General features: G+C 45.9%; 84 protein-coding genes, 10 tRNA genes, 9 rRNA genes and 1 riboswitch (1 of these 104 only partly in view). Of the genes, 42 read left to right on the top strand and 61 right to left on the bottom strand.

The features are described 5' to 3' along the window. Positions 1 to 184: 184 nt before the first annotated feature. Positions 185 to 1,093, bottom strand: coding sequence for a CDF family cation-efflux transporter FieF (gene fieF / locus OCV20_RS01035; protein WP_029235400.1), 909 nt, complete (start codon positions 1,091 to 1,093; stop codon positions 185 to 187). A 164-nt stretch (positions 1,094 to 1,257) separates the two neighbouring features. Further along, positions 1,258 to 1,767, bottom strand: a complete 510-nt coding sequence (locus OCV20_RS01030) for a CpxP family protein (protein WP_086775581.1) — start codon at positions 1,765 to 1,767, stop codon at positions 1,258 to 1,260. A gap of 187 nt (positions 1,768 to 1,954) precedes the next feature. On the opposite strand from OCV20_RS01030, the gene OCV20_RS01025 reads away from it, so the two are divergent. The 4 genes from OCV20_RS01025 to trmL all read left to right on the top strand — a co-directional run bounded on the left by OCV20_RS01025 (position 1,955) and on the right by trmL (position 5,292). Further along, the gene (locus OCV20_RS01025; protein WP_017063670.1) at positions 1,955 to 2,644 is read left to right on the top strand and encodes a response regulator; all 690 of its coding nucleotides are present in this window, start codon (positions 1,955 to 1,957) and stop codon (positions 2,642 to 2,644) included. Beyond that, positions 2,644 to 4,023 (top strand): envelope stress sensor histidine kinase CpxA, encoded by a 1,380-nt coding sequence (gene cpxA, locus OCV20_RS01020; protein ID WP_048605430.1) that lies wholly within the window; start codon positions 2,644 to 2,646, stop codon positions 4,021 to 4,023. The genes OCV20_RS01025 and cpxA overlap by 1 nt, the downstream gene beginning before the upstream one ends. Before the next feature lie 76 nt (positions 4,024 to 4,099). Next, positions 4,100 to 4,729, top strand: coding sequence for a superoxide dismutase (locus tag OCV20_RS01015; protein WP_086775582.1), 630 nt, complete (start codon positions 4,100 to 4,102; stop codon positions 4,727 to 4,729). A gap of 83 nt (positions 4,730 to 4,812) precedes the next feature. Then, positions 4,813 to 5,292, top strand: coding sequence for a tRNA (uridine(34)/cytosine(34)/5-carboxymethylaminomethyluridine(34)-2'-O)-methyltransferase TrmL (gene trmL / locus OCV20_RS01010; protein WP_009844716.1), 480 nt, complete (start codon positions 4,813 to 4,815; stop codon positions 5,290 to 5,292). A gap of 170 nt (positions 5,293 to 5,462) precedes the next feature. Here trmL and OCV20_RS01005 read toward each other — a convergent pair whose 3' ends face one another. After that, a complete protein-coding gene (locus OCV20_RS01005; RefSeq protein ID WP_012604974.1) occupies positions 5,463 to 5,987 on the bottom strand; it encodes an FxsA family protein in 525 nt (174 codons plus the stop codon). 284 nt (positions 5,988 to 6,271) lie between these two features. Between OCV20_RS01005 and aspA the strand changes: the two genes are divergently transcribed. The 11 genes from aspA to OCV20_RS00950 all read left to right on the top strand — a co-directional run bounded on the left by aspA (position 6,272) and on the right by OCV20_RS00950 (position 20,903). Further along, the gene (gene aspA / locus OCV20_RS01000; protein WP_019821539.1) at positions 6,272 to 7,723 is read left to right on the top strand and encodes an aspartate ammonia-lyase; all 1,452 of its coding nucleotides are present in this window, start codon (positions 6,272 to 6,274) and stop codon (positions 7,721 to 7,723) included. 180 nt (positions 7,724 to 7,903) lie between these two features. Beyond that, on the top strand, positions 7,904 to 9,211 hold the full coding sequence (locus tag OCV20_RS00995) for an anaerobic C4-dicarboxylate transporter (RefSeq protein ID WP_017061168.1): 1,308 nt from the start codon (positions 7,904 to 7,906) through the stop codon (positions 9,209 to 9,211). 510 nt (positions 9,212 to 9,721) lie between these two features. Beyond that, entirely contained in the window at positions 9,722 to 11,170 is a 1,449-nt protein-coding gene (locus OCV20_RS00990) for a YfcC family protein (protein ID WP_017062726.1), read from the top strand. Between the two features lie 805 nt (positions 11,171 to 11,975). Then, on the top strand, positions 11,976 to 13,199 hold the full coding sequence (gene arcA / locus OCV20_RS00985) for an arginine deiminase (protein ID WP_017062724.1): 1,224 nt from the start codon (positions 11,976 to 11,978) through the stop codon (positions 13,197 to 13,199). Positions 13,200 to 13,272: 73 nt separating this feature from the next. Beyond that, the gene (gene arcC, locus OCV20_RS00980) at positions 13,273 to 14,184 is read left to right on the top strand and encodes a carbamate kinase (RefSeq protein WP_086775583.1); all 912 of its coding nucleotides are present in this window, start codon (positions 13,273 to 13,275) and stop codon (positions 14,182 to 14,184) included. A gap of 141 nt (positions 14,185 to 14,325) precedes the next feature. Beyond that, entirely contained in the window at positions 14,326 to 15,336 is a 1,011-nt protein-coding gene (locus OCV20_RS00975) for an ornithine carbamoyltransferase (protein WP_017063666.1), read from the top strand. A 476-nt stretch (positions 15,337 to 15,812) separates the two neighbouring features. Further along, positions 15,813 to 16,742, top strand: coding sequence for an aspartate carbamoyltransferase (gene pyrB / locus OCV20_RS00970; protein WP_004729720.1), 930 nt, complete (start codon positions 15,813 to 15,815; stop codon positions 16,740 to 16,742). A gap of 15 nt (positions 16,743 to 16,757) precedes the next feature. Continuing rightward, on the top strand, positions 16,758 to 17,222 hold the full coding sequence (gene pyrI, locus OCV20_RS00965; RefSeq protein WP_048605441.1) for an aspartate carbamoyltransferase regulatory subunit: 465 nt from the start codon (positions 16,758 to 16,760) through the stop codon (positions 17,220 to 17,222). Positions 17,223 to 17,549: 327 nt separating this feature from the next. Next, positions 17,550 to 18,038: an arginine repressor gene (locus OCV20_RS00960; RefSeq protein WP_017063664.1), complete on the top strand. Its 489-nt coding sequence runs from the start codon at positions 17,550 to 17,552 to the stop codon at positions 18,036 to 18,038. Between the two features lie 175 nt (positions 18,039 to 18,213). Continuing rightward, entirely contained in the window at positions 18,214 to 20,061 is a 1,848-nt protein-coding gene (locus OCV20_RS00955; RefSeq protein ID WP_086775584.1) for a protein-disulfide reductase DsbD, read from the top strand. A 212-nt stretch (positions 20,062 to 20,273) separates the two neighbouring features. Next, on the top strand, positions 20,274 to 20,903 hold the full coding sequence (locus OCV20_RS00950) for a response regulator (RefSeq protein ID WP_048605445.1): 630 nt from the start codon (positions 20,274 to 20,276) through the stop codon (positions 20,901 to 20,903). Here OCV20_RS00950 and OCV20_RS00945 read toward each other — a convergent pair. Continuing rightward, positions 20,900 to 22,651 carry a potassium/proton antiporter gene (locus tag OCV20_RS00945; RefSeq protein WP_086775585.1) on the bottom strand — a complete coding sequence of 584 codons (1,752 nt, stop codon included), beginning with the start codon at positions 22,649 to 22,651 and terminating at the stop codon, positions 20,900 to 20,902. The genes OCV20_RS00950 and OCV20_RS00945 overlap by 4 nt on opposite strands. 413 nt (positions 22,652 to 23,064) lie before the next feature. Here OCV20_RS00945 and OCV20_RS00940 point away from each other — a divergent pair, with 413 nt between their 5' ends. The 4 genes from OCV20_RS00940 (at position 23,065) to OCV20_RS00925 (ending at position 27,031) form a co-directional block, all read left to right on the top strand. Then, a complete protein-coding gene (locus OCV20_RS00940; protein ID WP_010435433.1) occupies positions 23,065 to 23,331 on the top strand; it encodes a DUF4212 domain-containing protein in 267 nt (88 codons plus the stop codon). Positions 23,332 to 23,341: 10 nt separating this feature from the next. Then, positions 23,342 to 25,045: a sodium:solute symporter family protein gene (locus tag OCV20_RS00935; protein WP_017062715.1), complete on the top strand. Its 1,704-nt coding sequence runs from the start codon at positions 23,342 to 23,344 to the stop codon at positions 25,043 to 25,045. Positions 25,046 to 25,246: 201 nt separating this feature from the next. Further along, positions 25,247 to 25,633 (top strand): hypothetical protein, encoded by a 387-nt coding sequence (locus OCV20_RS00930; RefSeq protein WP_081090254.1) that lies wholly within the window; start codon positions 25,247 to 25,249, stop codon positions 25,631 to 25,633. A 12-nt stretch (positions 25,634 to 25,645) separates the two neighbouring features. Continuing rightward, complete coding sequence (locus OCV20_RS00925; RefSeq protein WP_086775586.1) at positions 25,646 to 27,031, top strand: class II fumarate hydratase; 1,386 nt, start codon at positions 25,646 to 25,648, stop codon at positions 27,029 to 27,031. Positions 27,032 to 27,125: 94 nt separating this feature from the next. Here the strand turns inward: OCV20_RS00925 and OCV20_RS00920 are convergent, their stop codons facing one another. Continuing rightward, positions 27,126 to 30,557 (bottom strand): hybrid sensor histidine kinase/response regulator, encoded by a 3,432-nt coding sequence (locus OCV20_RS00920; RefSeq protein WP_086775594.1) that lies wholly within the window; start codon positions 30,555 to 30,557, stop codon positions 27,126 to 27,128. A 118-nt stretch (positions 30,558 to 30,675) separates the two neighbouring features. Continuing rightward, positions 30,676 to 31,872: a 3-phenylpropionate MFS transporter gene (locus OCV20_RS00915; protein ID WP_086775587.1), complete on the bottom strand. Its 1,197-nt coding sequence runs from the start codon at positions 31,870 to 31,872 to the stop codon at positions 30,676 to 30,678. Between the two features lie 232 nt (positions 31,873 to 32,104). Here OCV20_RS00915 and OCV20_RS00910 point away from each other — a divergent pair, with 232 nt between their 5' ends. The 9 genes from OCV20_RS00910 (at position 32,105) to fis (ending at position 41,894) form a co-directional block, all read left to right on the top strand. After that, positions 32,105 to 33,937: a DUF294 nucleotidyltransferase-like domain-containing protein gene (locus tag OCV20_RS00910; protein ID WP_086775588.1), complete on the top strand. Its 1,833-nt coding sequence runs from the start codon at positions 32,105 to 32,107 to the stop codon at positions 33,935 to 33,937. Between the two features lie 11 nt (positions 33,938 to 33,948). Further along, positions 33,949 to 34,581 (top strand): 3'-5' exonuclease, encoded by a 633-nt coding sequence (locus OCV20_RS00905; protein ID WP_048612391.1) that lies wholly within the window; start codon positions 33,949 to 33,951, stop codon positions 34,579 to 34,581. Positions 34,582 to 34,799: 218 nt separating this feature from the next. Continuing rightward, entirely contained in the window at positions 34,800 to 36,749 is a 1,950-nt protein-coding gene (gene acs, locus OCV20_RS00900) for an acetate--CoA ligase (RefSeq protein WP_086775589.1), read from the top strand. 322 nt (positions 36,750 to 37,071) lie between these two features. After that, complete coding sequence (gene aroQ / locus OCV20_RS00895; protein WP_010435475.1) at positions 37,072 to 37,521, top strand: type II 3-dehydroquinate dehydratase; 450 nt, start codon at positions 37,072 to 37,074, stop codon at positions 37,519 to 37,521. Positions 37,522 to 37,595: 74 nt separating this feature from the next. Then, the gene (accB, locus tag OCV20_RS00890; RefSeq protein ID WP_017062707.1) at positions 37,596 to 38,048 is read left to right on the top strand and encodes an acetyl-CoA carboxylase biotin carboxyl carrier protein; all 453 of its coding nucleotides are present in this window, start codon (positions 37,596 to 37,598) and stop codon (positions 38,046 to 38,048) included. A gap of 15 nt (positions 38,049 to 38,063) precedes the next feature. Beyond that, positions 38,064 to 39,407: an acetyl-CoA carboxylase biotin carboxylase subunit gene (gene accC, locus OCV20_RS00885; protein ID WP_017062706.1), complete on the top strand. Its 1,344-nt coding sequence runs from the start codon at positions 38,064 to 38,066 to the stop codon at positions 39,405 to 39,407. A 170-nt stretch (positions 39,408 to 39,577) separates the two neighbouring features. After that, a complete protein-coding gene (prmA, locus tag OCV20_RS00880) occupies positions 39,578 to 40,465 on the top strand; it encodes a 50S ribosomal protein L11 methyltransferase (RefSeq protein WP_017055901.1) in 888 nt (295 codons plus the stop codon). Between the two features lie 140 nt (positions 40,466 to 40,605). After that, a complete protein-coding gene (gene dusB / locus OCV20_RS00875) occupies positions 40,606 to 41,574 on the top strand; it encodes a tRNA dihydrouridine synthase DusB (protein WP_086775595.1) in 969 nt (322 codons plus the stop codon). Positions 41,575 to 41,597: 23 nt separating this feature from the next. Then, a complete protein-coding gene (fis, locus tag OCV20_RS00870; protein WP_004729744.1) occupies positions 41,598 to 41,894 on the top strand; it encodes a DNA-binding transcriptional regulator Fis in 297 nt (98 codons plus the stop codon). An 89-nt stretch (positions 41,895 to 41,983) separates the two neighbouring features. On the opposite strand, the gene zntR is transcribed toward fis, so the two are convergent. After that, positions 41,984 to 42,424 carry a Zn(2+)-responsive transcriptional regulator gene (gene zntR, locus OCV20_RS00865; RefSeq protein ID WP_086775590.1) on the bottom strand — a complete coding sequence of 147 codons (441 nt, stop codon included), beginning with the start codon at positions 42,422 to 42,424 and terminating at the stop codon, positions 41,984 to 41,986. A 325-nt stretch (positions 42,425 to 42,749) separates the two neighbouring features. On the opposite strand from zntR, the gene purH reads away from it, so the two are divergent. Then, a complete protein-coding gene (gene purH, locus OCV20_RS00860; RefSeq protein ID WP_010435512.1) occupies positions 42,750 to 44,342 on the top strand; it encodes a bifunctional phosphoribosylaminoimidazolecarboxamide formyltransferase/IMP cyclohydrolase in 1,593 nt (530 codons plus the stop codon). Between the two features lie 326 nt (positions 44,343 to 44,668). After that, positions 44,669 to 45,958 (top strand): phosphoribosylamine--glycine ligase, encoded by a 1,290-nt coding sequence (purD, locus tag OCV20_RS00855; protein ID WP_048612396.1) that lies wholly within the window; start codon positions 44,669 to 44,671, stop codon positions 45,956 to 45,958. Between the two features lie 183 nt (positions 45,959 to 46,141). Here the strand turns inward: purD and OCV20_RS00850 are convergent, their stop codons facing one another. Then, complete coding sequence (locus OCV20_RS00850) at positions 46,142 to 46,840, bottom strand: DUF1481 domain-containing protein (RefSeq protein WP_048605466.1); 699 nt, start codon at positions 46,838 to 46,840, stop codon at positions 46,142 to 46,144. A 47-nt stretch (positions 46,841 to 46,887) separates the two neighbouring features. Beyond that, positions 46,888 to 47,160 carry a nucleoid-associated protein HU-alpha gene (hupA, locus tag OCV20_RS00845; protein ID WP_004729753.1) on the bottom strand — a complete coding sequence of 91 codons (273 nt, stop codon included), beginning with the start codon at positions 47,158 to 47,160 and terminating at the stop codon, positions 46,888 to 46,890. A gap of 270 nt (positions 47,161 to 47,430) precedes the next feature. On the opposite strand from hupA, the gene OCV20_RS00840 reads away from it, so the two are divergent. Further along, positions 47,431 to 48,600: a CNNM domain-containing protein gene (locus tag OCV20_RS00840; RefSeq protein WP_086775591.1), complete on the top strand. Its 1,170-nt coding sequence runs from the start codon at positions 47,431 to 47,433 to the stop codon at positions 48,598 to 48,600. A gap of 80 nt (positions 48,601 to 48,680) precedes the next feature. On the opposite strand, the gene OCV20_RS00835 is transcribed toward OCV20_RS00840, so the two are convergent. Beyond that, a complete protein-coding gene (locus tag OCV20_RS00835) occupies positions 48,681 to 49,268 on the bottom strand; it encodes a YjaG family protein (RefSeq protein WP_017062699.1) in 588 nt (195 codons plus the stop codon). A gap of 71 nt (positions 49,269 to 49,339) precedes the next feature. Between OCV20_RS00835 and OCV20_RS00830 the strand changes: the two genes are divergently transcribed. Continuing rightward, the gene (locus tag OCV20_RS00830; protein ID WP_086775592.1) at positions 49,340 to 50,266 is read left to right on the top strand and encodes a D-2-hydroxyacid dehydrogenase; all 927 of its coding nucleotides are present in this window, start codon (positions 49,340 to 49,342) and stop codon (positions 50,264 to 50,266) included. Further along, positions 50,266 to 50,859: a uracil-DNA glycosylase family protein gene (locus tag OCV20_RS00825; RefSeq protein ID WP_086775593.1), complete on the top strand. Its 594-nt coding sequence runs from the start codon at positions 50,266 to 50,268 to the stop codon at positions 50,857 to 50,859. The genes OCV20_RS00830 and OCV20_RS00825 overlap by 1 nt, the downstream gene beginning before the upstream one ends. Before the next feature lie 103 nt (positions 50,860 to 50,962). Here OCV20_RS00825 and hemE read toward each other — a convergent pair whose 3' ends face one another. Both hemE and nudC read right to left on the bottom strand, forming a co-directional pair. After that, positions 50,963 to 52,030, bottom strand: a complete 1,068-nt coding sequence (gene hemE, locus OCV20_RS00820) for a uroporphyrinogen decarboxylase (RefSeq protein ID WP_017060530.1) — start codon at positions 52,028 to 52,030, stop codon at positions 50,963 to 50,965. A 300-nt stretch (positions 52,031 to 52,330) separates the two neighbouring features. Next, the gene (nudC, locus tag OCV20_RS00815) at positions 52,331 to 53,140 is read right to left on the bottom strand and encodes an NAD(+) diphosphatase (RefSeq protein ID WP_050642895.1); all 810 of its coding nucleotides are present in this window, start codon (positions 53,138 to 53,140) and stop codon (positions 52,331 to 52,333) included. Between the two features lie 165 nt (positions 53,141 to 53,305). On the opposite strand from nudC, the gene OCV20_RS00810 reads away from it, so the two are divergent. Beyond that, a complete protein-coding gene (locus OCV20_RS00810) occupies positions 53,306 to 53,803 on the top strand; it encodes an Rsd/AlgQ family anti-sigma factor (RefSeq protein WP_048605474.1) in 498 nt (165 codons plus the stop codon). A 326-nt stretch (positions 53,804 to 54,129) separates the two neighbouring features. Here the strand turns inward: OCV20_RS00810 and OCV20_RS00805 are convergent. From OCV20_RS00805 to OCV20_RS00740, 14 genes are all read right to left on the bottom strand, one after another. Beyond that, a protein-coding gene (locus OCV20_RS00805) for an IS3 family transposase (RefSeq protein WP_157372747.1) occupies positions 54,130 to 55,334 on the bottom strand; the annotation gives its coding sequence in 2 pieces (ribosomal slippage) (positions 54,130 to 54,947 and positions 54,947 to 55,334; 1,206 coding nt in all). A 116-nt stretch (positions 55,335 to 55,450) separates the two neighbouring features. Next, positions 55,451 to 59,653: a DNA-directed RNA polymerase subunit beta' gene (gene rpoC / locus OCV20_RS00800; protein WP_086775135.1), complete on the bottom strand. Its 4,203-nt coding sequence runs from the start codon at positions 59,651 to 59,653 to the stop codon at positions 55,451 to 55,453. 91 nt (positions 59,654 to 59,744) lie between these two features. Beyond that, positions 59,745 to 63,773: a DNA-directed RNA polymerase subunit beta gene (gene rpoB / locus OCV20_RS00795; protein WP_017060526.1), complete on the bottom strand. Its 4,029-nt coding sequence runs from the start codon at positions 63,771 to 63,773 to the stop codon at positions 59,745 to 59,747. A 235-nt stretch (positions 63,774 to 64,008) separates the two neighbouring features. Then, positions 64,009 to 64,377 (bottom strand): 50S ribosomal protein L7/L12, encoded by a 369-nt coding sequence (gene rplL / locus OCV20_RS00790; protein WP_017631516.1) that lies wholly within the window; start codon positions 64,375 to 64,377, stop codon positions 64,009 to 64,011. Between the two features lie 57 nt (positions 64,378 to 64,434). Next, complete coding sequence (gene rplJ, locus OCV20_RS00785) at positions 64,435 to 64,929, bottom strand: 50S ribosomal protein L10 (protein WP_010435550.1); 495 nt, start codon at positions 64,927 to 64,929, stop codon at positions 64,435 to 64,437. Between the two features lie 250 nt (positions 64,930 to 65,179). Further along, on the bottom strand, positions 65,180 to 65,884 hold the full coding sequence (gene rplA, locus OCV20_RS00780; protein ID WP_017060523.1) for a 50S ribosomal protein L1: 705 nt from the start codon (positions 65,882 to 65,884) through the stop codon (positions 65,180 to 65,182). A gap of 4 nt (positions 65,885 to 65,888) precedes the next feature. Then, the gene (rplK, locus tag OCV20_RS00775) at positions 65,889 to 66,317 is read right to left on the bottom strand and encodes a 50S ribosomal protein L11 (RefSeq protein ID WP_010435555.1); all 429 of its coding nucleotides are present in this window, start codon (positions 66,315 to 66,317) and stop codon (positions 65,889 to 65,891) included. Between the two features lie 213 nt (positions 66,318 to 66,530). Then, complete coding sequence (gene nusG, locus OCV20_RS00770; RefSeq protein WP_010435556.1) at positions 66,531 to 67,079, bottom strand: transcription termination/antitermination protein NusG; 549 nt, start codon at positions 67,077 to 67,079, stop codon at positions 66,531 to 66,533. A 13-nt stretch (positions 67,080 to 67,092) separates the two neighbouring features. Further along, positions 67,093 to 67,470: a preprotein translocase subunit SecE gene (secE, locus tag OCV20_RS00765; RefSeq protein WP_010435558.1), complete on the bottom strand. Its 378-nt coding sequence runs from the start codon at positions 67,468 to 67,470 to the stop codon at positions 67,093 to 67,095. A gap of 223 nt (positions 67,471 to 67,693) precedes the next feature. Further along, entirely contained in the window at positions 67,694 to 68,878 is a 1,185-nt protein-coding gene (gene tuf / locus OCV20_RS00760; protein WP_010435158.1) for an elongation factor Tu, read from the bottom strand. Between the two features lie 94 nt (positions 68,879 to 68,972). Then, positions 68,973 to 69,048, bottom strand: a tRNA-Thr gene (locus tag OCV20_RS00755). A gap of 13 nt (positions 69,049 to 69,061) precedes the next feature. Then, positions 69,062 to 69,136: transfer RNA gene (locus OCV20_RS00750), tRNA-Gly, on the bottom strand. A 39-nt stretch (positions 69,137 to 69,175) separates the two neighbouring features. Further along, positions 69,176 to 69,260, bottom strand: a tRNA-Tyr gene (locus tag OCV20_RS00745). 44 nt (positions 69,261 to 69,304) lie between these two features. Continuing rightward, a tRNA-Thr gene (locus OCV20_RS00740) sits at positions 69,305 to 69,380 on the bottom strand. Between the two features lie 210 nt (positions 69,381 to 69,590). Here OCV20_RS00740 and coaA point away from each other — a divergent pair. Continuing rightward, complete coding sequence (gene coaA, locus OCV20_RS00735; protein WP_086775370.1) at positions 69,591 to 70,514, top strand: type I pantothenate kinase; 924 nt, start codon at positions 69,591 to 69,593, stop codon at positions 70,512 to 70,514. A 7-nt stretch (positions 70,515 to 70,521) separates the two neighbouring features. Here the strand turns inward: coaA and birA are convergent, their stop codons facing one another. Together birA and murB are read right to left on the bottom strand one after the other, a co-directional pair. Further along, the gene (birA, locus tag OCV20_RS00730; protein WP_048615138.1) at positions 70,522 to 71,487 is read right to left on the bottom strand and encodes a bifunctional biotin--[acetyl-CoA-carboxylase] ligase/biotin operon repressor BirA; all 966 of its coding nucleotides are present in this window, start codon (positions 71,485 to 71,487) and stop codon (positions 70,522 to 70,524) included. Continuing rightward, on the bottom strand, positions 71,484 to 72,530 hold the full coding sequence (gene murB / locus OCV20_RS00725) for a UDP-N-acetylmuramate dehydrogenase (protein WP_086775371.1): 1,047 nt from the start codon (positions 72,528 to 72,530) through the stop codon (positions 71,484 to 71,486). Before murB ends, birA begins: the two co-directional genes overlap by 4 nt. Before the next feature lie 66 nt (positions 72,531 to 72,596). Here murB and OCV20_RS00720 point away from each other — a divergent pair, with 66 nt between their 5' ends. Next, complete coding sequence (locus tag OCV20_RS00720) at positions 72,597 to 73,028, top strand: GNAT family N-acetyltransferase (protein ID WP_086775372.1); 432 nt, start codon at positions 72,597 to 72,599, stop codon at positions 73,026 to 73,028. Between the two features lie 91 nt (positions 73,029 to 73,119). Beyond that, positions 73,120 to 74,460, top strand: coding sequence for a CDP-diacylglycerol--serine O-phosphatidyltransferase (gene pssA, locus OCV20_RS00715; protein ID WP_086775373.1), 1,341 nt, complete (start codon positions 73,120 to 73,122; stop codon positions 74,458 to 74,460). 661 nt (positions 74,461 to 75,121) lie between these two features. Here pssA and OCV20_RS00710 read toward each other — a convergent pair. The 15 genes from OCV20_RS00710 to OCV20_RS00640 form a co-directional block, all read right to left on the bottom strand. Then, positions 75,122 to 75,198 (bottom strand) — tRNA-Asp (locus OCV20_RS00710). 43 nt (positions 75,199 to 75,241) lie between these two features. Next, positions 75,242 to 75,357 (bottom strand): 5S ribosomal RNA (gene rrf / locus OCV20_RS00705). A 135-nt stretch (positions 75,358 to 75,492) separates the two neighbouring features. After that, positions 75,493 to 78,386 (bottom strand): 23S ribosomal RNA (locus tag OCV20_RS00700). 389 nt (positions 78,387 to 78,775) lie between these two features. Continuing rightward, positions 78,776 to 78,851 (bottom strand) — tRNA-Val (locus tag OCV20_RS00695). A gap of 32 nt (positions 78,852 to 78,883) precedes the next feature. Further along, a tRNA-Lys gene (locus OCV20_RS00690) sits at positions 78,884 to 78,959 on the bottom strand. A 2-nt stretch (positions 78,960 to 78,961) separates the two neighbouring features. Next, positions 78,962 to 79,037: transfer RNA gene (locus tag OCV20_RS00685), tRNA-Glu, on the bottom strand. Positions 79,038 to 79,159: 122 nt separating this feature from the next. Continuing rightward, a 16S ribosomal RNA gene (locus OCV20_RS00680) occupies positions 79,160 to 80,714 on the bottom strand. Positions 80,715 to 81,108: 394 nt separating this feature from the next. Then, positions 81,109 to 81,224, bottom strand: a 5S ribosomal RNA gene (rrf, locus tag OCV20_RS00675). 96 nt (positions 81,225 to 81,320) lie between these two features. Next, a 23S ribosomal RNA gene (locus tag OCV20_RS00670) occupies positions 81,321 to 84,214 on the bottom strand. Positions 84,215 to 84,515: 301 nt separating this feature from the next. Next, positions 84,516 to 84,591: transfer RNA gene (locus OCV20_RS00665), tRNA-Ala, on the bottom strand. Between the two features lie 14 nt (positions 84,592 to 84,605). Next, positions 84,606 to 84,682, bottom strand: a tRNA-Ile gene (locus OCV20_RS00660). A gap of 67 nt (positions 84,683 to 84,749) precedes the next feature. Continuing rightward, positions 84,750 to 86,304, bottom strand: a 16S ribosomal RNA gene (locus OCV20_RS00655). A 409-nt stretch (positions 86,305 to 86,713) separates the two neighbouring features. Next, a 5S ribosomal RNA gene (gene rrf, locus OCV20_RS00650) occupies positions 86,714 to 86,829 on the bottom strand. A gap of 96 nt (positions 86,830 to 86,925) precedes the next feature. Next, a 23S ribosomal RNA gene (locus OCV20_RS00645) occupies positions 86,926 to 89,819 on the bottom strand. A gap of 353 nt (positions 89,820 to 90,172) precedes the next feature. Further along, positions 90,173 to 91,727: ribosomal RNA gene (locus OCV20_RS00640) — 16S ribosomal RNA — on the bottom strand. Together the 16S, 23S and 5S rRNA genes with 6 tRNA genes alongside form the textbook arrangement of a ribosomal RNA operon. 608 nt (positions 91,728 to 92,335) lie before the next feature. Here OCV20_RS00640 and OCV20_RS00635 point away from each other — a divergent pair. Further along, entirely contained in the window at positions 92,336 to 92,788 is a 453-nt protein-coding gene (locus tag OCV20_RS00635; protein WP_017061054.1) for an RNA recognition motif domain-containing protein, read from the top strand. On the opposite strand, the gene murI is transcribed toward OCV20_RS00635, so the two are convergent. The 3 genes from murI to OCV20_RS00620 are packed head-to-tail and all read right to left on the bottom strand — an operon-like array spanning position 92,751 to position 96,182. Next, positions 92,751 to 93,557, bottom strand: a complete 807-nt coding sequence (gene murI, locus OCV20_RS00630) for a glutamate racemase (protein ID WP_086775210.1) — start codon at positions 93,555 to 93,557, stop codon at positions 92,751 to 92,753. The genes OCV20_RS00635 and murI overlap by 38 nt on opposite strands. Positions 93,558 to 93,617: 60 nt before the next feature. Then, positions 93,618 to 94,283 carry a Dph6-related ATP pyrophosphatase gene (locus OCV20_RS00625; RefSeq protein ID WP_086775211.1) on the bottom strand — a complete coding sequence of 222 codons (666 nt, stop codon included), beginning with the start codon at positions 94,281 to 94,283 and terminating at the stop codon, positions 93,618 to 93,620. A 48-nt stretch (positions 94,284 to 94,331) separates the two neighbouring features. Beyond that, positions 94,332 to 96,182, bottom strand: a complete 1,851-nt coding sequence (locus OCV20_RS00620; protein WP_059022264.1) for a TonB-dependent receptor domain-containing protein — start codon at positions 96,180 to 96,182, stop codon at positions 94,332 to 94,334. Positions 96,183 to 96,222: 40 nt separating this feature from the next. Then, positions 96,223 to 96,427: riboswitch (cobalamin riboswitch) on the bottom strand. Positions 96,428 to 96,581: 154 nt separating this feature from the next. On the opposite strand from OCV20_RS00620, the gene trmA reads away from it, so the two are divergent. After that, positions 96,582 to 97,691, top strand: a complete 1,110-nt coding sequence (gene trmA, locus OCV20_RS00615; protein WP_086775212.1) for a tRNA (uridine(54)-C5)-methyltransferase TrmA — start codon at positions 96,582 to 96,584, stop codon at positions 97,689 to 97,691. A gap of 80 nt (positions 97,692 to 97,771) precedes the next feature. On the opposite strand, the gene OCV20_RS00610 is transcribed toward trmA, so the two are convergent. Further along, positions 97,772 to 98,143 (bottom strand): YijD family membrane protein, encoded by a 372-nt coding sequence (locus tag OCV20_RS00610; protein ID WP_004736696.1) that lies wholly within the window; start codon positions 98,141 to 98,143, stop codon positions 97,772 to 97,774. Next, positions 98,143 to 98,784 carry an HTH-type transcriptional repressor FabR gene (gene fabR / locus OCV20_RS00605; protein WP_010438693.1) on the bottom strand — a complete coding sequence of 214 codons (642 nt, stop codon included), beginning with the start codon at positions 98,782 to 98,784 and terminating at the stop codon, positions 98,143 to 98,145. Before fabR ends, OCV20_RS00610 begins: the two co-directional genes overlap by 1 nt. 327 nt (positions 98,785 to 99,111) lie before the next feature. Here fabR and sthA point away from each other — a divergent pair, with 327 nt between their 5' ends. Continuing rightward, a complete protein-coding gene (gene sthA, locus OCV20_RS00600; RefSeq protein ID WP_017061048.1) occupies positions 99,112 to 100,512 on the top strand; it encodes a Si-specific NAD(P)(+) transhydrogenase in 1,401 nt (466 codons plus the stop codon). A 183-nt stretch (positions 100,513 to 100,695) separates the two neighbouring features. On the opposite strand, the gene dinF is transcribed toward sthA, so the two are convergent. The 4 genes from dinF to OCV20_RS00580 form a co-directional block, all read right to left on the bottom strand. Continuing rightward, a complete protein-coding gene (gene dinF / locus OCV20_RS00595) occupies positions 100,696 to 102,051 on the bottom strand; it encodes an MATE family efflux transporter DinF (protein ID WP_197276929.1) in 1,356 nt (451 codons plus the stop codon). 117 nt (positions 102,052 to 102,168) lie between these two features. Continuing rightward, positions 102,169 to 103,047: a class I SAM-dependent methyltransferase gene (locus OCV20_RS00590; RefSeq protein WP_048610739.1), complete on the bottom strand. Its 879-nt coding sequence runs from the start codon at positions 103,045 to 103,047 to the stop codon at positions 102,169 to 102,171. Between the two features lie 97 nt (positions 103,048 to 103,144). Continuing rightward, complete coding sequence (gene lexA, locus OCV20_RS00585) at positions 103,145 to 103,765, bottom strand: transcriptional repressor LexA (RefSeq protein WP_019820514.1); 621 nt, start codon at positions 103,763 to 103,765, stop codon at positions 103,145 to 103,147. Between the two features lie 94 nt (positions 103,766 to 103,859). Next, positions 103,860 to 104,222 (bottom strand): diacylglycerol kinase, encoded by a 363-nt coding sequence (locus OCV20_RS00580; protein WP_048615036.1) that lies wholly within the window; start codon positions 104,220 to 104,222, stop codon positions 103,860 to 103,862. A gap of 220 nt (positions 104,223 to 104,442) precedes the next feature. Here OCV20_RS00580 and plsB point away from each other — a divergent pair, with 220 nt between their 5' ends. Next, on the top strand, positions 104,443 to 106,863 hold the full coding sequence (plsB, locus tag OCV20_RS00575; RefSeq protein ID WP_086775213.1) for a glycerol-3-phosphate 1-O-acyltransferase PlsB: 2,421 nt from the start codon (positions 104,443 to 104,445) through the stop codon (positions 106,861 to 106,863). Positions 106,864 to 106,965: 102 nt separating this feature from the next. Here plsB and ubiA read toward each other — a convergent pair whose 3' ends face one another. Both ubiA and OCV20_RS00565 read right to left on the bottom strand, forming a co-directional pair. Then, complete coding sequence (gene ubiA / locus OCV20_RS00570) at positions 106,966 to 107,820, bottom strand: 4-hydroxybenzoate octaprenyltransferase (protein WP_086775214.1); 855 nt, start codon at positions 107,818 to 107,820, stop codon at positions 106,966 to 106,968. After that, entirely contained in the window at positions 107,821 to 108,363 is a 543-nt protein-coding gene (locus OCV20_RS00565; protein WP_170930220.1) for a chorismate lyase, read from the bottom strand. It lies immediately after the preceding gene. 162 nt (positions 108,364 to 108,525) lie between these two features. Here OCV20_RS00565 and OCV20_RS00560 point away from each other — a divergent pair, with 162 nt between their 5' ends. Continuing rightward, positions 108,526 to 108,933 carry a flagellar basal body-associated protein FliL gene (locus tag OCV20_RS00560; RefSeq protein ID WP_048610748.1) on the top strand — a complete coding sequence of 136 codons (408 nt, stop codon included), beginning with the start codon at positions 108,526 to 108,528 and terminating at the stop codon, positions 108,931 to 108,933. 66 nt (positions 108,934 to 108,999) lie between these two features. On the opposite strand, the gene OCV20_RS00555 is transcribed toward OCV20_RS00560, so the two are convergent. The 7 genes from OCV20_RS00555 to ftsY form a co-directional block, all read right to left on the bottom strand. Next, positions 109,000 to 110,313: an IS4 family transposase gene (locus tag OCV20_RS00555; protein WP_086775497.1), complete on the bottom strand. Its 1,314-nt coding sequence runs from the start codon at positions 110,311 to 110,313 to the stop codon at positions 109,000 to 109,002. A 145-nt stretch (positions 110,314 to 110,458) separates the two neighbouring features. Then, on the bottom strand, positions 110,459 to 111,301 hold the full coding sequence (gene glpG, locus OCV20_RS00550; protein ID WP_017063770.1) for a rhomboid family intramembrane serine protease GlpG: 843 nt from the start codon (positions 111,299 to 111,301) through the stop codon (positions 110,459 to 110,461). A gap of 58 nt (positions 111,302 to 111,359) precedes the next feature. Next, a complete protein-coding gene (gene glpE / locus OCV20_RS00545) occupies positions 111,360 to 111,680 on the bottom strand; it encodes a thiosulfate sulfurtransferase GlpE (RefSeq protein WP_017061039.1) in 321 nt (106 codons plus the stop codon). Between the two features lie 440 nt (positions 111,681 to 112,120). Continuing rightward, entirely contained in the window at positions 112,121 to 112,978 is an 858-nt protein-coding gene (rpoH, locus tag OCV20_RS00540; protein WP_017055518.1) for an RNA polymerase sigma factor RpoH, read from the bottom strand. Between the two features lie 177 nt (positions 112,979 to 113,155). Beyond that, positions 113,156 to 114,124, bottom strand: coding sequence for a permease-like cell division protein FtsX (gene ftsX / locus OCV20_RS00535; RefSeq protein ID WP_017061038.1), 969 nt, complete (start codon positions 114,122 to 114,124; stop codon positions 113,156 to 113,158). Next, positions 114,111 to 114,788 carry a cell division ATP-binding protein FtsE gene (gene ftsE, locus OCV20_RS00530; RefSeq protein ID WP_086775813.1) on the bottom strand — a complete coding sequence of 226 codons (678 nt, stop codon included), beginning with the start codon at positions 114,786 to 114,788 and terminating at the stop codon, positions 114,111 to 114,113. Before ftsE ends, ftsX begins: the two co-directional genes overlap by 14 nt. Positions 114,789 to 114,866: 78 nt before the next feature. Continuing rightward, positions 114,867 to 115,343, bottom strand: the final stretch of a protein-coding gene (gene ftsY, locus OCV20_RS00525; RefSeq protein WP_086775812.1) for a signal recognition particle-docking protein FtsY. It continues 792 nt past the right edge of the window; only the last 477 of its 1,269 coding nucleotides appear in the window; its start codon lies off the right edge, out of view; its stop codon occupies positions 114,867 to 114,869.

Here is a 115,343-nt window from a genome sequence, read left to right as displayed (position 1 = left end):
TTATGTAACATTTCTACTTCTGTAAGAGTATTACAGTTTTACTCAATAACTTTGTTGATTCACATCAGAATCAACATTAATTGTTACTAAGGTGGTTTTTGAATCACCTAACAGTTAATAATTTTTACTCACTTTAGTTCAAAAGCCACTCACTTACCATTTGCCCGCTGATTTTTAGCACGCATTACCACGAGTGGAATTTCTGCTGCTTCTCTGGTCCAAATACGACCGAATACGGGTCTTGGTGAATTAATACATCAGCATCAGGGAACACGGAGATAAGCTTAGCCTCTACTTCGTCAGAAATGCGATGCGCTTCAATAAGTGGGATATTATCTTCCAATTCTAGATGCAGTTGAATGAAGCGAATTGGCCCCGAACGACGTGTTCGTAATTGATGCACACCCAACACGCCTTCCACGCTCAATGATGTCTCTTTAATCTGTTTCAGCTCATCATCTGGCAGCTTATGATCAAGCAGAGACTGAACCGCTTCCATCGCCATTTGATAAGCGCTGTACAGAATGTAGATACCGATACCGACCGCGAATACTGAGTCCGCCTGACCAATCCCAAACCAGCTCAATGCCAATGCCAACATGATCGCGGCGTTCATATAAAGGTCTGATTGATAATGCAGTGAATCGGCCGCAATAGCTTGGCTGCCTGTTTTGTTGACCACATGCTTTTGGAATCGAACCAAACCGAAGGTCATCACCATCGCAAATAAGCTGACGTAGATACCAATCTCTGGAGAGTTCAGTTCATGAGGTCGGAAGAAGCGCTCAATACCATTGAGAATAAGGAAACATGCAGAGCCTGAAATAAACATCGCCTGCGCTAATGCAGCAAGTGATTCAGCCTTACCATGACCAAAGGTGTGCTCTTTGTCGGCAGGCTGCAGAGAATAACGAACCACGATAAGGTTAACGACAGAGGCCGCGATATCCAACATTGAATCCACAACGGAAGCCAACAGACTCACAGAACCTGTCACCCACCACGCTGCGACTTTCACTATCAATAAAATAGTGGCGATGGTGGTGGCTGCCCAAGCGGCGAGCGTAACTAAACGTGCGTATTCTTGTTTCATAACTTGGCTATAAAGTGACTGATAGCACAAAGTATAACCTGCAAACAACCAATTGAATATGACAGCTATGATGTAAAACATTCATTTTTAAGGATCAAAAAAAGCGGCACTCGGCCGCTTCTTTCTAAACACTGTCATTCAACGCTGATTTCTCAAGCAATGAATTACTTGTCTTTGTTCATGCGTTTTTCCATTTTTTCAGCACACTTAGTCAGGCGCTCTTGTTGGATTTCTTTCAGTTGAGTCTTTTGCTCAGCCGTTAGTACGCTCATCATTTCGTGTTGCTTCTTAAGCATTGCTACGCGACGCTCAGTTTGCTTCTCAACCATTTGGCTTGCTAGGTCGTTTGCTGCTGCTTCATCGAAGTTGTCTGCCAGTACTAATGCTTGAACTTTCTCTTGGTGCGCTTTCATTTTCGCCATTTTATCGGCTTTATTGCCAGCGTGTTTTTCTTTCATCTCTGCACGATTCGCTTCGCGCATCTCTTTCAATTCTGTTTTTTGTGCATCAGTCAGGTCTAGTTGACGCATCACTTTCTTATCGAAGCCACCACATTTACCGTGCATGCCTTTGTGGTCGCCTTTATCGCCGCCGCCATATGCGAACGCGCTTGCTGTACCTAACATTAGTGGAAGTGCCGCAGCTGCTAGTACAAGTTTCTTAGTCATTTTCATAATTGTTGCCTCAATTCGGTATAATAAGTCATGTGTTGCGTCTGTTCCTCAGCGCTTAGATATAGATTAGTCTTTCCCTCGTAAAGTGACGTTTAGAAAGCGTAAAGAATCGTAAAGAGTGAAAGTTGACGAATAATTAGCAGTATTATTAACCTGTAAATAGTAGATAACCGATTAAGGCTTCCCAATGGCGAACATTCTTCTTATTGATGACGACACCGAGTTAACCAGCTTACTCAAAGACATTCTGAGCTTTGAGGGCTTCACTGTTTCCGAAGCCAATGATGGCTATGCAGGACTTGAAGCTATCAATGATGAGATTGACCTGATTCTTTTAGATGTGATGATGCCGCGTCTTAATGGCATGGAAACACTAAAGAAACTGAGAGAAAATTGGGAAACACCAGTGCTGATGCTGACCGCAAAAGGCGAAGAGATCGACCGTGTGATTGGTCTGGAGCTTGGCGCGGATGATTACCTGCCTAAACCTTTCAGTGACCGAGAGTTGTTAGCGCGTATTCGAGCTATCTTGCGTCGAACTCAAACCGCCACCGCGCCTAAAGCGGCCAGTGATAGAGTTCAATATCAAGACATCGAAGTCTTTCCGGGTAAACAAGAAGCCTACTGCAATGGTGAGCTCATCGACCTCACCACAACCGAGTTCGCACTACTGAGCCACCTTATCCAAAACCCAGGGCAAGTGATCACCAAAGAAGCATTGAGCCTAGATGTGTTAGGTAAAAGGCTCGCAGCGTTTGACCGTGCGATAGACATGCACATCTCTAATTTACGTAAGAAGATTCCTGAGCGCACTGACGGTAAATCACGCATCAAAACCTTGCGAGGCCGTGGCTACTTATTGGTAGAGGAAGATTAATGCGTATACCTAAAATCACCAGCTTATATGGACGTATCTTTGCTATCTTTTGGTTCACCATGTTACTGGTGCTTTTGTCGGTGCTGTCACTTCCCCATTTAGACCCTCGAGTCGCGCGAGATGTGCCCGCAGATCACCTCGATAAACTCGAGCGTATCGCTAAAATCACAGAGAAACGCTACGCCAAAGAACCAAATCTGGGCAAGATTGTCTTCCAACTGGAGGCGCCACGCAGCCGCAAGGATTCTCGCGCTCGCATCTACCTGACCGACCTTGAGGGCGCAGTCCTTACCTCAAAAAGGCATTCAGACTACAAACTTAAAGCGATCCGTAACTTTGTTACCTCGATAGATAACCCTGAAGTGCCGAAACAAAAACTGTACGGACACTACATGGTGGCAGGTCCAGTACCCATAAAACTCGCGGGTGAAGAGTTGTTGATGTACGCCGGAATCAAGTGGACTCAACCACCGCCATTCTTGTTACGTCTGTTTGATAGACCTCTGCAGTTACTGCTTGCGGTTATGCTGGCGAGTACCCCGCTATTACTTTGGCTAGCTTGGGCACTGAGTCAACCCGCACGCAGGCTCGAGCGCGCAGCACAACGCGTGGCGAAAGGTCAATTCGAGGTCGATCCAACACTCGAAAAAGGTACATCAGAGTTTAGACAAGCCGGTGAAAGCTTTAACCAGATGGTAGAAGCGGTGAACCAGATGATTTCGGGGCAACAACGCCTGCTCTCTGATATCTCACACGAGCTCCGCTCGCCACTGACACGTCTTCGCATGGCCAATGCACTGGCGATTCGTAAACAAGGTGAGAGCCAAGAGTTAGAACGCATTGATACCGAAGCTCAGCGTTTGGAACAGATGATCAGTGAGCTGCTGACGCTATCTCGTATGCAGGTCGACAGCCATATTACTCGTGAGGTTCAACCTATCTCGAGCCTATGGGAAGAGATCTTAAAAGACGCAGAGTTTGAAGCCGAACAGATGGGCAAACAACTGACGTTCTCGGAGATCCCAGAACGCTCTATTTCGGGCAACCCTAAACTGCTGATGAGTGCGCTAGACAACATTACACGCAATGCCATCTACTACGGTAAAGACCAAGTCGATGTACAGTTCCACGTTGTACAAGATCAGCTGACGATTTGTGTGAACGATAATGGCGATGGTGTACCTGATGATGAATTGGATTCTATCTTCAGACCTTTCTATCGCGTTTCCACTGCCCGTGATCGTAATTCTGGCGGCACTGGGCTTGGGCTCACCATTACCGAGAGTGCGATTCGCCAACACAGCGGAACCATCACCGCAACCCGTAGCCAGTTAGGTGGATTACAACTCGAAATCACCCTGCCTATCTTACCGGTGTAATACCCCCACAAAGATCACAGTTGATAATGATTGCTATTATCATTATGGTAAATCCTCTAATTATGGAGGATTTACCATGTCGCACACTTTCCCTGCTTTACCCTACGCTTACGATGCCCTAGAGCCTTACATTGACGCTAAGACGATGGAAGTGCATTACAGCAAGCACCATAGAACCTACTACGATAAGTTTGTTGCGGCGATTTCTGGCAGCGAGCTAGAACAGCAATCTCTGACCGAGATCTTCGCCAACATATCTCAGCACAGCCCTGCCGTGCGTAACAATGGTGGTGGCTACTACAATCACATCTTATATTGGAATTGCATGTCGCAAGACGGCGGTGGCGAACCCACGGGCGAGCTTGGCGAGGCTATCAAGAGTACCTTCGGAGATTTCGAGACATTCCAAGATCAGTTCACTCAAGCGGCGATCAATACCTTTGGCTCTGGCTTTGCTTGGCTAGTGGTAGAGCAAGGACAACTGAAGATCATCTCAACCTCGAACCAAGATAATCCGTGGATGGATACCGTAGCCAGTGATGGCGAACCGATTCTTGCGCTCGATGTTTGGGAACACGCCTACTACATCAGCTACCAAAACCGTCGCCCTGACTACATCAATGCATGGTGGAACGTGGTGAATTGGAATGCCGTATCTGAAAACTACGCGCAAGCACTAGCACTAGCACTAGCAAATCAAGCTTAAGCGAATGGTGACGGTGGCGAACTGTACTCACTCAGCTTGCCACCGTATACTCGGGCTATCTTTGATTATTCTTGTGAACCAACATGTTTGATATCGCTCTATACGAACCAGAAATTGCACCCAATACGGGTAACATCATCCGCCTATGTGCTAACTGCGGCGCAAACCTGCATCTTATCGAACCGCTTGGCTTTGATTTTGAAGAGAAGAAGGTTCGTCGTGCTGGCTTGGATTACCACGACCTTGCACGAGTTAAGCGTCACAAGAACCTAGAAGCTTTCCTTGAGTATCTTGAGAATGAACGCGAGGGTGACTTCCGCATCTTTGCTTGCACCACTAAAACGACAGGCCACCACGTTGATGCGAAATTCCAACAAGGTGATGTGTTGATGTTTGGCCCAGAGACTCGCGGGCTGCCTGCTGAGTTCATCGAAAGCATGCCAATGGAACAACGCATTCGTATTCCAATGATGCCAGACGCACGCAGCCTCAACCTATCTAACGCAGTGGCAATCATTGCTTTTGAAGCATGGCGACAAATGGGTTTTGAAGGCGCGGTATAACCGAACGCTCAAGCTTATCTGTTATCTGTTATCTGTTATCGATAATAAACAGTAAGTAACAGCAGGCGACAGACAATAAAAAAGGCTCTTACCATTATCACTTTCTTGCGAAGGATAAAGGTAAGAGCCTTTTCTGTTTTCCCTCTAAATAAAGAGAGAGAAAAGATTAATTAGTTTAAGCGATTACGATCGTTGTCGTCGTCTTTCTTCTCAAACTCACCTTCAAAGGTGTTGCCGTCTTTTGATTGGTCAGATGGATCGCGATTGAATGGATCTTGTCCAAATGGACTCTGGCCAAAACCAGCTTGTCCACCCGCATGGAAACCACCAGACATATTGGTCACCACCATTTTTTCCATCATTTTCTTGGCAATCATCGCTCTTGGTGCTGGCAGCAGTACCAACATACCGAGTGCGTCCGTCATAAAGCCCGGAGTCAGCAGCAATACACCGGCAACTGCAAGCATCACGCCTTCAAGAATCTGTTGTGCTGGCATTTCGCCTTGTTGCAAACGACCTTGCACAGACATAAGTGTCTGAATGCCTTGGCTACGAACCAGCGATGCACCCACAAATGCAGTGATCAAAACCAACGCAATAGTTGGCCACAATCCTAAGAAGCCACCAACTTGAATAAATAGCCCAATCTCAATGATGGGTACGAAGATAAATAGTAATAATAAGATAGGAAACACACGCCCTCCTTTGTTACTTGCAGTTTACGCTGAAAGCCCTAACAATCTCAAATTTATCCTGTAAATAAGCGTGTTTATTGACCAAGAATAACTTTGCAAAATATTGACTAAACAAAACCGAAAAAGGTGATCCACTTAATATTTTTATGCGCTAAGTACAGTATCATGTGCCACATAAGTCAGGACGGATTTATCAGCCCAATATTCTAGCGAACGGAGTATTTGCACACAGAATAGGCTAATAACTAACTATATAATCAGAATAATTCTCTAAGGATCCTGTTATGGCTACTCAATCAGAAGCTCAAGTTGAAGCTCCTCAAGCTACTCGTCTCGAAGAAGATCTATTAGGTCAACGTCATGTTCCGGCTGATGCTTACTACGGCATCCACACTCTACGCGCAGTTGAAAACTTCAACATCTCAAATGTAACCATCTCAGATGTACCTGAATTCGTTCGCGGTATGGTGATGACTAAGAAAGCGGCGGCTTTAGCAAACAAAGAGTTAGGTGTAATTCCAAGCGAAGTGGCTAAATACATCATCCAAGCTTGTGACCTAATTCTAGACACGGGTAAGTGCATGGATCAGTTCCCATCGGACGTTTTCCAAGGTGGTGCTGGTACTTCTGTAAACATGAACGCAAACGAAGTTGTTGCGAACGTGGCTCTTGAACTTATGGGCAAAGAAAAAGGCCAATACGAGTTCATCAACCCGAATGACCACGTAAACCGCAGCCAATCTACAAACTGTGCTTACCCAACTGGTTTCCGTATCTCTGTTTACAACAGCGTTCGTAAACTGATTGATGCGATCGAATACCTAAAAGGTGCATTCGAGCTTAAGAGCCAAGAATTCAACACGATTTTGAAGATGGGTCGTACTCAGCTTCAAGACGCAGTTCCAATGACGGTTGGCCAAGAGTTCCACGCTTGGGCTGTAACCATCAATGAAGAAATCAAAAACCTAGAATACACTTCAAAACTACTGCTTGAAGTTAACCTAGGCGCAACGGCTATCGGTACAGGTCTGAACGCAGCACCGGGTTACCAAGGCCTAGCAGTTAAACACCTAGCAGAAGTAACAGGCCTAGAGTGTGTTGCGGCTGAAGATTTAATCGAAGCAACATCTGACTGTGGCGCATACGTAATGACGCACGGCGCACTTAAGCGTCTAGCGGTGAAACTGTCTAAAATTTGTAACGATTTGCGTCTGCTTTCTTCTGGCCCTCGTACTGGTCTGAACGAGCTAAATCTACCTGAACTGCAAGCCGGTTCTTCAATCATGCCTGCTAAAGTAAACCCAGTTGTTCCTGAAGTAGTAAACCAAGTTTGCTTTAAAGTTCTAGGTAACGACAACACGGTTTCTTTCGCTGCGGAAGGCGGCCAACTACAACTGAACGTAATGGAACCCGTTATTGCACAAAGCATGTTTGAGTCTCTAGACATCCTAACAAACGCTTGTGTGAACCTACGCGACAAGTGTGTAGACGGCATTACGGTGAACAAAGAAGTATGTGAATCACACGTATTTAACTCTATCGGTATCGTCACTTACCTAAACCCATACATTGGCCACCACGAGGGTGACATTGTTGGTAAGATCTGTGCTGAGACAGGTAAGAGCGTGCGTGATGTGGTTCTAGAGCGCGGTTTATTAACCGAAGAAGAACTTGATGACATTTTCTCTGTTGAAAATTTGATGCATCCTCAGTATAAAGCGAAGCGCTACGAATAAAGTTAGCGAGAAAGGGCTCCAAACGGAGCCCTTTTTTAGGCTCCAATACGGTTAACCATGATTATTTTGTGGATTTCCGTTGGTTGCGCTTTTGCCAAATTGAATCTAAACCATAGAACTATTATGTGAACATTCCAGCGGCGAATGTTCACATAATAAAATCTAAATGAGGTGTTACTTATGATTGCAGTAGAACTGTTTGTCGTCCTGCTCTTTATCTTTTTGGGGGCCAGAATTGGCGGTATCGGTATTGGTTTTGCCGGTGGTGCTGGTGTTATTGCCCTTTCACTTATTCTTGGCGTTCCAACAAGCCAATCTTTCATCCCGATCGACGTAATCTTGATCATCATGTCAGTTATCACCGCAATTGCTGCAATGCAAGTTGCTGGCGGTATGGACTGGTTGGTACAAATTGCCGAAAACTTTTTGCGTAAACACCCTGAACGCATCACCTTTTACGCGCCGATTGTGACCTTTGTAATGACGCTGATGGCGGGTACTGGTCACACAGCATTCTCTACGCTTCCTGTTATTGCAGAAGTAGCGAAAGGCCAAGGCGTTCGTCCTTCTCGTCCACTGTCTATCGCAGTTGTCGCTTCTCAAATTGCTATCACAGCTTCGCCAATCTCGGCTGCAGTTGTCGCTTTCGCAGCAATGCTGGCACCATTTGGTGTTGATTACCTAACGCTATTGATGGTTTGTATCCCAACAACCTTCATCGCTTGTATGGTTGGTGCGGTTGTTGCTAACTACATGGGTAGCGAACTGAAAGACGATCCTGTTTACCAAGAACGTCTAGAGAAAGGTCTAATCAAACTGGCGACAGAAGAGAAACGCGAAATTCTACCAACGGCGAAGAAAGCAACGTACATCTTCCTAGCAGCAATTGGTTTCGTGGTTTGTTACGCAGCGGCTATCTCTAGCTCTGTTGGCCTAATTGAAAACCCAGCGCTAGGTCGTAACGAAGCGATCATGTCTGTGATGCTGGCAGCAGCAGCGGCTATCGTGATGTTCACTAAGATTGATGCGGCGAAGATTTCTTCTGCGCCAACGTTCCGTTCTGGTATGACGGCATGTGTATGTGTACTTGGTGTGGCTTGGTTAGGTTCAACGTTTGTAAACGCACACGTAGCTGAAATCAAAGACGTAGCAGGCGCTCTACTGGCTGACTACCCATGGATGCTGGCTCTTGTTCTGTTCTTCGCTTCTATGCTGCTTTACTCTCAAGGCGCAACAACGGTTGCACTGATGCCTGCAGCACTAGCGATTGGCGTAGCACCACTAACAGCCGTTGCTTCTTTTGCTGCGGTAAGTGCGCTGTTCGTACTTCCAACTTACCCTACACTACTAGCAGCGGTTGAGATGGATGACACAGGCTCAACGCGTATCGGTAACTACGTATTCAACCACCCGTTCTTCATTCCAGGTGTGGTAACAATCAGTACTGCGGTAGCACTAGGCTTCGCATTCGGCGGTCTGTTTATCTAACATTCGCTGGTGATTGAACATTAAAAAGGAAGCTTCGGCTTCCTTTTTTGTTTTCTGCTCAATGTGTTATTTGATACGCATCAAATAACCATTATAAACTTTAAAAACCGCCTAAAAATAAAGTTTGAATAAAATTCCAAGATTATTCAAACCGATCATAAACAACACCTATCAAATCAATCTCCTTCCACTTCCAGTTAATCCACAACGAATATTAATCCAAGCTAACTAACCAAAAAACCTAGACGATTTTCTACCATTTTTCAGCCCGTTCATTAGCCATTATTTTTGTGAACAGCACCAAACTTAAATACCAAAGTAAGGAATAAAATAACCGCAGCTAAATTAAATCTAACTTCATTTGGATTAGTAAATATAAAAACAACCTTAATTTAAAGTCAGCAACTTTATATCGTTGAGTGCTTTATAAGTGTCCGTGTATTTACAATCTATAAATCATTAGTCGCTAATTCACATCACTTCTATTTAAGATGATGTAAGGAGATAGCCATGACAACTCAAACGATACCAAGCGAGAAAAAAAAGGGCGGCTTCTTTGCCAACTTTAAATTCCCTTCTGCCTACACCATTCTATTTATTCTGATTGCGTTCGTCGCACTGCTTACCTGGATTGTTCCAGCAGGCCAATACGACCGTGCAATGAATGAAGAGCTAGGCCGAGAAGTACCCGTAACCGGAACCTATCAAGCGGTAGAAGGTAACCCTCAAGGCGTGATTGATGTACTGCTAGCGCCTATTGACGGCTTCTACGACCACAATAGCTATGAAGCGGCGGCTATCGACGTTTCGCTGTTCATCTTAATCATTGGTGGCTTCTTAGGGTTAGTAACCAAAACGGGTGCCATTGATGCCGGTATCGAGCGCGTTACCGCCCGCTTAGAAGGACGAGAAGAGTTGATGATACCCATACTGATGGCGCTGTTTGCCGCAGGTGGTACTGTCTACGGCATGGCGGAAGAATCACTGCCCTTCTATACATTGCTAGTGCCGGTAATGATGGCAGCTCGCTTTGACCCTCTTGTTGCCGCTGCGACCGTACTGCTTGGCGCAGGTATTGGGGTGCTGGGTTCAACGATTAACCCATTCGCAACCGTGATCGCTGCCAACGCCTCTGGTATTCCATTTACAGACGGTATCGTGTTGCGCATTGCTATGTTGATTATTGGTTGGGGTATTTGTGTTGCCTACGTGATGCGTTACGCAAGAATGGTTCAAGCCGATCCAACAACATCAATTGTCTACGACAAATACGAAGAAAACAAAGCACACTTCTTAGGTAATGCGAGCGGCGAAAAACTTGAATTCACCGCGACTCGTAAACTGATTCTGACCATTTTTGGTGGCTCGTTCGCTGTAATGATTTACGGTGTATCCGTTGCTGGATGGTGGATGGCTGAGATCTCAGCGATGTTCTTAGCAGCAACCATCATCGTTGGTATTGTGGCTCGCATGAGCGAAGAAGAGTTTACCACCAGCTTCATTGATGGTGCCCGCGACCTACTTGGCGTTGCGCTCATCATAGGTATTGCACGTGGTATTGTGGTGGTGATGGACCGCGGTATGATCACCGATACTATTCTCTTCTCTGCAGAACAGATGGTAACGGGGCTTTCTTCGGTTATCTTCATTAACGTTATGTTCTTCTTAGAGATTCTACTGTCGTTCTTAGTGCCATCAACCTCTGGCTTAGCGGTACTTACCATGCCAATCATGGCACCATTGGCAGACTTTGCCGGTGTAGGTCGTGACCTGGTTATCACTGCGTACCAATCAGCATCTGGCTTGGTGAACCTAATCACCCCAACCTCAGCGGTGGTGATGGGTGGCTTGGCGATTGCTCGCGTCCCTTACGTGCGCTGGGTTAAGTGGGTGATGCCACTAGTCGGTATCTTGATGGTGTTCTGCATTGTTGTACTGAGTATTGGTGCGCTTATCTAACTACCAGCACTTCACTCCTTTCTCATTCAAAGCCGCTTCTCACAGCGGCTTTTTTATTGTTCCCTCTCAAAGTAACCCTCTGCTACTGAAACAGCTCCTCAAAGCCATACACGCGATATTCAAAGTATTTTCTGTTCGTAGCAAAGCTCAGCCAAACCCAAGCACTCGCAATAGAAGAATCAATCCTACTTTTAAACATCCAATTTTCTTGATGAAATAACACTCTATTTTCAACCATGATGTTTAAACAAATAGTTAGTCACTTATTAGCGTTAATTATATTTAAAGTAATTTATAGCCTAATAAATAGACGAGGGGTAATACCCTTTTTTATCAAAAAACACACTTAAACAGCCGGTTTTAAAATGTGATCACAACAGCTTTATTCGCATTTACTTTGTTAATAAATAATTAATTCCACATCCAAAATTAAATATCTAAATAAAAACACTGCATACTTCCAAGCTAAGTACACTCTTATCAATAAAACTATTCTGCATATAATCTCTCGTAAATTAGATTCTAGTAAGTTTCATCAAAAAAGCGTGCATAAAGTTCCCTAACCGCTAACTATTTAGAATGTATTAGTCATGACTGAAAGTGCATAAAGTTTGTTAAAACCCTTAATTTTAAAGGGCTGCGGGATAAAAAACGATTTGTGATAGATCTCTAAGAATACCTGACTAGCAGGCGTAATATTAATTCCAGACAAGAGATATGAATAAATAATTCATTCTTCTCAACTGAAAATAAATAATTACTCTTAGCGATAAAAGTAATTCAAATATATAAGAGAGAGACGATCATGAGTAAGTTCTATGTAGGTTCTGAAATAGGTCAATTACGCCGCGTTCTAGTTCACCGTCCAAGACGCGCACTGACTCACCTAACACCCTCTAACTGTCACGATTTACTATTTGATGACGTACTGGCTGTTGAGCGTGCAGGTAAAGAGCATGACGCATTTACTCAAACGCTACGTGATCAAGGTGTTGAAGTTCTTCTTCTTACTGACCTACTAGCAGACACGCTAGCAGTGCCAGAAGCGAAAGATTGGCTTTTGAATCATCAAGTTTCTGATTACCGCTTAGGCAAAACTTTTGCTAACGACGTGCGTTGCTACTTGGGCGACTTACCAAACCTAGAGCTAGCAAAAATCCTAACGGGCGGTCTGTCTTACGCTGAGATGCCAATGAAATCATCTTCAATGATGCAAGGCATGCACGCACCAACCGACTTCATTATCGAACCGCTACCAAACCACCTATTTACTCGTGACACATCTTGCTGGGTATACGGTGGCGTATCCATCAACCCGATGGCGAAACCAGCTCGTCAACGTGAAACCAACCACGTTCGCGCTATTTACCGCTGGCACCCAACATTCGCAGGCCAAGACTTCATTAAATACTTCGGCGATGAAGAAAACATCAGCTACGACAACTCAACGATTGAAGGCGGTGACGTTCTTGTAATCGGTCGTGGCACCGTTCTTATCGGTATGTCTGAGCGCACAACAGCACAAGGTGTTGAGCACTTAGCATCTAGCCTATTCAAACACGGCCAAGCGAAACAAGTTATCGCAATGCAGCTACCAAAACACCGCTCTTGCATGCACTTAGACACCGTGATGACGCACATGAACGAAGATACGTTCTCTGTTTACCCTGAAGTGGTAAGTAAAGACGTGCAGTGCTGGAACCTAACTGGCGATGAGTCTGGCGCTGTGAAAGTGAAAGAAGAAGGCTACTTCGTAACGGCTATCGAAAAAGCACTTGGCGTAGACAAGCTAAACCTAATCACGACCGGTGGTGACAACTTCCATGCAGAGCGTGAGCAGTGGAACGATGCAAACAACGTTCTAACGGTTAAACCTGGCGTCGTGATTGGCTACGAAGGCAACACATACACCAATGAAAAATACGACAAAGCAGGCATCACGGTTCTTCCGATTCCAGGAGACGAACTTGGCCGCGGTCGCGGTGGCGCACGCTGCATGAGCTGCCCAATTGAGCGTGATGGTATCTAATCACTAAGACGAAAACGGCCAAGCTGAACGATCTTAAATAATCTCAGCTTGGCCAAAATGAGAGAACACAATTATGACTAAGCAAACTGTTGTTGTTGCACTCGGCGGTAACGCCCTACTTCGTCGCGGTGAACCGTTAGAAGCCGATGTTCAACGCCGTAATATTGAAACTGCGGTTAAAACCATCTCTGAAATCGCAAAAGTGTACAACGTGGTTCTAGTGCACGGTAATGGCCCACAAGTTGGTCTACTTGCTCTGCAAGGTTTGGAATACAAAAAAGTAAATCCATATCCGCTAGATGTATTGGGCAGTGAGACTCAAGGCATGATCGGCTACATGCTGATGCAAGAGTTCAAGAACTATCTGCCTAACCGCAACATCTCGTGCATGTTGACGCAAATGACGGTTGATCCAAACGATCCTGCATTCGCAGATCCAACTAAGCCGATTGGCCCGATCTACGAAGAAGCAGAAGCACGTGAATTGGCGGAGAAATTCCACTGGATCGTCAAACCAGACGGCCAACACTTCCGTCGCGTTGTGCCAAGCCCACGCCCTACTGGCATTGTTGAACACGAAGCGATCACCCAACTTATCGATGCAGGCCACCTCGTAATTTGTACTGGCGGCGGCGGCATCCCAGTGAAAAAAGAGAACGGCAAATTAGTCGGTGTTGAAGCAGTTATCGACAAAGACATGTCAGCGGCTTTCTTGGCGAAACAACTGGATGCGGATGCGCTGCTTATTTTGACCGACGCGGACGCTGTTTATCTTGATTGGGACAAACCGACTCAACACGCACTGCGCAGCACCACACCAAGCGAACTGGCGCAATTCGAATTTGATGCAGGCTCTATGGGACCAAAAATTGAAGCATCGTGCGAATTCATTCAGCAAGGCGGCAAGGTTGTAGGTATCGGCGCACTCGAAGATGGTTTGCAAATCCTGCAAGGCTTGGCGGGCACCAACATCACCAAAGATTAATCTACTCGCGAGCTTTTCAAACCTTGCGAGAAAACTGAATCACCGTTTGAACTGAAATTAATACACAAAAATTGAATCGCGCTTTCTTGAATTTTCTTTCCCTGTAACAAGAAAGCGCCTAAATCTAAGAAGGAATACATCATGGCTTTTAACCTACGCAATCGTAACTTCCTAAAACTACTAGATTTCACTCCACGCGAAATTCAACACTTGTTAGATCTTTCTATGGAGCTAAAAAAAGCGAAGTACAACGGTTACGAACAGCCAACACTGACTGGCAAAAACATTGCGCTTATCTTTGAGAAAACCTCTACTCGTACTCGCTGTGCATTCGAAGTAGCGGCATTCGATCAAGGCGCTCGAGTATCTTACTTAGGCCCATCTGGCTCTCAAATTGGCCACAAAGAATCAATGAAAGATACCGCTCGCGTTCTAGGCCGTATGTACGATGGCATTGAATACCGCGGCTTCGGTCAAGAAATCGTTGAAGAGCTCGGCGCTTACGCTGGAGTTCCAGTATGGAATGGTCTAACTGACGAATTCCACCCAACACAGATCCTTGCTGACTTCCTAACTATGACGGAATACGGCCGTGGCAAACAACTGCATGAAATCAGCTTTGCTTACCTAGGTGATGCTCGCAACAACATGGGTAACTCTCTGATGGTTGGCGCTGCGAAAATGGGTATGGACATTCGCCTTGTTGCTCCAAAACAATTCTGGCCACAAGAAGAGCTATTGGCTCAATGTCGTGAAATCGCAGAACACACTGGCGGCAAAATCACGCTAACAGAAGATGTTCAAGAAGGCGTGCAAGGTTGTGACTTCCTATACACCGACGTTTGGGTATCGATGGGCGAAGCAAAAGAAGCATGGGCTGAGCGTATCAACCTAATGATGCCTTACCAAGTGAACATGGAAATGATCAAAGCAACAGGCAACCCACATGTGAAATTCATGCACTGCCTACCGGCTTTCCACGGCGAAGATACAACCGTCGGCAAACAGCTTGCTGCTGAATATCCACAGCTTAAAGATGGCGTAGAAGTGACGGATGAAGTGGTCGAGTCTGAATACTCAATCGTGTTCGATGAAGCAGAAAACCGCATGCACACCATCAAAGCAGTAATGGTTGCGACACTAGGCAGCTAATAAATTACGAAGTTAAAAAGTTAAGCACGCACTTGTTCGCAAGATATTGACAAGCTAAGTGTAATAACAGGGAAATGCGGGTGGCGTTCTTGGGGTTTTGACCTTGGATAAAACCCGCATTTTTTTTCACGTACTAGAAAAGATTATTACCTCAAAAAGCCTGAGATTCTCAGTTCCAACAAAGGCTTAAATATAAGCTAGAAATGGATGAGATTTCGCATAAAAATCCATTAAATGAATACTTTACAGAAAGTATTGCATGGCCTTTTTATCTGAGTATAATCCTCCGCAATTTGTCTAAAGAGAGCAAAAAATGAACCGCAATTCTGTCGCACATAATTGTCAAACTACACGCCAAAGAGTGGCGGTGGTGTCATTTTTATTTTGCTCTATTGATCGTTTCGAAGCCTCCTATTTTTAGGGGGCTTTTTTTTGTCCGCAATTTGACTGTATGCATAGAAAAAGGAAGACCCGTTATGGCGCATTCGTTATTTAACAAGCACATCATCTCCATTCCAGAGCTCTCTCGTGATGAACTGGAGCTTATCGTCGATACTGCCGCAAGACTCAAAGCAGAACCAAATCCAGAGCTGCTGAAAAATAAGGTAGTGGCGAGTTGCTTCTTTGAACCTTCAACTCGAACTCGCCTTTCATTTGAAACCGCAGTTCAACGCCTAGGTGGCACGGTCATCGGTTTTGATAATGGCGGTAACACATCGCTGGCGAAAAAAGGCGAAACACTTGCCGATTCGGTGCAGGTTATCTCTTCTTACGTTGACGCCTTTGTGATGCGTCACCCACAAGAAGGCGCAGCACGTTTAGCCTCTGAGTTCTCTAACGGTGTGCCAATTGTAAATGGTGGCGACGGTGCCAATCAGCACCCAACGCAAACCTTGTTGGATCTGTTCTCGATTTACGAGACTCAAGGCACGCTTGATAATCTCAATGTGGCATTCGTCGGCGACCTAAAATATGGCCGTACCGTACACTCATTGACGCAAGCACTATCAAAATTCAACAACGTGCGTTTCTTCTTTATCGCGCCAGAAGTGTTAGCCATGCCGGATTACATCTGTGAAGAACTGGAAGAGATGGGGATCCAATACAGCACCCACAGCAGCATTGAAGAAGTGGTGCCTGAGCTTGATGTTCTGTACATGACTCGCGTACAGAAAGAGCGCTTTGATGCGTCAGAATACGCGCACATGAAATCGGCTTACATTCTAACGGCTGATACGCTGAAAGACGCTCGCCAAAACATGAAGGTGCTTCACCCACTACCACGTGTCGATGAAATCACAACCGACGTAGATAAAACGCCACACGCTTACTACTTCGAGCAAGCTGAAAACGGTGTGTATGCTCGCGAAGCCCTATTAGCCCTAGTTCTAAACGACACTTTATAAGCAGGAGAAACAGTCATGGTTAAACAAACTCAGCTACAAGTAGAAGCCATTCGTAACGGCAGCGTCATTGACCACATCCCTGCTCACCTTGGGATCAAAATCCTCAAGTTGTTTAAATTGCACAAGACCGAGCAGCGCATCACCATGGGATTGAATCTGCCATCATCAGCGCTGGGACACAAAGACCTAATCAAGATTGAGAACATCTTTCTGACTAAGGAACAAGCCAACCAATTGGCTCTGTACGCCCCGCAAGCGACGGTCAATCAGATTGAAGAGTACAAGGTGGTGAACAAGCTAACATTAGTGCTGCCAGACCAAATCAACAGTGTCTACTCTTGCCCAAATAGCAACTGTATTTCACACGGTGAGCCAGTCGAAAGCAGCTTTAAAGTGCAGCTAAAACAGGAAAACGTGCAGCTAAAATGTCACTACTGTGAAAAAGTATTCTCTCGCGAGATCATGAGTGAAATTCGCTAACCCTTAGCGCCATTATCACGGTCTCCAAAGCACCCTAATACCGATGGATATTTATGCCAAACTTGGAATAAATATCCATTTAGCAAAAGAATAAAACTCCAAAATAAAAGCAATTAACTAGAATTTTATTTGGTGATCCCCTTCAAAAAGATAACTATCCTTTAGTGGTAGACTCGATGGATAGACGATCATATATCACGCATACCTTCCCTCTTTATTTCGGGATTCATCGGTAAGCCCTATTTAACAATCGTACTCTACGGCTTTGGGAGTACGCTCGGCGCTATGGACAAGCGATAACCACATGTTGACCTTAAGGAGTTGTTCATGAACCCAATCACTGAGCACGGTTGCTTGTATTCAGCTGAAGATAAAACACTGACTGCAGCGTGCAAACGCTTACTACAACAACAAAGCTTCTCGACCCAAAATCAACTGCGAGAGAAACTCGTCGATATTGGTTATACAGGTATCAGCCAATCGACCGTATCTCGTATTTTGTCACAGCTTGGCGTTGTCAAAATTCAGAATGCGTGCGGTAAAAAGGTTTACTGCATCACGGTTGAAAGTGCACCGGTTCGTGTCGATGCATCCATCTCTTCGCAAATCGAATTCATCACTCATAACCAAGCGATGGTCATCGTAAAAACTCATCCCGGTTGTGCGCAATTAGTCGCAAGATTAGTTGATATCGACCCACATACCGAGATTATCGGCACCGTTGGCGGCAACGATACTGTGCTTATTATTCCAAAAGATACGATGAATATTGATGCTTGCGAACAAGTCGTAAAAGCGCGCTTGGGTGTTGCTTAAATGTCTATTTTACAAGGGCAAGTCACTCAAGTTGAATTGCAGCTCCCCTCTCGATTACCCAATAAAATCGCTATCCCGCCTTAGGGGATATTTGTTTGCCGATGAAACTAATAGCAAACTATTACGGTCTGATTGAGTTAAGATACCTTCAACTCCATTTTGATGACTAAATAGTATGCGACGACTTGCCACATTACTTTTTGTTTGTGTTTCCCTATTCACCCAGCCTGCGTGGGCGCTATTTGGGAACGACAACGCCGAGCCAAGCTTCGGAGGCAATAACAATGGTTTTGTCCCTGTAGACCAAGCTTTCCCTTTCAATTACTACCAGCAAGACGACAAAGTTTTTCTCGACTGGCAAGTAAAAGAGGGCTACTACCTCTATCAACATAGCCTCTCGTTCACCGGGCAAAATCTCGCTATCGGTAATGTTGAATTAGAAGATGGTAAGCCACACCAAGATGAATTCTTCGGTGAAGTGAGCATTTATACTCAACCTTTATTCGTGCAAGTTCCTCTACAGAGTTACCAAGATGGCTCACAGCTGATCGTTAAGTATCAAGGCTGTGCGGACGCAGGTTTCTGCTACCCACCAGAGATTCGTGTCATCGACATTGAACCTTTCACAGCAACAGGCTCTCCTAATTCGCAAGGTAGTGACTCACAAGCTTCATCTTCTGCTAGCAACGAGACCGATGTTTCTACGCAACCAACGTCTCCAAAAGCAGACGTTGTAAGTAACACGACTCAACAGCCAAATGCCCCAGTATCAAAAGAAGCAGGCTTAGCCGATAAGCTCGGTGACAGTTGGTGGACCCCTCTATTATTCTTAGCACTCGGTGTTGGTTTAGCCTTTACGCCGTGTGTGCTGCCTATGTATCCGATTCTAACGGGTATCGTTTTAGGTGGTGGCAAGCTCAGCCAAGGTCGCGCGTTAATGCTGTCGTTTATTTACGTACAAGGCATGGCGTTAACCTACACCTTATTGGGTTTAGTGGTTGCTTCAGCAGGCATGCAGTTCCAAGCCGCTATGCAGCACCCTTACGTGCTGATCGCGCTGAGTGTTCTGTTCGTGGCGTTAGCAATGTCGATGTTTGGCGTTTATAACCTGCAACTGCCAAGCAGCATTCAAACTTGGCTCAATAATCAAAGCAACAAGCAGCAAGGTGGCAATACCTTGGGCGTATTCGCAATGGGCGCTATCTCTGGCTTGGTGTGTTCACCTTGTACCACGGCGCCATTGTCAGGCGCGCTGCTGTATGTGGCTCAGAGTGGCGACCTATTAACGGGTGCGATTGCTCTGTATGCATTAGCGATGGGTATGGGTATTCCGCTGATTTTAGTTGCGGTATTTGGTAATAAGCTATTGCCTAAAGCGGGCAGCTGGATGGACAAGGTGAAGATCGTATTCGGCTTTATCTTGCTTGCCGCGCCTATCTTCCTGCTAGAGCGAATCATTCCTGAATTGTGGGCAACCGTGCTTTGGTCTGGCCTTGGCTTCATCGCCTTTGGTTGGCTTTACCACAGCAAGAATGCACTGCCATTTGGTGGCTGGAAGCAAAGCGCTGTGGGTATCATCGCGATGCTTGGCCTGTTCGCATCAGCTCAACCTGCGCTCAATTACTGGTTTGCAGAAAAGAGCGTAGTGGCAGAACAGCACATCCAATTTGCGCGCATCAACACGGTTGAAGAGTTAGAAATCCAGCTAATCGAAGCGAAGAAACTCGGTAAGCCTGTGATGCTCGACTTCTACGCCGATTGGTGTGTGGCGTGTAAAGAATTCGAGAAGTACACCTTCCATCAAGCTGATGTGGAGAACAAGCTTTCTGACTTCGTACTGCTACAAGCAGATGTAACGAGAAACATGCCTCAAGACATTGAACTGCTTAAACAATTACAGGTACTTGGCTTACCGACGATTGAGTTCTGGGATGGCGAGGGTAACCATATTCCAAATGCTCGTGTAACCGGTTTTATGCCTGCTGATGTATTCTTAAAACACATGCAAAACCACCAGCTATAACGGCAATATTCACTAAAATATAAGCCGAATCGAAAGCCGCACCGCCCCTCCGTAACGAGATGGCAGTGCGGCTTTTTTGCTATTCAGAGTAACGCTTTCTTATTCCGGGGATAAAAGTCGATATGGTTCAGACTTTTAATGCATAGATATTGTCCACATACTCAATCAGGATGATAATAAATATTAACTAAATTGTTAAAAGTATGAACGTCATGGACTCGACCTATACCATCATCATTGCTGATGACCACCCTCTCTTTCGCAACGCCCTGTTTCAGTCAGTTCATATGGCGATCAGTGGTGCGAACCTGCTTGAGGCAGATTCTCTCGATGCCTTACTGACTCTGCTAAAGAAGGAAGACGAGCCGGATCTATTACTGCTCGATCTGAAAATGCCGGGTGCAAACGGCATGTCAGGCTTAATTCAACTTCGCGCTGAATACCCCGATCTACCGATTGTGGTGGTTTCTGCCAGTGAAGATGCTAGCGTGGTCACTCAGGTGAAGAGCCACGGTGCCTTTGGCTTTATTCCTAAGTCGAGTGATATGCGTGAGTTGGTGAGTGCACTGAATCAAGTGCTGAATGGCGACCCGTTCTTCCCTGAAGGGCTTATCACCAATAATGCAGCGTGTAGCGACCTTGCAGAAAAGATTTCCACACTGACGCCTCAGCAATACAAGGTATTAGGGATGCTTTCTGACGGCTTGCTTAATAAGCAAATCGCGTATGAATTGAATGTTTCGGAAGCGACCATCAAAGCACATATGACAGCCATCTTCCGTAAACTGGATGTAAAAAATCGTACTCAAGCGGTTATCTTGCTACAAGAAGTCCACAATTAAGCTTCACTGATATCCTCTTCTAAAGTCGTCTTAGGTAAACATAAACCCAACCTGACGACTTTATGATCATCGATCTCTGCAACTACCCAAGTAATGCCATGCCACTCAAAGCTATCGCCCAATACAGAGTGTGTGCCAAGCTCTTGAGCAACCAATTGTTTTAGCGTCATTTCTCGCTCTTCTTCCGAGCCAAGTTCAATACCATAACAATCACTCACTGCCGCAACTGATAGCTCAACATCCAAGAAGAAGTCACCAAAGAATCGTGCCGCTTCTTCTGCTAGAGGCGCCTCACTGAACAACGAACTTAAGCTGTCCAAATCTTTGTCTTGACCAAGCACGCATAAGATATCGTTCGCCTCTAACACAGTACTGCCTGATGGGTGAAGCATGGCATCTTGTCTAAACAGTGCTGTAATACGCGTCCCTTCTGGCATAGATAAGCGTTTAAGCGGCTCACCGACACACCACTTCTCGTCTTTCAACTTGTAAACAAACATCTCCCACTCACTGGTCGGATAAATCTCCATACCGGTACGAGAAATCGGTGTTGGCGTCGGTGGTAAAGTCACTTGAGCGAGTCTTGCAACTTTCATCAAGCTACCGCCTTGCACAATCAGCGAAACCATAACCACGAAGAAGGCGATATTGAAATACAGCTGAGCATTAGGCAAACCAGCCATCATCGGGAATACCGCTAAGATGATCGGTACTGCACCACGCAAACCTACCCAAGAAACAAACCAGCGTTCTTTGGTGGTAAAGCTTCTGAACGGCAGTAAACCCAACCAAACCGACAGCGGACGAGCAAACAAAATCATACCAAAGGCCAGTGCTAGCGCAGGCAGAGCAATGTCCATCAACGTTGATGGCGTCACCAATAAACCCAGCACCAAGAACATCACGATCTGGCTTAGCCACGTCATGCCATCAAGAACATTAAGAATAGAGTGTCGAGAGCGCGTCGGACGGTTACCAATGAACAGGCCTACAAGGTAGATCGATAAGATACCGCTGCCGCCAAGCATGTTAGAGAACGCAAACAGCGCCACACCACCACTGAGCACCAAAATAGAGTAAAGGCCGTCAGCCAGTTGCACTCGATTGATAAGACTCCATAGAAGCCAACCACCGCCAATGCCGACAAGGGTGCCGATACCAAACTGCATCGCAAAGCTTTTCAGTAGGAAGTTCATCCCCATTTCAGCATCAGGCGTGCCCAGCAGCGCAATTAAGGTCACCGTCAGGAACACCGCCATTGGGTCGTTGGTGCCTGATTCAATTTCTAGGGTTGAGCCAACACGCTCATTGAGGCTCTGCCCTTTCAGCAAAGAAAATACCGCAGCCGCATCGGTCGAGCCGACAATCGCGCCAACCAAGATGCCCTGCATCAATGACAAATCGAACAGCCACGCGGCCATTAAACCAGTGAGAGTCGCGGTACATGCCACGCCTATTGTCGCGAGCGAGAGAGACGGCCAAAAAGCGACCTTAAAACTCGCGACCTTGGTTCGCATACCGCCATCAAGCAAGATCACAGCAAGCGCAAGGTTACTCACCAAGTAAGTGAGTGAGTAATCATCAAAATTAATGCCACCGGGTCCATCTTCACCGGCTAGCATGCCAACGAAAAGGAAGATCAAAAGAATAGGAACGCCCAAGCGAGAGGACACTTGCGAAAAAAGCACACTGATAGCGATGAGCACCGCACCAGTTAAAAATAAGTGGTTAATAGTTATTGCGTCCAATTCGTCCCCCCAAAGAATAAAACCCGAGCTTTAAGCATGTTGATCTTCTGCCGTTAAGCAAGGCGCGGTCGGTAAAAGTGCCGCTGATACTATAACAAACTTATGTTTCGCTTCGTGTCATATGCAGGACTAAATACCGTTTCTCGGTCATTTAGTTGTTAAATTTTATGACTCGCATACTAATTCATGCGCTTTTGTTAGACCTTAGGCTAATTTAACAACATTGTAACATCAAATTTTTCTATGGTTATGCCTTCCAACCCCCATATTTCAGTGAATTAGCGCTAATAGTGTCCCGACTAAAGTTGCACAGATCCCTTTACTTATCCTTGCTACATTCTAAATCGTAACATTACGTTAACACAGCCATTTACAAAAACGGTTTCTACGAAAACGGAATAAAGGAGAAGGCAATGGCGTTCGAATCTACGGAACATGCTCAAGCCTACTGGAAGGAAAACTTGGGAATTATGGGAACACTGCTCGCGGTTTGGTTTGCAGTGTCTTACGGCGCTGGCATCTTATTTGTGGATGCCCTCAATACCGTTCAGTTTGGCGGGTTCAAGCTAGGATTTTGGTTCGCTCAGCAAGGTTCGATATACACCTTCGTGGCGCTGATATTTATTTACGTTGTCCGCATGAATGCGCTCGACAAAAAATACAACGTACAGGAAGACTAGAGGCTAGAACATGGATATTCAAACTTGGACGTTTATTCTCGTCGGTATTACTTTCGCGGTATATATCGGCATCGCAATCTGGGCCCGTGCAGGGTCTACTAGTGAGTTCTACGTTGCTGGCGGTGGTGTACACCCAGTAGCAAATGGCATGGCGACCGCCGCTGACTGGATGTCGGCAGCATCATTCATCTCAATGGCAGGTATCATCTCATTCGTTGGTTATGACGGTGCGGTTTACCTAATGGGTTGGACAGGTGGTTATGTACTACTTGCGCTATGTTTAGCACCTTACCTACGTAAGTTCGGTCAGTTTACGGTTCCTGATTTCATCGGTGAGCGTTACTACTCGAAAACGGCACGTATGGTAGCGGTATTCTGTGCAATCTTCGTATCGTTTACGTACGTTGCAGGCCAGATGCGTGGTGTGGGCGTTGTATTCTCTCGTTTCCTAGAAGTTGATATTAACCTAGGCATCATCATTGGTATGGGTATTGTGTTCTTCTACGCAGTACTGGGTGGCATGAAAGGCATCACTTATACGCAGGTAGCTCAATTCTGTGTCCTCATTTTCGCCTTCCTTGTTCCAGCAATCTTTACCTCAATCATGATGACAGGTAACCCACTTCCACAAGTTGGTATGGGCTCTACGCTATCAGGCACGGATGTTTACCTTCTTGATAAACTGGATGGACTGACCGAAGAACTCGGATTTACCGCCTATACCGAAGGTAACAAGAGCATGGTAGATGTATTCTTCATCTGTGCGGCTCTAATGGTCGGTACTGCGGGTCTTCCACACGTAATCATTCGTTTCTTCACGGTACCAAAAGTACGTGATGCTCGTATTTCAGCGGGTTGGGCACTACTGTTCATCTCATTGCTATACACAACAGCACCAGGCGTTGCAGCATTCGCTCGTGTAAACATGATCGAAACAATCAACGGCCCAGACATGCAAGGTGTCGCAGCAGCAGACGCACCAAGCTGGTACAAAAACTGGGAAAGCACTGGCCTAGTAGGTTGGGAAGATAAGAACGGCGATGGCAAAATGTTCTACTCGGGCGATGAGCGCAACGAGATGAAGATTAACCGTGACATCATCGTACTGGCTTCTCCAGAGCTAGCGAAACTACCAAACTGGGTTGTAGCACTGCTTGCAGCCGGTGGCCTAGCAGCCGCACTATCAACAGCCGCGGGTCTACTATTGGTAATCTCAACGTCGATTTCACATGACTTGTTGAAGAAAGGCTTCAGACCAAACATGACCGACAAGCAGGAGCTCTTAGCCGCTCGTCTGGCAGCCATGGTCGCGATTGTCGGTGCCGGTTACTTGGGTATTAACCCACCAGGCTTTGTAGCACAGGTAGTAGCGTTTGCCTTCGGCTTAGCTGCAGCATCCTTCTTCCCAGCGATTATCCTAGGTATCTTCTACAAGAAGATGAACAAGGAAGGCGCAATTGCAGGTATGTTGTCAGGTATTGCCTTCACAGCAAGCTACATCATCTACTTCAAGTTCATTAACCCAGCAGCAAGCACACCTGAAAACTGGTGGTTTGGTATCAGCCCAGAAGGCATCGGTACGCTAGGTATGTGTCTAAACTTCGTAGTATCGATTGCTGTAAACAAAGTAACTGCTGAAGTACCACAAGATGTACAAGATATGGTTGAGAACATCCGTTACCCGAAAGGTGCAGGTGAAGCTCACGACCACTAAGCACGACCACTAAACAAAGATGTTTAGCAAAAAAATGAATCAGTACTTACATTGTAGGGATTAGGTACTGACTCCAGAAAGCCGATACTTCGTGTATCGGCTTTTTCTTTTTCTGCTCACTTTATAAAAAGAGAAACAAAGGGTTGTTTTTAAAATCATACATGATAATAATTATCATTAACATCCAATAAAGAGATGCAGATGATGATGAAAGAGCAGCAGGTTCTCTATTCGAGGTTTTACAAAGCACAGGATCGCTTTGCTTCATTAGAACAAGTTCAAGGCCATGAGCCGTTTGTAATTCGAGAGTATATCGAATGTGCACTCACGCTTTCGGCTTACTATGAAAAGCATGCCGCTCAAGAAAACATCTTGTTGTGCGAGCTGTATCTACGCCAAGTTTTCTTTCATTTGATTGAAGCGATTGAGTCGCCTGAGCGCAGTTTCGCCTTTCGTCATATCTGCCTAGACTCTATTCACTCACCACTATTTTATTTGAAGCGCCACTACTGCCAGCAACCGCAAGGCCAAGCGCGTTTTTTGAATCTCAGCCAAACACTACAACAAGTCCAAGCCCCACTTGGCTAACAAGGATAGAACATGACCCTACAATTTCGGATTGAAAAAGACAGCATGGGCGAAGTGAAAGTCCCTGCCGATGCGCTATACCAAGCACAAACTCAGCGTGCAGCGGATAACTTTGCTTTTAGCTCGCACAAGATGCCGACCAGTTTTATTCAAGCACTGGCGTTAATTAAACAGGCAGCGGCAGATACCAATGCTCAGTTAGGTCTACTGGAGGGTGATATTGCCAATGCGATAGCCGAAGCCAGCCAAGAGATCATTGAGGGCAAACACCTCGATCAATTCCCGATCGATGTTTACCAAACCGGTTCTGGCACCAGCTCTAACATGAATGCCAACGAAGTGATTGCTACGCTTGCTTCAAGAAGCTTGCAAGGCGACGTGAATCCCAATGATCACGTCAACATGGGCCAAAGCAGTAACGATGTGGTGCCAACCGCAATTCAAGTGAGCGTTGCTTTGATGGCTGAAAATAAGCTGTTACCTGCACTAACTCACCTTGCTGAAGCTCTTACTATCAAACAGCAGGAACTTGCTGAGGTCGTGAAGACCGGTCGCACTCATCTAATGGATGCGATGCCAATGACCTTTGCTCAAGAGCTAGGTGGTTGGAAATTTCAGATAGAACACGCTAAACAAGCAATAGAGAACCCCCTACCCGCTATCAAGGCTTTAGCACAAGGTGGCACTGCGGTTGGAACAGGGATCAATGCTGACCCACGCTTTGCCGATAAGTTTGCGAGTAACCTGTCTCAATCGACAAAGATCAGTTTTAGCTCCAGTGAAAACTTCTTTTTTAACCTCAGCAGTCAAGACGCGATCGTTGCCTTTTCGGGTCAGCTCAAAACTGCAGCAGTTGCGATCATGAAGATCTCAAACGATCTTCGTTGGATGAACTCTGGGCCGTTGGCTGGCTTAGGGGAAATTGAATTACAGGCTCTACAGCCAGGCTCATCGATCATGCCTGGCAAGGTAAACCCTGTGATTCCAGAAGCTGCAGCTATGGCGGCGGCGCAAGTCATTGGCAACGACACCACCATTACCGTAGCTGGACAATCAGGTAACTTCCAACTCAATGTGATGCTGCCAGTGATTGCTCATAACGTTCTAGAAAGCATTGAGTTGTTGGCAAACAGCTCAGTCGCTTTAGCGGACAAAGCCATCGCGACCTTCACGGTACGCCAAGATAACCTCGATTTAGCCTTGTCAAAGAACCCAATCCTAGTGACCGCACTTAATCCTGTGATTGGCTACTTGAAGGCGGCTGATATTGCCAAGAAAGCCTATAAAGAAGGCTTACCAATTCTGGATGTCGCAGAAAGAGAAACCGATCTAAGCCGAGAAGAGCTCAGTAAACTGCTTGATCCAACCACACTGACACAAGGTGGCATTGCTGGTTAGTTATTGAATTAACAAACGAATAGTCATTCACAGAAATAACAGAGACAAAAAAGGCCTCAGCTGAGGCCTTTTTAATATCTAATAGTTAATTAAACTAACTCACGCGATTCAATACCGCTCTGAGCTTTAATGGCTTCACTGGCTTGGCAATGAAGCTGAAGCTGTTGGCCTTGATCGCTGCCAACATGTCATCGGTTCTATCAGCACTAATAATGACACCCTCAAAAGAATCACCAAGGCGCAAGCGACACTGCTGTAAGACTTCCAGACCCGTTCTGCCATTATCCAGACGGTAATCAGAGAAAATGACATCTGGCAGCCAACCCTCATCTAGGCACTGCAAGCTTTCGACCAGATCAACCGCCGTCTTAACCTCACAGCCCCAACGTCCAATCAGGTTTTCCATGCCGACTAAGATTTCTCGTTCATTGTCGACACACAATATCTTGAGATGTTCGATGTCGCTGGTCGCCATTGGCGTCGAAGCTTGCACAACTGGAGCCACTTTTTCCGCTCTAGCTAAGGTGATGGAAAAGACACTGCCTTGGCTCGGCCATGAACGCATCGAGATTTGATGGCCAAGCACATGAGCAATACCTTTCGAGATAGCTAACCCTAACCCCAATCCTTGATCGGCTCGCACTTGGCTGCCACGAGTAAACTCTTCGAAGATCTCTTGTTGCTTATCTTCATCGATACCGGTTCCGTTATCCCACACATCGATTCGAACCTTTCCATTCACTCTTCTCGCACCCAGTACCACTTTCCCCTCCGGGTTATAGCGAAACGCATTGGTCAAAAAGTTCTGAATCACACGCCTTAACAGCTTAGGGTCTGAGTGAATAAACAATGACGATGGGATCATCTTAAACTCAATTTTCTGTTGTCTCGCTAAGGCGCTAAATTCCGCGTTCAAATTGGTTAACACGTCATGCACGGCAATCGCGTGAATGTTGGTTTCTAACTTTCCGGATTCCAATCGAGAGATATCCAGCAAGTCGCCAATCAAATCTTCTGCGGCGCCAAGCGCACTCTCGATGTGAGATGAAAGTTGCTTCACCTCTTGCTCTTTTGCCACCTCAGACAGTGACGAAGCAAACAAGCGTGCAGCATTGAGCGGCTGCATCAAATCGTGGCTGACTGCCGCTAAGAAGCGACTCTTAGATTGTGATTCTTGATCCGAAATCTGCGTGGCTTTTACTAAGCGATGATTGAGTTTTTCGAGCTCTTGAGTTCGCTCATGTACTCTCGATTCCAAGCTTTCATTGGCATCTTTTAGCGCTTGCTCTGCTTGTCGGAATACCGTGATATCGGTAAAGCTCATCACAAAGCCACCACTTGGCATTGGGTTACCTTGCACCTCAATCACTCGGCCATCAGGACGAATACGAGAAGAGGTGTGTCGAGTGCCTTGCTCAAGGTGATAAACACGGCGGCGAACGTGATCTTCCGGGTCACCCGGGCCACACAAACCCTGCTCGGCATTGTGGCGAATCACATCGGAAATGGGTCGCCCAACCTGAATTAAGCCAGCAGGGAACTCAAACAATTCTAGATAGCGCTGATTCCATGCCACCAGCCTCATTTGTTTGTCTATTACTGCGATGCCTTGGCCAATATGTTCAATCGCGCCTTGCAGTAAACCGCGGCTGAAGTCGTACAGCTCCGAGGCTTCATCAACGATCGTCGCGACTTCTTCAAGCTGCATGTTTCTTCCCTGCAAAGCGGAAGTAAGTACTAACTTAGCAGACGAAGCACCGAATACTCCGGCGAGCACGCGCTCTGCGTGTCGAATCAGACTTGCAGGCGCTTGTTGATTAGGAAGCAGCGGCTGACCGTGTTGTTGCCAATAGCTGTGTAAGGCACTTTTCGCACGCTTTCGACCCACAAAACGCGACGCCAGCATCTCTAATTCAGCGACTGTCACACGGTTCTGATAGAGGCTGATATTCTCATTTTCAGGCAGTGGCGTACCAACAAATGCTGCTGATTGTAAGCGCTCACTTAGGCTTGGGCGAGTCGTCATCGAAACCACGGCATAACACAAGGTATTGAGCACAATACTCAGCACAATGCCCCAGTTTGAGCTGCTGATATCCCAACTGCTGAGCAACTCTGGCGGCGTAATAATCCACAGTAAAAGGTTACTTTCACTATCGCCCGCCAACATGCTGGTTTGGCTCATTAGGGTAATCAGCCAAATCAACGAGCCAACCATTAGACCGACATACACACCCTTGCGGTTACCCGGGCGCCAGTACAAACCACCGATAAGTGCGGGAGCGAATTGAGCAATCGCAGCAAAAGAAAGAAAGCCAATCGCTGACAGTGAATGAATGGTATCGAGCGCCTGATAAAACAGCCAAGCACCCAGTAACAGCAGTAAAATTAACCCGCGGCGAATCACCAATAGCAGGCCAGAAAAATGTCGATGGGTCCTTTGGGTTAGGCGCATACGGCGCAGAAGCAAAGGCATCACTAAATCGTTCGACACCATGATCGCCAAGGCGATGGTCGAGACAATCACCATCCCGCTCGCCGCCGAAGTACCACCAAGAAAAGCCAGCAAGGCAATGTGATTCGCACCTTCTGCCATTGGCACGCTGATCACGTAAGTATCCGCTGGCATGCCAGTAAGTAGCCCTTGTCCTGCCCAAGCAATTGGCAGCACGAACAGTCCCATCAAAATCAGGTAAAGCGGAAACAACCAACGAGCGGTATGCAAATCTTGAGGACGTTCGTTCTCAACCACCATGGTATGAAACTGACGCGGCAAACAGACAATCGCCAACATGGTTAAAACGGTATGAATAATTAAGGTCGGAATATTGGGCGATTCGTAGGTGGAAGCCGCCACATCAAGCAGGTCGATTTTGTCGCTGCTCATCGCCAGATACATGATGAACAGGCCAACAATCAAGAATGCCGCGAGCTTAACGATGGATTCAAACGCCACCGCCATCATCATGCCACGGTGATGCTCTGTGTTATCAATGTGTCTTGTACCAAACAGCATGGTAAAAATAGCCAAAGCACCGACCACGAACCAAGAGACGTGATAGTCCTGATAACCAAAGTCAGCCGCTAGGTTGGGCGCAACAATATCTAACCCCATGGTAATACCGCGCAGTTGCAGAGCAATATAAGGAAGGATACCGACCACAGCGATAACCGTCACCGCCACCGCTAAGCCCTGAGATTTTCCATAACGAGCCGCGATAAAGTCGGCAATGGAGGTGATGTGCTCCCGCTTCGCAATCAAAATCAACCGCGCTAAGATCCGCCAGCCTAGTGTAAAGACCAGAATCGGGGCGAGGTAAATGGGTAAAAAGGACCAAGGGTTGTTACTCGCCTGCCCGACCGTTCCATAGAAGGTCCAAGAGGTACAATACACCGCAATCGAAAGGCTATAGATCCACGGGCGCCAGCGCGATAGCCAACGAACCTGCCTGTCTCCATACCAAGCGATCAGAAATAACACGCCCAAGTAGGCTAAAGAGACTGGAATTACTATCCATCCTTGCATTGAAAACCCTTTTTTCATCCATAAAAAAACCTCTCCATAAGGGAGAGGTTTCATTTAACTAAGGATGGGTGATTAACTCAATCGCATCGCTTAAATTCTGTGCTTTAGACTCTAATTATCAGCATTTGCTGCGAGATTCTGACTGTTCCGAATCTGATTGATTAATCTCAACCACTGAACTTCTTTCATCCAACTTAATGAACAGAGCAAGTGCACCCATTGCAGCCATACCCCAGAAGATATTTGCACCCCAAAGCTCATAACCCCAACCACTTAAGGTGGTCATTAATGCAATAAAGGCACCTAATGGAATCGCGTTATACAGGGCTTGTAGCGCAACCATCTTGTTTTGTTCTTCAGATTGGATGTATTGAATCGCGGCGATGTGTGCCATGGCAAAGGTCACGCCGTGCAGTAGCTGTACCATAACCAGTGCGAAAATCGCTGTGGTAGAAGCGGTAATACCCCAACGCGCCATCACCCCAATAGCTGCGACGACAAACAAAGTACGCAGTGACCAGCCTGAGAATAATCGCTTACTCAGAGCAAATACGGCCACTTCAGCGACAACACCTAGGCTCCACAAGTAACCGATGATCGCTTCTGAGTGGCCCGCTTCTTTCCAATAAATCGCACTAAAACTGTAGTAAGCCGCATGACTGCCTTGCAGCAACGCCATCAAAGCTAAAAATTTTACCACTGAGGACTCACGCAGCAGTTCACCTAGTTTTGGTCGCGCCGCTTGTTGCTCAGATTGCGTTACTGGCATAACGTTAGGATTTCTCATCGCCAGAATCAATGACAACAACACGCCCGCAACTGCAGTATACAAAATCATGTCGGTGCCAAATTGTGCCACCAAATAGCCAACCACCGTTGAGCCTGCGATAAAGGCAATTGAACCCCAAAGGCGAGTTCGGCCGTAGTCGAGCATTTTCAAACGACTGTAATGGTTAGCCATGGCATCAGAAAGAGGAATGATCGGCCCACAACAGAGGTTAAACAGTACCGTTGCCAACAACATCAGTATAAAACTGCCACCGGTGAAGAAGTGGAAGCCGACAAACAGCAACGCAGCGAAACTCAAACAGCGTAGCGCTGGCATCAAGTGTTCCACTTTATGGATACGCGGCGTAATCACTAAGTTGGCCACACAACGAGTCGCAAAGCCGATACCAATCAATACGCCAATATCACCAGCAGACACGCCTTGGTCTTCAAACCACAACGCCCAAAATGGCAAATACACGCCATACGCAAAAAAGAAACCAAGAAAATACTGAGAGATCCAGCCATAGGGTGAAGGGCTAAACATAAATGACCTATAAAGTGTGCGGAAAAAGGCAGCACCAATTATGCCTATCTCGCATACGATGAAAAAGGGAATTATTACTGGGATAGTATTCCCATATTCAATGGGTCTGAATATCGCATTTCAATAAGAGATTTCACGCTCATTAATACCCATACTCGCATTTAGACTAAAGTCGTCTGGAGCTTCGCTGGTATTTTGTCAGACTGATTAAAGACTCCCATTTCTTCTTGTGATGCTTATGCCTGACAAATTTAATATGCAGCACCCGCCCTTCGATAGCCTGTCCGACACCGAACAGTTGAAGCTTCGCTCTTCATTAGACGTGGTGTATTACCGCTCTCAAGAAGTGATACTGGAAGCTGAAAGGCCGAGCCGACACCTGCACATTTTGATCAAAGGGGCAGTTGAAGAGCGCGCGAGCAGTGATGGCGAGATTTACGCACACTATGCCAATGACGATATTTTTGATGTCCGCAGCCAGTTTGAACCTCACACCAAACACCAATATATCGCACTCGAAGATACATTAAGTTATCTGCTGCCCACCGATGTTTTTCTTGAGCTTTACCACGCCAATGGCCAATTCGCTGCCTACTTTGATAGCAACCTATCAACACGAAAAGCTTTGATAGAAGCCGCCCAGCAGCAACAGAATCTTGCCGAGTTTATATTGACCAAAGTGGATGACTCTATCTATCACCCACCACTGATACTTGAACCAAACCAACCGATCAACCAAGTCACTCAAACCCTTAAAGAACAAGGGTTAGACTCGGCCCTAGTTCATTTGGAACATGATGATCCAAAAGCTTTTGGATCATCATGTTCCTTACCGTATGGAATCGTCACTCGAACCAATTTATTGCATGCTGTGATGCTCGATAATTTCCCACTGGATGCGCCTGTCGGTGAGATCGCAACGTTTCCGGTGATGCACGTGAACCAAGGCGATTTCTTATTTAACGCCATGATTACCATGACCAGAAATCGAGTAAAAAGGTTGATGGTTTGTGATGGTAAAAATGCGGTCGGCATGGTGGATATGACACAGATCCTCAGTGCATTCTCCACACACTCCCACGTTCTTACTTTGCGTATTGCGCGCGCCACCAGCGTTGAAGAACTGGCAATGGCATCCAACAAACAACGTCAACTGGTCGAGAGCTTGCTCAGTAATGGGATTCGCACACGCTTTATCATGGAGCTGATTTCTGCGGTCAACGAACAGATCATAGAGAAGGCTTTTGAGTTGGTGATCCCACCTGCACTGCATAATCATTGCTGCCTAATCGTGTTGGGTTCCGAAGGCCGTGGGGAACAAATTCTCAAAACCGATCAAGACAACGCGCTAATAATTCAAGATGGTTTGGAGTGGCATCAATGCCAAAGCGCCATGAACGACCTCACTCATACCCTTCAACAATTGGGTTACCCACTGTGCCCGGGCAACGTGATGGTCAACAATCCGAAATGGGTGCATTCAGAACAAGAGTGGAAACAAACCCTCACCCATTGGGTAAAAAAAGCCACGCCAGACACGGTGATGGATATCGCGATCATGGCAGATGCACACGCAGTGGCGGGTAATAGAGAGTTATTAAAACCAGTCAAACAGCACCTCAGTGATTTGATGCTCGGACAAGAATTGATTCTGACGGAGTTCTGCCGCCCTGCCCTTAATTTCTCAGTTCCCCTGACCCTTTTTGGCAATGTGAAGCAATCCAAGTCCGGACTCGACATCAAACAAGGTGGTATTTTCCCTATCGTGCATGGTGTGAGAGCACTTTGTCTTGAGCATGGTGTCACGGTCAACAACACCTTCGAACGCATTGAGCAACTGGTTAGCAAGAAGGTGTTAGAGCAAAGTACTGCCGATAATCTCAGTGAAGCACTCAAGCAATTCTTCAAGTGGCGTTTAGCCCAAAGGCTTTCTCAGCAGCACAGCAGCAACAAGATCAACGTTAAACTGATGGAGCGAGCAGACAGAGATCTGCTTCGTCATAGCCTGCACGTGGTGAAGAAATTCAAGCAATGGCTCGGCTACCACTATCAGATACGGGATTAGGCGATTGAACGATGAATAGGTTGATTCGCTATTACTGGCATCACAAGCTCAAAGGCTCTCTCTATCAGCCTCTGTTTACTGCGCCTATTGATCATGAATATGTATCGCTCGATTGTGAAACCACCAGCCTAGACCCCAATCAGGCAGAATTAGTTACTATTGCCGCGACCAAGATCATCGGTAACCGAATCATTACCAGCCAACCTTTTGAAGTCCGGTTGCGCGCCCCCCAATCGCTCGATTGCAATTCAATAAAAATCCACCGTATCCGTCATCAAGATCTAAAGCACGGCATCGAAGAAAAACAGGCTTTAATCGAGCTACTGAACTTCATTGGAAATCGTCCTTTAGTCGGCTATCACATCCGCTATGATAAGAAAATTCTCGACCGCGCCTGTTTAAAACAGCTTGGATTTCCACTGCCTAACCGATTAGTCGAAGTGAGCCAACTCTATCAAGACAAACTCGAAAGACAGCTTCCCAATGCCTATTTTGATCTCAGTATGGACGCCATCTGTCGCCAGCTCGATTTACCTATCCCGGTCAATAAACATGATGCATTACAAGACGCTATCTCCGCTGCGCTGATCTTTGTGCGTCTGAAACATGGTGACCTGCCCCGTTTCAACTCTTCTTATTCTTAATTCAACCACTGGCGCTTCACATAGAGAGCAACATCTCAAAAATGAACTTAACTCGCTATTTTGTAAGTGAAAAGCATCGTCTCATCCTAAAGTCTAATTGTGGAAATCGCCGTCCTAGCCGAGAGTGATAACACACAGACGGTTCTGTAATAGACCTAGAAACTGAACACAAAGGAAGTTGCCAGTTCATTAGGAATGTAGGCACAAGGAGAGATGCAATGAGTGAAGCCCACGTTTATCCGGTAAAAGAAAATATTAAATCAACAACACACGCGGATAATGACACTTACCTAGCCATGTACCAGCAATCTGTTTCTGACCCTGAAGGTTTTTGGGGTGAACACGGAAAAATCGTTGATTGGATCAAGCCTTTCACACAGGTCAAAAACACCTCTTTCGATCCTGGCCACATTGATATTCGCTGGTTTGAAGATGGCACGCTTAACGTTTCGGCTAACTGTATCGACCGCCACCTTGCTGATCGCGGTGATGAAGTCGCTATCATCTGGGAAGGCGATGACCCGGCAGATGACAAAACTCTAACTTTTAATGAACTGCACAAAGAAGTGTGCCTGTTTTCGAATGCCCTAAAAGAGCAAGGCGTGCGCAAAGGTGATGTGGTTTGTTTATACATGCCAATGGTGCCAGAAGCGGCAGTAGCTATGCTGGCGTGTACCCGTATCGGTGCAGTTCACACGGTCGTATTTGGTGGTTTCTCACCAGAAGCACTGTCTGGTCGTATTATCGATTCAAATTCTAAAGTCGTTATCACTGCCGATGAAGGCGTGCGTGGCGGCCGTGCGGTTCCACTGAAAAAGAATGTCGACGAAGCACTGACGAATCCTGAAGTGAAAAACATCGAAAAGGTTGTTGTATTCAAACGCACTGGCGGTGATGTTGCATGGCACGAACACCGCGATGTGTGGTGGCACGATGCTATTGCTAACGTATCTGCAGATTGCCCACCAGAAGAGATGAACGCAGAAGATCCACTATTCATCCTTTATACGTCAGGCTCAACAGGTAAACCGAAAGGCGTTATGCACACTACAGGTGGCTACCTTGTTTATGCAGCGATGACATTCAAATACGTGTTCGATTACCAAGAAGGCGAGACTTTCTGGTGTACAGCGGATGTGGGTTGGATTACTGGCCACACATACCTTGTTTACGGGCCGCTTGCTAATGGCGCAAAAACGATTCTGTTTGAAGGCGTGCCAAATTACCCGAACACCAGCCGTATGAGTGAAGTGGTCGATAAGCACCAAGTTAATATTCTTTATACTGCGCCAACGGCTATTCGTGCACTGATGGCGAAAGGCAATGAAGCCGTTGAAGGTACCTCTCGTGACAGCCTAAGAATCATGGGCTCAGTGGGTGAACCTATCAACCCAGAGGCGTGGGAGTGGTATTACAAAACAATCGGCAATGAGCAGTCTCCAATTGTTGATACATGGTGGCAAACGGAAACGGGCGGTATCTTAATTGCACCGCTACCGGGCGCAACAGACCTGAAACCGGGCTCTGCAACTCGTCCATTCTTCGGTGTGCAACCGGCGCTGGTTGATAACATGGGTAACATCATTGAGGGTGCAACAGACGGCAACCTAGTGATTCTTGATTCTTGGCCAGGCCAAATGCGTACCGTTCATGGCGATCATGACCGCTTCGAACAGACTTACTTCTCGACCTTTAAAGGCATGTACTTTACCAGTGATGGCGCTCGTCGTGATGAAGACGGTTACTACTGGATTACTGGTCGTGTCGATGACGTGCTTAACGTATCAGGTCACCGTATGGGTACCGCTGAGATTGAATCGGCTCTAGTTGCGTTCGATAAGATTGCTGAGGCTGCAATTGTGGGCATCCCTCATGATATTAAAGGCCAAGCGATTTACGCTTACATCACGCTAAATGATGGTGAGTTCCCAACTGCAGAGCTTCATAAAGAAGTGAAAGACTGGGTACGTAAAGAGATTGGCCCAATTGCAACGCCAGATGTACTGCACTGGACCGACTCTCTACCAAAAACTCGTTCGGGTAAAATCATGCGTCGTATCCTGCGTAAAATCGCGACTGGCGATACAGGTAACCTAGGTGATACCTCGACACTAGCCGACCCAAGCGTGGTTGATAAGCTGATTGCCGAGAAAGCAGAACTGGCATAAGCAACCAGTCACAGCAGCTAATCACTGTTTAAAACAGCAATTTCTAAACCGTCACCTATGTGGCGGTTTTTTTATGGCTGATCTTGATCTCAAATATCCCGCCCCAAATTAAGGCTAAGACGCTTTTTTGTTAAGTTGGTAACAATTCCAAGCTGTATCAATAGGAGATTAGACCAGTAAATTGCTGCGATTTGCGCTGAATTAGCTATAATCTGGTTCTAATTTTTAAATTTGGGTTTTTCTCACTAGAAATTAACCGCAAATTTTCAATAAAATGGCAACATTCACGTTCGTAAACACGATAAAGGAAGATAGCCCCACGATGTCTACAAAGTTTCGCATTCTAGTTTTAAATGGCCCAAACCTTAACCTGTTAGGCCTTAGAGAGCCTGCACACTACGGTTCTCAAACACTTGACCAGATTATTAGCTCACTGACCGAGCAAGCGAAAGCACACGATGTTGAGCTATCTCACTTACAGTCAAATCGTGAGTATGAACTGATTGAAGCGATCCATAGTGCTTATCAAAATGTTGATTTTATTATTATCAACCCAGCAGCCTTTACACATACCAGTGTGGCACTGCGTGATGCACTACTTGGCGTTGCCATCCCATTTATTGAGGTTCATCTATCGAATGTTCACGCACGTGAACCATTCCGTCACCACTCTTACCTATCTGATAAAGCAGAAGGTGTGATTTGTGGCTTAGGTGCCCAAGGTTATCAATTTGCTTTGACCGCTGCGCTCAGCAAGCTCAACTCAAAGTAAATATAAACAACGAACTATTACTAACCTACTCAGTCATAGAGTAAGTTCAATTAACAGATAAAGAGAAAGAAACAATGGATATTCGCAAAATCAAAAAGCTAATCGAATTGGTTGAAGAGTCTGGTATTTCTGAGCTAGAAATCTCTGAAGGTGAAGAGTCAGTACGAATCAGTCGTAACAGCACTGCACCTGTAGCGCCTGTTCAATATGCAGCAGCTCCAGCACCTGTAGCGGCAGCAGCTCCTGCGGCGGCTCCTGTAGCAGCAGAAGCAGCGGCTCCTGCAGTTCCAGCTGGTCACCAAGTTCTTTCTCCAATGGTTGGTACTTTCTACGGCGCTCCAAGCCCAGACGCAAAACCATTCGTTAAAGTTGGTCAATCTGTAACTGCTGGCGAAACGCTATGTATCGTTGAAGCAATGAAGATGATGAACCAAATAGAAGCTGATAAATCTGGTGTTGTAACAGCTATCCTAGTTGAAGACGGTCAACCAGTAGAATTCGACCAAGCTCTAGTAATTATCGAATAATAGAGAGCACTCATTATGTTAGATAAATTAGTAATCGCGAACCGTGGTGAGATTGCACTACGTATTCTGCGTGCATGTAAAGAGCTTGGCATTAAAACGGTAGCGGTTCACTCAACTGCTGACCGTGACCTTAAGCACGTACTGCTTGCAGACGAAACCATTTGTATCGGTCCAGCTCGTGGTATCGATAGCTACCTAAACATCCCTCGTATCATCAGCGCAGCTGAAGTTACAGGTGCAGTAGCTGTTCACCCTGGCTACGGCTTCCTATCTGAAAATGCAGACTTCGCAGAACAGGTAGAGCGTAGTGGCTTTATCTTTGTTGGCCCTAAAGCTGAAACCATTCGCATGATGGGTGACAAAGTGTCAGCTATCACGTCAATGAAGAAAGCTGGCGTACCTTGTGTACCAGGTTCTGACGGCCCTCTTGACGACGACGAAGCAAAAAACAAAGCGCACGCTAAGCGCATTGGCTTCCCCGTTATCATCAAGGCATCTGGCGGCGGCGGCGGTCGTGGTATGCGTGTTGTTCGTTCTGAAGCAGAACTAACAGAAGCTATCGCGATGACTCGTGCAGAAGCAAAAGCATGTTTCAACAACGACATGGTTTACATGGAGAAATTCCTAGAAAACCCACGTCACATTGAAGTACAAGTGCTTGCAGATGGCCAAGGTAATGCTATCCACCTAGGTGAGCGTGACTGTTCAATGCAGCGTCGTCACCAGAAAGTTGTGGAAGAAGCGCCAGCTCCAGGTATCACTGAAGAGATGCGTAAGTACATCGGCGAACGCTGTACTCGTGCATGTATTGAGATCGGTTACCGCGGTGCAGGTACATTTGAATTCCTATACGAGAACGGTGAGTTCTACTTCATCGAGATGAACACTCGTATCCAGGTTGAACACACGATTACTGAAATGGTAACGGGTATCGACCTAGTGAAAGAACAGCTACGTATTGCAGCTGGTCAGCCTCTATCATTCACTCAGGATGACATTAAGCTGCGCGGCCACTCAATCGAATGTCGTATCAATGCTGAAGATCCCGTTCGTTTCCTACCTTCACCAGGTAAGATTGAACGTTTCCACGCACCGGGCGGCATGGGCGTACGTTGGGAATCTCACATCTACACTGGTTACACAGTGCCACCACACTACGATTCAATGATTGGTAAGCTGATCACTTACGGTGAGAACCGTGATGTTGCTATCGCACGTATGAAGAACGCATTGGGTGAAATGATTGTTGAAGGTATTAACGTTAATACCGAGCTTCAACTGTCTATTATGAACGACGAAAACTTCCAACACGGTGGTGCAAACATCCACTACCTTGAGAAGAAACTTGGTTTGTCATAATCCGTTCGTTTAAGAACAGTCAAAATGCTCACTTCGGTGAGCATTTTTGTTTTTAAGCCGCCGAAAAAATCAATCTTTAATCCCCATTATATTCCGTGGGGTTTTGGTGAATTTGCTCATATTTTCTGCTAGACTCGCCATCCAATTTTTCTCATATAGAAGATGCAGCCATGCCTTGGATTCAAATCAAGCTTAATGCTACCAATGAAAATGCCGAACAAATCGGCGACATGTTAATGGAAGAGACTGGTGCTCTTTCTGTAACTTTCCTGGATGCACAAGATACCCCTGTATTTGAGCCTCTGCCGGGCGAAACTCGCCTTTGGGGTGATACTGACATTCTCGCGCTTTACGACGCTGAGACTGATACTGGTGTCGTTCTAGCGCAGATTAAAGCAAGCAACATGTTCCCTGCAGACTTTGCTCATAAAGTAGAGCAAATTGAAGACAAGGATTGGGAACGTGAATGGATGGACAACTTCCACCCAATGAAGTTTGGTGAGCGTTTATGGATCTGCCCTAGCTGGCGCGATATCCCTGAACCTGACGCTGTTAACGTAATGCTAGACCCAGGCCTTGCATTTGGTACAGGCACTCACCCGACAACGGCATTGTGTCTTGAGTGGCTTGAAGGCTTAGACCTTGCAGGCAAAACCGTGATCGACTTCGGTTGTGGCTCAGGCATCCTAGCGATCGCTGCGATCAAACTAGGCGCGGCAAAAGTTATCGGGATCGACATTGATCCTCAAGCTCTGCTTGCATCAAAAGACAACGCACAACGCAATGGCGTTGCTGAGCAACTAGAGGTGTTCTTGCCACAAGATCAACCGGAAGGTTTGCTAGCAGACGTTGTTGTTGCCAACATTCTTGCGGGTCCATTACGCGACCTTTCTGGCATCATCAAAGGCCTAGTTAAGCCAAATGGTGTACTTGCGATGTCGGGTGTTTTAGATACACAAGCAGAAGATGTTGCGACTTATTATCGTGATGAGCTTCACATTGATCCGATCATCGAACAACAAGAATGGTGTCGAATCTCAGGTCGCAAGCAAGGCTAGACAAGACTTTGGGCGCTAATTGACTGAAATTTAAACAAATTACAAAAACAAATTGTAAATGCTCAAATATTAGTCTTTTCACGCAGCGAAAAAATGCGTAAAATGCGCGCCCTTGCTGGTACAGAACTGTGATGACATTTTTGAAAATCGGAAATTATCAACTTAAGAACAATCTAATCGTCGCTCCTATGGCTGGCGTAACGGATAGACCATTCCGTGAGTTGTGTCTTCGCTACGGTGCGGGGATGGCAGTCAGTGAAATGATGTCCTCCAATCCGAAAGTTTGGAAAACGTCAAAGTCTCAGCAGCGCATGGTACATGAAGGCGAATCGGGCATTCGTTCAGTACAAATCGCTGGTGCAGATCCACAGCTTATGGCCGAGGCTGCTCAATTTAATGTCGATAACGGTGCGCAAATCATCGATATCAACATGGGTTGTCCAGCCAAAAAAGTGAATAAGAAGCTTGCGGGCTCAGCCTTACTACAGCATCCAGAACTCATTGAAGACATTCTGAAAGCAGTGGTAAATGCTGTCGACGTTCCAGTAACGTTGAAAACGCGCACAGGCTGGGATACAGACAATAGAAACTGTGTCCAAATCGCGAAAATAGCCGAAGACTGCGGCATACAAGCTCTTGCGCTCCATGGAAGAACTCGCGCTTGTATGTACAAAGGTGAGGCAGAATACAAACACATTAAAGCAGTGAAACAAGCAGTATCTATTCCGGTTATCGCTAACGGTGATATCGATAGTCCGGAAAAAGCGAAGTTTGTGCTGGAGTACACCGGCGCTGATGCTTTAATGATAGGTCGACCTGCCCAAGGACGTCCTTGGATTTTTAACGAAATCCTACACTATTTGGAAAACGGCACCACGATGGACCCGCTCCCGATTTCGGAAGTGAAAGACATCATGCTTGGTCATGTGCACGCTCTACATGAATTTTATGGAGAGTTTTTAGGCCCTCGCATCGCTCGTAAGCATGTGGGTTGGTACCTAAAAGAACATGAACAAGCGAGTGAGTTTCGCCGTACCTTCAACGCATTCGAAGCAGGTGATCTGCAGCTTGAAGCGCTAGAAGGTTTTTTTGATAACGTTGCACCATAATTACGAGAAGAGCTAGACCGAATATGTTCGAACAAAATCTGACTTCAGAAGCATTGACAGTAACTACAGTTACATCACAAGACCAAATCACGCAGAAGCCACTACGTGACTCAGTTAAAGCATCATTGAAAAATTACCTTGCTCAATTAAACGGTCAAGAAGTCAGCGAGTTATACGAATTAGTATTAGCTGAAGTTGAACAGCCACTACTAGACACTATCATGCAGTACACTCGCGGTAACCAAACTCGCGCAGCAACCATGATGGGTATTAACCGCGGTACTCTTCGCAAGAAACTTAAAAAATACGGCATGAACTAATCGTTCTTTCGTACTTTATTGAATTGAAAGCCAAGCTCATTGTTGAGTTTGGCTTTTTTTTGGCTTGTCGAAGCGTGATAGGTAGCTGATTACTCTCCTGTGCGACAACAGCGCGCTTTGTCGACATTTGCGGAGTCCAAGGCTGCCAGAATCGAACAGTGGCTTGCATCGTCGTCTACGTGGCCGCAACACGCATCATTAATCTTCTTAAGTGCGGTGCGAATCTTAGTTAACTCAGTGATCTTCTCATCAATCATCTCTAATTTTGCTGAGGTAATCGACTTCACTTCAGCGCAACTGTGCTGTGTAGCCTCGAGGCGAATCTCAAGCAATTCTTTAATCTCGTCCAAACTCAGCCCCAACGCTTTAGATTTGAGAATAAACGTCACCTGTTTCTGATTATTTTCATCATATAGGCGATAACCCGACTCACTGCGACTGGCTGGCGCGATCAGGCTATTCTTCTCATAAAATCGCAAGGTATCGGCTGTCACACCGCATCGCTTCGCTAATTCACCGATCTGAAACATGTTTTTTCCTACTGTTTCGTCCATTCCACAATTAACCTTATCGTTACTTTTCAGGCTGAAATGGCACTTTTCATAATTAATTTTGAGATGCCAAACGATTGCGCGAGCTTTTTTGTAATAAATTAGTTAGAATCTGCGCCATCAAATTTGGAGTTGGTTATCTTATAGCTTAATCATAAGACTAACCCAAAAGGTCTTTACCAAAACTGGCCAATATTTTATCTCTTACTGGTATCTAAGATAATCCACGCTAAGAAGATAGAAACAAGTTCTTTTTTGGCAAATATCTTTATTTTAACCCCATGAATTTGAGGAAGATGGAAGCATGAATAACGCTCGTCCAATTCGCCGCGCTCTAATCAGCGTATCAGACAAAACTGGTATCGTTGAATTTGCACAAGCTCTTGCTAACCGTGGTGTAGATATCCTATCTACCGGTGGCACTGCTCGCCTGCTTGCTGAAAAAGGCATCTCTGTTACAGAAGTATCTGACTACACTGGTTTCCCAGAAATGATGGATGGCCGTGTTAAGACTCTGCACCCAAAAGTTCATGGTGGTGTTCTAGGCCGTCGTGGCCAAGATGATGACGTGATGGAAACTCACGGTATCAACCCTATCGATATGGTTGTTGTAAACCTATACCCATTCGCAGAAACCGTTGCTAAAGAAGGTTGTACCCTTGCTGACGCTGTTGAGAACATCGACATCGGCGGTCCAACAATGGTTCGCTCTGCAGCGAAAAACCACAAAGACGTGACTATCGTTGTTAACGCACACGACTACGAGCGCGTTGTCGCTGAAATGGACGCGAACGAGAAATCTCTAACACTAGAGACTCGCTTCGACCTCGCTATCGCAGCATTCGAGCACACCGCTTCTTACGACGGCATGATTGCAAACTACTTCGGCACTATGGTTCCATCATACGGTGAGAACAAAGAAGGTGACGAAGAGTCTAAATTCCCTCGCACATTCAACCAACAGTTCGAGAAAAAACAAGACATGCGCTACGGTGAGAACAGCCACCAAGCAGCCGCATTCTACGTTGAAGCAAACCCTGAAGAAGCATCAGTTTCTACAGCTCGCCAAATTCAAGGTAAAGCCCTTTCTTACAACAACATCGCTGACACAGACGCAGCACTTGAATGTGTGAAAGAGTTCGACCAACCAGCATGTGTGATCGTTAAGCACGCTAACCCGTGTGGTGTAGCACTAGGTGAAGACATCCTAGAAGCTTACGACCGTGCATTCAAAACAGACCCAACGTCTGCATTTGGCGGCATCATTGCTTTCAACCGTGAGCTAGACGCTGCAACAGCAACGGCTATCACTGAGCGTCAATTCGTTGAAGTTATCATTGCACCATCAGTTTCTGCTGAAGCAGTAGAAATCGTAGCGGCTAAGAAAAACCTTCGCCTTCTTGAGTGTGGTGAGTGGACAACGAAGACAACTGGCTTTGACGTGAAACGCGTTAACGGTGGTTTGCTAGTTCAAGACCGCGACCAAGGAATGGTGTCTGAAGATGACCTTAAAGTGGTTTCTAAGCGCCAACCTACAGCTGAAGAGCTAAAAGACGCCCTATTCTGCTGGAAAGTAGCGAAGTACGTTAAATCTAACGCTATCGTTTACTCGAAAGGCGATATGACCATTGGTGTAGGCGCTGGCCAAATGAGCCGCGTTTACTCTGCGAAAATCGCAGGCATCAAAGCTGCAGACGAAGGTCTACAGGTTGAAGGTTGTGTAATGGCATCAGATGCATTCTTCCCATTCCGTGACGGTATCGACGCGGCAGCAGAAGCTGGCATCAAGTGTGTTATCCAACCGGGCGGCTCTATGCGTGATGACGAAGTTATCGCAGCAGCAGACGAACACGGCATGGCGATGATCTTTACGGGCATGCGTCACTTCCGCCACTAATTCTCTTGTCATCATTGGGGCGGTAACTGCGTTGACTGCGCTCGCTTACCCTAATCACATAGCGGGCTATGCTCATAGGGATAAGCTCGCTTGTCGCCTTGTTAGCGCTCCCACTGATTTAAAGAGACCTCAAATAGTTGAATGACGTAAGCACCAACTACTTTGAGCAAGACTTATAATTTGGTTTTTTAAATATTCCGATATTTGAAATACGTAGAGCAAGTCAGAGACTTTAGTTCAAGGAAAACACGCGGAGCTTATGACCATAAGTGAGCATGTTTGACACAGAAATAAAGGCTCTGAAGCAGCTATAAGGATTTTAAAACATGAATGTACTAATTATTGGTGCCGGCGGTCGTGAGCATGCACTAGGTTGGAAAGCAGCACAAAACCCAAACGTTGAAACAGTATTCATCGCTCCAGGTAACGCTGGTACTGCACTTGAGCCGAAACTAGAGAACGTAAACATCGGCGTTGAAGACATCGCTGGTTTAGTGGCGTTTGCTCAAGAGAAAAAAATCGAACTGACTATCGTTGGCCCTGAAGCGCCATTAGTTATTGGTGTAGTTGACGCATTCCGCGAAGTAGGTCTTCCTATCTTTGGTCCAACTCAAGCAGCAGCACAGCTTGAAGGTTCGAAAGCATTCACTAAAGACTTCCTAGCTCGTCATGACATTCCAACGGGTTACTACGCAAACTTCACTGAGATTGAGCCAGCTATCGCTTACGTACGTGAGCAAGGCGCTCCAATCGTAGTAAAAGCTGACGGACTTGCAGCAGGTAAAGGCGTTATCGTTGCGATGACCCTTGAAGAAGCTGAAGACGCAATCAAAGACATGCTAGCAGGCAACGCATTTGGCGAAGCTGGCAGCCGCGTGGTTATCGAAGAGTTCCTTGAAGGCGAAGAAGCAAGCTTCATCGTAATGGTTGACGGTTCTAGCGTTCTTCCTATGGCCACCAGCCAAGATCACAAACGTGTTGGCGATAAAGACACGGGTCCGAATACTGGCGGTATGGGTGCTTACTCTCCAGCTCCAGTTGTGACGCCTGAAATCCACAACCGTATCCTTGAGGAAGTTATCTACCCAACGGTACGTGGTATGGACGCAGAAGGCGCACCTTATACGGGTTTCCTTTACGCAGGCCTAATGATCGATGCTGACGGCACACCTAAAGTTATCGAATACAACTGCCGCTTCGGCGATCCAGAAACGCAACCTATCATGATGCGTATGGAGTCAGACCTTGTTGAGCTTTGCCTAATGGCTATCGACGAGAAACTAGACGAAGCAGAATCAAAGTGGGATCCACGCGCTTCTATCGGTGTTGTTCTTGCGGCTGGCGGTTACCCTGCTGACTACGCAAAAGGTGACGTTATTTCACTACCAACAAGCGAAGTTGAAGGCCAAAAGGTTTTCCACGCGGGTACGACTAATAACGAAGCTGGCGATGTGGTGACAAACGGTGGTCGTGTACTTTGTGCAACGGCACTGGGTAACACGGTTTCTGAAGCTCAAGAGCGTGCTTACGCCTTGACGAAGCAGGTTAGCTGGAATGGTATGTTCCACCGCAATGACATTGGTTACCGTGCGATTGCGCGCGAGCAAGAGCAGTAATCAATCTGGTTACTCGCTTACTTTCCATAATAGTAAGCAAATGACAGTAAGCGAATAACAGCAAAAGGCGCCTCGATAGGCGCCTTTTTTATTAATCAATCTTTACTCAGAATTTGTACCTGTACAAACAAATCAGCACTTGGCCTACAGTAGGCCAAATACTCTCAATCCTTTGATTGCTCGCTATTCTTTCAACAATGATGGCCTAACGACACAATCATGGCTGTCTTCAGCCAGCATCAGTAACTCTTCCACGCTCATCTTACCCAGTGAATCACTGCCAAGAAACGCCGCATAGCTTTCCACAGATGCCAATCGGTCGATCACGAAGCTTGGTAAGGTCTGGTTAAATTCAATGCGATCAAATTCACCACCAGCGCACGTCTTAAAAGAGCTGCCATCCCAGTAACCCTGAACCAGTCTGAGCCCTTCGTCATTCTGCTTCATCGTAGTCTCTAGAACCGACTTAGCTTCTTTCTGGTAGTTTTCGAGTTGCTTGGCTTGGATAGGTAAGATTTTGCTATCAATACGATACTGTTGATACACAGCTTCGCCTGACTTATTGAAACGTACATGGACACGATAAGGAACCAGCTCATTAGAAGAGTTACGCTGCTCGCCTTCACGAATGAATTCGCGAAGCACGCCTTCTGACCAAGCATAATCAGTTTGGTACCAGCCGTAATCGCCGACAGTGACGTAGTCAGCTGAAGTATGAGGTTGTGTTAGCTTGTTTGTAACCCAGTAGAAACTTGTCGCGTCGCCCATGACTTGGCCGCCGGTATGAGTTTCAAATTGCTCTAGGTTTTTGCGAGGGCTTGTTGAAGAACAGCCAATAAGAAATGTAGATAATAGTGAAACGAGAAGAAATGCTTTTTTCATAAAAACCTGTACCGAGGTGGAATACGACTACCTCGGTACAGTTTAGATTATTTCACTGAATCTTTCAGCGCTTTACCTGCAACAAATGCTGGAACATTTGCAGCAGCGATTTGGATCTCATCACCAGTTTTTGGGTTACGACCAGTGCGAGCTGCACGGTGGTTTACTTTAAAAGTACCAAAACCAATTAGCTGAACTTGATCGCCATCTTTAAGAGCATCTGTAACACCGCCAAGAGTCGCTTCTAGAGCAGCTTTAGCTTGTGCTTTAGAAAGGTCCGCTTTTTCAGCAATAAAGTCGATTAATTGAGTCTTGTTCATTTTAGGTTTCCCTTCTTTGTATTTTTGAATTCAATTCACTCTAAAACATAAATGCCCCATCTGGCAAAGGTTTGTCGTCGATCTTTAGCTCTAATGCCGTAGTTTTAGCCATAATATGAGTAATAACTCACAATTTGTTACTGATTTTATTAAGCAAGCCCTTGTTTAAAAGGGGCTGAGAGCAAAATTAATGATGACCTAGCCACTACTTTTTCACTATAATCCACGCTGAATCGCTGCTAAAGCGTACAATTTAATTTAAGGGCAAACATGCTGCTGCTAACTATTTACGTCTCCATTGCTATTGGAGTTTCTTTCATTTGTTCTGTTTTGGAAGCTGTACTTTTGAGTATTAGTCCGAGCTACATTGCTCAACTAAAACAAAATGGGCACCCTGCAGCAGAGTCTTTAGACAAACTGAAAACAGATATTGACCGCCCGCTTGCGTCAATTTTAACGCTCAACACCATCGCGCATACTATCGGTGCTGCGACAGCAGGTGCACAAGCGGCTGTCGTTTTTGGTAGCCAATGGTTAGGTGTCTTCTCTGCCGTGCTAACGCTGGGTATCTTGGTATTGTCTGAGATTGTTCCAAAAACCATTGGTGCAACCTACTGGCGTCAACTTGCTCCTGCTTCGGCAAGCGTGCTTCGTTGGATGGTGTTCTTCCTAACACCGTTTGTCTGGTTCTCAGAACAGATCACCAAGCGTCTTGCTCGTGGCCACCAGGCACCAAAAATGCGTGATGAGCTATCTGCAATGGCGATCTTGGCAAAAGAGAGCGGCGAGTTTGCAGAAGGCGAATCAAAAATCCTGAGTAACCTACTGGGTATTCAAGATGTACCCGTGACTCAGGTAATGACGCCGCGCCCAGTAGTATTCCGTGTTGATGCGGAAATGAGTGTGAATACGTTCCTAGAGCAACATAAAGACACGCCGTTCTCACGTCCGCTGGTTTACAGCGAGCAGAGTGACAACATCATCGGTTTTGTTCACCGCCTAGAGCTGTTTAGATTGCAGCAAGCCGGTTGTGGTGAAAAAGCTCTGGGTGAGGTAATGCGCCCTATCCACGTGTTGCTGAACAACATGGGCTTGGCTAAGGCCTTTGACCAGATGATGGCAAACCGCCTGCAACTGTCTTTGGTTGTGGACGAGTACGGCACTATTCAGGGCATCATCACCTTAGAAGACATCTTTGAGCACCTAGTGGGTGAAGAGATTGTCGACGAAGCAGATAAGACGACTGACATGCAAGAACTGGCGTTCCAACGCTGGGAAAAGTGGAAAGAGACACACGGTGTTATCGAAAACCGCGATGACGAGGACGAGGACGAGCTAGAGGAAGAAACTCCAGCAGACAACGACTCCTCAGATGCAAAATCAACGGACGACGACGCATCAAAAGACAAAGCGCAGAACGAAGACAAAAAAGACGCTTAATTTAAATTTGATACCGTCAGATACAACAAAGGCTCCCTAGGGAGCCTTTATTTTTATTCGTACCTTGGTGCGTTAGCGAATTATAGCGCAACACCAATGTTACTGACTGGGTCTTCACGCAGTTCGTGGCGTAGGTCTTTGATCAACTCTAAGTCACGCTCAGTCGTTTCACGTAGAGGTCGGAAAATGGCCCACTGAACGTCCCACTCTTCACATACCGCTTCGTTTTCTTTCTGGTTTTCGTTCGTCACTTCTTCAGCGCCTTGAGCAAACTCAAGCTCAGCAACCGTCTTCACCGATTGTTGACTCACTTTAATTACCGCTTCCAACATATGTTCACGGTCAAGCAGACCATGAATTAGCGTTGCTAGGCCTTGGCATGCGTCCATTGCTGGGTAAACACCATAAAAATCAAAATCATCACCGCTAGGGAATAGCTCTTCAACCTTCTCAAGTTGACGCTCAAAGTTCACCTTTGCTGTTTTAACCGTCAGGATTTCCCAAATGCTATCCAAAACATCACGATAGATTCGAGCTTCCGCAAATTCTGTATTCTCACAAAACATGGCATAGTTAGGGTACATACGCTCACATAGACACGCCATAAAGGTAATTTGTTGCCAAGGTTCTAACTTTTCAAGACGAACCTGCAGTGGATTCTGAAGCATAGTCACTCAATAATTGCAGAAAAAGACAGCGAAAGTGTACTTGATAAACCCTGGGGGGAAAAGGTAAGCCGATGAACAATTTTACGAATAAGCTCTATATTCTTACTGAGCATGACGATACCTATACGCAACTGATTCTAAACCAGGATTTACCCGACCTAGAAATCACTCAAACCCCCGAATCAGCACAGATTGTCTTGGCGTCACCACCTCTAATCGCAGAGCGCCTCGACGAGTTTAAAGAGCTAGACTGGGTACAGAGTACCTATGCCGGAATCAATAAACTCACTCAGCCAGATCTGCGTCAGGACTATACGCTAACCAACGTCAAAGGCATCTTTGGCCCGGCTATCGCAGAATACGTATTGGGTTACACAATCAGTCACTGTAGACACTTCCCTCATTACCACCTGCATCAACAAAAACGAAACTGGCAGCCACAGCTTTATACTAGCCTAACTGACAAAACTATGGTGATTTTAGGAACAGGTTCAATCGGCAGTCATTTGGCAAAAACCGCGGCGGCTTTTGGTATTCATACCATAGGTGTCAACCGTACCGGCATCCCATCCAAACAAGAAACCTTTAAAGAGACTTTCCACATCAATGAGATAGAGGCTGCCCTTAAGCAGGCCGATATTGTGGTCAACACCTTGCCATCAACAGCTGAAACCTATCAGCTGTTGAACCAAACCACGTTAGGTTACTGCTCTAATGTGTTGCTGTTTAATGTTGGTCGAGGGGAAAGCATCGACAATAAAGCCTTGTTGCTCGCCATAAAAAACAGATGGGTAGAACACGCATTTTTAGATGTGTTTGAAAGTGAACCCCTCTCTCAGGAACACCCTTTCTGGAAACTACCGCAAGTCACCATCACTCCACACATCGCTGCACTCAGTGAGCCAAGACAAGTCGTCGAGATCTTCGCAGAGAATTACCAACAGTGGCGAGATGGCTTTACACTTAATCATGTCATCGATTTTGATAAAGGTTACTGATGTCCTCTTCGTTACTTAAAGAGATTCGACAATGCCGAGCTTGTGAGCCTCACCTATCACACGGTGCTAACCCGGTGATTCAAGCACATCCAAACGCGCGCTTGCTGATCATAGGTCAAGCGCCAGGTATCAAGGTGCATGAGTCGTCGATCCCTTGGAATGACGCCAGTGGTGAACGACTAAGAGAATGGTTAGGGATAGATAGCGATACTTTTTACGACGAGAAAAAAGTCGCGATTGTACCTATGGGGTTGTGTTATCCGGGGAAAGGGAAAAGCGGCGATCTCCCACCACGCAAAGAGTGCGCGGAGCTTTGGCATAACAAAGTGCTGCAATCTCTACCCAATATTCAAATGACACTGCTGATTGGCCAATACGCACAAAACCATTACCTAACAAACAAAACCACCAGCACATTGACCGAAACCGTGCGTGATTGGCAAAGATGGGCGCCTGAGTTTTTGCCATTACCCCACCCTTCGCCACGCAATAATATCTGGCTCAAGAAGAACCCTTGGTTTGAAAATGAAGTCATTCCTTATATCAGGAAACACATCTCTGAGCATTTGGCCTATCATGATCCAAATGCCTAATTAACTGCACATAACAAGATTAAACCGCCATCAAATGCCAATTTCAGGCAATAAAAAAGCGCCGTTGGTTTCCCAACAGCGCTTTCAATCATCTTACTCAGAATTACTTGTGGTAAGGCTTAGACAATTCGTGAACAGCGTCAACGAATACACCAGCGTTCTCTGGCGGTACATCTAAGTGGATACCGTGGCCTAGGTTAAATACATGACCTGTACCACCGTCGCCGAAGCCTTCAAGGATGCTGCCCACTTCTTCGCGAATACGTTCAGGCTGAGCGTAAAGCATTGAAGGATCCATGTTACCTTGCAGAGCAACTTTGTCGCCGATGCGAGCTTTTGCATCTGCGATGTTGATTGTCCAGTCTAGACCAACCGCATCACAACCTGTTGCTGCGATAGACTCAAGCCACATGCCACCGTTCTTAGTGAACAGAGTAACCGGTACTCGACGACCTTCGTTTTCACGGATTAGGCCATCAACGATTTTGTGCATGTATTGCAGTGAGAATAGGTTGTAGTCACGAGGAGTCAGTACACCACCCCATGTATCAAATACCATTACCGATTGAGCACCCGCTTTAATTTGCGCGTTCAGGTATTCGATAACACTGTCAGCCAGCTTGTCTAGAAGCAGGTGCAGCGTTTGTGGTTCTGCGTACATCATCTTCTTGATCTTAGTGAATGCTTTAGAGCTTCCACCTTCAACCATGTATGTCGCTAGAGTCCATGGGCTACCAGAGAAACCAATCAGTGGCACTTCGCCTTTCAGGTCTTTACGGATCTGACGAACGGCATTCATTACGTATTGAAGCTCACCTTCTGGATCAGGTAGGCCAATCTTCTCTACGTCAGCTTTACACGTGATAGGACGCTCAAACTTAGGACCTTCACCTGTTTCAAAGTACAAACCTAAGCCCATTGCATCAGGGATAGTTAGGATGTCTGAGAACAAGATTGCCGCATCAAGCGGGAAACGACGTAAAGGTTGAAGTGTTACTTCTGATGCCAGTTCCGCGTTTTTGCACAAAGACATGAAATCGCCCGCTTCAGCGCGCGTTGCTTTGTACTCAGGAAGATAGCGGCCAGCTTGGCGCATCATCCATACCGGTGTGTAATCAACAGGCTGTTTTAAAAGTGCGCGTAAATAGCGATCGTTTTTTAATTCGGTCATTCCGTTAAATTCCAATTCAATCTTGTCTAGTTTTGATGGCAAGTATTCTAACACTGATTGAAGGGTAAAAGCTGTGTGCTTTGCAACCTAGATCAAGTTATTAACTTTTAAATCAATGCTTAATTTGCACCCAATTACGGGAGCATGTTAAAAATTTGTTCGCTAGCGAAAATTACAATTATAACATCTGAGTAGTCACTACTCAGCATCTCATAACGACATCTTACTTACCCCCTCCACTTGTGGAGGGTTTTTTTTTAGCTTTTGACCACCCATAGGCCAAATACTATCACAGGCAAATTAGTGCTCTAGCATCTGCTCCGTCACACCATCTTTCATCACGTCATCAACGGTTTTCTCAATCAACTGTCTCGCAATGGTTCCAACAGGAGCAACATCAGGTAGGCTTGTTACGTCAAACCATTGAGCATCCGATAGCTCGCTGTAGTCAGGCTTAAGCGTACCACCAGCATAATCTGCGAGAAAGCCCATCATCATACTCGATGGAAACGCCCATGGTTGGCTGCCAAAGTAACGAATATTATCGACATCGATACCCGTTTCTTCTTTGACTTCTCTTGCCACACACTGCTCTAAGGTTTCTCCGACCTCTAGGAAGCCCGCTATCACGGTATACATACCTGTTTTATGTCTTGGGTGCTGCGCAAGTAATATCTTGTTGTCGTTTCGTACAGCGACAATGATGCACGGGAAGATACGAGGGTAATGAAGCGTGCGGCAATCTCCACACTGCATCGCCACCTGGTTATGATTGAGATGATTTCGACCACCACACTGAGGGCAAAAACGCATACTTTGAGTCATATGCCCATATTGGATGGCTTTGCTTGCAGTCAAGAAACTCGCTTCGGGCCAGTGCAGTAACTCTCTTAGGCTGACCATGCTCAGCTCATTCTCCACATCACAATCGTTGAGCCAATACACCTTGCGACCTTGATGCTGACCAATACAGATTGCATGCTCCACACTCAGTCCTAGCTCTTCAGCAGAGCCAAACGGAAACTGATCATTATTAACCCAAATATCACTACCAGAAACGACGCACCAATAAGCTTGCTCTGTCATTTTGTTATCACTTTTTTTTAACATCCCTATGCCTCATTGCTTGCAGTTCGTTCATTTTACTGGCAATCTAATTTCATACTAGAGTTGTAGCAGAGAATATTTCAAGCTATTACTTTTAGTAGCTACCAATAAAACGGACCCTGCTTAGGCAATTACTTGATCACAAGGTTGTGATCAGATCATGAGGACATGGTCATGCTAAATAAATTCAAACAAATACAAGAACAATGGGGTGGCTCTAATGAGGTCATCGATCATTGGCTCGAAACTCGACAGTCTCTAATCGTTGAGTATTGTAAGCTTGCCGCTCTACAGCCTTCATCGTCGAAAGCAACTGCAATCACCGAACTGCCTTCTCCAGAAGAGCTCCAAAAATTCAGCCAACATCTTGTTGATTACATCTCCGAAGGTCATTTCAAAATCTATGACATGGTGATGGACAAATGGCAGTCTACTGGCTTCAAAGCAACAGACGAAATCAACCAATCTTATGGTCATATCGTTCTTACCACCGATCCACTGCTCAACTTCACCGATAAATACGCTGCCATTGAAGCGACCGACACATTAGAAAGCTTTGATAGTGAGCTATCACTCGTTGGTGAGATTCTTGAGGCTAGGTTTGCGGTTGAAGACCAGCTGATACAACAAATTGCCGACAGCCTAGCGGTTCCACCAGGAGCGTAATGGCTTAACATCTTCTAAGCTTGCCTCTGTGCAAGCTTTTTGTTTTGTCTGTAGCGTTACCTAAAGCATCCAACTCTTCTAGCAGAGCCTATTGGTTCGTCCCGACTCTGATGTTTTGCGATAACCAGACTTAACACTTGTCACCAGTTTCATCCTCACGACATTTCTGTAAACACCCAAAACTGCCTTAAAGAAAGTACTCTCAACTAAGTCCACCAGCCAATCAATCAATCAATCAAGCAAACCTATCAGATTATGACCGATAGGCCTCTCGTTAAACACCAATACGCCATGACCCGTCCTGATATGGGTTGACACTTGATTGACTAAAACGCTCGATGTACTTCATCGGGCGTTTTGTATTTTAGAGCTGTGTGAGGCCTATATTCATTATAGATTTTTACTGATTCAGCGACCATTTTCTTTGCTTCATCTAAATCATTAGGCTTATTCAACAGATACTCCATCTTCAGTATTCCGTTGATCCTCTCTGCCAACGCATTCTGATAACAGTCATAGCCATCAGTCATTGAGCAAGATACACCATACTGTCGATGCAACTCTTGGTATTCAACAGAGCAGTACTGAACACCTCTATCTGAGTGATGGACAAGCTCACCTGTATTCTTCCGCCCTTTCAACGCGTTTAAAAAGGCCTGCTTGACCGTGCGAGCTTTCATATCATCACTTATGTGATAGCCCACGATTTTTCTTGAGTAAGCGTCCGTCACTAAACTGAGATAAGTACTACCACGCCGCGTTGCTAGATAAGTAATATCGGCAACCCATAATTGCTCTGGTCTTTCCGGGATTAAGCCTTCCTTAATTCGATTTGGATGGCAGTAAAAGCGATGATTACTGTTTGTAGTTCGATGATAAGCCCTTCGATTCTGTACTAATAATCGATTCATTCTCAGCAGAGAGAATAAGCGGTCTCGCCCGATTTCAATATCGTTCTGAGCAAGTAAATACTTGATCTTACGAGTCCCTATACGAGGGTGCATCATCCTTTGCTCCTTCACAAAACCGAGTACGGATTCATCTTTCTTTGTCTGATGAATTTCTGCAACACAGCGCTTGTAGAAAGCTTGTCGTGTAATACCTATGAAGTGGCAAGCTTTAGTGACGGTCAATCTTCTGACCGTTTTTTCCTTAATAACTCGGCCTTGCGCTTCTTTGAGATTCGGACTCCGAAATCTCGATCCATGACTTTTACAACCGCTTCAAAGAACTCAGCTTTGAGCTGAGTTTCTTCTAATTGCTGCTCGAGTTCTTTGATTCGTTGCTCTGGGGTTTGAGTTGAGGAAGAGTTTGACATAGTCGCTCCTAACGCTCTCGATTGTTCTATTCCTTTAGACCAATCTAGTTGACCATGTTTGCGAAGCCAAACTAAAACGGTAGAGCGACCTTGGATCCCATAACGTTCTTGAGCTTGCTTATAAGTCATTTCGCCTTTTTCAACTTGGCTTACGACTGCCAATTTAAAGGCAAGAGAATAATCTCGTTGAGTACGTCTACTTGTTGTTTTCATGACACTCTCCAATTTCATGTTGGAAATGTGTCAACCATATTTAGGACGGTACACCAGATACAAAAAAGGCACCCGAAGGTGCCTTTTTCTTATCTCTTAGAGACTACTCGTAGAGCTTACTCTTCTGAAGAGAAACCAGCGTTTAGAAGTGCTGCTAGATTGTCAGTAGCTTGTTCAGCTGAAGGACCTTCTTGCTCTTCTTCACGTTGCTTTTGACGCTCTTGGTGGTATGCGAAACCAGTACCAGCTGGGATCAGACGACCAACAATTACGTTCTCTTTCAGACCGCGAAGGTCATCACGCTTACCAGAAACCGCAGCTTCTGTTAGTACGCGAGTCGTTTCTTGGAACGATGCAGCTGAGATGAATGACTCAGTTGCAAGAGATGCTTTAGTAATACCTAGTAGGTCACGTTCGAAACGTACTAGTTCTTTACCTTCAGCTTCTAGCTTACGGTTAGCAATCTTAACATTGTGGTACTCAACTTGTTCGCCAGGTAGGAACGGAGAGTCACCAGAATGAGTGATTGTACACTTACGTAGCATTTGACGAACGATAGTCTCGATGTGCTTATCGTTAATCTTTACGCCTTGTAAGCGGTAAACTTCTTGAACTTCGTTCGCGATGTACTGAGTTACTGCGTGGATACCACGTAGACGCAGGATATCGTGTGGAGTTTCAGGACCGTCGGCGATTACATCACCACGTTCAATCTTCTCACCTTCGAACACGTTCAATTGACGATGCTTAGGAATCATCTCTTCGTAAGCGTCACCGCCTTCACGAGTGATTACTAGACGACGCTTACCTTTCGTTTCTTTACCGAAAGACACAGTACCTGTGTGCTCAGCAAGGATCGCAGGCTCTTTAGGTTTACGAGCTTCGAATAGGTCAGCTACGCGTGGTAGACCACCGGTGATATCTTTGTTTCCGCTCGATTTTTGAGGGATACGAGATAGTGTGTCACCGATGCCAACTTCAGCGCCATCTTCGATGTTTACAATCGCTTTGCCAGGTAGGAAGTAGTGAGCTGGCATATCAGTACCAGGGATCATTACGTCGTTACCTTGCTCATCAACAAGTTTGATAGCTGGACGCATATCTTTACCTGCTGCTGGGCGAGCTGCTGCGTCTGTAACTTCACTTGAAGAAAGACCCGTTAGATCGTCAGTTTGACGAGAAACTGTAATACCATCGATCATATCTACGAATTGGATACGACCTGCCACTTCAGTGATGATTGGCATGGTATGCGCTTCCCAGTTAGCTACAACTTCACCAGCAGTAACTGCTGCGTTGTCGCCTTTGGTTAGCATCGAACCGTAAGGAAGTTTGTGCTTCTCTTTAGTACGGCCGAATTCATCAATAATCGTCATCTCAGATGCACGAGAAGTGATAACCAGTTTCTTATCTTTGTTAACTACGAACTTAGCATTGTGAAGTTTCACAGTACCAGTTGTCTTAGCTTGGATGCTGTTCTCTGCTGCTGCAGTAGATGCCGCACCACCGATGTGGAACGTACGCATCGTTAGCTGTGTACCCGGTTCACCGATAGATTGTGCAGCGATAACACCAACTGCTTCACCTTGGTTCACTAGGTGACCACGTGCTAGGTCACGACCGTAACACTGTGCACAACAACCGAAGTCTGCATCACAGGTAACAACAGAGCGCACTTTCATGCTATCTACTGAGTTGTCTTCCATGATTTGACACCACTTCTCATCAATCAGAGTATTACGTGGAATCAGTACATCTTCAGTACCAGGCTTAAGAACGTCTTCAGCTACTACACGACCTAGAGCAAGCTCAGAAAGTGCAACTTTAACGTCACCACCTTCGATGTGAGGCATCATGTCGATACCTTCATGCGTGCCACAGTCATGTTCATGTACTACAACGTCTTGAGCAACGTCTACTAGACGACGAGTTAGGTAACCCGAGTTTGCTGTTTTCAGTGCTGTATCCGCAAGACCCTTACGAGCACCGTGCGTTGAGATAAAGTACTGAAGGACGTTTAGACCTTCTTTAAAGTTCGCTGTGATCGGCGTTTCGATGATTGAACCATCTGGACGCGCCATCAGACCACGCATACCTGCTAGCTGACGAATCTGAGCTGCAGAACCACGTGCGCCCGAGTCGGCCATCATGTAGATGCTGTTGAACGATTCTTGCTGTTCTTCTTCGCCTTCACGGTTGATAACTGTTTCAGAAGATAGGTTATCCATCATTGCTTTCGCAACGCGGTCATTCGTAGATGCCCAGATATCGATAACTTTGTTGTAACGCTCACCCGCAGTAACAAGACCAGATTGGAATTGCTCTTGGATTTCGCGAACTTCTTCTTCAGCAGATTCAATTTCATCGTATTTCGCTTGAGGTACAACCATATCGTCGATACCTACAGAAACACCAGAAAGTGCAGCGTATGCAAAACCTGCGTACATGATTTGGTCAGCAAATACTACTGTATCTTTTAGACCAAGCTTACGGTAACACTCGTTAAGAAGAGTAGAGATCTGCTTCTTACCTAACTTTTGGTTAACGATGCTGTACGGTAGGCCAGCTGGAACGATTTGCCATAGCATTGCACGGCCGACAGTTGTATCAACCATCTTCGTTTCAGTAGTGCTGTTACCATCTTCGTCTACTACAGTCTCGGTGATACGTACTTTAACGCGAGCGTGTAGCTCAGCAGTCTTAGTACGGTATGCCTTTTCAGCCTCAGCAGGGCCAGCAAGGTACATACCTTCGCCTTTCACGTTGATCTTGTCACGTGTCATGTAGTAAAGACCCAATACAACGTCCTGAGAAGGTACGATGATCGGATCACCTGACGCTGGCGACAGAATGTTATTCGTCGACATCATCAGTGTACGTGCTTCAAGCTGTGCTTCTAGAGTTAGAGGCACGTGTACCGCCATTTGGTCACCATCGAAGTCGGCGTTGTATGCCGCACACACTAGTGGGTGAAGCTGAATCGCTTTACCTTCGATTAGTACTGGTTCAAACGCTTGGATACCTAGACGGTGAAGTGTAGGTGCACGGTTAAGCAGTACTGGGTGTTCGCGGATTACTTCGTCTAGGATATCCCAAACGATAGCTTCTTCGCGCTCTACCATCTTCTTAGCAGCTTTGATTGTCGTAGCCATGCCACGAGTTTCTAGCTTGCTGTAGATGAACGGCTTAAATAGCTCAAGTGCCATCTTCTTAGGAAGACCACACTGATGTAGACGAAGGTATGGACCTACTGTGATTACAGAACGGCCAGAGTAGTCTACACGTTTACCTAGAAGGTTCTGACGGAAACGACCTTGTTTACCCTTGATCATATCAGCAAGAGATTTCAGAGGACGCTTGTTAGAACCAGTGATAGCACGACCACGACGACCGTTATCTAGAAGTGCATCAACAGACTCTTGCAGCATACGCTTTTCGTTACGTACGATGATGTCCGGAGCAGCTAGCTCTAGAAGGCGCTTCAAACGGTTGTTACGGTTGATCACACGACGGTAAAGGTCGTTCAGATCTGAAGTCGCAAAACGACCGCCATCTAGTGGTACTAGAGGACGTAGATCTGGCGGCAGAACCGGAAGTACAGTCAGAATCATCCATTGCGGATCGTTACCCGATGCAATGAACGCTTCAACTAGCTTCAGGCGCTTAGTAACTTTTTTACGCTTAGTTTCTGAGTTAGTAGTTTCTAACTCTTCGCGCATTTCTTCCACTTCTTGATGAAGGTCCATTGTTGCAAGCAGATCTTTGATCGCTTCAGCACCCATCTTAGCAGTGAATTCGTCACCCCACTCTTCTAGACGATCCAGATACTCTTCTTCAGTAAGCATCTGAGATTTTTCTAGATCAGTCATACCTGGTTCAGTTACTACGTACATCTCGAAGTAAAGAACACGTTCGATATCACGTAGAGGGATATCCATTAGTAGACCGATACGAGACGGCAGTGATTTTAGGAACCAGATGTGAGCAACTGGTGAAGCTAGCTCAATGTGGCCCATGCGGTCACGACGAACTTTAGTTTGTGTAACTTCAACGCCACACTTCTCACAGATAACACCACGGTGCTTCAGGCGCTTGTATTTGCCACAAAGACATTCGTAGTCTTTAACTGGACCAAAAATACGTGCACAGAACAGACCATCACGTTCAGGTTTGAACGTACGATAGTTAATTGTTTCCGGCTTTTTAACTTCACCAAAAGACCATGAACGGATCATGTCTGGTGAAGATAGACCGATTTTGATTGCATCAAATTCTTCGGTCTTATGCTGTGCTTTTAGAAAGTTTAATAAGTCTTTCACATTCAGCTCCTGTAAGGAGTTAAAGGAGCTCACTGCTGTAGCAAGCTCCCTTTTACCAAATAATCCTATCTTCTTTTAAAAAGAGGAGGGATTACTCTTCGTCTTCTAGCTCGATGTTGATACCTAGCGAGCGAATCTCTTTCAACAGTACGTTGAACGACTCAGGCATACCAGGTTCCATGCTATGGTTACCGTCTACGATGTTCTTATACATCTTAGTACGGCCGTTAACGTCATCTGACTTAACGGTTAGCATTTCTTGTAGAGTATATGCAGCACCGTATGCTTCTAGTGCCCATACTTCCATCTCACCGAAACGCTGACCACCGAACTGAGCTTTACCACCAAGTGGTTGCTGAGTTACTAGGCTGTAAGAACCAGTTGAACGAGCATGCATCTTGTCATCAACCAAGTGGTTCAGTTTCAGCATGTACATGTAACCAACAGTTACAGGACGCTCAAACGAATCACCAGTACGACCATCAAACAGTTTAAGCTGACCAGATTCTGGTAGATCACCCAGTTTGAGTAGTTCTTTGATTAGAGACTCAGAAGCACCGTCGAACACAGGAGTAGCAATCGGTAGACCGCCACGTAGGTTCTTGATCAGTGTACGAACTTGATCATCAGACAGTTCAGCAATATCAACTTTCTGACGAGTATCACCAAGATCGTAAACCTTCTGTAGGAACTCACGGAACTTATGCAGTTCTTGTTGTTCCTTAACCATTTGGTTGATCTTGTCACCGATACCTTTCGCAGCCAAACCTAAGTGAACTTCTAGGATCTGACCGATGTTCATACGCGATGGTACACCCAGCGGGTTAAGTACGATGTCTACAGGCTGACCTTTCTCATCGTATGGCATGTCTTCAACAGGGTTAATCTTAGAGATTACACCTTTGTTACCGTGACGACCGGCCATCTTATCACCAGGCTGGATACGACGTTTAACCGCTAGGTAAACTTTAACAATCTTAAGAACGCCAGGCGCTAGATCATCACCTTGAGTGATTTTACGACGCTTAGTTTCAAACTTCTTATCGAAGTCTGCTTTTAGCTCATCCCACTGCTCAGCAAGTTGCTCAAGCTGTGTTTGTAGCGCATCGTCTTCTAGAACTTGCTCTAGCCATTGCTTACGACCGATAGTATCAAGCTTAGCTTCAGAGTAACCACCAGACAGAAGTACAGCTTTAACACGGTTAAGAAGGCCACCCTCAAGAATTTGGAACTCTTCAGTTAGGTCTTTCTTAGCTTCTTTAAGCTGCATCTGTTCGATTTCAAGTGCACGCTTGTCTTTCTCTACGCCATCGCGAGTGAAGACTTGTACATCGATGATAGTACCCGAAACAGAGTTTGGTACACGTAGAGAAGTATCTTTAACATCAGATGCTTTCTCACCGAAGATAGCACGTAGTAGCTTCTCTTCAGGAGTCAGTTGAGTTTCACCTTTAGGGGTTACTTTACCAACTAGGATGTCGCCACCCTTAACTTCAGCACCAATGTAAACGATACCTGACTCGTCTAGTTTAGACAGAGCAGACTCACCTACGTTTGGAATATCAGCTGTGATCTCTTCAGAACCCAGCTTAGTATCACGAGCCACACAAGATAGTTCTTGAATGTGGATTGTCGTGAAACGGTCTTCTTGAACTACGCGCTCAGATACTAAGATCGAGTCTTCGAAGTTGTAACCGTTCCAAGGCATGAATGCGATACGCATGTTTTGGCCAAGCGCTAGTTCACCAAGGTCTGTTGAAGGACCATCAGCAAGAACATCGCCACGTGCAACTGGTTCACCAGGAAGTACAGTTGGACGTTGGTTAATACATGTGTTTTGGTTCGAACGCGTGTACTTAGTTAGGTTGTAGATATCGATACCAGCTTCGCCAGGTACCAATTCATCTTCGTTAACCTTAACTACGATACGAGAAGCGTCTACAGACTGAACTTGACCACCACGTTTAGCAACTGCTGTAACACCAGAGTCAACTGCGATGTTACGTTCGATACCAGTACCTACTAGAGGCTTATCAGCCTTAAGTGTTGGTACAGCTTGACGTTGCATGTTGGCACCCATCAATGCACGGTTCGCATCATCGTGTTCTAGGAACGGGATAAGCGAAGCAGCGATAGATACTACTTGGTTTGTCGCAACGTCCATGTAGTCAACGTGATCGCGTGGGTGAAGACCAGATTCACCTTTTTGACGAGCTGTGATTAGCTCATCTGCAAACGTACCTTCTTCAGTAAGAATGGTGTTTGCTTGCGCGATTACGAATTGACCTTCCTGGATTGCAGACAGGTAATCAACTTCTTCTGTTACTACACCATCAACTACACGACGGTACGGAGTTTCTAGGAAACCGTAATCGTTACAACGTGCAAACGCAGATAGCGAGTTAATTAGACCGATGTTTGGACCTTCAGGCGTTTCGATCGGACATAGACGACCGTAGTGAGTTACGTGAACGTCACGTACTTCGAAGCCTGCGCGCTCACGAGTAAGACCACCAGGACCTAAAGCAGAGATACGACGTTTGTGCGTAACTTCTGACAATGGGTTGTTTTGGTCCATGAACTGTGAAAGCTGTGAAGAGCCAAAGAATTCTTTAACTGCAGCAGAGATCGGCTTAGCGTTGATAAGATCTTGAGGCATGATTGCATCAAGGTCACCAAGGCTTAGGCGCTCTTTAACGGCACGTTCTACACGAACTAGACCAACACGGAATTGGTTTTCTGCCATTTCACCTACAGAACGGATACGACGGTTGCCAAGGTGGTCGATATCGTCCACTTCACCAATACCGTTACGGATACCAATCAGTTTCTTCATCACTTCGATGATGTCTGATTCATCCAGAGTACCGCGCTCTTCTTCTTCTTCACGCTCGATAGAGCTGTTGAACTTCATACGGCCTACAGTTGATAGGTCGTAACGTTCTTCAGAGAAGAATAGGCTTTCGAATAGAGACTCTGCAGCTTCTTTCGTTGGTGGCTCGCCAGGACGCATCATGCGGTAGATTTCTACCAATGCAGAGATGCGATCTACTGTGCTATCTGCACGTAGAGTGTCTGACATGAATGGACCGTGATCTAGGTCATTCGTGAACAGAGTTTGTAGAGCCTTGTGACCTGCTTGAGACAGGTTAGCAAGTGCTTCTAGGCTAATCTCTTGGTTCGCGCCAACGATGATCTCGCCAGTTGCTTCATTGATGTAATCTTTAGATGCAACTTTACCAACGATGTACTCTACTGGTACTTCGATGTGCTCAACGCCATCTTTTTCAAGTTGACGGATATGACGAGCAGTAACACGACGACCAGTCTCAACGTAAGTTTTGCCGTTTGCTTCGATGTCGAATGACGCAGTTTCACCACGTAGACGATCAGGAACCAACTCCATAAGAAGAGTTTGGTCTTTAACTTCGAAGTTCACTTTGTCGAAGAACAGATCTAGGATCTCTTCAGTCGACTTACCAAGTGCACGAAGAATAATCGATGCTGGTAGCTTACGACGACGGTCGATACGTACGAATAAGTTATCCTTAGGATCGAACTCAAAGTCTAACCATGAGCCACGGTAAGGAATTACACGTGCGTTATAAAGAACTTTACCTGATGAGTGGGTCTTACCCTTATCACTGTCGAAGAACACGCCTGGGCTTCGGTGCAGCTGGGATACGATAACCCTCTCGGTACCATTAATTACGAAAGTACCATTGTCTGTCATAAGCGGAATTTCGCCCATGTAGACTTCTTGTTCTTTAATGTCTTTTACAGTACCTGCTGGTGCATCTCGATCAAAGATAACTAGACGTAGTTTTACGCGTAGTGGCTTTGAGTAAGTAACACCGCGGATTTGACATTCTTTAACGTCAAAAACTGGCTCACCAAGACGGTAGCTAACGTATTGCAGCTCAGAATTGCCGTTGTAGCTCTGAATTGGAAATACAGAACGGAAAGCAGCTTCAAGACCGTATTGACCTTCTGGATCCTGTTCGATGAATTTGTCGAAAGAATCAAGCTGGATCGATAACAGGTATGGAATGTCCAAAACTTGTGGACGAGTACCAAAATCCTTACGGATGCGCTTTTTCTCGGTATAAGAGTAAACCATGGGGTTCCTCAGCTCGCTGATAAGTGACCCAAACCACCCAAAACACTCTTCAAGAGGGGGCGGTGACAAACAGCTGTTTACTGTAGTGAACAATCGTTTCGAAAAAATGACTGTTTTTTTGCTCGGATTATGACGGTTAAACAGCGGAAAATTCGTCATAGCCCTACAGCGCAAAAAGGCCGGTGGTTAATAAACCACCAGCCATTAGCCTTGCGGCTAAGAAATTAAGTAATAATTACTTGATTTCAACAGAAGCGCCAGCTTCTTCTAGCTGTGCTTTAAGAGCTTCAGCTTCAGCTTTGTCAACGCCTTCTTTAAGCGCTGCAGGAGCTGAGTCTACAAGACCTTTAGCTTCTTTAAGACCTAGGCCAGTTGCGCCACGTACAGCTTTGATAACTTGTACTTTGTTAGCGCCAGCAGCAGTTAGGATAACGTCGAATTCAGTTTGCTCAGCAGCAGCGTCGCCGCCAGCTGCGCCGCCAGCTACAACAGCAGCAGCTGCAGTAACGCCGAATTTCTCTTCCATAGCTTCGATAAGCTCAACAACTTGCATTACAGACATTTCTGCAACTGCGTCTAGGATTTGCTCGTTAGTAATAGACATAACAATTCTCTTTTAAGTCAACAATAAGTTTAAATAGCAACCAGTGAAAAGCAAGGCTTATGCCGCAGCTTCTTCTTTTTGGTCGCGAACAGCAGCGATAGTACGAACCAGCTTGCCAGCAGAAGCTTCTTTCATGCACATCATTAGGCGTGCGATAGCTTCGTCGTAAGTTGGTAGTGTCGCTAGTACTTCAGCATCAGTAACTGCGCCTTCAAATGCAGCAGCTTTGATCTCGAAATCTTTATTCTCTTTAGCGAAGTCTTTGAAAAGACGCGCTGCAGCACCTGGGTGCTCATTAGAGAATGCGATCAGAGTTGGACCAGTGAAAGTGTCTACTAGACACTCGTAGTCTGTACCCTGAACCGCACGGCGTGCTAGTGTGTTACGAACAACTTTCATGTAAACACCCGCTTCGCGAGCTTGTTTACGTAGAGAAGTCATTGCGCCAACTTCAACGCCACGAGAATCAGCTACAACTGCAGAAAGTGCACCACTGGCAGCTTCGTTGACTTCAGCAACAATTGCTTTTTTGTCTTGAAGATTTAAAGCCATTTGGATTAACCTCTGGTTGTGATTACAGCACTCAATACAAAATGTAATGAGCGTTTACGATGTTATTTAAAAATGAATAAATTCATTTCAAACCACAACATCGCCTACGTAGGTTTTATTAAGCTATCAATAATCTAATGAAAATCGACAGCGCCTACGGTCTTGGGATAGATGATTTCAAATTGCTTTAAAACCACCCAACCACAAATATTAGGCGCAGAAGTATACACTAAATCTGCACCTAAGCAAATTAGTTTGCTTGAGTGTCAAGACTAGCTTGATCAACAGCAACACCAGCACCCATCGTAGTAGAGATGCTTACTTTCTTCAGGTAAGAACCCTTAGCTGAAGAAGGCTTAGCTTTCTTAAGAGCAACTAGAAGAGCTTCTAGGTTCTCTTGAAGCTGGCTAGCTTCGAAAGATGCTTTACCGATAGTAGTGTGGATGATGCCGTTCTTGTCGTTACGGTAACGAACCTGACCAGCTTTAGCGTTCTTAACCGCTTCAGCAACGTTAGGAGTTACAGTACCAACTTTAGGGTTTGGCATAAGGCCGCGTGGACCTAGGATTGTACCTAGTTGACCAACAACACGCATTGCATCTGGAGAAGCAACAACTACGTCGAAGTTCATTTCGCCTTTTTTCACTTGCTCAGCAAGATCTTCCATACCAACGATATCTGCGCCAGCAGCTTTAGCAGCTTCTGCGTTTGCACCTTGAGTGAAAACAGCAACGCGGATGTCACGGCCAGTACCGTGAGGTAGCACTGTTGCGCCACGAACGTTTTGGTCAGATTTACGAGCATCGATGCCTAGGTTAACAGCAACATCTACAGACTCAACGAATTTAGCAGTCGCTAGTTCTTTAAGAAGAGCAACAGCTTCGCTGATTTCGTATTCTTTAGTTGAGTCAACTTTGTCGCGGATTACGCGCATACGCTTAGTAAGTTTAGCCATGATCTTATCCCTCTACCACTAGGCCCATTGAACGAGCAGTACCAGCAATAGAACGTTTCATTGCTTCGATGTCAGCACCAGTCATATCAGCAGCTTTAGTTTCTGCGATTTCCTGAACTTGAGCGTCAGTAACAGTACCAACTTTCTCAGTGTTTGGACGACCTGAACCAGACTTAACGCCAGCAGCTTTCTTAAGAAGAACAGCAGCAGGTGGAGTCTTAGTTACGAACGTGAAAGAACGGTCGTTGTAAACAGTAATAACTACTGGAGTAGGTAGACCTTTCTCAACAGATTCTGTTTTTGCGTTGAACGCTTTACAGAATTCCATGATGTTCACGCCGTGTTGACCTAGAGCAGGACCAACCGGTGGACTTGGGTTTGCCATACCAGCTGCAACTTGCAGTTTGATATAAGCTTCAACTTTCTTAGCCATGATATTTCCTAATATTTTGGGTACATGCGCTAGCCGCAAGGCGAGCTCCCCATAAATTCAATTAACTCTTTTTTACTTCCACAGAAGCAAAAAGGCGCGAAATTATAATCATAATTCGCGCCTTTAACAACCCTAAAAAGGTGATTTTTTATACTCTTTTATTTTGAACAACTTACGAAGTATTTATCCACAGCTTGTTCAAAGCTTAGAGTTTTAGTCCAGTTTTTCAACCTGACCAAATTCAAGCTCAACCGGTGTTGCACGACCAAAGATCGATACAGATACCTTAATGCGGCTTTTCTCGTAATCTACTTCTTCAACAGTACCGTTGAAGTCAGCAAATGGACCATCGTTCACACGAACCACTTCACCCGCTTCGAACATTGTCTTAGGACGTGGAGACTCGCTCGCTTTCTCTAGACGGTTCAAGATAGCATCAGCTTCTTTATCAGTGATTGGTGCAGGACGATCAGAGGTACCACCAATGAAGCCCATAACACGCGGAATGCTGCGTACTAAGTGCCATGATTCATCATTCATGATCATTTGAACTAATACGTAGCCAGGGAAGAATTTACGTTCACTTTTACGGCGTTGGCCTGCACGCATTTCCACTACTTCTTCAGTAGGTACTAGCACATCGCCAAATAGTTCTTCCATGTTGTGCATTTTAATATGCTCGCGTAGCGACTGTGCAACACGACCTTCAAAGCCAGAAAAGGCTTGAACTACATACCAACGTTTTTTTGGAGCTTCACTCATGAATCAGAACCCTCTACACCCCAGTTGCTAGAGAAACTAGACGGACCATAATGCCGTCAATTCCCCAAAGCACTAGAGACATAACAATACATACAGCTAAAACGATCAATGTAGTTTGCATAGTTTCTTGGCGAGTAGGCCAAACAACTTTACGAATCTCCATACGAGATTCTTTTGCAAAATCGATCGCAGCTTTACCTTTAGTTGTTGTTGCTGCAACGCCTAGTGCGGCAGCAATCAGCACAACTACACCTGCAGCGCGAATTACAACAGACAATTCACCATACAGGTAATTACCCACAACAGCAGCAGCCAACAGAACAAAAGCGACAATCCACTTCATTGTATCTGCTGCACCTGAGCTATCAGGAGTTTCAGCGTTTGCTTTCATAAAACCAACCTGTGATAAGTCTTAAATATAGACGACAATAACCCCGCTGTTGCAGGGCACATTCCTTTGCGTTGCAAAACAACACATCTAACAGTCATTTTAGTCAAAAAGACCGTTTAATTCTTTGCTAAGAGCAAAAATCGATGTCAAAACATCCAACTCTTTTTTTAGCGCAGAAAAAGGGCATCAAATGATGCCCTTTTTACTAGTGGTTCGTCAAATCTTATGCAAAGATTTTAGCTACAACACCAGCACCAACTGTACGGCCACCTTCGCGGATTGCGAAACGTAGACCTTCGTCCATTGCGATTGGAGCGATTAGCTCAACAGTCATTTGAACGTTGTCACCTGGCATTACCATTTCTACGCCTTCAGGTAGAGTGATATCGCCTGTTACGTCAGTTGTACGGAAGTAGAACTGTGGACGGTAACCTTTGAAGAAAGGAGTGTGACGGCCGCCTTCGTCTTTAGAAAGTACGTATACTTCAGACTCAAACTTAGTGTGTGGGTTGATAGAACCTTTCGCAGAAAGTACTTGACCACGTTCAACGTCATCACGCTTAGTACCACGTAGAAGTGCACCAACGTTCTCACCTGCACGACCTTCGTCAAGCAGTTTACGGAACATTTCAACACCAGTACAAGTAGTAAGAGTAGTCTCTTTGATACCAACGATTTCTACTTCGTCACCTACACGTAGGATACCGCGCTCGATACGACCAGTTACAACAGTACCACGACCTTGGATTGAGAATACATCTTCAATTGGTAGTAGGAACGGTTGGTCAACTGCACGCTCAGGCTCAGGGATGTAAGAATCTAGTGCTTCTGCAAGCTCAACGATCTTATCTTCCCACTGCTTCTCGCCGTTTAGTGCGCCAAGTGCAGAACCTTGGATAACTGGTAGGTCATCACCTGGGAAGTCGTATTCAGAAAGAAGTTCACGAACTTCCATCTCAACTAGCTCAAGTAGCTCTTCGTCATCTACCATGTCACATTTGTTCATGAATACGATGATGTAAGGGATACCAACTTGACGACCAAGTAGGATGTGCTCACGAGTTTGAGGCATAGGGCCGTCAGTCGCAGCAACAACTAGGATACCGCCGTCCATTTGTGCAGCACCAGTGATCATGTTTTTAACATAATCCGCGTGTCCTGGACAGTCTACGTGTGCGTAGTGACGTGCTGGAGTGTCGTACTCAACGTGAGAAGTTGCGATTGTGATACCGCGCTCACGCTCTTCTGGAGCGTTATCGATAGATGCGAAATCTTTAGCAACACCACCGTACACTTTTGCAAGTGTAGTACAGATAGCAGCAGTTAGAGTTGTTTTACCGTGGTCAACGTGGCCGATAGTACCAACGTTTACGTGCGGTTTCGTACGTTCAAATTTTTCTTTAGACATGGGGTGTCCCTCTAGGTACGGATTAGGTGGCTTAAAATAAGACCACGCAACCAAAAAAATGGTTTTCTTTATTAAAGGAGAAGAAGCTTTAGACTGGTGCTAATACCCAGAGTCGAACTGGGGACCTCACCCTTACCAAGGGTGCGCTCTACCGACTGAGCTATATCAGCACACAAAATGAGTTGGAGCGTGCAGCGGGAATCGAACCCGCATCATCAGCTTGGAAGGCTGAGGTAATAGCCATTATACGATGCACGCAACACGTAACTCTGTTTGAGCTATTTAACCTTTAGAATATGGTGGAGAGGGACGGATTCGAACCATCGAAGGCAGTGCCAACAGATTTACAGTCTGCTCCCTTTGGCCACTCGGGAACCTCTCCAAATTTTGAGCTTTCTCTCGCTTGCTTTAAAGGAAGGGAGAAAGTGGTGCCGACTACCGGAATCGAACTGGTGACCTACTGATTACAAGTCAGTTGCTCTACCTACTGAGCTAAGTCGGCACAAGTGGGGCGCATTTTATTGAATGATTTTCCACCTTGCAATAGCAAATTGAAAAAAAGTGCAAAATTCTCTGAGCAAACTCCTACATACGGCTATTTAGCTCAAGGTTTACGTCTTTAACCCGCATCTAGTACAGGAAGATATTTTATTTATCTATCGCTTGATGTATTTTCCATGCACTTGTTTTGTTATCCACTATAGAGTTTTGTATGAGCCCATTTATGTCATTTGACCGCGAACGTTGGTCTGAGCTAAGGAATTTAGTTCCGATGACACTTTCTGAGAGCGACTTAAAAGAGCTTCAAGGCATCAATGAAAAGCTCACAATGGAAGAGGCAGTAGAGATCTATCTACCGTTATCTCGTCTATTGAACCTCTATGTGGCAGCCAGACAGAATAGAAACTCGGTACTCCACCAATTTCTAGATAAGAAAGAGAAAGCGCCACCTTTTATCATCGGTATTGCGGGTAGCGTAGCCGTTGGCAAAAGTACCACTGCGCGTCTGCTTAAAGCCCTACTCTCTCGCTGGGAAAATCACCCAAAAGTTGAACTAGTGACAACCGATGGCTTTTTATATCCAAACGAGGTGTTAGAAGAGAAAGGGTTGATGAGCAAAAAGGGCTTTCCGGAGTCTTACGATATCAAGCGTTTAGTGAGCTTTGTTTCGGATGTAAAGGCATGTAAGAGAAATGTCACAGCCCCTGTATACTCGCATCTTACGTACAATATTACTGATGACGTTAAGTGCGTCGACCTACCAGATGTGCTTATTATTGAAGGGCTTAATGTTTTACAAACCGGAATGAATTATCCACACGAGCCACATCGCGTGTTTATTTCAGACTTCCTTGATTTCTCACTCTATGTTGACGCTGATAGCCAACAAATCAAAGAGTGGTACGTCAATCGTTTTATGAAATTCCGCGATGGTGCGTTTACTAAGCCTGGCTCTTACTTTAGTCATTACACTAAATTATCGAACCAAGCCGCATTGGATAAAGCGGAAGGTATCTGGAGTTCAATTAATGGCTTGAACCTTGAACAAAATATCCTTCCGACAAGAGAAAGGGCTCACCTGATTCTACGTAAAGGCGCAGATCATATGGTTGAAGAAGTGTTACTAAGAAAATAGTAACGCCTTAGTCGCCTTTTCTTAGCGATATCTCGCCACCAATATAGCTCTCGACACCATTCTCAGTTTTGAGCAATACAGCACCTTGTTCATCGATGCCTTGAACAACACCTTCAATTTCTCTAGGTCCAATGATCAATCTAACATTGCGACCTAAGAAATTATCCAAGCGGTTCCAACGCTCTACAAAATTGGACATTCCTTTCAACTCATAGTCGACAAGTGACTTATCCCAAGCATTGATCAGAGCCTGCGCTAATTGATTACGGTCAGGCACCTTTCCATCACACACTTCTTTAAGGGAAGTCCATGGCTGGCCAATACCTGATGTTGTTGGATCCATGGATAAGTTTAGCCCTAAACCAATCACAATATGCGCAGCGCCACCAGACTGTCCTGACAGCTCGACCAAGATACCTGCAAGCTTCTTATCATTGTGGTAGAGGTCGTTCGGCCATTTGAGCTTTACTCCTTCTACACCCATTTCTTCCAAAGCTTCAACAACAGCCACACCAACCACAAGGCTTAAGCCCATCGCGGCAGCCATCCCTGCGTCAAGTCTCCAATACATTGAAAGATAGAGGTTTGCACCGAATGGCGATACCCACTCTCGTCCACGGCGTCCACGACCCGCAGCTTGATATTCAGCAATACAGACAGAACCCGATTCGAGGGTGTTAGTACGCTCTAATAGGTGCTGGTTTGTAGATCCTATGATTGGAATCAGCTCAAGAGAAGCATCGCGACTCACTGCAGACAATTTTTCTTGGTCAAGCATATCTAAACGACTGGCTAGCTTGTAGCCCTTGCCTTGTACTCGATAGATATCTAAACCCCACTCTTGAATACCCTTAATGTGTTTACTGATAGCCGCTCGTGATACACCAATCATTTCACCTAGGTCTTCACCTGAATGAAACTCACCGTCAGCAAGGCATCTCAATAGCGCAAGCTTGGTACTGTGTTCTCTCATGCCAATGACTCCAAAGCCTTGTCCAGGTTTGTCTCGCAGTCTCGTCCCATAAAGCGCACTTCATGTTCCAATCGAATATCGAATTTATTCAAAACGGACTGGCGTACTCGCTCTGCAAGCTTAAGGACATCCAAAGCTGAAGCCTCATCAAAATTGATGATAACCAATGCTTGGTTGGGGTGAACCTGAGCACCACCTTCTGTCACGCCCTTGAACTGGCATTGATCAATCAACCAGCCAGCAGCGACTTTGATCATGTCATTACTCTCATAGCCGACAATGTTTGGGTATAGAGCTAACAGGCGATCAAAATGATCTTTGGTGATCACAGGGTTTTTGAAGAAGCTGCCCGCATTCCCTTGTACTCTAGGGTCAGGCAGCTTACTTGAACGGATAGCACACACTTCATCAAATATAGTGCGAGGAGAGAGCGTATCGGCTGCTAGGCTTTTTAACGGACCATAGTGATTACATGGCTCCCACTCTTTCGGCAACGTTAAACCAATCGCAACAACAATCGCTTTACCGTAAAGAGCGTGTTTGAAGATAGAATCTCGGTAACCAAAGAGACACTCTTCTTTGCTTAATCGCTTAACTGTATAAGTATCCAGACATAGAATATCGACATACTCGCATACGTCTTGTAGCTCAACACCATACGCACCAATATTCTGAATCGGAGCAGAGCCTGAACAGCCGGGTATCATTGCTAGATTCTCTAGACCACCCAACCCCTTATCCACACTCCACTCAACCAAGCTTGGCCAATCCTCGCCACCACTTACATGCAGTAGGTGATGACTGTCCGTCTCGGCCAGCTCAATCCCGGCTAATTTATTCACAATGACCAGGCCAGCGAAGTGCTCCGTAAAAAGCATATTACTGCCCTTACCCAGTATCAACTTAGGCAAAGCTGACCATTTAGGGTCTTTGTAAAGCGAAATCAGTTCTTCGGTAGTGGTGACTTCAACCAACGCATCACACGTCTGATCGATGGAAAAAGTATGAACATTTTTTAAACTAGCATTGAGATGGAATTGCATGGCGATATTCAATTAACTTACACTGCGGTCATTCTACAGCAGATAAACCAATGGCGCAGTGACTGAATGAACAATGTCATCATTACTCAATTAGACCCAGTAAAGGTTCCCCTAGTTAAACGTTTCTATAAAGAACACTACCCAACGGGAAAAACGAATAAGAGTGAACTGATCTACTCGTTATTACTGGAGAACGAGCTGTGCGGTGTCGTGCGTTTTCGTACAATAGAAAATAGTCGCTTACTTACCGGTATGGCTATATCAAAACAACATCGTGGTCAGCAATTAGGCTCCCAGCTTATGGATTATTGTGCGCAACATACGCTTACCGAAGACGATTACTGCTTTGCGTACGCTCATCTCACCAATTTTTACGCGCGACACAAATTCGTACAAGTAGACCCTAAAGATCTACCAAATGGTTTAAGAGTTTTATACGAGCGCTATTCGAATAGCGGAAAAGATCTCATTCCTATGCATTATCAGCAAATTTGTTAGAGAATGCCTCGATTATCTAGTATTTGGTGGTATCCCTTTGGTAAAATTAAAGGTTCGCAATTTTGCATATTTTTAAGGTAAAACAGTCAATATGATTGCCAGTAGGAATCCATTCATACAGTTGCCAACCATAGCGCAGAATCCTGACAAGTTTGAAGTACTACTATCAGCGCAAGAGTTTCGAACTCGCCTACTTGATGAGATATCTCGCGCAACGACTCGTATTAGTTTAGTCGCTTTGTATCTTGAAGATGATGAGGCTGGCCGTGAGATCCTAACTGCCTTATATGAAGCAAAGCAAAAGAATCCAGAATTAGACGTAAGCGTTTGTGTCGATTGGCACCGAGCGCAACGCGGATTGATTGGTGCAGAGTCTTCTGAAGGCAATGCAGCCATGTATAAAGAGTTTGCAGAAAGATATCAGCATTCTGTACCTGTCTATGGCATTCCTGTTCGCGGCAAAGAAGTCTTTGGCGTATTGCACTTAAAAGGCTTTATCGTCGATGACAGCGTAATATACAGCGGTGCAAGCCTTAACAATATCTACCTGAATTACCATGACCGCTATCGCTTTGATCGTTACCACGTTTTAAACAACGCGGCTCTTGCTGACTCAATGTTTGCCTACGTACACGAACAGATGGTTGCGGACAGCGCTGTTTATGACCTAGCTGATAAGAACAAGCCTGCGACCAAAGAACTGAAACCAGCGATTCGTCAGTTTCGTGCATCATTGGCAAGATCTCAGTATCAATTCGATGGTCAAGAGGTTTCAGCAGACCAAGTTGCTGTAACACCATTGGTTGGTATCGGTAAAAGACGTAACCGTCTGAATCAGGGGATCAATCAACTCGTCGCTCAAGCTAAAGATGAAATCTTTATCTGCACACCTTACTTCAACTTCCCACCTAGCCTAGCTAAAGAAGTGAAGAAAGCACTTAAGCGTGGCGTAAAGGTCAGCATTGTTGTTGGTGATAAGACAGCGAATGATTTCTTTATCTCACCAGAAGAAGAGTTTAAAACGATTGGTGGTTTGCCATACCTTTACGAACTGAACTTACGCCGTTTCGCTAAAGCGAATGAAGCTCATATTGCTAGCCGTAATCTATCAATTCGACTTTGGCAACACGATTCCAATAGCTTCCACCTAAAGGGCATATGGGTAGATAAGCGCTACATGCTACTAACAGGTAATAACCTAAACCCTCGCGCCTGGAAGCTAGATCTAGAGAACGGTATCTTTATCCAAGATAACTACCATCACCTAACTGATAAGTTCCAGGCTGAAGTCGATAATATCCTTCAACACACTCAGCTTATCTGTACTTATAAGCAGTTAGATAAGGTAGAGAGCTACCCTATGGAAGTTCAGAAATTGATTCGTAAGATCACTCGTGTAAAAGCCGACAGAGTGCTCAAACAAATACTGTAGTCGGTGTATCAAAACACTATTTATCAACGCCTAGCAAACGCTAGGCGTTTTTGTATCTACGAGATAGCGAGATAGCGAGATAGCGAGATAGGTTTGCTTGATGGTCTTTCGAGTCAACATCTCCATTTATTCATAGTGATTGTGATAGCTGGAAGTATTAAACATCGTACCTTTTCCTTAGTCAGTCTAAGAGTTCCAGATACGTGGATCTAGTACAGAGAACGATTAAACAAAGACCAACATAATCGATAATTACCCTCTACGTATTAAAAGCAATAACGTTCGTATAACCTACAACGAGGTATGAGCGTGTTAGTGTATCTCACATAGAAAGCACTCAGAATCTCCCAAATTTGATGCTCTGTCTTATTTTAACTTAACTACCTGAGTTAGAAGTAACCACCTATATTCCCAAGCAGCACCTCCCGATATATAGAGAAGTACTTCACAGCTAGCGATAAGGATCTGTAGCCAAAACCCAAAACACATACGCCGGAAACGACGAAAGCCTAGTCGTCAGACTAGGCTTTCTAATATGTGTGGGAATTGCGTGAAGTGCATGAGCTCAGTGTCTTTACAGCACTCATTCAATCTAAAAGCAAAACACTTTTCTTCAAATGTAAAAAAGCCCTGCTATTTCTAGCAGGGCTTCTCTAATAAGTGGCGGAGTGGACGGGACTCGAACCCGCGACCCCCGGCGTGACAGGCCGGTATTCTAACCAACTGAACTACCACTCCGCAGTGGAATACTTGTCGTCGCTGACAAGTGTTCAAATTTAAAGCCTGGCGATGTCCTACTCTCACATGGGGAAGCCCCACACTACCATCGGCGCTATTGTGTTTCACTTCTGAGTTCGGCATGGAATCAGGTGGGTCCACAATGCTATGGTCGCCAAGCAAATTTTGCTTTTACTTTCAGTTTTTTAAAAACTGAAGGCAAAATAATCTGGAAAACTGTATTTAAAAGTATCTCATCAAACTCATTCAAGCGTTTGGTATTTCTTTGAGTCCACAAAACCCCTTGGGTGTTGTATGGTTAAGCCTCACGGGCAATTAGTACAGGTTAGCTCAATGCCTCGCAGCACTTACACACCCTGCCTATCAACGTCGTAGTCTACGACAACCCTTTAGGACACTTATAGTGCCAGGGAAAACTCATCTCAAGGCTCGCTTCCCGCTTAGATGCTTTCAGCGGTTATCGATTCCGAACTTAGCTACCGGGCAATGCCATTGGCATGACAACCCGAACACCAGAGGTTCGTCCACTCCGGTCCTCTCGTACTAGGAGCAGCCCCTTTCAATTTTCCAACGCCCACGGCAGATAGGGACCGAACTGTCTCACGACGTTCTAAACCCAGCTCGCGTACCACTTTAAATGGCGAACAGCCATACCCTTGGGACCGACTTCAGCCCCAGGATGTGATGAGCCGACATCGAGGTGCCAAACACCGCCGTCGATATGAACTCTTGGGCGGTATCAGCCTGTTATCCCCGGAGTACCTTTTATCCGTTGAGCGATGGCCCTTCCATTCAGAACCACCGGATCACTATGACCTGCTTTCGCACCTGCTCGAATTGTCATTCTCGCAGTCAAGCGGGCTTATGCCATTGCACTAACCACACGATGTCCAACCGTGTTTAGCCCACCTTCGTGCTCCTCCGTTACTCTTTGGGAGGAGACCGCCCCAGTCAAACTACCCACCAGGCACTGTCCGTAATCCCGATTCAGGGACCAACGTTAGAACATCAAAACTACAAGGGTGGTATTTCAAGGACGACTCCACCACATCTAGCGACGCGGTTTCATAGTCTCCCACCTATCCTACACATGTAGGTTCAATGTTCAGTGCCAAGCTGTAGTAAAGGTTCACGGGGTCTTTCCGTCTAGCCGCGGGTACACTGCATCTTCACAGCGATTTCAATTTCACTGAGTCTCGGGTGGAGACAGCGTGGCCATCATTACGCCATTCGTGCAGGTCGGAACTTACCCGACAAGGAATTTCGCTACCTTAGGACCGTTATAGTTACGGCCGCCGTTTACCGGGGCTTCGATCAAGAGCTTCGACCGAAGTCTAACCCCATCAATTAACCTTCCGGCACCGGGCAGGCGTCACACCGTATACGTCATCTTACGATTTTGCACAGTGCTGTGTTTTTAATAAACAGTTGCAGCCACCTGGTATCTGCGACTCTCGTCTGCTCCATCCGCAAGGGACTTCACTGATAAGAGCGTACCTTCTCCCGAAGTTACGGTACCATTTTGCCTAGTTCCTTCACCCGAGTTCTCTCAAGCGCCTTGGTATTCTCTACCCGACCACCTGTGTCGGTTTGGGGTACGATTCCTTACAATCTGAAGCTTAGAGGCTTTTCCTGGAAGCATGGCATCAATGACTTCACTACCGTAGTAGCTCGACATCGTATCTCAGCGTTAATAGCGGTCCGGATTTACCTAAACCACCCGCCTACATACTTGAACCTGGACAACCGTCGCCAGGCCCACCTAGCCTTCTCCGTCCCCCCATCGCAATTGTAAGAAGTACAGGAATATTAACCTGTTTCCCATCGACTACGCCTTTCGGCCTCGCCTTAGGAGTCGACTTACCCTGCCCCGATTAACGTTGGACAGGAACCCTTGGTCTTCCGGCGAGGGAGTTTTTCACTCCCTTTATCGTTACTCATGTCAGCATTCGCACTTCTGATACCTCCAGCAGCCCTTACAGACCACCTTCAACGGCTTACAGAACGCTCCCCTACCCCACATACCCTAAGGTACGTAGCCGCAGCTTCGGTGTATAGCTTAGCCCCGTTACATCTTCCGCGCAGGCCGACTCGACCAGTGAGCTATTACGCTTTCTTTAAATGATGGCTGCTTCTAAGCCAACATCCTGGCTGTCTGAGCCTTCCCACATCGTTTCCCACTTAGCTATACTTTGGGACCTTAGCTGGCGGTCTGGGTTGTTTCCCTCTCCACGACGGACGTTAGCACCCGCCGTGTGTCTCCCGGATAGTACTTACTGGTATTCGGAGTTTGCAAAGGGTTGGTAAGTCGGGATGACCCCCTAGCCTTAACAGTGCTCTACCCCCAGTAGTATTCGTCCGAGGCGCTACCTAAATAGCTTTCGGGGAGAACCAGCTATCTCCAGGTTTGATTGGCCTTTCACCCCTAGCCACAAGTCATCCGCTAATTTTTCAACATTAGTCGGTTCGGTCCTCCAGTTGATGTTACTCAACCTTCAACCTGCCCATGGCTAGATCACCTGGTTTCGGGTCTAATCCTAGCAACTGTACGCCCAGTTAAGACTCGGTTTCCCTACGGCTCCCCTAAACGGTTAACCTTGCTACTAAAATTAAGTCGCTGACCCATTATACAAAAGGTACGCAGTCACACCACGAAGGTGCTCCTACTGCTTGTACGTACACGGTTTCAGGTTCTATTTCACTCCCCTCACAGGGGTTCTTTTCGCCTTTCCCTCACGGTACTGGTTCACTATCGGTCAGTCAGTAGTATTTAGCCTTGGAGGATGGTCCCCCCATATTCAGACAGGATATCACGTGTCCCGCCCTACTCGTTTTCACTGATGATGAGATGTCGATTACGGGGCTATCACCCTTTATTGCGGCACTTTCCAGAGCCTTCATCTGTCTCATTAAAAGCTTAAGGGCTAATCCAATTTCGCTCGCCGCTACTTTCGGAATCTCGGTTGATTTCTCTTCCTCGGGGTACTTAGATGTTTCAGTTCCCCCGGTTTGCCTCCTGTTGCTATGTATTCACAACAGGATACTTACTTATGTAAGTGGGTTTCCCCATTCAGGAATCCCAGACTCAAAAGGTTATTACTACCTAATCTGGGCTTATCGCAAGTTATTACGCCTTTCATCGCCTCTGACTGCCAAGGCATCCACCGTGTACGCTTAGTCACTTAACCATACAACCCGAAAGGGTTTCTATTTGCTTTCACTTTAAAAAGTGAAGACAAATAAGCGTATGGCAACTAACCAAGGTTTTTGGTTGTCATCAAGAAGGGTTAATTCTTAATGACTGTTTGCCGGACTCAATTGTGATTCAAACTAAGTTTGAATCGAATACAAGACACTTGAATGTGTTTGTTGTGTTTATCTAATGAAAGATAAACATTGAGAACTTTTAAATTTGATTGAATTACTCGTAAGTAATCAATCAGTCAGCTTTCCAAATTGTTAAAGAGCAATGAGACTTCTTGTGAAGTTCATTTTCTAAAGACTCTCACAGTCGAAAAATCCAACCAACGACATAAGAAGTGGTTTGGATATTTAACTTCCAAGAATATTTAGAGAATGGTGGGCGATACCGGGCTCGAACCAGTGACCCCCTGCTTGTAAGGCAGGTGCTCTCCCAACTGAGCTAATCGCCCACGATAGTTTTAATTCCTTCGCGGAGAAAGAATGGTGGGTCGTGCAGGATTCGAACCTGCGACCAATTGATTAAAAGTCAACTGCTCTACCAACTGAGCTAACGACCCAATGGTATCCCGTAGGGGAGTCGAACCCCTGTTACCGCCGTGAAAGGGCGGTGTCCTAGGCCTCTAGACGAACGGGACACTGCTAATTTATTTCCACTTTAAAAGTAGAAACAAATTTCGAAGAACTTGGGAGTTCTTCATCTCTTTGCTTTTCTAAACCTAATCAATCTGTGTGGGTACTCATCAAAGATATCTTCGTATAAGGAGGTGATCCAGCCCCAGGTTCCCCTAGGGCTACCTTGTTACGACTTCACCCCAGTCATGAACCACAAAGTGGTGAGCGTCCTCCCCGAAAGGTTAAACTACCCACTTCTTTTGCAGCCCACTCCCATGGTGTGACGGGCGGTGTGTACAAGGCCCGGGAACGTATTCACCGTGACATTCTGATTCACGATTACTAGCGATTCCGACTTCATGGAGTCGAGTTGCAGACTCCAATCCGGACTACGACGCACTTTTTGGGATTCGCTCACTATCGCTAGCTTGCTGCCCTCTGTATGCGCCATTGTAGCACGTGTGTAGCCCTACTCGTAAGGGCCATGATGACTTGACGTCGTCCCCACCTTCCTCCGGTTTATCACCGGCAGTCTCCCTGGAGTTCCCGACATTACTCGCTGGCAAACAAGGATAAGGGTTGCGCTCGTTGCGGGACTTAACCCAACATTTCACAACACGAGCTGACGACAGCCATGCAGCACCTGTCTCAGAGCTCCCGAAGGCACACCTGTGTCTCCACTGGCTTCTCTGGATGTCAAGAGTAGGTAAGGTTCTTCGCGTTGCATCGAATTAAACCACATGCTCCACCGCTTGTGCGGGCCCCCGTCAATTCATTTGAGTTTTAATCTTGCGACCGTACTCCCCAGGCGGTCTACTTAACGCGTTAGCTCCGAAAGCCACGGCTCAAGGCCACAACCTCCAAGTAGACATCGTTTACGGCGTGGACTACCAGGGTATCTAATCCTGTTTGCTCCCCACGCTTTCGCATCTGAGTGTCAGTATCTGTCCAGGGGGCCGCCTTCGCCACTGGTATTCCTTCAGATCTCTACGCATTTCACCGCTACACCTGAAATTCTACCCCCCTCTACAGTACTCTAGTTCACCAGTTTCAAATGCAGTTCCGAGGTTGAGCCCCGGGCTTTCACATCTGACTTAATGAACCACCTGCATGCGCTTTACGCCCAGTAATTCCGATTAACGCTCGCACCCTCCGTATTACCGCGGCTGCTGGCACGGAGTTAGCCGGTGCTTCTTCTGTTGCTAACGTCAAGAGACAGCGCTATTAACACTACCCCCTTCCTCACAACTGAAAGTACTTTACAACCCGAAGGCCTTCTTCATACACGCGGCATGGCTGCATCAGGCTTTCGCCCATTGTGCAATATTCCCCACTGCTGCCTCCCGTAGGAGTCTGGACCGTGTCTCAGTTCCAGTGTGGCTGATCATCCTCTCAGACCAGCTAGGGATCGTCGCCTTGGTGAGCCATTACCTCACCAACTAGCTAATCCCACCTAGGCATATCTTGACGCGAGAGGCCCGAAGGTCCCCCTCTTTGGCCCGTAGGCATTATGCGGTATTAGCCATCGTTTCCAATGGTTATCCCCCACATCAAGGCAATTTCCTAGGCATTACTCACCCGTCCGCCGCTCGACGCCCATTAACGCACCCGAAGGATTGTTAGTGTCGTTTCCGCTCGACTTGCATGTGTTAGGCCTGCCGCCAGCGTTCAATCTGAGCCATGATCAAACTCTTCAATTTAAGATTTTGTGACTCAACGAATACTGACTTCAAAACTAATATTTACCGAAGTAAACATGTAATTCTAAAGCTATTACCATTCCAACAGAATGATAATGAATTGACTGTGCCGAATAACTACAAGTAGTTAAACGTATTGGTCACTCAGTTCATTGAAATCAATTTTGATTCCGAAGAATCTGTTTTATCTAACGATAAAACGTTTTGACATTCATCAACGAGTGCCCACACAGATTGATAGGTTTAAATTGTTAAAGAGCTTTGCTTTCAGTGCCTTAGCACTCAAGCAGGACGCGTATAATACGCTTTCTACTTTGAAAGTCAACATAAAATACTAAGAAAACTTAGAACTCTATGGTGACTTGTCTATTTAATAGACAAAGTCGAAATTAAAGCCTGGCGATGTCCTACTCTCACATGGGGAAGCCCCACACTACCATCGGCGCTATTGTGTTTCACTTCTGAGTTCGGCATGGAATCAGGTGGGTCCACAATGCTATGGTCGCCAAGCAAATTTTAAAATTCGGAAAACTGTATTTAAAAGTTATTTCTCTTCAAACTCATTCAAGGTCTGTCTTTGAGTCCACAAAACCCCTTGGGTGTTGTATGGTTAAGCCTCACGGGCAATTAGTACAGGTTAGCTCAATGCCTCGCAGCACTTACACACCCTGCCTATCAACGTCGTAGTCTACGACAACCCTTTAGGACGCTTATAGCGCCAGGGAAAACTCATCTCAAGGCTCGCTTCCCGCTTAGATGCTTTCAGCGGTTATCGATTCCGAACTTAGCTACCGGGCAATGCCATTGGCATGACAACCCGAACACCAGAGGTTCGTCCACTCCGGTCCTCTCGTACTAGGAGCAGCCCCTTTCAATTTTCCAACGCCCACGGCAGATAGGGACCGAACTGTCTCACGACGTTCTAAACCCAGCTCGCGTACCACTTTAAATGGCGAACAGCCATACCCTTGGGACCGACTTCAGCCCCAGGATGTGATGAGCCGACATCGAGGTGCCAAACACCGCCGTCGATATGAACTCTTGGGCGGTATCAGCCTGTTATCCCCGGAGTACCTTTTATCCGTTGAGCGATGGCCCTTCCATTCAGAACCACCGGATCACTATGACCTGCTTTCGCACCTGCTCGAATTGTCATTCTCGCAGTCAAGCGGGCTTATGCCATTGCACTAACCACACGATGTCCAACCGTGTTTAGCCCACCTTCGTGCTCCTCCGTTACTCTTTGGGAGGAGACCGCCCCAGTCAAACTACCCACCAGGCACTGTCCGTAATCCCGATTCAGGGACCAACGTTAGAACATCAAAACTACAAGGGTGGTATTTCAAGGACGACTCCACCACATCTAGCGACGCGGTTTCATAGTCTCCCACCTATCCTACACATGTAGGTTCAATGTTCAGTGCCAAGCTGTAGTAAAGGTTCACGGGGTCTTTCCGTCTAGCCGCGGGTACACTGCATCTTCACAGCGATTTCAATTTCACTGAGTCTCGGGTGGAGACAGCGTGGCCATCATTACGCCATTCGTGCAGGTCGGAACTTACCCGACAAGGAATTTCGCTACCTTAGGACCGTTATAGTTACGGCCGCCGTTTACCGGGGCTTCGATCAAGAGCTTCGACCGAAGTCTAACCCCATCAATTAACCTTCCGGCACCGGGCAGGCGTCACACCGTATACGTCATCTTACGATTTTGCACAGTGCTGTGTTTTTAATAAACAGTTGCAGCCACCTGGTATCTGCGACTCTCGTCTGCTCCATCCGCAAGGGACTTCACTGATAAGAGCGTACCTTCTCCCGAAGTTACGGTACCATTTTGCCTAGTTCCTTCACCCGAGTTCTCTCAAGCGCCTTGGTATTCTCTACCCGACCACCTGTGTCGGTTTGGGGTACGATTCCTTACAATCTGAAGCTTAGAGGCTTTTCCTGGAAGCATGGCATCAATGACTTCACTACCGTAGTAGCTCGACATCGTATCTCAGCGTTAGTAGCGGTCCGGATTTACCTAAACCACCCGCCTACGTACTTGAACCTGGACAACCGTCGCCAGGCCCACCTAGCCTTCTCCGTCCCCCCATCGCAATTGTAAGAAGTACAGGAATATTAACCTGTTTCCCATCGACTACGCCTTTCGGCCTCGCCTTAGGAGTCGACTTACCCTGCCCCGATTAACGTTGGACAGGAACCCTTGGTCTTCCGGCGAGGGAGTTTTTCACTCCCTTTATCGTTACTCATGTCAGCATTCGCACTTCTGATACCTCCAGCAGCCCTTACAGACCACCTTCAACGGCTTACAGAACGCTCCCCTACCCCACATACCCTAAGGTACGTAGCCGCAGCTTCGGTGTATAGCTTAGCCCCGTTACATCTTCCGCGCAGGCCGACTCGACCAGTGAGCTATTACGCTTTCTTTAAATGATGGCTGCTTCTAAGCCAACATCCTGGCTGTCTGAGCCTTCCCACATCGTTTCCCACTTAGCTATACTTTGGGACCTTAGCTGGCGGTCTGGGTTGTTTCCCTCTCCACGACGGACGTTAGCACCCGCCGTGTGTCTCCCGGATAGTACTTACTGGTATTCGGAGTTTGCAAAGGGTTGGTAAGTCGGGATGACCCCCTAGCCTTAACAGTGCTCTACCCCCAGTAGTATTCGTCCGAGGCGCTACCTAAATAGCTTTCGGGGAGAACCAGCTATCTCCAGGTTTGATTGGCCTTTCACCCCTAGCCACAAGTCATCCGCTAATTTTTCAACATTAGTCGGTTCGGTCCTCCAGTTGATGTTACTCAACCTTCAACCTGCCCATGGCTAGATCACCTGGTTTCGGGTCTAATCCTAGCAACTGTACGCCCAGTTAAGACTCGGTTTCCCTACGGCTCCCCTAAACGGTTAACCTTGCTACTAAAATTAAGTCGCTGACCCATTATACAAAAGGTACGCAGTCACACCACGAAGGTGCTCCTACTGCTTGTACGTACACGGTTTCAGGTTCTATTTCACTCCCCTCACAGGGGTTCTTTTCGCCTTTCCCTCACGGTACTGGTTCACTATCGGTCAGTCAGTAGTATTTAGCCTTGGAGGATGGTCCCCCCATATTCAGACAGGATATCACGTGTCCCGCCCTACTCGTTTTCACTGATGATGAGATGTCGATTACGGGGCTATCACCCTTTATTGCGGCACTTTCCAGAGCCTTCATCTGTCTCATTAAAAGCTTAAGGGCTAATCCAATTTCGCTCGCCGCTACTTTCGGAATCTCGGTTGATTTCTCTTCCTCGGGGTACTTAGATGTTTCAGTTCCCCCGGTTTGCCTCCTGTTGCTATGTATTCACAACAGGATACTTACTTATGTAAGTGGGTTTCCCCATTCAGGAATCCCAGACTCAAAAGGTTATTACTACCTAATCTGGGCTTATCGCAAGTTATTACGCCTTTCATCGCCTCTGACTGCCAAGGCATCCACCGTGTACGCTTAGTCACTTAACCATACAACCCGAAAGGGTCTTAGTGTATGGCAACTAACCAAGGTTTTTGGTTGTCATCAAGAAGGGTTAATTCTCAATGACTGTTTGCCGGACTCAATTGTGATTCAAACAAGTTTGAATCGAATACAAGACACTTGAATGTGTTTGTTGTGTTTATCTAATGAAAGATAAACATTGAGAACTTTTAAATTTGATTAAATTACTCGTAAGTAAATCAATCAGTCAGCTTTCCAAATTGTTAAAGAGCTTGATTCAATAAAATGAACCATTTTTAAAGACTCTCTTAAGAGAATACTTAAAGATGGTGGAGCTATGCGGGATCGAACCGCAGACCTCCTGCGTGCAAGGCAGGCGCTCTCCCAGCTGAGCTATAGCCCCATCTAGGTCGATATTGGTGGGTCTGAGTGGACTTGAACCACCGACCTCCCGCTTATCAGGCGAGCGCTCTAACCAGCTGAGCTACAGACCCAATATCGTCTCTTAACTTTTCTAAACCTAATCAATCTGTGTGGGTACTCATCAAAGATATCTTCGTATAAGGAGGTGATCCAGCCCCAGGTTCCCCTAGGGCTACCTTGTTACGACTTCACCCCAGTCATGAACCACAAAGTGGTGAGCGTCCTCCCCGAAAGGTTAAACTACCCACTTCTTTTGCAGCCCACTCCCATGGTGTGACGGGCGGTGTGTACAAGGCCCGGGAACGTATTCACCGTGACATTCTGATTCACGATTACTAGCGATTCCGACTTCATGGAGTCGAGTTGCAGACTCCAATCCGGACTACGACGCACTTTTTGGGATTCGCTCACTATCGCTAGCTTGCTGCCCTCTGTATGCGCCATTGTAGCACGTGTGTAGCCCTACTCGTAAGGGCCATGATGACTTGACGTCGTCCCCACCTTCCTCCGGTTTATCACCGGCAGTCTCCCTGGAGTTCCCGACATTACTCGCTGGCAAACAAGGATAAGGGTTGCGCTCGTTGCGGGACTTAACCCAACATTTCACAACACGAGCTGACGACAGCCATGCAGCACCTGTCTCAGAGCTCCCGAAGGCACACCTGTGTCTCCACTGGCTTCTCTGGATGTCAAGAGTAGGTAAGGTTCTTCGCGTTGCATCGAATTAAACCACATGCTCCACCGCTTGTGCGGGCCCCCGTCAATTCATTTGAGTTTTAATCTTGCGACCGTACTCCCCAGGCGGTCTACTTAACGCGTTAGCTCCGAAAGCCACGGCTCAAGGCCACAACCTCCAAGTAGACATCGTTTACGGCGTGGACTACCAGGGTATCTAATCCTGTTTGCTCCCCACGCTTTCGCATCTGAGTGTCAGTATCTGTCCAGGGGGCCGCCTTCGCCACTGGTATTCCTTCAGATCTCTACGCATTTCACCGCTACACCTGAAATTCTACCCCCCTCTACAGTACTCTAGTTCACCAGTTTCAAATGCAGTTCCGAGGTTGAGCCCCGGGCTTTCACATCTGACTTAATGAACCACCTGCATGCGCTTTACGCCCAGTAATTCCGATTAACGCTCGCACCCTCCGTATTACCGCGGCTGCTGGCACGGAGTTAGCCGGTGCTTCTTCTGTTGCTAACGTCAAGAGATAGCGCTATTAACGCTACCCCCTTCCTCACAACTGAAAGTACTTTACAACCCGAAGGCCTTCTTCATACACGCGGCATGGCTGCATCAGGCTTTCGCCCATTGTGCAATATTCCCCACTGCTGCCTCCCGTAGGAGTCTGGACCGTGTCTCAGTTCCAGTGTGGCTGATCATCCTCTCAGACCAGCTAGGGATCGTCGCCTTGGTGAGCCATTACCTCACCAACTAGCTAATCCCACCTAGGCATATCTTGACGCGAGAGGCCCGAAGGTCCCCCTCTTTGGCCCGTAGGCATTATGCGGTATTAGCCATCGTTTCCAATGGTTATCCCCCACATCAAGGCAATTTCCTAGGCATTACTCACCCGTCCGCCGCTCGACGCCCATTAACGCACCCGAAGGATTGTTAATGTCGTTTCCGCTCGACTTGCATGTGTTAGGCCTGCCGCCAGCGTTCAATCTGAGCCATGATCAAACTCTTCAATTTAAGATTTTGTGACTCAACGAATACTGACTTCAAAACTAATATTTACCGCTCTTTCGAAAAAGAACAGAAACATGTAATTCTAAAGCTATTACCATTCCAACAGAATGATAATGAATTGACTGTGCCGATTAACTACAAGTAGTTAAACGTATTGGTCACTCAGTTCATTGAAATCAATTTTGATTCCGAAGAATCTGTTTTATCTAACGATAAAACGTTTTGATATTCATCAACGAGTGCCCACACAGATTGATAGGTTTAAATTGTTAAAGAGCTTTGCTTTCAGTACCTTAGCACTTAAGCAGGACGCGTATGGTACGCTTTCTACTTTGAAAGTCAACATAAAATACTAAGAAAACTTAGAACTCTATGGTGACTTGTCTATTTAATAGACAAAGTCGAAATTAAAGCCTGGCGATGTCCTACTCTCACATGGGGAAGCCCCACACTACCATCGGCGCTATTGTGTTTCACTTCTGAGTTCGGCATGGAATCAGGTGGGTCCACAATGCTATGGTCGCCAAGCAAATTTTAAAATTCGGAAAACTGTATTTAAAAGTTATTTCTCTTCAAACTCATTCAAGGTCTGTCTTTGAGTCCACAAAACCCCTTGGGTGTTGTATGGTTAAGCCTCACGGGCAATTAGTACAGGTTAGCTCAATGCCTCGCAGCACTTACACACCCTGCCTATCAACGTCGTAGTCTACGACAACCCTTTAGGACGCTTATAGCGCCAGGGAAAACTCATCTCAAGGCTCGCTTCCCGCTTAGATGCTTTCAGCGGTTATCGATTCCGAACTTAGCTACCGGGCAATGCCATTGGCATGACAACCCGAACACCAGAGGTTCGTCCACTCCGGTCCTCTCGTACTAGGAGCAGCCCCTTTCAATTTTCCAACGCCCACGGCAGATAGGGACCGAACTGTCTCACGACGTTCTAAACCCAGCTCGCGTACCACTTTAAATGGCGAACAGCCATACCCTTGGGACCGACTTCAGCCCCAGGATGTGATGAGCCGACATCGAGGTGCCAAACACCGCCGTCGATATGAACTCTTGGGCGGTATCAGCCTGTTATCCCCGGAGTACCTTTTATCCGTTGAGCGATGGCCCTTCCATTCAGAACCACCGGATCACTATGACCTGCTTTCGCACCTGCTCGAATTGTCATTCTCGCAGTCAAGCGGGCTTATGCCATTGCACTAACCACACGATGTCCAACCGTGTTTAGCCCACCTTCGTGCTCCTCCGTTACTCTTTGGGAGGAGACCGCCCCAGTCAAACTACCCACCAGGCACTGTCCGTAATCCCGATTCAGGGACCAACGTTAGAACATCAAAACTACAAGGGTGGTATTTCAAGGACGACTCCACCACATCTAGCGACGCGGTTTCATAGTCTCCCACCTATCCTACACATGTAGGTTCAATGTTCAGTGCCAAGCTGTAGTAAAGGTTCACGGGGTCTTTCCGTCTAGCCGCGGGTACACTGCATCTTCACAGCGATTTCAATTTCACTGAGTCTCGGGTGGAGACAGCGTGGCCATCATTACGCCATTCGTGCAGGTCGGAACTTACCCGACAAGGAATTTCGCTACCTTAGGACCGTTATAGTTACGGCCGCCGTTTACCGGGGCTTCGATCAAGAGCTTCGACCGAAGTCTAACCCCATCAATTAACCTTCCGGCACCGGGCAGGCGTCACACCGTATACGTCATCTTACGATTTTGCACAGTGCTGTGTTTTTAATAAACAGTTGCAGCCACCTGGTATCTGCGACTCTCGTCTGCTCCATCCGCAAGGGACTTCACTGATAAGAGCGTACCTTCTCCCGAAGTTACGGTACCATTTTGCCTAGTTCCTTCACCCGAGTTCTCTCAAGCGCCTTGGTATTCTCTACCCGACCACCTGTGTCGGTTTGGGGTACGATTCCTTACAATCTGAAGCTTAGAGGCTTTTCCTGGAAGCATGGCATCAATGACTTCACTACCGTAGTAGCTCGACATCGTATCTCAGCGTTAATAGCGGTCCGGATTTACCTAAACCACCCGCCTACATACTTGAACCTGGACAACCGTCGCCAGGCCCACCTAGCCTTCTCCGTCCCCCCATCGCAATTGTAAGAAGTACAGGAATATTAACCTGTTTCCCATCGACTACGCCTTTCGGCCTCGCCTTAGGAGTCGACTTACCCTGCCCCGATTAACGTTGGACAGGAACCCTTGGTCTTCCGGCGAGGGAGTTTTTCACTCCCTTTATCGTTACTCATGTCAGCATTCGCACTTCTGATACCTCCAGCAGCCCTTACAGACCACCTTCAACGGCTTACAGAACGCTCCCCTACCCCACATACCCTAAGGTACGTAGCCGCAGCTTCGGTGTATAGCTTAGCCCCGTTACATCTTCCGCGCAGGCCGACTCGACCAGTGAGCTATTACGCTTTCTTTAAATGATGGCTGCTTCTAAGCCAACATCCTGGCTGTCTGAGCCTTCCCACATCGTTTCCCACTTAGCTATACTTTGGGACCTTAGCTGGCGGTCTGGGTTGTTTCCCTCTCCACGACGGACGTTAGCACCCGCCGTGTGTCTCCCGGATAGTACTTACTGGTATTCGGAGTTTGCAAAGGGTTGGTAAGTCGGGATGACCCCCTAGCCTTAACAGTGCTCTACCCCCAGTAGTATTCGTCCGAGGCGCTACCTAAATAGCTTTCGGGGAGAACCAGCTATCTCCAGGTTTGATTGGCCTTTCACCCCTAGCCACAAGTCATCCGCTAATTTTTCAACATTAGTCGGTTCGGTCCTCCAGTTGATGTTACTCAACCTTCAACCTGCCCATGGCTAGATCACCTGGTTTCGGGTCTAATCCTAGCAACTGTACGCCCAGTTAAGACTCGGTTTCCCTACGGCTCCCCTAAACGGTTAACCTTGCTACTAAAATTAAGTCGCTGACCCATTATACAAAAGGTACGCAGTCACACCACGAAGGTGCTCCTACTGCTTGTACGTACACGGTTTCAGGTTCTATTTCACTCCCCTCACAGGGGTTCTTTTCGCCTTTCCCTCACGGTACTGGTTCACTATCGGTCAGTCAGTAGTATTTAGCCTTGGAGGATGGTCCCCCCATATTCAGACAGGATATCACGTGTCCCGCCCTACTCGTTTTCACTGATGATGAGATGTCGATTACGGGGCTATCACCCTTTATTGCGGCACTTTCCAGAGCCTTCATCTGTCTCATTAAAAGCTTAAGGGCTAATCCAATTTCGCTCGCCGCTACTTTCGGAATCTCGGTTGATTTCTCTTCCTCGGGGTACTTAGATGTTTCAGTTCCCCCGGTTTGCCTCCTGTTGCTATGTATTCACAACAGGATACTTACTTATGTAAGTGGGTTTCCCCATTCAGGAATCCCAGACTCAAAAGGTTATTACTACCTAATCTGGGCTTATCGCAAGTTATTACGCCTTTCATCGCCTCTGACTGCCAAGGCATCCACCGTGTACGCTTAGTCACTTAACCATACAACCCGAAAGGGTCTTAGTGTATGGCAACTAACCAAGGTTTTTGGTTGTCATTAAGAAGGGTTAATTCTCAATGACTGTTTGCCGGACTCAATTGTGAATCAAATAAATTTGATTCGAATACAAGACACTTGAATGTGTTTGTTGTGTTTATCTAATGAAAGATAAACATTGAGAACTTTTAAATTTGATTGAATTACTCGTAAGTAATCAATCAGTCAGCTTTCCAAATTGTTAAAGAGCATAAAGCAAAAAGCTTTAATCAATAACTTACGTTATTAATTAAAGCTCTGGCTTTAACTAAATCTAAACCATCAATCTGTGTGGGTACTCATCGTGCATATCTTCGTATAAGGAGGTGATCCAGCCCCAGGTTCCCCTAGGGCTACCTTGTTACGACTTCACCCCAGTCATGAACCACAAAGTGGTGAGCGTCCTCCCCGAAAGGTTAAACTACCCACTTCTTTTGCAGCCCACTCCCATGGTGTGACGGGCGGTGTGTACAAGGCCCGGGAACGTATTCACCGTGACATTCTGATTCACGATTACTAGCGATTCCGACTTCATGGAGTCGAGTTGCAGACTCCAATCCGGACTACGACGCACTTTTTGGGATTCGCTCACTATCGCTAGCTTGCTGCCCTCTGTATGCGCCATTGTAGCACGTGTGTAGCCCTACTCGTAAGGGCCATGATGACTTGACGTCGTCCCCACCTTCCTCCGGTTTATCACCGGCAGTCTCCCTGGAGTTCCCGACATTACTCGCTGGCAAACAAGGATAAGGGTTGCGCTCGTTGCGGGACTTAACCCAACATTTCACAACACGAGCTGACGACAGCCATGCAGCACCTGTCTCAGAGCTCCCGAAGGCACACCTGTGTCTCCACTGGCTTCTCTGGATGTCAAGAGTAGGTAAGGTTCTTCGCGTTGCATCGAATTAAACCACATGCTCCACCGCTTGTGCGGGCCCCCGTCAATTCATTTGAGTTTTAATCTTGCGACCGTACTCCCCAGGCGGTCTACTTAACGCGTTAGCTCCGAAAGCCACGGCTCAAGGCCACAACCTCCAAGTAGACATCGTTTACGGCGTGGACTACCAGGGTATCTAATCCTGTTTGCTCCCCACGCTTTCGCATCTGAGTGTCAGTATCTGTCCAGGGGGCCGCCTTCGCCACTGGTATTCCTTCAGATCTCTACGCATTTCACCGCTACACCTGAAATTCTACCCCCCTCTACAGTACTCTAGTTCACCAGTTTCAAATGCAGTTCCGAGGTTGAGCCCCGGGCTTTCACATCTGACTTAATGAACCACCTGCATGCGCTTTACGCCCAGTAATTCCGATTAACGCTCGCACCCTCCGTATTACCGCGGCTGCTGGCACGGAGTTAGCCGGTGCTTCTTCTGTTGCTAACGTCAAGAGATAGCGCTATTAACGCTACCCCCTTCCTCACAACTGAAAGTACTTTACAACCCGAAGGCCTTCTTCATACACGCGGCATGGCTGCATCAGGCTTTCGCCCATTGTGCAATATTCCCCACTGCTGCCTCCCGTAGGAGTCTGGACCGTGTCTCAGTTCCAGTGTGGCTGATCATCCTCTCAGACCAGCTAGGGATCGTCGCCTTGGTGAGCCATTACCTCACCAACTAGCTAATCCCACCTAGGCATATCTTGACGCGAGAGGCCCGAAGGTCCCCCTCTTTGGCCCGTAGGCATTATGCGGTATTAGCCATCGTTTCCAATGGTTATCCCCCACACCAAGGCAATTTCCTAGGCATTACTCACCCGTCCGCCGCTCGACGCCCATTAACGCACCCGAAGGATTGTTAGTGTCGTTTCCGCTCGACTTGCATGTGTTAGGCCTGCCGCCAGCGTTCAATCTGAGCCATGATCAAACTCTTCAATTTAAGATTTTGTGACTCAACGAATACTGACTTCAAAACTACTATGTAATTTTAAAGCTATTACCATTCCAACAGAATGGTAATGAATTGACTGTGCCGAATAACTACAAGTAGTTAAACGAATTGGTCACTCAGTTCATTGAAATCAATTTTGATTCCGAAGAATCTGTTTTATCTAACGATAAAACGTTTTGATATTCATCAACGAGTGCCCACACAGATTGATAGGTTTAAATTGTTAAAGAGCGCTAGCGTTTTGTGATTCACATCTCAGTCGCTAGGGGTGCGTACTATACCTGCACCACTTTGAGAGTCAAGGGTTATTTTCAAACTCTTTTTCTCTACCGATTTCGCCGTGTGACTTTCGTCTCACTCCGTGTCGGTGAGGCGGCATTATAGAGAGATTGAGATGGAGCACAAGGGCTTTTTGAAATAAAAGTTTTGTTCGCCTAAAAAGCCACCAGATCCGCATTTTTCGAATAAAAACTAAACATTTGAGACGTATCACAGCAATACATTGGAAAAATGGAAGCCATGAACGTAAGATTCATGTGTCTATTTTGTTAATGGTAGATGCGTCTATTTCGTTTATTAATATGTAGTATTCCGATATGAACTCAAAAAAATCGATGTTGTTAATTGTCGCACTGGCTGTATTAGGCGGCATTGTTTTCTCTCAGGTAGATATATCGCCTGCAATTACCTTTATCCTTGGTGTCTTGGCTTCCGCTTTTGTTGTTAACTTTTCAAGCACCGACTCAAAATCAGATTCAGAACCTAAGGCTTCAACCAAAACACTTTATGTGGGTAACCTTCCATACAAAGCGAACGAATCACATGTACGTGAATTATTCTCAGAGCATGGTGAAGTATTTGCAGTACGTTTAATGAAAGACAAACGTACTGGAAAAAGAAGAGGCTTTGGATTTGTTGTTATGGCAAGTAATGATGTGAATCATGCAATCTCTGCACTTAACGATAAAGATTACATGCAACGCACTTTAAAAGTACGTGTTGCAAATGATCCTAAACATCCTGAAGCGGACGAATCTGAACTGAGCTAAACCCTAACTGCTTTAACATACTATTTAGTGCACTTTCTTTTTTAGGAAGTGCACTACAAAAAGCCTCACGCACTCCCTCTTCTTTATTAATGCTTTCCAAACCCAACAAATCTTGAACCCGCTTAGCTATCGCTTTACCAGAATCTATTAGCACTACACTTTCACCCAGTACTTGTTGAATCTCAGATTTGATCAGTGGGAAATGAGTACACCCTAATACGGCTACATCAATTGTGTTGATCATCGGTTGAAGGATTTGCTGTAACTCTTCAAGGCTAATCTCCTCACCTCTGAGTTTATCTTCGGCCATATCCACCAGCCGAGTAGAACCCAACAGCTCTACTCTTTTATTACTCGAGAAGTTTTTGATGAGCTCGTGTGTGTATTCACGAGTAATCGTCGCGGGAGTCGCAATAAGGCCAACCGCTTTATTTGCCAGTAACGAGGCAGGTTTGATTGCTGGGACAACACCGACAATAGGGGTAAGGTTATTAGCGCGAAGTGTAGGCAGGACTATAGTACTGGCCGTATTACAAGCTATCACCACGATATCAATAGCGTGACTAGCCACAAAACTGGCCACGATATTTTGGACTCGCTGAATGAGGACTTGCTGATCGAGCTCACCATATGGGTAAGCCTCGTTATCGAATACATAGATATAGTTGTGATTGGGTAGTAACTGGCTTATCTCTTTATATACAGAGAGACCGCCAACACCAGAATCAAAGACCAATATGTTTTTTTGTATGCTTTCCGACACAACCATTACCTGTAAGAAGTTCCGCAGCAATGATACCCCTTCACTTAGTTTTCGCCAATCATCACTCTACATAATACAAGCTCGGTAGCGTTGATGCACAAAGCGCTCACCCTGCTCTGCATTTTCTAGCTCTATCTTAAGCTTTCCTTTAAAGCATGGCGCTGACGTTACTAAGGTATGAAACTCACCATCTTCACCACATGGGTCGACGTGACTTGGCAAACTGTCAATTAGCTCAGGCGTGTATTCTTTCCCGCAATAGGCCATGTCTAATGCATCGCTATCGACAGTGACGAGAAAGGTTTCGATTCCTCTATCTATGATTTCTTGAGCCAGTGCTTGGCTACTCTCTCCCATTAAAGGAAATACACATTCCCAACCCGCAGGTTCTATATAACTTCTTCGGTAATCAGCAATGCCATTGCAAAACATATCGCCAAATGCCACGGCATCGATAGATAAGCCAGAACCTTTAAGCGCCGTAACAATCGTACTTTGATAGATCTCATTACTAGGAAACACTTCCGGCAGCTCAATCGTGATTAATGGCAAACCGACTAATTGCGCCTGCATGGCAACAACATCAATCGGAGTCACTTGGAAAGGAACTTCATCTCCAACATATGTCGTATAGAGAGCAACAACTTCATATTCGGAGCTTTCAATTAGACGCTCTAGCGTTAATGTAGAGTCTTTGCCTGATGACCAACTTATGACGACTTTCTTTTTCATTGATATACCCAATAAGAAAAAACCGCCCGAAGGCGGTTTAGGTGAAAATTAGAATTGATAAGATGCTGATACGAAGTATTCACGACCCGGTGTCGCGTAACCACTATACATTTCATAATCTTTATCGAATGCGTTACTCAGTTTCCCTTTCACCTTAAGATCTGCCGAAACTGCGTACTCAGCAGTAAAATTCCAAAGACTGTAGCTTGCTAATCGTGTCGTACCATTAAAACGCTCACCTTGATAAAGATACTGAGAGCCCAGAACCCAATCACCTAACTCAGCAAAGGCGTTCCATTTAGCGCCTTGTTTAGAACGGTATGCTAATTGCTGCTCTTTACCATTAGACTTATCTACTGGATCTTTCCAATCTAAGTAAAACTGGTGTGTAACGATTGAAGTATCAAAACCTAAACCCAGTTCAACACCTTTGATTTCAGCTTCACCAATATTGGTCATGCCAGCCCCCTGCCACATCAACATGTTATCAATCTTGTTGATAAAGCCAGTAATAGACCAATCTAGATAAGAATGTGTGCCTTCAAGTGTTAACTCTGTATTTTGAGAGTCTTCTGCTTTTAGATTAGGAGCTTCGTAACCTGGGTAATATAAGTCTAAAAACGTAGGTGCTCTAAATGCAGTACCATGACTCGCTTTAAGCTCATAATTATCAAGGAATGCCCAACCCGCCGCTGCTTGCCACGTCGTATTGTTTCCATATTGGCTGTTCTCATCATTTCGAGCACTTGCTTCAAGTGTCCAGCTATCTATGGTGTATTGACTAATAACACTCACACCATAGTTTTCACGAGGGTTTTCTTCAGGTTTGTAGTAACTAGAACCTGTATACCCTTCATCTAACTCTTCACGTCGATAATCTAAACCACCACCCAAAGCCAACTGCTCGTTTACTCGGTATGAATTCAACCAAGCAGCATTGATTTGGTTAATCGATGTGATACCGCCACTCTTCTTACTCTTACCTACAATATAATCGTAGTTGTCTTGCTCTGCATAAGTAAGATCTAACGTTGAAGTGAGGTTATCTTCGTTATAAGCCAAGTTTGTATTGATTGAACGAAATTCAGTTCGGCCAACTTTTTCTTCATGTCGAGCAGGCCCCCAAGGAGAAGCTGCCGAGCTATTGTCGTACTCACCTTCGTTGTCATAAGCCACAACATTAACAAAGGCATTAACTGTCTTGGTTAGCTGGTTTTGGTAGCCAATATTTAAATTGTATGACTCAAAGCCGTGCTCATCACCATCATTGATACCTTCAATCGGCTTAACATTAAATCCATCATCCTTTTCATAACCAACAACAGCTTTAATATGTTGGTTATCATCAATTTTATGCAGAGCAGCTAAGGAGGTTACATAATGATTGTTTGTGCCATACCCGCCATACACTTTAACGGCATTCTCATTCACATCTGCTCTAGTAATAATATTGATGACACCAGAAATAGCTTCTGAACCATATATAGAGGCGCGCGCGCCACGAATGAATTCAATTCGTTCAATTGAGTTAACTGGCAAAGAGTTAAAATCAACACCACCCATCATAGCTCTTGGTAAGCGAGTTCCATCCATTAAGACTAGAACTTGAGAAGAACTACCGCCTCGCACATAGAATGAGGCTGTTTGCCCGCGACCACCATATTGAGCAACTTCAACGCTTGGCAACGTTCGAAAAACGTCAATAAGGCTATTTGCTTGAAGTTTTGAAATGTCTTCTTTGGTAACCACTACAGTTTGCGCTAATACTGCGCCATCAACTTGATCAAAGCGGTTAGCCGTCACCACCATGGTTTCGTCGGCAGATGCTTGTTGGGCGTGTAAATTGGAGATAGGTGAAAGCAGCGATGCTACAGCAACCGCTAAAAGGGATTTGTTCATGTTGTGATCCTAAATCGCGTAAAGTCCTACCAAACCACATCTTATGGTTTGGCCGCTGGCAGGTATTCGGACTCAAGAGCACAACCCTTATGGTTACCTAATATTCGACTTCCCACAAAAAGCTATTTGCAGTGTCTTATGAATACTCGTTCTCTTTTACCGCTGCGCGTCAGTTCTGGATTTACACCAGATTCCCTCTTCAGCCATCTATACATCTAAATGACACCAGCTTGCCGAAGATAGTATTGACCTCTGAATCATTTGTCTAGTCTAAGATTGTTATAAGCTATAGTTTTCATGGTCGATTTACATTGAATGGCTCTCAACACTGGACAAGCGCCTGTGATTGAATAAAATCTGCGCTCTTGATTTAAAAGCACGACAGCAAAAGGCATAACAATGGCGAATTTAGATGTAAACCCGCAACGCTACCAAGAACAACTGGCAGAAAAGACAGAGCGTCTTACAGAAATGTTCTCAGAATATGATGTGCCTGAACTGGAAGTGTATGAATCTCCAGAGCAACACTACCGCATGCGTGCTGAGTTCCGCGTGTGGCATGAAGGTGACGATATGTATTACGTCATGTTCAATCAAGAGACTAAAGAAAAATACCGCGTAGACCAGTTCCCTGCAGCTAGCCGTCTTATCAATGACCTAATGCCTCTATTAACAGATGCAATGAAGGACAACCACTCTCTACGCCACAAGCTATTCCAAGTAGATTTCCTTTCTACATTAAGCGGCGAGATTTTGGTGTCACTGCTTTACCACCGTCAATTAGGTGAACAGTGGATTCAAGATGCTAAAGCACTGAAGCAGCAATTGAACGATGAAGGTTTTAACCTAAACCTGATTGGTCGTGCGCGTAAGATGAAAATCGTACTGGACCGCGACTACGTCATTGAAAAGCTAGACGTGAATGGTGATAGCTACATCTACCAGCAAGTAGAGAACAGCTTTACTCAACCAAACGGCAAAGTAGCAGAGAAAATGTTGGAATGGGCTGTCGACTGTACTCAAGACAGCAAAGGCGACTTGCTTGAGCTTTACTGTGGTAACGGTAACTTCTCATTAGCGCTGGCACAAAACTTCGAGCGTGTACTGGCAACAGAACTGGCGAAGCCGTCAGTAGAATCTGCGCAATACAACATCGCGGCGAACAACATTAAAAATGTTCAGATCATCCGCATGTCTGCAGAAGATTTTACCGTAGCAATGGAAGGTAAGCGTGAGTTCCGTCGTCTACAGCAAGCGAACATCGATCTTAAGAGCTACAACTGCAACACTATCTTTGTTGATCCACCGCGTTCAGGTATGGATGTTGATACTTGTAAGATGGTTCAAGGCTACGAGCGCATCATGTACATCTCTTGTAACCCTGAAACATTGAAAGAGAACCTAGACATTCTAAGCGAAACACACGATATCACTCGTTTTGCTCTATTTGACCAGTTCCCTTACACCCACCACATGGAAGCGGGTGTGTTCTTAGAGCGCAAAGCATAAATCTCGCTTTCTCGGCCTAAGACAAACAGCAGATACAAAAAACGAGCCAATTGGCTCGTTTTTTTTCTTTGTAGGTTGGTTTAAGCGGTTTTACCGATAAAACCTAGCTTCTTACCTACCCAGGCTAAAAGCAGCATCGCGACTATAATCGCAAAGAAGTTTGAACCTGCATCAGGGTGTTGTGCTTTCACGAAAGCCGAATGGCCAAATGCACCCACGAAGAAACAAGCTAAACCGACTAGTGGGATATCTTCAGATACTGGGTTAGTTAGGTATTCTTGGTAAAGCGCTTGTACTGCCAAAACTAAAGCGATAAGCGGGAAAATAGAGAAGCCCACTTCGCTCATTGTTACCCAAGATAACAATGCATCACCACACACACCGGCTACAACAGCAAGTACGAGTGTCTTTCTTTCAGAACCACGGTTTACAGTATTATTTTCATTCGACATTATTCAATCCCGCCTTTTAATCGGTTACGTTCACGTTCTTTACGATACCAAAAAGCTCCTTTGGCCATCATTCGCAATTGCATGATCAAGCGTTCAGCCAATTCATCTCGCTGACGTCGATCTAAATCTAATGCTTCTGCCCCTGAGTTGAAGACTAAGATGACCGAGGCTTCAGCTTGAGTGAAAGCTTCGTCCCTTGTCATGCCAGTCGTTATCAAATATTCGGTTAACTCAGCAGAGAAGTGCTGTATCTCACGAGCTACCGCTGCACGAAACTCAAATGAAGTTCCTGAGCGCTCTCGCAATAACAGTCTGAATACGTTAGGGCTGCTTTCAATGAATTCCATAAAGGTTTCAACCGATGTGCGAATCACACTGCCTTCTTTTACTATGCGTTGCCTAGCTTGACGCATTAACTGGCGCAACAGTAAGCCACCTTCATCAACCATGGTTAAGCCAAGCTCATCCATGTCTTTGAAGTGACGATAAAAGGAAGTCGGTGCTATTCCAGCCTCACGAGCGACTTCTCTCAAGCTTAGATTGGAAAAACTACGATCGGCGCTGAGTTGGCTAAATGCTGCATCGATTAAGCTGCGACGAGTTTTTTCTTTTTGCTGTGCGCGAATGCCCATTGGTTTCATACTTTATCAATTTCTTCTTTTACAGCCTAAACAGGCATGTCTAATACTCTGTTCAATATAACGCGAATCACTTATTTATATAAGGCACTCTGGTTATATAAGACACTAAACATACCTCTTTGTTCACGTACCGAAGTAAATACGTTCGAAGAAAAAATTTCAATATCCACACTGTCATTTGGAGACATACGACATACCAAATATTATTTTTTCGATAACACTGCGTGATCCCACCGACTCTCTGATGCCCTTTTCATGTACCCAAGAACAGAATCAGTTAAAATCTCGCTAAAGCAATGTTAATCAAATATAACAAGGAAGATATCTATGCCGCACTCCAACCACTTTGATGTAATCGTAATTGGTAGTGGCCCCGGAGGAGAAGGGGCAGCGATGGGATTAACCAAAGCCGGGTTGAACGTTGCAATCATTGAAAAAGAGAGCAGCGTTGGTGGTGGTTGTACTCACTGGGGAACGATTCCTTCAAAAGCACTGCGCCATGCCGTAAGTCGTATTATCGAATTCAACAGCAATCCGCTGTTTTGTCAGAACAACAAAAGCATCCACTCAACGTTTTCCAACATTTTGGGGCATGCTAAATCGGTTATCGACAAGCAGACTCGATTACGCCAAGGCTTCTACGACCGCAACCAGTGCACGTTGGTATTTGGTACTGCACGTTTTATCGATACCAACACTGTCTCGGTAATGCAAAGCGATGGCACTGAAGAACATTACAGTGCAGACAAATTTGTTATCGCGACAGGCTCTCGCCCTTACCAACCAGATAACGTCGATTTCTTGCATGAACGTATCTACGACAGCGACTCGATTCTTTCTCTTAAACACGACCCGCAACACATCATCATCTATGGTGCTGGCGTTATTGGTTGTGAATACGCATCGATTTTCCGCGGTTTGGGTGTAAAAACCGATCTTATCAATACTCGTGACCGTCTGTTGTCATTCCTAGACAATGAAACCTCAGATGCGCTTTCTTACCACTTCTGGAACAGCGGCGTCGTGATTCGCAACGATGAAACCTTTGAGAAAATAGAAGGCACTGATGATGGCGTGATCATTCACTTAGAGTCAGGTAAAAAGATGCGTGCTGATTGCCTGCTGTATGCTAATGGCCGAACGGGTAATACCGATAAACTTAACCTTGGTGCTGTTGGCTTAGAAGCGGACTCGCGTGGTCAAGTATCAGTAAACACCAACTACCAAACCAATGTTGACCATGTTTACGCTGTCGGTGATGTGATTGGCTACCCTAGCCTAGCAAGTGCTGCTTATGACCAAGGTCGATTTGTGGCTCAGGCAATTGTGAAAGGTGAAGCTGAGCGCCACCTTATCGAAGACATTCCAACCGGCATCTACACCATCCCGGAGATCAGCTCTGTTGGTAAAACCGAGCAAGAACTTACTGCAGCTAAAGTACCGTATGAAGTAGGACGTTCTTCATTCAAACACCTAGCTCGTGCTCAAATTGCGGGTAAAGATATTGGTAGCTTAAAGATTCTGTTCCATCGCGAAACCAAAGAGATTTTAGGTATCCACGTGTTTGGTGAGCGTGCCGCTGAAATCATCCATATCGGACAAGCGATTATGGAACAGAAAGGTGAAGCAAATACCATCGAGTACTTTGTGAATACGACCTTTAACTACCCAACGATGGCGGAAGCTTATCGTGTTGCAGCACTCAACGGGCTTAACCGTTTATTCTAGATATAGAACCAATATGAGTATTTGACCACCCATAGGCCAAATACATAAACAGCAAGCCACGCGCTTGCTGTTTTTATTTAAAACACTGAATATTAAGGCATTGATAGTAATTAGATCATGATGTTCTAAATGCCCATTTACCTGTACAGCCTCATTTACTCCCCACAAACAGAGCCCTCAGAGCTAAGCGAGAAACTCCCCTTTCTTCCACTGAGAAACAAACAACACACCAAGACCAATTCCGCGCATTGCCATAAAGCTCAGCATCGCTAACCACAGTGCATGGTTCTCTAAACCTGATGCTAAATAGAAAATCGCGAAGAAACTGCAGGTCGCAACAAACATACTATTGCGCATATCCTTGCCCTTGGTTGCTCCAACAAAAATACCATCCAACAGGAAGCACCACATAGACACCAATGGCATCGCTATCAACCACGGTAAATACACCTCAGCTTGGCTCTTCACGTCTGGGATTGTGGTGATCATATTGATTAAACTCGAGCCAGCGAGTGCGAACGCTATGGTCAGTACCAAACAAATATTGAAGCTCCAGAAGAAAGTACCAATCAATGACTGGTTCAGTTCATCTTTGTCTTTCGCGCCTATCGCTTTACCTACCATCGCTTCCATTGCGTAGGCAAAGCCATCCATCCCATAAGAGATGATCATTAAGAAACTCATCAACACGGCATTGGCCGCGACAACATCATCGCCAAAGCTTGCGCCTTGGAAGGTCATGAAAGTGAAAGTCGCTTGTAGACACAATGAACGAAGAAAGATATCGCGATTCAATTTCACGAAACGACTCAAACCTTGGCTGGTTTTCTTAAGCAGAGCCCATGCCGATGGTAACTGTTTCTTCGCCCAGATTCGGTAAACACAAATCAAGCCAAATGTTAGACCGGCATAATCAGCCATTACAGATGCCAATGCTGCACCTTCCACTTGCCACCCTAAACCGATAACAAAAACGATATCCAAAACGATATTGGTGATATTGGTGATGATCACCATCCACATTGGCGCTTTGGCGTTTTGAGTCCCGAGCAGCCAACCTAGAATCACAAAGTTAGTAAGCGCGGCAGGCGCACTCCAGGCGCGGATTGAAAAATATTGCTGACCATAGTGCTTAACTTGATCACTGGCGCTACTCAATGAGAAAACTAAATCGGCGACTAGACTGTGTAAAAGCAAAAAGATACCAGCAAACCCTAAGGCCATGGTCACACCTTGCACGAAGACTAAACCAAGTTGCTTGCCATCATTCGCACCATAAGATTGTGCGGCTAGCCCTGTTGTCGACATACGCAGGAAACCGAGCAACCAAAAGGTCACGCTGATCATTGTGCCGCCCAGTGCCACACCACCTAAATACCAAGAGTGCTCGAGGTGACCGATAACCGCCGCATCGACTAAGCCCAGCAGTGGAACAGTAATATTAGAGAGAACCATCGGGATCGCGAGCAACAGCACTTTTTTATGCATCGCCTGATTGGATAGCGTTTGAAAAATAGTTTGGGGATTAAATAGTTTCACGATCACCTCTTAGATTAGAGGCGATAGTTTAACCTAGTGGGTGGGCTTTCACTATGTTGTGGAATTTTACTTATACCGGCTATGTACTCAGTTACTCGAAATACAGAACCACTAGGGTTACCACTTAACGAGCACTAACTGCGGCGTTAAACGCTTTTTGACCTGAGAGATCTTACAAAGAAGTCGCTGCCACAATTTCCAACGGTTGCATTGTTGGTCTAGGGGAGAAAACGCTTTTACCCATTGTGCCCATGGCAACCAATTGAGAACACTGTCTATTGGAGAAGATAGGCCATGCGCATACTTTCCTGAACCAAGTTTTTGCCCCAACGTACTTGAGCTTTTATCTCCAGCTAAGACTAAACACGCATGTGCATGAGTAAAGTAGCGGCTCAAAGACTGAATGAAGTTCGCCGTCTGCTGTTCATTGCAATCGAGCAGAGCATGTTCACACACCACCATCACCGAGGCTTGTTCTGGAATATTAAGTTCATCCAACCAAGTTAGGTCATCGACAGAACCACACTCCAAGCGATAGCGTTCATTTTTGTGGAACAGGCGTTGGCGCCACACTAGGTTTTCCGTCACATCCAATTCAACCCAATGGCAGCGTCCATTATCTAAACGGTAAAAACGGGTGTCGAGCCCTGCCCCAACATTGATGATCCAAGCATCAGGGTTGTGAGATAGAAATTGTTGAACTTGAGAGTCACAAAGTTGAGTCAGTGTTGCGTAGAGAAGCTGTTGTTGGTCAAGCTCACCAGTAAGACATTCAGGTGCGAGCTGGCAACGCTTGCAGGCTTGAGCTGCGATTGGGTCATAAACGAGACCATCATCGGCTAGGCTTTCGCGACTACGAAACCAAAGGTGTTGAACGAGGTTGGTCGGAACTTGGAATTCTTGATGTGCAGACCCTTGTTCAGAAGAAGCCTTTTGAACAGAGGAGCGCGGCTTACGAGTAAGCGGCTTCATTTGAGGTTTGGTTGGGTTTGGCATCATCATCTTCCTTGTATCTCGACAAAGAAGATGATAATGAATATCAATTACAATAACAAGTTATTGAGAATAAATATCAATAAGCTGTTTGTACTGACTACATCCAGTCGGTGTTGCGAATAATACCAACCGCAAGTCCTTCAATAGACAAGTGTTGAGATTCTAGATCAACATGGATTGGAGAAAACTCTTCATTTTCAGCATGTAACAGCACTGTTGAACCTTTACGTTCTAGGCGTTTTACCGTTACATCATCATCGACACGAGCCACGACAACCTGACCATCGCGGACATCTTGTGTTTTATGAACAGCTAATAAATCACCATCCATAATACCAATGTCTTTCATACTTTCGCCATTTACACGAAGTAAGAAGTCAGCTTGTGGTTTAAACATGCCAGGGTCAACTTGGTAATGCATTTCTACATGCTCTTGAGCCAAAATAGGCTCACCAGCGGCAACCTGACCGATTAATGGTAAACCTTGCTCTTCGTTTGCTGCATCTTCAAGCAAAATACGAATACCGCGAGACGCACCCGGGATAATCTCAATCGCTTCTTTACGAGCAAGAGCTTTCAAATGTTCTTCTGCAGCATTAGCAGAACGGAAGCCTAGTTCACGCGCGATTTCTGCACGTGTCGGTGGCATACCGGAATCTTCGATCTTACCTTTGATAAGGTCAAAGACTTGTTGCTGGCGGGGCGTTAACGGCTTCATGATTCACCTGTCTTTTTATACAGTTGACTGTGAGTATATCCAGTAACTGAACAAAAGCAAAGCAATTGGTTGTTTTTAGTTCATTTTTAGCAAATTACAAAAACAAGATCTCTAGCCACACATAACCTGCGAGTGCCAAACAGATGAAAACCGCTGCCGAACCGACATCTTTCGCCATTCCAGAAAGCTCATGATGTTCACTGCCGATTCGGTCGACAACCGCTTCAATCGCGGTATTGATTAGCTCGACAACCATCACCAATACCACCGATGAGATCATCAAGATTCGCTCAACTTGGCTTACATCTAAGTAAAATGCCAACGGAATAAGCACGGCTGCCATGAACACTTCTTGTCGAAATGCAGCCTCGTTTTTAAACGAACTCGTAATGCCTTGCCATGAAAAGCCTGCTGCTTTGATGATGCGTTTGAATCCGGTGTTTGATTTTTTGGTCATTTTTAACCCTATACTCAATCAGTCGATGAATGATTTTCCACAAACTTAACGGCAATATGACTATTTCCATTAAAAGGTTAGACCAGTTTCTGGTATTCTTGCATCGATTAAATTTACGCCTAGGCTTATCCCTATTTCACTCATAGGATTTATCCTTTTTATCAGAGAAATAGAGATACGCTTCAGCACATTGAAATAACTATTGAGGCAGTGAACCTATATGTCTTCTGGACAATCTTTTTCACGTTCATTAATGAAGCTACCTTTATCCGTATTGGTAAAGGGCACATCAATTCCTTCAAACCCTGTTGAGGATTTGAACATTGATTTGAGCAAACCGATTGTATACGCCTTACCGTTTCGCTCAAGTGTAGACATTCTTACATTGCAAAAACATGCACTTGAATTAGGCCTACCTGATCCGTTGAGCAAGCTTGAAATCAACGGCAAATCACTGCAACGCTACGTTTTTATCTCTTCTCGCAAAACTCTGCTGCAAGACGATGATTACGTACCAAGCTCTTCAATTGAAGTGTTCTCTGAATTGCTTTCACTGCACGCTGACGACTCTGAACTCGATGTTCAAGTTATCCCTGCTACCGTTTTGTGGGGGCGCAAACCTGGTAAAGAGAATAACCAGAAGCCTTACCTACAAGCAATGAACGGCTTAGAGAAATCAAAAGCGGTGTTGCTAGCCGGTCGTGACTGTCTGGTTCGTTTCAGCCCAGTGGTTTCTCTACGCTACATGGCTAATTCACATGGCACCGACAGCACCATCGCGCACAAACTGGCGCGCGTGGCACGTATTCACTTCTCTCGCCAAAAGCTTGCTGCATCAGGTCCTAACCTGCCAAGCCGCCAAGCTCTGTTTGATCGCCTATTAAAATCAGAAGCGATCAAGAAAGCGATTGAAGACGAAGCACAAGCAAAGAACATCTCGATCGAGAAAGCGAGCAAAGAAGCTCAAGACATCATGGACGAGATTGCTGCGAACTTCTCTTACTCGCTGATCAAACGCGGTGAGAAGATTCTTGGTTGGCTGTGGAATAAGTTGTACCAAGGCCTGCATATCAGCAACGCTTCAACGGTTCGTAAGTTGGCTCAAGATGGTCACGAGATTGTTTACGTGCCTTGTCACCGTAGCCACATGGACTACTTACTGCTTTCTTATGTGCTTTACCACGAAGGCATGGTGCCTCCGCACATCGCTGCGGGTATCAACCTGAACTTCTTTCCTGCCGGTCCTATTTTCCGTCATGGTGGTGCGTTCTTTATTCGTCGTAGCTTTAAAGGCAACAAGCTGTACTCGACGATTTTCCGTGAATACCTAGCGGAATTGTTCGCTAAAGGTTACTCAGTAGAGTACTTCAGCGAAGGTGGGCGTTCTCGTACAGGTCGTCTACTGCAAGCGAAAACGGGCATGCTAGCGATGACAATCCAAGCAATGCTGCGCGGCATGAACCGTCCGGTGACTTTGGTTCCTGTGTACATCGGCTACGAACACGTGATGGAAGTAGCGACTTACGCGAAAGAACTTCGAGGCAAGCGTAAAGAGAAAGAAAACGCGAGCTTAGTGATTCGTACCATTCGTAAGCTGCGTAACTTTGGTAAAGGCTACGTGAACTTCGGTGAGCCGATTCAGCTTAACCAATATCTGAATGAACACTCACCTGAGTGGACCAAAGACATCGACCCAATGGGTACCAGCAAACCACAATGGATGAATCCGGTGGTTAATGACTTGGCGACCAAAATGATGACGCACATTAACGATGCGGCAGCGACCAATGCACTGACCCTTTGTGCAACGGCACTATTGGCTTCAAGACAGCGCGCATTGTCTCGTGACTCTTTGGTTTCTCAGATCAATTGCTACCTGTCTCTGCTTAAGAACGTTCCATATTCTGCAACGTTCACTGTGCCAAAAGACAGCGCTGAAGATTTGGTAAAACATGCTGAGTCACTGAACAAGTTCTTGATTGAATCAGACTCAATGGGCGACATCATTTCGCTAGACCGTCACCAGTCCATTCTGATGACCTACTACCGAAACAACATCATTCACTTGTTTGCTCTGCCATCGTTAATTGCACAAATGACCATTCGTCAGCGTGGTTTATCGATTGACGCAATTCAAGAGAACGTTGCTGCTATCTACCCGTTCTTGAAGAAAGAGCTGTTCCTAAGCTACGACGAAGACAAGCTTGAAGGCGTGGTTTCTAACATCATTGAAGAGCTGGTTAACCAAGGTATGCTTGTGGTTTCTGATAACGAAGTCACCATCAACCAATCAAACAGCCAAGCACTGATGCTGTTAGGTCGTACGATTTCAGAGACGCTACAACGCTACTCTATTGCTCTGAACCTGTTGGCAGAGAACCCTGATCTGGATAAATCCGATCTTGAACAGAAGAGCCAAGACATTGCACAGCGACTTGGTCGCCTACAAGGCATCAATGCACCAGAGTTCTTCGATAAAGGCGTGTTTGCGTCGATGTTCGCCACTCTGAAACAACAATATCTGGATAACGATGGTAACTGTGATTTAGAAAAGACTCAGCAATTCGCTAAGCTTCTCTACTCAATGCTTTACCCAGAAGTACGTTTGACGATTCAAGAGAGTATCCACCAAGCGGAGTAATCATCAGCTTGGAGTCTCTTGAATAGCGAGACCGAACACGATCAAAAAAGGCACCCAATGGGTGCCTTTTCTTTAGCATTCGTTAACTCGAAAAGCTGATGCTTACCAGAAGGTAATGAACAAACCCACGGTCACTGCCATTCCAACATAGTTGTTGTTTAGAAAGGCTTGAAAACAAAGGTCTCGATCACGGTGGCGCATCAGATGTTGTTGATACACAAATAAGCTTCCCGCTACCAACAGTGCCCAATAGAAGGTATCTCCTAGTTGGTAATGCATGCCTAACGCAATCAGCATCGCTAGGGTGACGAGTTGCAAAGAGCCAACAATCAGTTTATCGAAGCGACCAAATAAAATAGCCGTCGATTTAATACCAATCTTCAAGTCATCATCTCGGTCAACCATCGCATATTGCGTGTCGTAAGCAATCGTCCACAACGCGTTAATCACGAAGATAAACCACACAATGCTTGGCAGCTCATTGGTTTGTGCCGCCCAAGCCATTGGTATCGCCCAGCTAAACGCTAAGCCAAGAAACAACTGGGGAAGATGGGTAAAACGCTTCATGAAAGGGTAAATGAACGCCAGGCCCACACCAATAAATGAGAGCTTAATGGTCAGTGGATTCATAGTGAGTACCAGCAAGAATGAAACCACGGCTAGCACTAAAAAGAGCAGAATCGCTTCTTTACTGGAAACCAAACCTGAAGGTAATGGACGCTGCTTGGTACGTTTAACATGACCATCTACTTTACGGTCAGCAAAGTCATTGATCACACAGCCAGCTGAACGCATCAACACCACGCCGAGTACGAAAACAACCAAGACATCAAAATCAGGCATACCTTGTGCGGCGATAACCAGTGACCACAAGGTCGGCCAAAGGAGTAACAGGGTACCAATCGGGCGATTCATTCGCGTTAATTGCCAATACGCCTTCGCTTTGGTGGCAAGCATTTACACACTCTCCTTAGAGTAAATGGGTGATGTTGGTAAAAACAGTTCTGCCACAAGCATCGGTTTATGGTTCATCCATAATCGAGAACGACGCGCGAGTAATCGCTCATCGCCTGCAATAACCCAACCGACTTGCAGCGCATCTCGCTCCACGTTCTCAGCACTGAAAACGGTCAATCCAAGCGGGACATTACCTTGTTGAGAAAGGTCAGAGTGCTGATGATCTTCTAGCGTGACTCGGGGAATCAAGGTTCGACCTAACACCCACGGGTCATCATCACCCTTTAAAATCACTTTACGCAGTAAGCAATCAAACGATGATAAAAGATGTTCCTCGTCCTGTTGCAGCATTGAGCGTTCTACAACTTGATTATGAAGCAACTCAACAGACAGGTGCTGACAGCACTTCCCCAACTTGCGGGAAAGAGAACCTTGCTCCATCAGCCACTCTTTGGTGGTTTCATTAGGAAAATCAAATGTTTCTGTACTTTGCCAATCTACATTCATTAACGAATTAAGATACAGCGATATTGGCTGATTCATACTAGTATTCAATAGGTGACTTTACACGTACAATAAAGCTTCAACTTTCGAACAAAATTAAAGCGTTCTTCGAATTGTAAACGTATTTAGATTTAGACCGCTCATTGTAACAAGACTAATGCGTTTCGAATATCGCGAATAAACTAAAGAAAAGTCACAAATATGCACAAACGTTATGTAGCCCAAATATTTCTTGCGATTACCCTACTCTTTTCAGCATCAAGTTTCGCTGAAGAGGAGTCGGCAGCTAAACTCGCCTACTTCACGCTAGAGCCAGACCTGACCACCAATTTTTACACTAAAGGTAAAAAACTGGGCTACATTCAGGTTCGCCTCGACATCATGGTGGCAAATAGTAACGACTTGGCCGCTATTGAGCATCACCAACCACTGATTCGCGATGCGGTGATTGAATTGCTTGGCAAGCAAAACGAAGAAACCATTAAATCTCTATCTGGCCGTGAAGACTTAAGAAAATCCTTAGTTGAACACCTCAACAAGATTTTGCTTCCAGAGACAGGTAAAACCCTGATTGCTGACTTACTGTTTACCAAATACCTTTATCAGTAATGATGTAAAACGAATCCAAATAAAAAAGCGGCTCATCTGGCCTAATGCTTGTAAGTTAAGCATCGTTTAGCGTCTTCTTGGAGGCCTTGTCGCATAGCGACAAGGCCTCTTTTTTACTGCTCTTGGGTAACTTCGTTCTCGCCTCTCAGGTAAAACAAAGCTTTCTGACATATCCAGTATGTAGTTTATTACTTCTGGGATTCGTCCCGGTGCGACCGCTGGTAATAATTGAAGCTGTCCAACAAGGAATAATGAAGCCTGTTTAAAGCCGATTTGATAAGGCATCACTGACTTCTGATGATAGGCCATTTGACACATCATGAACCGCAGTAGATTGTAAGCAACCAGCATTCCCCAAAGCTCTTGATTCACTAACTCTGGCTTTTTGCTTCTTAACGTAAGTTGGTTCTGAAGCATGTATTGCTTCATCTCACGATACCCCAACTCTATTTCCCAACGATGGCTATATAGTTCGGCGATATCAGCACCAGGATATTTCATCGTGTCTATCATTGACGTTAATAGTCGGACTTCTTTTCCTTTAATCGTCTTTGTGATTAAACGAGCTTGGAGAGTTTTGGGGGCATCAACCCACTTCTTTTGAGCTTGAGGTGATAGCTTGAGCTCAACGAGCTCTTGTCCTCGGCCTACCTTCGATAACACAGTGTATTGAGCCCCTTTTCTTAATGGGAGCAGCCAATGTTTTTCATCGCCACTGGTTTGCCATTTATGCAGTAAGCCCAAGGCGTAAAATCCGCGGTCAAAAATAGTTAAGCTGTTTGAGGGAGATTGTTCAATAAGCGGGATCGTAAGGTCGACTTCACTTTTAGATACTGAGTCGAATGAAGCGCTGTTGAGTAAATGACTGGTCAGCTCCATATGGCAGACCATTCTCACTTGAGGGTAGTCAGATATCGTTGTTTTATTGCCTGTTCTACTAAAATGCTCATCATTACTTTTAGTGTCTGGTGTTCTCCACACAACACCATCTACAGCATGAAGTGTTAACCCATGCCAATCGGGATGAGGAGTCTTGCGGTGCCAAAGTCGTTGAGTGTGATTGAACACGGCTTCCATAACGTCGGAACCAAGTCGGTGACGTGCCTGTATGACAGCGCTAGGTGCGACGAATGGCTTCTTACCCGGTAGGAGAATATCAAGTTGCGAGACTACTTTATCCATCGATAAATGACGGTAAAGGGACATCCCTAAAACACTCCAAACCATCATTTCCATTGGTAACCTGCGCTTTCGAATAGTCGCAACCCCAGATTCTTGGAGGCACTGTTCGACGAGTTCCGGGGACAGCAGGTCTGATAACCCTGAGAGCTGTTCTGGAGAGAAGTTATGGACTTGATTAAGGGCTTGTCTAAGAAACATAAAAAATCCGAGTGTTAAAGAAACACTCGGATTTTGACATCCTTGGAGGATCGTTCAACCAGTCTTTTTTACTTAACTGATCGGCATTAGCTCATCTGGCCGCTTTTTTGTCTCTATCGTTTGGCTACTCATTAGAAGAGATGAGTTAGCTTCTTGCCGAGCTTGGTGCTTTCATCGCATCGATAAAGCCAATAATCACACCGGCGGCTAGGCCAGCTAAATGCGCCGTATTGGCGATAGCCATAAATGGCTGCATGTACCCAAGCACCAACCACACCAACATAAAGCCGACAATCTGTCTTGGAATACCTAAACCAAGTTGTGGCGCCTTCGCACCAACCACCCATAAGTAACCAACCAAGGCATACACAACACCAGACAAACCACCGAAGTTCGCCCCTTCAACCCAATACTGCCCAGCGCCTGAAAGCGCAGAAGAGACAGCAAAGATCTGAAGTAGCTTGAGGCTGCCAAGTTTCTTCTCAATGTCTCCACCTAACTGCCACCACCACAAAATATTAAATGCGATGTGCATAACAGAGAAATGTAGAACGGCATGACTCAACCAACGCCACAGCTGCCATTGCTGTCCATCCACCGCTGGGAAATGTAGGGCATTAAAAATAGCTTGGCCAAAACCGATCTGTTGCAGCGCAAAAATCACCACACACACCAACATCAGGCTTAGTGTCACAGGGCCGGCTTTGGCTTTGATCATACCCATAAAGCTTGGCGTGTGATAATGGAAGTTGCTCTTTCTGGTCTCAGCCATGTCCCAAGACGCCGCTTGATAGCGCTTATGATTGGGTTCAGCCAGAAAACGATTCAGCTCAGCTTCGGTTTCAACCTGAAATTGGCCATCAAGAAGCCAAAGAGCAAAACGCCCTTCTCCCTCTGGAGACATCTGAATAGGGATCTGACGAGAGGCCATATAATCAATAAATGCTTGAGCAAGACGTGGATTGTCTAACACCATCAATCTAATCATTGTTACTTCCTATTCATTCTATGAGGGATGCTTGAGGCGGTTCAGGTGATGAAAGTCATTAACCTGCGATCACTGGAAGTTCAGCACGATGCCAAGCTTCGAAACCACCATCAACACTATATACCTCTTCAAAGCCTTGGTTCACTAAATATTGTGCCGCACCTTGGCTACTGATGCCGTGGTAGCACATCACTAAGATAGGTTGTTCGAACTCAACCTCATCCATGAATGACACCATCGTATCGTTAGTCAGGTGGTAGGCTGTTTTTGGGTGAGCAACCGCAAAAGACTGCGGGTCACGTATATCGACAAGTCGAGCTTCGCCTTGTTCGATGAGGGCTTGAGCGCCTTTAACATCGATATGTTTAAACTGGTCCATGACTTTCTCTTTTTATACTGATTTACTTTGCTGCCATTGTAACCTATCCCAAGGCTAACATTCACATCCACTTAATAAGGTTATCCACCAGCGATCACTTTTACACCATTTGTGGATAAATCTGTGAATTGCGTGAATAAAGTGTCTTTTCAAAAATAGATCCACAACATGTAGTAATGATCCTGATCTAACTGTGGGTTAACTGAAACATATCCCCACTCGAAAAACCCCGTCAAAGCCTTACTACACCCTGCTTTTAGACAGCTGACGAATAAACTTCTCACAGAGTTATCCACAAAATCATTTTGCAAATTTCGATCGCAAAAGTTGAGAAATCGATCCAAAACAAAAAGGCCGAGATCTCTCGATCTCGGCCTTTTCAAAATTCAGCTATTTGTTAGCTCTACTAGAAAGTAGAAGCTAATAGAAACTAGATGCTATTAGAAATCACCAACGGCTTGTTTCAATTTCTTCATCGCATTCTTTTCTAACTGGCGAACACGCTCAGCTGAGATACTGTAGGTATCCGCTAAGTCTTGCAGGGTTGCCTTGTTGTCGTCTAACCAACGTGAGCGAACAATGTGTTGGCTACGCTCGTCTAAGCTTGCTAGTGCTAGCCCTAGGCGATTATTGGTGTGTGACTCCCAGTTAGCCGCTTCAACCGTCTCAGCAACGTCTGACGCTTTGTCTTCTAGGTAGTAAACTGGAGCAGTGTAAGCAGAACCACCATCGTCATCGTCCATAGGCGCTTCAAACGTCGCATCTTGTGCTGCTAAGCGAGATTCCATCTCACGAACTTCTGAAGGCTCAACACCCAGTTCACGAGCAACCGTCTCAACTTCACCGTTATTGAACCAACCCAAACGCTTTTTAGACTTACGAAGGTTAAAGAACAGTTTACGCTGTGCCTTAGTAGTCGCAATTTTAACGATACGCCAGTTACGTAGAACGTATTCATGGATTTCAGCTTTGATCCAGTGAACAGCAAACGAGACGAGACGAACACCAACTTCTGGATTGAAGCGCTTAACAGCCTTCATCAAGCCGATGTTACCTTCTTGGACGAGATCAGCCATTGGCAGCCCGTAGCCAGAGTAGCCTCTTGCAACGTGCACCACGAATCGTAGGTGGGAAAGGATCAAGCCTTTCGCAGCGTCGATCTCACCTTTGTAATGTAATCGCTCTGCAAGTCCACGTTCCTCTTCAGGTGTCAGCATTGGGTAGCTGTTCGCTGAGCGGATATAGCTATCTAAACTATCTTGTGTGACTAAAGCCATTTGATACGCTTGGTTTGCCATTCGGTTCCTCATCAATCTCTGATCTGGAGTAATACATCTATTAAAACCCGACAATCTTGAACCTAAAATGAACAGGTTTCAAGGAGGGGGAAGTAATTATGCATAATCAATTCGTCTATACAAGGCAAAAACTGGTTAAGAAGTGCCTATTTTTCGTCTAAATATGACTCTATTCACCTAAACTGGTTCAATTTCTTTTAGGTGACGCTGTGCAGAAAGCTTCGCAGCCACACTACCAAGCAGAGTTCCGACGATCAAAAGCAGTAAAGATTCATCCCAACTCAGGCCAATTAAACGAAAGTGGCTGTCGTATAGCTGAGCCAAGTCATCCACTGCGCTGTTCAGTAATACGGTAATCAATGCCGTCATTACCCAAGCGCTAATCGAACCTAAAACGCCAAACCACATCCCTGCATAAAGGTATGGTCGAAGAATGTAGCTGTCGGTCGCACCAATCAGCTTCATGGTTTGAATCTCTTCTTTATGCGCCAACACATTAAATCGTAGTGTATTGCCGATAATCAGAAATACCGCGCCCAACATCAATACCGTTAAGGTAATCACGATGACAGCTGCTAATGCTTTGATCGCATCTAATCGCGCTAACCAATCTTCGTCTAGGCGAACATCGGTGACTAATTCTTGTTGTTTAACTGTGCCTGCCAGCTCTTTAATTAAGGTATCGCTGTGTACGCTTGGCGTAATCACCAGAACACCTGGCAGTGAGTAATCGTCGAGGATGGTTAGGGCGTCTTCAAAACCAGAATATTGGCTGAGGTCTGCAAGCCCTTGCTGCGGAGAAATGTACTCCACCAGCTCAACTTGATCCCAACTTTCGATTTCATCCTTAAGCACCATTACTCGTGGCTCAGGAATACCATCCTCTACATAAGCACTTATTTGTGACGGGCTAGTGACATCTTGCGCTACTTCACCCACATTTTTACCTAATAGGTACAAACAAGCTGGCATCGCCAACGCCATTGAGATCACCGCAAGGGTCAGCAAGTTGCCTAACGGGCGCTGCCACATTTGCGAGAACGAAGACTTGGCTTGTTTCCAGTGAACAACAAAGAAGCCGTCGCTTGAAGCGCGGTTTGCTGCTCGATTAGATTGAGGTTTTTTGATGCGCTTATTCGCGGCCATAGTCTTCAACCTCACTCAAAAATCCTTGGTTTAATTCAAGATGGCGGTACTGAGGGCGAGTGTTCACTAACCCGATGTCGTGCGTCGCTAGGATGATGGTCACACCTGCGCGGTTGAACTCTTCAAACAAGCGTAATACACGGTTAGATAATTCAGGGTCTAGGTTACCGGTGGGCTCATCGGCTAAAAGCAGAGTTGGACGGTTAACCACGGCGCGAGCAATACCCACGCGTTGTTGTTCACCACCCGAAAGTTGGCTTGGCAAACAACGGGCTTTATCTAATAAACCGGTTTTATCCAACGCAGCACTGACTCGGCGTTTTATTTCGTTTTCAGAAATAGATTCAATACGCATAGGCAGAGCGACGTTATCGAAAATCGAACGGTCCATCAGCAGGCGGTGGTCTTGAAAAACAATCCCAATATTACGGCGTAAGAAAGGGATGTCTTTGGCTTGGATACGAGTGATATCGTGATCGTTGAACCAGACACGTCCATCGGTTGGGCGCTCTATCGCGCAGATCAACTTCAGCAAGGTACTTTTACCAGCCCCAGAGTGCCCACCCAAAAAAGCCATCTCTCCACGTTTCAGGTGAAAGTCCACTTTTTGGAGCGCTTGTCTTCCACCTCGGTAGGCTTTACTCACTTGCTGAAATTTGATCACCGAAAATTCCTCTTACGATCACTAATATCAAATTTAAAAACGGTAGCAGATTAAGGATAAACCACTTTGCTACTCGCGTTACTCTTCGCGGCTAAATAGTGCTTCAATGAAGTCTTTAGATTCAAATGGACGCAGGTCATCAATACCTTCACCCACACCAATGTAGCGGATTGGAATCTGGAACTGGTCAGCAATTGAGAAAATTACACCACCTTTCGCCGTACCATCTAGCTTAGTCAGTGTAATACCCGTAACTGGAGCCACTTCACTGAACAACTTCGCTTGGCTGATAGCGTTCTGACCTGTACCTGCATCGAGCGTTAGCATGATTTCGTGTGGTGCAGAGTCATCAATCTTCTTCATTACACGAACGATCTTGCGTAGCTCTTCCATCAGGTTGCTCTTGTTCTGCAAACGACCTGCCGTATCAGCAATCACAACATCAACGCCACGCGCTTTCGCAGCTTCAATCGCATCGTAGATAACAGACGCACTGTCCGCACCAGTGTGCTGAGCGATAACTGGCACATCGTTACGCTGGCCCCAAACCTGAAG

It is taken from the genome of Vibrio coralliirubri (assembly GCF_024347375.1).
GTDB classification, from domain to species: Bacteria; Pseudomonadota; Gammaproteobacteria; order Enterobacterales; family Vibrionaceae; genus Vibrio; species Vibrio coralliirubri.
The sequence above is the reverse complement of the archived record's forward strand: the minus strand, read 5'-3'. Positions and strand labels throughout refer to the sequence as shown.

Excerpts from the sequence above, each read along its gene's own strand:
- glpG (WP_017063770.1), bottom strand. The coding sequence starts at position 111,301 with ATGATTAGATTGATGGTGTTAGACAATCCACGTCTTGCTCAAGCATTT.
- OCV20_RS00925 (WP_086775586.1), top strand. The coding sequence starts at position 25,646 with ATGACCCTACAATTTCGGATTGAAAAAGACAGCATGGGCGAAGTGAAA.
- OCV20_RS01025 (WP_017063670.1), top strand. The coding sequence starts at position 1,955 with ATGGCGAACATTCTTCTTATTGATGACGACACCGAGTTAACCAGCTTA.
- acs (WP_086775589.1), top strand. The coding sequence starts at position 34,800 with ATGAGTGAAGCCCACGTTTATCCGGTAAAAGAAAATATTAAATCAACA.
- nudC (WP_050642895.1), bottom strand. The coding sequence starts at position 53,140 with ATGTTAAAAAAAAGTGATAACAAAATGACAGAGCAAGCTTATTGGTGC.
- purD (WP_048612396.1), top strand. The coding sequence starts at position 44,669 with ATGAATGTACTAATTATTGGTGCCGGCGGTCGTGAGCATGCACTAGGT.
- rpoH (WP_017055518.1), bottom strand. The coding sequence starts at position 112,978 with ATGGCAAACCAAGCGTATCAAATGGCTTTAGTCACACAAGATAGTTTA.
- arcA (WP_017062724.1), top strand. The coding sequence starts at position 11,976 with ATGAGTAAGTTCTATGTAGGTTCTGAAATAGGTCAATTACGCCGCGTT.
- purH (WP_010435512.1), top strand. The coding sequence starts at position 42,750 with ATGAATAACGCTCGTCCAATTCGCCGCGCTCTAATCAGCGTATCAGAC.
- pssA (WP_086775373.1), top strand. The coding sequence starts at position 73,120 with ATGATTGCCAGTAGGAATCCATTCATACAGTTGCCAACCATAGCGCAG.
- rplL (WP_017631516.1), bottom strand. The coding sequence starts at position 64,377 with ATGTCTATTACTAACGAGCAAATCCTAGACGCAGTTGCAGAAATGTCT.
- OCV20_RS00810 (WP_048605474.1), top strand. The coding sequence starts at position 53,306 with ATGGTCATGCTAAATAAATTCAAACAAATACAAGAACAATGGGGTGGC.
- ubiA (WP_086775214.1), bottom strand. The coding sequence starts at position 107,820 with ATGCTTGCCACCAAAGCGAAGGCGTATTGGCAATTAACGCGAATGAAT.
- prmA (WP_017055901.1), top strand. The coding sequence starts at position 39,578 with ATGCCTTGGATTCAAATCAAGCTTAATGCTACCAATGAAAATGCCGAA.
- sthA (WP_017061048.1), top strand. The coding sequence starts at position 99,112 with ATGCCGCACTCCAACCACTTTGATGTAATCGTAATTGGTAGTGGCCCC.
- OCV20_RS00990 (WP_017062726.1), top strand. The coding sequence starts at position 9,722 with ATGACAACTCAAACGATACCAAGCGAGAAAAAAAAGGGCGGCTTCTTT.
- secE (WP_010435558.1), bottom strand. The coding sequence starts at position 67,470 with ATGAAAGCAAACGCTGAAACTCCTGATAGCTCAGGTGCAGCAGATACA.
- OCV20_RS01015 (WP_086775582.1), top strand. The coding sequence starts at position 4,100 with ATGTCGCACACTTTCCCTGCTTTACCCTACGCTTACGATGCCCTAGAG.
- OCV20_RS00915 (WP_086775587.1), bottom strand. The coding sequence starts at position 31,872 with ATGTTTAGCCCTTCACCCTATGGCTGGATCTCTCAGTATTTTCTTGGT.
- rplA (WP_017060523.1), bottom strand. The coding sequence starts at position 65,884 with ATGGCTAAACTTACTAAGCGTATGCGCGTAATCCGCGACAAAGTTGAC.
- OCV20_RS00930 (WP_081090254.1), top strand. The coding sequence starts at position 25,247 with ATGATGATGAAAGAGCAGCAGGTTCTCTATTCGAGGTTTTACAAAGCA.
- fabR (WP_010438693.1), bottom strand. The coding sequence starts at position 98,784 with ATGAAACCAATGGGCATTCGCGCACAGCAAAAAGAAAAAACTCGTCGC.
- OCV20_RS00825 (WP_086775593.1), top strand. The coding sequence starts at position 50,266 with ATGTCCTCTTCGTTACTTAAAGAGATTCGACAATGCCGAGCTTGTGAG.
- hupA (WP_004729753.1), bottom strand. The coding sequence starts at position 47,160 with ATGAACAAGACTCAATTAATCGACTTTATTGCTGAAAAAGCGGACCTT.
- OCV20_RS00635 (WP_017061054.1), top strand. The coding sequence starts at position 92,336 with ATGAACTCAAAAAAATCGATGTTGTTAATTGTCGCACTGGCTGTATTA.
- rpoB (WP_017060526.1), bottom strand. The coding sequence starts at position 63,773 with ATGGTTTACTCTTATACCGAGAAAAAGCGCATCCGTAAGGATTTTGGT.
- OCV20_RS00590 (WP_048610739.1), bottom strand. The coding sequence starts at position 103,047 with ATGCCAAACCCAACCAAACCTCAAATGAAGCCGCTTACTCGTAAGCCG.
- OCV20_RS00720 (WP_086775372.1), top strand. The coding sequence starts at position 72,597 with ATGAACAATGTCATCATTACTCAATTAGACCCAGTAAAGGTTCCCCTA.
- OCV20_RS00620 (WP_059022264.1), bottom strand. The coding sequence starts at position 96,182 with ATGAACAAATCCCTTTTAGCGGTTGCTGTAGCATCGCTGCTTTCACCT.
- OCV20_RS00910 (WP_086775588.1), top strand. The coding sequence starts at position 32,105 with ATGCTTATGCCTGACAAATTTAATATGCAGCACCCGCCCTTCGATAGC.
- coaA (WP_086775370.1), top strand. The coding sequence starts at position 69,591 with ATGAGCCCATTTATGTCATTTGACCGCGAACGTTGGTCTGAGCTAAGG.
- OCV20_RS00940 (WP_010435433.1), top strand. The coding sequence starts at position 23,065 with ATGGCGTTCGAATCTACGGAACATGCTCAAGCCTACTGGAAGGAAAAC.
- tuf (WP_010435158.1), bottom strand. The coding sequence starts at position 68,878 with ATGTCTAAAGAAAAATTTGAACGTACGAAACCGCACGTAAACGTTGGT.
- trmL (WP_009844716.1), top strand. The coding sequence starts at position 4,813 with ATGTTTGATATCGCTCTATACGAACCAGAAATTGCACCCAATACGGGT.
- OCV20_RS00835 (WP_017062699.1), bottom strand. The coding sequence starts at position 49,268 with ATGCTTCAGAATCCACTGCAGGTTCGTCTTGAAAAGTTAGAACCTTGG.
- arcC (WP_086775583.1), top strand. The coding sequence starts at position 13,273 with ATGACTAAGCAAACTGTTGTTGTTGCACTCGGCGGTAACGCCCTACTT.
- OCV20_RS00935 (WP_017062715.1), top strand. The coding sequence starts at position 23,342 with ATGGATATTCAAACTTGGACGTTTATTCTCGTCGGTATTACTTTCGCG.
- fis (WP_004729744.1), top strand. The coding sequence starts at position 41,598 with ATGTTCGAACAAAATCTGACTTCAGAAGCATTGACAGTAACTACAGTT.
- fieF (WP_029235400.1), bottom strand. The coding sequence starts at position 1,093 with ATGAAACAAGAATACGCACGTTTAGTTACGCTCGCCGCTTGGGCAGCC.
- OCV20_RS00555 (WP_086775497.1), bottom strand. The coding sequence starts at position 110,313 with ATGTTTCTTAGACAAGCCCTTAATCAAGTCCATAACTTCTCTCCAGAA.
- OCV20_RS00920 (WP_086775594.1), bottom strand. The coding sequence starts at position 30,557 with ATGCAAGGATGGATAGTAATTCCAGTCTCTTTAGCCTACTTGGGCGTG.
- OCV20_RS00955 (WP_086775584.1), top strand. The coding sequence starts at position 18,214 with ATGCGACGACTTGCCACATTACTTTTTGTTTGTGTTTCCCTATTCACC.
- OCV20_RS01030 (WP_086775581.1), bottom strand. The coding sequence starts at position 1,767 with ATGAAAATGACTAAGAAACTTGTACTAGCAGCTGCGGCACTTCCACTA.
- OCV20_RS00905 (WP_048612391.1), top strand. The coding sequence starts at position 33,949 with ATGAATAGGTTGATTCGCTATTACTGGCATCACAAGCTCAAAGGCTCT.
- murB (WP_086775371.1), bottom strand. The coding sequence starts at position 72,530 with ATGCAATTCCATCTCAATGCTAGTTTAAAAAATGTTCATACTTTTTCC.
- OCV20_RS00850 (WP_048605466.1), bottom strand. The coding sequence starts at position 46,840 with ATGAAAAAAGCATTTCTTCTCGTTTCACTATTATCTACATTTCTTATT.
- lexA (WP_019820514.1), bottom strand. The coding sequence starts at position 103,765 with ATGAAGCCGTTAACGCCCCGCCAGCAACAAGTCTTTGACCTTATCAAA.
- accB (WP_017062707.1), top strand. The coding sequence starts at position 37,596 with ATGGATATTCGCAAAATCAAAAAGCTAATCGAATTGGTTGAAGAGTCT.
- glpE (WP_017061039.1), bottom strand. The coding sequence starts at position 111,680 with ATGGACCAGTTTAAACATATCGATGTTAAAGGCGCTCAAGCCCTCATC.
- OCV20_RS00625 (WP_086775211.1), bottom strand. The coding sequence starts at position 94,283 with ATGAAAAAGAAAGTCGTCATAAGTTGGTCATCAGGCAAAGACTCTACA.
- OCV20_RS00960 (WP_017063664.1), top strand. The coding sequence starts at position 17,550 with ATGAACCCAATCACTGAGCACGGTTGCTTGTATTCAGCTGAAGATAAA.
- OCV20_RS00560 (WP_048610748.1), top strand. The coding sequence starts at position 108,526 with ATGCACAAACGTTATGTAGCCCAAATATTTCTTGCGATTACCCTACTC.
- plsB (WP_086775213.1), top strand. The coding sequence starts at position 104,443 with ATGTCTTCTGGACAATCTTTTTCACGTTCATTAATGAAGCTACCTTTA.
- OCV20_RS00840 (WP_086775591.1), top strand. The coding sequence starts at position 47,431 with ATGCTGCTGCTAACTATTTACGTCTCCATTGCTATTGGAGTTTCTTTC.
- cpxA (WP_048605430.1), top strand. The coding sequence starts at position 2,644 with ATGCGTATACCTAAAATCACCAGCTTATATGGACGTATCTTTGCTATC.
- ftsX (WP_017061038.1), bottom strand. The coding sequence starts at position 114,124 with ATGGCCGCGAATAAGCGCATCAAAAAACCTCAATCTAATCGAGCAGCA.
- trmA (WP_086775212.1), top strand. The coding sequence starts at position 96,582 with ATGGCGAATTTAGATGTAAACCCGCAACGCTACCAAGAACAACTGGCA.
- birA (WP_048615138.1), bottom strand. The coding sequence starts at position 71,487 with ATGAGAGAACACAGTACCAAGCTTGCGCTATTGAGATGCCTTGCTGAC.
- OCV20_RS00580 (WP_048615036.1), bottom strand. The coding sequence starts at position 104,222 with ATGACCAAAAAATCAAACACCGGATTCAAACGCATCATCAAAGCAGCA.
- hemE (WP_017060530.1), bottom strand. The coding sequence starts at position 52,030 with ATGACCGAATTAAAAAACGATCGCTATTTACGCGCACTTTTAAAACAG.
- aroQ (WP_010435475.1), top strand. The coding sequence starts at position 37,072 with ATGTCTACAAAGTTTCGCATTCTAGTTTTAAATGGCCCAAACCTTAAC.
- zntR (WP_086775590.1), bottom strand. The coding sequence starts at position 42,424 with ATGTTTCAGATCGGTGAATTAGCGAAGCGATGCGGTGTGACAGCCGAT.
- OCV20_RS00830 (WP_086775592.1), top strand. The coding sequence starts at position 49,340 with ATGAACAATTTTACGAATAAGCTCTATATTCTTACTGAGCATGACGAT.
- OCV20_RS00565 (WP_170930220.1), bottom strand. The coding sequence starts at position 108,363 with ATGAATCAGCCAATATCGCTGTATCTTAATTCGTTAATGAATGTAGAT.
- OCV20_RS00975 (WP_017063666.1), top strand. The coding sequence starts at position 14,326 with ATGGCTTTTAACCTACGCAATCGTAACTTCCTAAAACTACTAGATTTC.
- rplJ (WP_010435550.1), bottom strand. The coding sequence starts at position 64,929 with ATGGCTTTAAATCTTCAAGACAAAAAAGCAATTGTTGCTGAAGTCAAC.
- aspA (WP_019821539.1), top strand. The coding sequence starts at position 6,272 with ATGGCTACTCAATCAGAAGCTCAAGTTGAAGCTCCTCAAGCTACTCGT.
- OCV20_RS00610 (WP_004736696.1), bottom strand. The coding sequence starts at position 98,143 with ATGTCGAATGAAAATAATACTGTAAACCGTGGTTCTGAAAGAAAGACA.
- pyrI (WP_048605441.1), top strand. The coding sequence starts at position 16,758 with ATGGTTAAACAAACTCAGCTACAAGTAGAAGCCATTCGTAACGGCAGC.
- nusG (WP_010435556.1), bottom strand. The coding sequence starts at position 67,079 with ATGAGTGAAGCTCCAAAAAAACGTTGGTATGTAGTTCAAGCCTTTTCT.
- accC (WP_017062706.1), top strand. The coding sequence starts at position 38,064 with ATGTTAGATAAATTAGTAATCGCGAACCGTGGTGAGATTGCACTACGT.
- OCV20_RS00995 (WP_017061168.1), top strand. The coding sequence starts at position 7,904 with ATGATTGCAGTAGAACTGTTTGTCGTCCTGCTCTTTATCTTTTTGGGG.
- rplK (WP_010435555.1), bottom strand. The coding sequence starts at position 66,317 with ATGGCTAAGAAAGTTGAAGCTTATATCAAACTGCAAGTTGCAGCTGGT.
- OCV20_RS00950 (WP_048605445.1), top strand. The coding sequence starts at position 20,274 with ATGGACTCGACCTATACCATCATCATTGCTGATGACCACCCTCTCTTT.
- murI (WP_086775210.1), bottom strand. The coding sequence starts at position 93,557 with ATGGTTGTGTCGGAAAGCATACAAAAAAACATATTGGTCTTTGATTCT.
- pyrB (WP_004729720.1), top strand. The coding sequence starts at position 15,813 with ATGGCGCATTCGTTATTTAACAAGCACATCATCTCCATTCCAGAGCTC.